The organism is Streptomyces sp. NPDC004539 (genome assembly GCF_040610055.1).
Classification (GTDB): Bacteria; Actinomycetota; Actinomycetes; order Streptomycetales; family Streptomycetaceae; genus Streptomyces.
The window spans coordinates 581,728-686,660 of sequence record NZ_JBEXLS010000002.1; the positions used below are offsets into that span (position 1 = coordinate 581,728).

Genomic DNA, 104,933 nt, shown 5'->3' on the forward strand with positions numbered 1-104,933 from the left:
CGAAGCCCGCCTCCGCCAGCGCCCGCATCTCCGCGTTCTGCTGCTGCGTGACGAGCGTCGCGTTGACCGTGAGGATCTCCGTGAGGGCCTGGCGGAAGCCGTCGACGCGTTCGCTGGTGTGGGTGACGTGGTCGGCGACGTCGCGCAGGTAGCGCTGGAGTTCGTCGTCCGTGCCGTACTTGGAGAAGCCGGCCATCAGGGCGTGCAGCATGCCGACGAGAGGGCGGGTCGCGCGCTGGAACTCGACCATCTCCCGGGAGAGTTCGTAGATCCGGCGGGAGACCTCGGGGTCGCCCCGGAAGACCTCCGTCTCGATCTCGTCGATGTCGTTCTGCACCCCGGAGACGACGGGCGCGTACCCGTCGACGACGGCGTCGAGGATCGCGTACAGGACGGCCTCGGGCCCCAGGCGCAGCAGCTCCGGGCTCTCCTCCAGGCGCCGGCGCACGGCGGTGAGGTCGGGGGCGTCGGAGTGGCGGACCGTCAGGACGAAGCCGGGGCCCAGGAAGACGTGCAGCTCACCGAAGTCGATCTCCTCGGGGGCGTCCAGGTACCGCGCCGCGCGCAGGACGACGAAGAGGGTGTCGCCGTAACGCTCCAGCTTGGGCCGCTGGTGGGCCTCCTTCGCGTCCTCCACGGCGAGCGGGTGCAGGCCGAACTCGGTGGCCAGGGAGTGGAGTTCGGCCTCGGACGGGCGGACGACCCCGATCCACGCCATGCTGGCGGGCCGCTCGCGGAGTTCGCGGTAGGTCTCGGCGAGCGTCGCGGGGGAGGCGATGCGGACGCCGTCGCGGTAGAGGGCGGCCTCGACCACACCGCCGGGAGACCCAGGGGCACGGCGTCGCTCGGGCATCGCGGCTGCCTTCCGCTGCTGTCGGTTCTGTTGCTGTCGTTTCTGTCCGTTTCCTGCTGATCACGGGCAGGATATACGCGGCCAAGAGAACGCGAGACGGCGACAAAGAGGACAGGATCTGTCCTCTTTCGGAGCTACCGTGCACCTCATGACCGTCCTCGACGCCCGCTCCCTCAACCGCGCCACCCTCGACCGCCAGCTCCTCCTGCGCAGGTCGCCCCTGACCGCGCGGGCCGCCGTGGAACACCTCGTCGGCCTCCAGGCGCAGAACGTCAGCCCCCCGTACCTCGCCCTCGCCGCCCGCCTAGACGGCTTCGCCCCGGTCGGCCTCGCCCGGCTCATGACGGACCGGGACGTCGTGCGCATCGTCACCCTGCGCTCCACGATCCACACCCACACCGCCGAGGACTGCCTCGCCCTGAGGCCGTTCGTGCAGCCCGCGCGGGAGCGGGAGCTGAAGCTGTTCCGCAAGGGGCTCGCCGGGGTGGACCTCGACCGGCTCACCGCGCTCGCCCGCGACCTGGTCGAGGAGGAGCCCCGCACGCTCAAGCAGCTCCGCGAGGCCCTGGGCGCCGAGTGGCCGGACGCGGACCCGCAGTCACTGGGCGTCGCGGCCCGGTGCCTGCTGCCGCTGGTGCAGGTCACGCCGCGCGGCGTGTGGGGCGAGAGCGGCCAGGCCGCCCTGACGACATCGGAACACTGGCTGGGCAGACCCGCGGGTCCTGCGTACGACGCCGAGACGCTCGTCCGGCGCTACCTCGCCGCCTTCGGCCCCGCCTCCGTCAAGGACATGCAGACCTGGGCCGGCCTGACCCGCCTGCGCCCGGTGTTCGAACGGCTCCGCCCGGAGCTGCTGACGTTCCACGACGTCCACGGCACCGAGCTCTTCGACCTCCCCGACGCCCCCCGCCCCGACCCCGCCACCCCCGCCCCGCCCCGTCTCCTCCCCGAGTTCGACAACCTCCTCCTCTCCCACGCCGACCGCACCCGGGTCGTCCCGCCCGAGTACTGGGGCCGCACCTGGGTCGGCAACGTCTCCCACCCGGTCTTCCTGGTCGACGGCTTCCTGGCCGGCGTGTGGAAACGCACGGAAACCGCTCTCACCGTCCAGCCCTTCGGCCGGCTCACGAAGGGGGAGCGGGAGGCGGTGACGGCGGAGGCGGTACGGATGCTGGCCGTCACGCACCCGGGGGAGCCGTACGACGTCCGCTTCGGCACGGTGATCCCGGCGTGACGGTGATCCGGCGCGTGGATAGGGGGCGTTGCGGGCCGCTCGTGGAGGCCCGCAACGCCCCCTGGTCGTACTCCCGGGGTACCTCTACGAGTCGACCTCGGAGGTGACGAGGGTGGAGAAGGTGGTCAGCCGGGTGTAGACACCCGGGTAACCGGCCTCCGCGCACCCCTCGCCCCAGGACGTGATCCCTGCCAGGACGCCCCCGATGATCAGGGGACCGCCGCTGTCGCCCTGGCAGGTGTCTGTGCCGCCGGACGTGTATCCGGCGCAAACCATGTCGGACCGGACGAAGTCCGAACCGTAGGAGCTCCCGCAGCTGGAGTCGGACACGATCGGGACGGTCGCGGTCCGCAGCTGGTTGGAGGAGCTGCCGCTCTCTGACGTAGTGCCCCAGCCGAGGATGCGCGCGGTGGTGCCGGCCGCGTACACGTTCGTCTGGGTGGCGGAGACGTACGACACCGGGGTGTACGGCATCGCGGTCGCCAGGGTCAGGACGGCGACGTCGTCGCCGCCCGTGACACTCGTGAAGTCGGGGTGGACCCAGATGTCCGTGACCCGGCTCACGGTGCCGTTCGTGCCGTTCAGGTACGTCCGGCCGCCGACCACCCGCACACTGCTCGTGGTCTCGCCGGCCATGCAGTGCGCCGCGGTCACGACCTTCGTCGCGGAGACGAGGGTCCCGCCGCAGAACTGGTTCTGCGAGGCGTCCGTGATCTGCATCATGAACGGATACGACGAGGTGGTGGTCGTCGTACCGCCGACGATCGGCTGGGGTGCTGCCGAGGCCGACGGGGTGCCGAGCAGCAGACCTGCTGCCGCTGCGGCGGTCGCCGCCAGGACGGCGGCTGCCTTTCTCGCACGGTGGAGCGCGGACAAAGTGTCTCCTCGTGGGGGAGGGGGCCTGAGGTGTCGCGCGGGTGCTGTGGGGGAGTGGTCGTGCACGGGGGTCGCGGGACCGACCCCCGTGTGCCCGGGCGAGCGGCACGTCCCAAAACCTACGGCCCGTCACACCCTCACCCCAATGAGGGAACCCCCTAGGGGACCCGGACAGGGAAAACCCTCGGTGTCCCGGAGGCGAACCCCTGACGGCGGGTCACCGACGGCGAATCCCCTACGGCGCACCCCTGACGACGCCCCTGACGGCAACGTGGACAGGAACCCGCAGTAAACCCGCCGCCCCGTCAGGTCGCCCGGCGCCCCGCCGCGAGCCGCACGATGTCCACCCGAGAGCGGATGCCCAGCTTGCGGTAGACCCGCGTCAGCGTCGCCTCCACGGTCTTGACGCTGATGAACAGCCGGGCGGCGATCTCCCGGTTGGTGGCGCCCTCCATGACCAGCGCGGCCACCTGACGCTCCATCGAGGCGAGCCCCTCCAGCGCGTCGGCGGCGGGCTGACGCTCCGCCACGGCCGGGCTCCCGGCCGCGACCGGCGCCGCGACCGCCGCCTCGACCTGCCGCAGCCACGGCACGGCCCGGCACCGCCGGAACAGCCGCGCGGCCTCGTCGTACGACGTCGCGTTCTCCCACACGGACTCCGAACCACCGAGCCCACCGGGACCGCCGAGCCCGCCAGAACCACCGGGGCCGCCGTGCCCGCCAGGGCCAGGGTTGCCGAAGACGCCAGATCCTCCGGGGCCGCCCGGACCGCCGGAGCTGCCGGGGCCGCCAGGACCGCCGAGGCCGGCAGATCCGCCGGACCCGGGCCCCCGACCGTGCTCCGCCCGCCGGAGGTCCCCGCCCCCGGCCTCCCGCCACTGCGCCACGCCCGCCACCGGCCCCCGCCCGGTCCGCAGCCGGGCCAGCGCGAACGCCGCGCGGGCCTCCTCCAGCCCGTACCCGAGCTTGGCCAGCCTGTCCTGGACGGACGTCAGTTGGGTGAGGGCCGCGTCCAGGTCGCCACGAGCGGCCCGGACGAGCGCCTCGGCGCGGTCGACGACGGCGAGGATGCTCTCCCGGCCCAGCCTGAGCGCGTGCGCGCGGGTGACGTCGATGACGTCCTGCGCCTCGGCGGGCTCCCCGATCCGCACCAGCGCCTCGGCGAGGTCGCCCTGCCAGCGCCCGCGCGCCGGGTCGGTGATCCCGAGCCCCTGCTCCAGCTCCCGGACGCGGCGCAGCGAGTGCACGGCACCCGCCGGGTCGTCGGCGACGAGCTGCGCGTACCCCAGGGAGGCGAGCGCCTTGGAGAGGTACATCTGGTCGCCGTCCCCCTCGGCCCGCCCGGCCGCCTCCTGGGCCAGCTCCAGGGCCCGGTCGACGTCACCGCCGGACGCCTCGGCCATGGACGTCAGCATCGCGGAGGCGCCCAGCCCGATCCCGGAGTCGCGGGCCAGCCGCAGGGACTCGCGGGCCAGGTCGAGGGCGCGACCGCAGTGCCCGGAGCGCAGCTCGGTCTCGGCCAGGAAGCGCTGGAAGTGCACCTCGCTCTCGACGACGCCCCGCCGCTGCACCTCGCGCAGCAGCGCGGTGATCGTCGTGCGCGCCTCGGGCAGCTGATCGCTCATCAGGAGCCAGCGGAAGCGGGCCATCGCGGGCCCGTTGTGGTGGCAGGCGACGTCCGCGAACTGGGGTTCGCGCAGCGCCTTCTTGATGGTCACGGGCGAGTCGGGGTGGCCCATCAGGGTCTCGGTGGACGCCTGGAGGGACAGCGCCATCAGCTCGGTGCGCCGGTCCCCGCCGCGTTCGGCGAGCTCGGCGGCGTGCGCGGCCTGCCGGCGGGCCTCCGCGAAGTCGCCGTCCACGACCAGGCCCCGCCAGGAGAGCTGGTAGTGGACGAGCGCGAGGAGCCGGGGGTCGTCGCCCGCGTCCGCGAGGACCTTCGGGAAGACCGCGTCGACCTCGCCGAGGGCCTGCCCCGCCGACTCGATGACGACCATCCAGGCGCGCACCCGGTCGGCGGGCGCGGTGGCCCGGGTCAGCACGTCGTGCGCGATGTCCCGGGCGAAGTCGGCCTCGCCTGCGGTGATCGCGTCCTCGCCGGCCTCCAGCCGCCGTTCGTCCGGGGAGGGCGAGGCGTCCGGCGGGGTGTGCCGGGCGGCCAGCAGCCCGAGGGAGGCGGCGACCGAGGGGGCGCCCCGGTCGCGGGCGAGCGCGGCGGCCTCGGAGAGCCGGTCGGCGACCTCCGGGTCGGTGCCGGTGGTGGCCAGCGCCAGATGCCGGGCGCGCTCGATCGGGTCGGACGCGGCCGTCGACAGCGCGGCGTGCGCGGCGCGCCGGTCCTGGGCGGGGGCCTCCGCGTAGAGGGCGGCGGAGATCAGGGGGTGCGCGAAGCGGACGGCGGGGCCCTCGGGTTCGGTCGCGAGCAGGCCGAGCGCCGCCGCCTGCGCGGTCTCCGCCTCGGCGTTCTCCCGGCCGGCCGCGTGCAGCAGGGCGAGCGTCGGGCGGGCGCCCGCGCTGGCGACGAGCAGGGTGCGGCGGGCCTCGGCGGAGAGCATGTCGAGGCGGGAGAGGACGAGGGCGCGCAGCGAGGTCGGCACCGGCAGCGGTTCGCCGGGGCGCGGCGGGGTCGGCATCTCGCTCAGGGCGCGGCCCAGCTCCAGCGCGTACAGCGGGTTCCCGCCGCTGGTGCGGTGGATGTCGCGGACCGTGGAGCGGGGCAGCTCGGTGTAGCCGCGGTGGTCGAGGAGCGCCGAGACGTGCGCGCGGGAGAGCGCGTTCAGCCGGATCGCCAGGGTGTCCGGCGGGGAGGAGCGCAACTGGCGGTCGTACTCCTGGCCCTCCGTGCGGACCGCGCACAGGAGCTGGACCGGGGTGTCGCCGAGGCGGCGGGCGGCGAAGCCGAGGAGTTCGGCGCTGGCCGGGTCCAGCCACTGCATGTCGTCGGCGACGACCAGGACCGGGCCGCGCGTGGCCAGCGAGCGCAGGGCCGACAGGACGGCCAGGCGCAGGGCGAGGCCGTCGCGCTGGAGGGTCGACTCGCCGCGGCCGGTGAGCGCCGATTCGAGCGCGGTGCGCTGTGCGGCGGGCAGGGTACCGGCCACGTCGTCGAGGACCAGCCCGAAGAGGTCGGCGAGTGCCAGGAACGGGAGGTGGGATTCGGACTCGGTCGCCGAGCAGCGCAGGACGGTGCGCGCGCTCTCGCCGTAATCCGTCGCCAAAGCGCGCAGGACCGTCGACTTTCCAATTCCGGCCGGTCCGTGGAGCAGCACGCTGCCGCCCCGCGCGAGCTGGTCGCGGGCCGACGTCCACAGCTCGTCCCTGCCGATGACCAGGTCGGGGCGGCATCGGGCAGACTCCTTGAAGTCCCGTCGCACGGTCACCGCTCCCCTCCGAGTGTCGTGTGCGGGGCAAATTCTAGGCAACGTCGCTTTGAAATTCGAAAGAGTGGCGTGGTGAGGGAGATAACAACCGGAAGCATGGAGAAATTCAGTAACCGGCGATCTGAATGGTTCTCGGCCACGCCAAGCCCTGGGAGCGGTCCTGACCAGCGCGAACCCTCCCGTCCACCATGGTTCACACCGGCCACCCCTTCCTGTCCGGAAACCGACTTCCCCACTCAGGGCAACAAGCCCGCCCGTCTGGCCGCCACGACCGCCTCGCCGCGGGTCCTGGCCGCCAGTTTGCGCATCGCCGAGCGGAGATAGCCCTTGACCGTCTCGGGCATCAGCCCGAGCCGCTCGGCGGTCAGCGCGTTGGTCGCGCCGGCCGCCACGCAGGCGAGGACGTCCAGCTCGCGCGGGGCGAGTGCGGTACCGCTTTCTACGGTTTCCGCCTGCTCCGTACTCAACGTCAACAGACCGCAGGCGGCAAGAAGTTCGGCCCGTAGTTGTGGGTCCGTGATCCGGGGGGCCAGCGCGCGCAGCGCGGCGTGCGCCTCACGGACCTGCTCCCAGCCCGCGGTCTCCGCCTCCCGGCCGGGCTCCTGCCGGGGCCGCGCCGCCTCCAGCAGGGCCCGCGCCTCGTCCTGCACGACCAGCGCCTGTTCGACGTCCCGCGCCACGTCCACCGCCGCGACCAGCGTCCGGTCGCCCAGCGGCATCGCGGTGCGCAGCGCCCCGTACAGCACGCCCCGCACCCGGCGGCGCACCACGATCGGGACCGCCACCACCGAGCGCAGCCCCTCCTCGGCGACCGCGATGTCGTACTCGTGGCTGATCTGCCGCGAGACCGAGTAGTCGCTCACCGCGATGGGCCGGGCCAGGGCCAGGGTCTTGCCGCCGAGGCCGTACCCGGCCGTCACCGCGAGGCCGCGCAGAGAGGCGGTCGCCGCGCCGCTCATCTCCGTGATCCGCATCCGCCGTCCGCCCTGCTCGACCGGGCCGCCGAACGCCACCGGCAAGCCGGTGGTCCGCCGCAGCCGGGCGAGCGCGCCATGAATCTCCATCGTTCCCGACGCGTCCGCTGCCACCCTGCACCCGCCTCTTTCTACGGCTCCGCCGCCGCGCACACCCCCGTTCGGGGGTAGTGAGACCTGCATCACGGATTACACGATGGCAGAGTGCCGCCGGGCAATGGACCGGTACGGAGGGGGAGTGGACCGGAGGGGCACTCTCCGTCGACAAGAGGAGTACAGATGGTGACGAAGGATTCGTATTCCGTGCGGGTTTCCGCCACTTCCAACCCCTCTGATACTTCTGCCGGTTCCGTCACGGATTCGTTCCGCAGAGCGCGGGACTTCCTGCTCGCCCGCCGCGAGGACTACGCCGCCGCGTACGCCGGGTTCGAGTGGCCGCGCCCCGAACGCTTCAACTGGGCGCTCGACTGGTTCGACGTGATCGCCGACGGCAACGACCGCACCGCGCTGCACATCGTCGAGGAGGACGGCTCCGAACGGAAGCTGTCCTTCGCGGAGTTGTCCGCGCGCTCCGACCAGGTCGCCAACTGGCTCGCCGCGCGCGGGGTGCGCGCCGAGGACCGGGTGCTCGTGATGCTGGGCAACCAGGCCGAGTTGTGGGAGATCGCGCTCGCCGCGATGAAGCTGCGCGCGGTCGTCATCCCGGCGACCCCCCTGCTGGGCCCCGCCGATCTCCGCGACCGCGTCGAGCGGGGCCGCGTCCGGCACGTCCTCGTCCGCTCCGCCGACACCCCCAAGTTCGCGGAGGTGCCCGGCCGTTACACCAGGATCGCGGTCGGCGCCCGGGTCGATGGCTGGCACGCGTACGACGACGTCCACTCCGCGTCCGCCGAGTTCACCCCCGACGGTGAGACCCTCGCCGACGACCCGCTGATGCTCTACTTCACCTCCGGGACGACCGCCCGCCCCAAACTGGTCGAGCACACCCATGCGTCGTACCCCATCGGGCACTTGTCGACGATGTACTGGATCGGCCTCAGGCCCGGCGACGTCCACCTGAACATCTCCTCGCCCGGCTGGGCCAAGCACGCCTGGTCCAACCTGTTCGCGCCGTGGAACGCGGAGGCGACCGTCTTCATCTTCAACTACGCCCGGTTCGACGCGAGTCGGCTGATGGCGGAGATGGACCGGGCCGGGGTGACGACGTTCTGCGCGCCGCCGACCGTGTGGCGCATGCTGATCCAGGCCGACCTGAGCGGACTCGCGACCCCGCCGCGGGAGGCCGTCGCAGCCGGTGAACCCCTCAACCCCGAAGTGATAGAGCGGGTACGGCACGCCTGGGGTCTCACCATCCGGGACGGGTTCGGACAGACGGAGACGGCCGTCCAGGTCGCCAACTCCCCCGGCCAGCCGCTCAAGACGGGCTCCATGGGCCGCCCCAGCCCCGGCTACCGGGTCGAACTCCTCGACCCCGTCTCCGGCGCGCCCGGCGTGGACGAGGGGGAGATCGCGCTCGACCTCTCCAGCCGTCCCGTCGGCCTCATGACCGGCTACCACGGCGACGCCGACCGGACGGCCGAGGCGATGGCGGGCGGCTACTACCGCACCGGCGACGTCGCCTCCCGCGACGCGGACGGCTACCTCACGTACATCGGGCGCAGCGACGACGTCTTCAAGGCCAGCGACTACAAGATCTCCCCGTTCGAGCTGGAGAGCGCGCTGCTGGAGCACGAGGCGGTGGCGGAGGCGGCGGTCGTCCCGGCACCCGACGAGGTCCGCCTCGCCGTCCCCAAGGCGTACGTCGTCCTCGCGGCGGGCTGGGAGCCGGGCCCGGAGACCGCCGAGGCCCTCTTCGCCCACTCCCGCAAGGTCCTCGCCCCCTACAAGCGCGTCAAGCGGCTGGAGTTCGCGCCGCTGCCGAAGACCGTGTCCGGGAAGATCCGGCGGATAGAGCTTCGCGAGGCGACGGCGGAGGGGTCGGAGAACGAGTACCGCGAGGAGGACTTCCGGTGAGGGCGGGGGCCTTCGGCGGGGGAGGCGTCTCCGGGGCCGGGGGTGTTTCCGAGACGGAGGCCGTCGCGCCGAGTCCCGTGAGTGCGGAGGCCGTTGCCTCGCACCCCCACTCCTCCCCGCCCCCCGTCTCCTACACCCACGGCACCGGCTCCACCCCCCTCCTCGGTCACACCGTCGGTGCCGACCTCGGCCGGGCCGTGGCCCGTTGGGGTGAGCGGGAGGCGCTGGTGGACGTGGAGTCGGGGCGGCGCTGGACGTACGCCGAATTCGCGGCGGACGTCGAGCAGTTGGCGTGCGCGCTGCTCGCGAGCGGGGTCGCCGCGGGGGACCGGGTCGGGATCTGGGCGGTCAACACCCCGGAGTGGGTCCTCGTCCAGTACGCCACCGCGCGGATCGGCGCGATCATGGTGAACATCAACCCCGCGTACCGCACGCACGAGGTCGCCTACGTCCTCGAACAGGCGGGCGTCTCCCTGCTGTTCGCCTCGGTGAGCCACAAGAGCAGCGACTACCGCGCGATGGTCGGCGAGGTGAGCCCCCGCTGCCCCGGCCTGCGTGAGACCGTCTTCTTCGGTGACCCCGGCTGGGACGGCTTCACCGCCCGGGGCGGCGCCGTACCGCGTGGCGAACTCCTCGCCCGCGAGGCCGAGTTGTCCTGCGACGACCCGATCAACATCCAGTACACGTCCGGCACGACGGGCTTCCCCAAGGGCGCCACCCTCTCGCACCACAACATCCTCAACAACGGTTACTTCGTGGGCGAGTTGCTCGGGTACGACGAACAGGACCGGGTCTGCGTACCGGTGCCCTTCTACCACTGCTTCGGCATGGTCATGGGCAACCTCGCCGCCACCTCCCACGGCGCCTGCGTCGTCATCCCCGCCCGCTCCTTCGACCCCGCCGCCACCCTCCGCGCGGTCCAGGACGAACGCTGCACCTCCCTCTACGGCGTACCGACCATGTTCATCGCGGAGTTGAACCTCCCCGACTTCGCCGCGTACGACCTCACGAGCCTGCGCACCGGCATCATGGCGGGCTCCCCCTGCCCCGTCGAGGTGATGCGCCGCGTCGTCACCGAGATGCACATGGCCGAGGTCTCCATCTGCTACGGCATGACCGAGACGTCCCCGGTCTCCCTCCAGACCCGCCGCGACGACGACCTCGAACACCGCACCGCGACCGTCGGCCGGGTCCTGCCGCACATCGAGGTGAAGATCGTCGACCCCGTCTCGGGAGTCACCCAACCCCGGGGCCGCGCGGGCGAGTTGTGCACCCGGGGCTACAGCGTGATGCTCGGCTACTGGAACGAGCCCGAGAAGACCGGCGATGCCGTCGACGCCGGCCGCTGGATGCACACCGGGGACCTCGCGGTCATGCGGGAGGACGGGTACGTCGAGATCGTCGGCCGCATCAAGGACATGATCATCCGGGGCGGCGAGAACATCTACCCCCGCGAGATCGAGGAGTTCCTCTACGGCCACCCCGCGATCCAGGACGTCCAGGTGGTCGGCGTACCGCACGAGAAGTACGGCGAGGAGGTTCTCGCCTGCGTCATCCCCAAAGACCCCGCCGCCCCGCCGACTCTGGACGACATCCGCGGCTACTGCGCCGGCCGCCTCGCCCACTACAAGATCCCGAGCCGCGTCCAGATCCTGGAGTCGTTCCCGATGACGGTCTCGGGGAAGGTCCGGAAGATCGAACTGCGGGAGACGTACGGGGGATAGCGGCGCTCGGGAGCCGGCGTCGGGGGGGGGGCTCCGGAGTACGGCGCTCGCGGCCGGTTTCCCCCGTGTGCCCCGGCCGCGGAGCCGTCCCCCGAACGGGGCCCGCCGCCCCCGTTCCGGCAGGCCCCGCATGCACTCAATGTGCCCTGCCTCACCCCGACTTGAAGCACTCCGACGGGTCTTCAGAGCAACATTTGAGGTTGCCGTACCCCTGCTACGACCGGTGCGGTAACGCATTTATGCGCTGGTATCAGGCTCCTGATGTGCTCGCAGATCCAGACTGCTTGGCAGCTGGAGCGGTTGTCAGTGGGCACGTGCACTATGCGTGTATGGCTACGCGAAGCGACATGACGTTGGAATGGCAGTTGAAGAAGGTCCTCGGAGAGACAGCTGAGGATGAGGTGAGGAAAGCCCTGAAATCGGTCTTTACGTACATGCGCAGTGGGAGCGGCCGCAGACGCAGGCAGAGCAAGGAACTTGTGAGGCTACTGGAGACGGCCCGAGGTGTCGCGGCCCAGGTGGAGGAATGGCAGGTCGTTCGATTGCTGCAGGACTCGCTGGACTACGCGGAGGGGAGGATTCTCCAGGCGGACTTCGCGGAGCGCTACCGCCTCTTTCAGGACGGGGTGCGCAGCGAGCGGTCCCGTGATTTTACGGCCAGTTCGCTGCGAGCGATGCACGGATGGCTCGTCGAGCATGGCATCGCCTATGCGAGAGAACATCCGGAAGCAAGCGTCGAGGAAGTGCTTGAGAACTTCCGCGCTCAGGGTGAGGATGCTGCCTTTCTCCAAGCGCCTGAGGACCAGCCCGGCCGGTATGTGATCCCCAGAGGGAGGGCCGAGATCGCGTTGTGGATGGAACGGTTGCTGAGGAGTGACCGCATCGAGATCGAACATCCTGAGGAGGCGGCTCGCCGGATCGCTGTCTCTCCGGAGGCGCTTGCTGTGCTAGCTGCTGACAAGGAAGGACGGCTGGTGCTTCAAGCAGCCGAGTTGCAGCGCCGCACCGCTAGTCTCCGTACTCTCCGTCTTGTCATCGAGGACCGTACGGCCAAGGAAGCCGATCTTCAGCGAGCTCTCGGAGGCAATCATTGGATCTTTGGCGGCAGATATGTAGGGGAGGCCGCCCATCGGCGGCTTGTGCCAGGTGACGAGATGGACATTCCTCTCATCCGTGCGGATGGAGCCCTGCACGTTGTGGAGTTGAAGCGTTCCATGAGTCTTAAAGAACCCCTAGTCAAACGTCATCGCAGCGCGTGGGTCCCGGCGGCGCCTGTGCACGACGCTGTGGGGCAGGCGATCAACTACCTCGTCGGACTGGACGAGCATCGACAGCGTATTCACGAGGAATTCGGCATCGAGACCCGACGTGCCAGTGCCATGGTGCTCGTCGGTCATCCCGGGCTTCATCCCGATGTGCCCGAGGAAGAGATCAATGAGGCACTTCGGACGTTCAATACACATCTCGCGCGTGTAGAAGTGCTCACCTATAAAGACTTGTTGGACAGTGCCGAACGCTCTCTGAAGTGGGTGTGAGTCACGATCAGCGTGCCAACCATCCGAACTCCCCTGCCTCTTTCCCGCGCTTGTACTCCAGCCCCACCAGCCCCTCGTACCCCGCCCCCGCGAGCCGATCCAGCCAAGCCCCCAGCGGCAGCGTCCCCGTTCCCGGAGCGCCCCGCCCCGGCGCGTCCGCGATCTGGACGTGGCCGGTGACGCCGGCGTACCGGTCGATGACGGCCGGCACGTCCGCCCCGTTGACGCCGAGGTGGTAGAGGTCCATCAGGAACCGCGCGTTCCCCAGCCCGGTGAGGGAGTTGACCCGGTCGACGACCGCCACCGCGGCCTCCGCGCTCAGCAGCGGGTATCTCGGCGACTCGACCCGGTTGAGCGCCTCGACGAGCAGCACCGCCCCCACCCGGTCGGCGGCCCGCGCCGCGTACGCGAGGTTCTCCAGCGCCAGCGCGTCCTGCGCGCCGGGCTCCACCCCCTCGACCCGGTTGCCGTACACCGCGTTGAGCGCCCCGCACCCCAGCGACCCCGCGAACCCGGCGGCGACCTCCACGTTCGCCCGGAACCGCTCCGACTCGGCGCCGGGGACCGACAGCGCGCCCCGGTCGGGCCCGGGGAGCCGTCCGGCGTAGAAGTTCAGCCCGGTCAACTGGACGCCCGCGTCCTCGATCGCCCCGCGCAGGGCGTCCAGTTCGGAGCGCGCCGGGGTCGGTTCGTCGGGCCACGGCCACCACATCTCGATGTTGCTGAAACCGTTTGCGGCAACGGCCGCCGGACGGTCGAGGAGGGGGCGGTCGGTGTGGAGGATCGACACGTTGACGGTGTACCGCCGGTCCGCGAAGCCCATCGCCGCTCCCAGATGTGTGTTCCGTATGCCGGAAGAGCAATTCTGGCATGGCCGACGGGGAGGGCACGCGGAGCGAGGGAGATGCCGAGGGCGCGGGGGACACGGCGGCGGCGAGCATGCGGAGCCCCTGTTTCCGGACGGCTTCCGCAACCCCCTGCGCGCCCCCGCCCCCGTCCGGAACAGTGGACGCATGAGCCTGACGACCGACGGCAGAGCCCCCGGCCCCGTCCGCTTCCACCTCCGCTGCGACCGAGGAGGCTGCGCCGCCCGCGCCGTCTTCGACCTGGTCATCACGGAGCCCCGCCCGGACATCGACAAGGACTTCACGGGCCACCTCCTGCACGAGTCGACGACGGCGTTCCCGCACATCACCGAACTCGGCTGGATCTTCATCCAGGGCGGCGAGGGCTACTGGTGCCCCCGCTGCTCCGGCCGCCGCACCGGCCCGTCCCCCGTCATCGTCGTCCGGGACGCGAAGGCCCCGAAACAGCGCGCCCGGCGCCGACGGCCGAGGTGAGGGCTGCCGCGCGGACGGCGCGGCGCGTTAGGTTGTGCGCGTGCGATTGAGAGTGGAGTTCACGACCGAGCCCTTCGACCTCGACGAGGTGCCCGGACACGCGCTCGCGGCCCGCCGGGCGCTGGACGCGGCGGAGCTGGACGCCGTCGACGTCGGACCGTTCGGCAACACCGCCGAGGGGGACGCGTCCGCCGTGCTCGGCGCCGTGGACGCCGTACTGCGCCAGGCGCTGGAGGCCGGTGCCACCCGTGTCTCGCTCCAGGTCAACGTCCTCGGCGAGATCGCCGGGGAGGGGGCGTGAGCGACCCCGACTCCACCATCGGTGACTTCATCACGGCGGTGAAACCCCTGGTCGACGCGATCGGCGGGGAGCTGGTCCCGGCCGACGAGGCCGGTCCCGACGACGTCGTCCTCGCCTGGGCGGGCGCCGACGCCGTCGCCGTACGCCTTCCGCAGCTCGCCGACTCCCTCGATCACATCCTCGCCGCGATGGAGAGAAAACTCGGGAAACCGCTTGCAGACCTCGATCGCAAGGCCAAGCAGGAGGTCGTGCGGACCCTGGAGGCGCGGGGGGCGTTCGCCGTGCGGCACGGGGTGGAGACGGTCGCGAGCGCGCTCGGTGTGAGCCGGTTCACGGTCTACAACTATCTGAACCGGGAGAAGGGCGCCTGAGCCGAAGGGGCCGGGGTGGCGCGCCGGGCCCGGCGCGCCGACGGCCCGCGTGCCGGGGGCGCGCGTAACCCAGAATTTTCAACAAACTGTTGACGAACGTTCGTGCGACGGGGTTGGCTGACGCCGTGACGCCCCCACCCCCGGGCCTGGCCCGCTTCAACGCCCTCCCCGAACCGGCCGCCCACGCCGCCCTCCGGGAGATCTGCGCCGCCCCGGCCTGGGCGGACCGGGTACTGGCGGCCCGCCCCTACATGACCCCCGAGGAGCTGTACGACGCCGGCGAGGCCGCCGTACTCGCCCTGGACGACGGCGGGTTGGACGCGGCGTTCGCGGGGCACCCCCCGATCGGCCGCCCCCGCCCCGGCGACCCGGCGTCCGCGCGCGAGCAGCGCGGGATGGCCGACGCGGACCCGGCGCTGAAGGCCGAGATGCTCGAACTGAACCTCGCCTACCAGGAACGTTTCGGCCATGTCTTCCTGATCTGCGCGACCGGCCTCACCGCCGCCCGGATGCGCGACGCCGCCCGGGAGCGGATCGGGAACACGCCGGAGCGCGAACGCGAGATCGCGCGCGGGGAACTCGGCAGGATCAACCGCATCAGACTCGCCCGACTCGTCGAAGGTGACCCCGCATGACCAGCACCGTGTCCACGCACATCCTGGACACCTCCGCCGGCCGCCCGGCCCCCGGCGTCCCCGTCCGCCTCGCCGCCCGCACGGCCGACGACGCCGACTGGCGGGAGACGGGCACCTCGGTCACCGATGCCGACGGGCGCTGCAAGGATCTCCCGCCGCTCCCGCCCGGCACCACGCACGCCCGCCTCGTCTTCGAGACCGACACCGTCTTCGAGACCGGCACCGCGTTCTTCCCCGAGGTGGCCGTCGCGTTCGCCGTCGCGCCGGACGAGCACTACCACGTACCGCTGCTGCTGAATCCGTTCGGCTACTCCGTCTACCGAGGGAGCTAGGACCATGACCCGCGCACTGCTGGGCCAGAACCAGTACGGCAAGGCCGAGACCCGCGTCGTGCGGATAGTCCGTGACGGCGCCACGCACCACATCAGGGACCTCAACGTCTCCGTCTCCCTCAGCGGCGACATGACCGAGGTCCACTACTCCGGCTCCAACGCCAGCGTCCTGCCGACCGACACCACCAAGAACACGGTGTACGCGTTCGCCAAGGAGCACGGCATCGACTCCGCCGAGCAGTTCGGCATCGACCTCGCCCGGCACTTCGTCGCCTCGCAGGAGACGATCCACCAAGCCCGGGTCCGGATCGAGGAGTTCGCCTGGGAGCGGATCGCGAACGCGGGGGAGGGGGAGCACTCCTTCGTCCGCAAGGGACAGGAGACCCGCCTGACCCAGGTCACTTTCGACGGCTCGTCATGGGAAGTGGTCTCCGGGCTGACGGACCTCACCGTCCTCAACTCGACCAACTCCGAGTTCTGGGGCTACGTCAAGGACCAGTACACGACCCTCCCCGAGGCGTACGACCGCATCCTCGCGACCGACGTCACCGCCCGCTGGCGCGTCGACTGGTCCGGCGGGGAAGGGGAGATGCCCGACTGGGAGGAGTCGTACGCGCAGACGCGGCGGCACATCCTCGAAGCGTTCGCCGAGACGTACTCGCTCTCCCTCCAGCAGACCCTGTACGCGATGGGCGCCCGCGTCGTCGAACACCGGCCGGAGATAGCCGAGATCCGCTTCTCCCTCCCCAACAAGCACCATTTCCTCGTGGACTTGAAGCCGTTCGGCCTGAAGAACGACAACGAGGTGTACTTCGCCGCCGACCGCCCCTACGGCCTGATAGAGGCGACGATCCTGCGGGACGGCGCCGAGGCGCGCATCCCGGTCGACCTCACCAACCTCTGATTTTTAGGGCGCAACCTTTTACGAGAGGACTTTGCGATGTCCCAGCGCATCGTCATCGAGAACGCGGCGATCGCGACCGTGGACGCCGACGACACCGAGTACGCGAGCGGCCACGTCGTCCTGCACGGCAACCGCATCGAGTCGCTCGGCGCGGGCCGGGCCCCCGACGGCCTCGCGGACGTCGTCCGCCGCATCGACGCGACCGGCCATCTGGTCACCCCCGGCCTGGTCAACACCCACCACCACTTCTACCAGTGGATCACCCGGGGCCTGGCCACCGACCACAACCTCTTCGACTGGCTCGTCGCCCTCTACCCGACCTGGGCGCGCATCGACGAGCCGATGGTCCGCGCCGCCGCCGAGGGGTCCCTCGCGATGATGGCGCGCGGCGGTGTCACCACCGCCATGGACCACCACTACGTCTTCCCGCGCGGCACCGGCGACCTCTCCGCCGCGATCATCGGCGCCGCCCGCGACATGGGCGTCCGCTTCACCCTCGCGCGCGGCTCCATGGACCGCGGCGAGTCCGCCGGCGGCCTCCCCCCGGACTTCGCGGTCGAGACCCTCGACGGCGCTCTCGCGGCCACCGAGGAGACGGTACGCCGCCACCACGACCCGTCCTTCGACGCGATGACCCAGGTCGCCGTCGCGCCCTGCTCCCCCTTCTCGGTCTCCACCGAACTCATGCGCCAGGGCGCCGAGTTGGCCCGCCGCCTCGGCGTGCGCCTGCACACGCACGGCTCGGAGACGGTCGAGGAGGAGAAGTTCTGCCACGAGCTGTTCGGCATGGGCCCCACCGACTACTTCGAGTCCACGGGCTGGCTGGGGCCGGACGTCTGGATGGCCCACTGCGTCCACATGAACGACTCCGACATCGCGGCGTTCGCCCGCACCGGGACGGGCGTCGCCCACTGCCCCTCCTCCAACGCGAGGTTGGCGGCAGGCATCGCCCGAGTCCCCGACATGCTCGCCGCCGGCGTCCCCGTCGGCCTCGGCGTCGACGGCACCGCCTCCAACGAATCCGGCGAACTCCACACGGAGTTGCGCAACGCGCTGCTCATCAACCGCCTCGGCGCCCACCGCGAAGCCGCCCTCAACGCCCGCCAAGCGCTCCGCCTCGGCACCCACGGCGGCGCCCAAGTCCTCGGCCGCGCCCGGGAGATCGGCTCCCTGGAGCCCGGCAAGCTGGCCGACCTCGTCCTGTGGCGCATGGACACCCTGGCCCACGCCTCGATCCCCGATCCGGTGACCGCGCTGGTCTTCGGAGCGGCGGCTCCGGTGACGGCCTCCTTCGTGAATGGCCGTCAGATCGTGGAGGAGGGGCGGCTGTCGACGGTGGACGAGGAGGCGATCGCGCGGGCGACTCGGGAGGAGGCGCGGAGGCTGGCGGGGATCGTGGCGGGGTGAGGGGGCTCGCCTGCGGGGGGGCCTCGGTGTGGTGCGCGGGCGGCTTGAGGGCCCCCGGCCTCGGCGAACTTCGGCCCCTCAGCCTCGCGGTGCCGCCCGGCAGAGCGTCCCCTCCGGCAGCCGTCCCATGACGAACCTCCCGGGCGGGACGCCCATCACCGCGCGGAAGTCGGCCGTCATGTGCCACTGGTCGTAGTAGCCGCCGGCGACGGCGAGTTCGGCCCAGGGAGCGGTCTCGGCGCGGGCCAGGACCCGGCGCCGTACTGCTCGGGGGAGGGGTCGACGCCCTCGGCGAAGAGGTTGCGCAGGTGGCGTTCGCTGACGGCCAGACGGGCGGCGACCTCGTGGACGGTGCCTGCGGAGGAGAGCGCGTGGACCGCCGCGCGCGGGGGTCCGCCGGGGGCGGTGGCAGGAGTTCCGCGAGACGGGCCGGGGCGTCCTGCGGCTCGGCGGCGGCGAGTTCGCGGGATAGGTGCCGGGCGAGCCGGGTCGGGAGGGCCCGCGCCGGGACGGTCCGGCCCACCAACTCGGCGGCGGGCAGGCCGAACAGGGGCCGGGCGGCCGTCCCCGGCGCGAGCCTCAGACGCAGACAGGACACCGGGCGGTCGTACGGGTCGGTGTGGTACGTCGCGTGGGTGCGTGGGCCGACGACGAGCACGTCACCCCGGCCGCTCTCCTCGGTCCGCACCAGGATCGTTGTCGCCGGGTCGGGCACCTCCGCGAAGACGTCCCTCGGGGGACGGCGGGCGACCCCGTCCTGAACCTGACGGGCGACGGCCGCCGGGGCGTCGTCGCCCCCGAGGACGTGGCGGAGGCGGCCGTCTTCCTCCTGGCGGACCACCTGACGAACCACACCTACACGCTCACCGGCCCGCAGGCCCTGAGCATCCCCGACCAGGCCGCCGTCCTCGCCACCCTCCTGGACCACCCCGTCCCCACCCGCGACCTCACCCCCGCCGAGTCCCGCACCCACCTCCTGTCCCGAGGCTGGGACCCTCCGTGGTGCAAGGCGTCCTCGAAGGCTCCGCCTACGTCCGCCACGGCCGCAACGCCGTCGTCACCGGCGACATCCCCCGCCTGCTGGGCCGCCCGGCGAGGTCGTACCGGGAGTGGGCGCGGGATCATCTGGGGGCGTTCAGGAGGGCCCGAGTAGGGCGTTGACCGAGGGGCTGTGGCTGGAGCCGGGTGTGGGCTGTTGCGCGGGCCCGGTGTGGGCGTCGCGCGGGAGCCTGGTGAGGGGCGTCGCATGGTGCGTGGCGCTGGGCCTCGTGTGCGGAGGGTCTCACCTCCTCCTCGGCGATGCCAGCAGACACCGCTCCCGGGACCGTGCCTCGGTGTGCTCGCCCACCTGCCACCCGGCCGCCTCCAACACCCGCGCACAGGACGCGAGTTCCGCCCCGTACACGGCGACCGCCTCCGGCTGAGGCGTCGCGCGGACCCGATACCCGGTGTCGCCCCGATCCACCCCCGCGGGCCGCTGCCCCGCCGCCTCCAGCGCCAGCGCGGCGGCCCGCACCAGATGCGTACGCTCCCACCCGCACGGCCGCCCGATGTCACCGTCCGGATTCGTCATCCGCCGCAGCTCCAGCAGCCCCTGCCACGCACTGTGCACCTCCCGCGTCCGCGACGGCCCGCCGGCCTCCTCCTCACCCCCGATCCGCGCGACGAAGACACCGTCGGCGGCCTGCGGCGCAGGAGCCGGGGCCGGTGCCGCCGCCTCCGGCGTCTCCTCCCGCAGCCGATGCCCCGCCGGAGTCAGAAAACAGTCGTGCGGCGCCCGAGGATGCCGAAACGCCAGCCCCCGCTTCACCAACGCGTCCAACTGCGCGGCCGTCCCCTTCAGCCGCCCGGTGACCGGCTCGGCCCCCTCGATCACCCGCCGCTGCGCGGCCGTCGGCGGTCGTCTCACATCGCACCTCCTCTCCTGCTCAGAAGGCTACGACGCGAGTCTGACAACCGCCCTCCAGGCGTACGCCGCTACTGCCGGTACCCGCTGAGGAACCTCCCGATCCTCCCGATCGCCGCCTCCAGATCGTCCGCGTGCGGGAGGGTGAGGATGCGGAAGTGGTCGGGGGTGGGCCAGTTGAAGCCGGTGCCCTGGACCACCTGGATCTTCTCGCGGAGCAGGAGGTCGAGGACGAACTTCTCGTCGTCGTGGATGGGGTAGACCTTGGGGTCGAGGCGGGGGAAGGCGTAGAGGGAGCCCTTGGGACGGACGCAGGAGACGCCGGGGATCTCGTTCAACTTGCGCCAGGCGACGTCGCGTTGCTCGTAGAGGCGGCCACCGGGGGCGGTGAGGTCGTTGATGGACTGGCGTCCGCCGAGGGCGGCCTGGATGGCGTACTGCGCGGGCGCGTTGGCGCACAGGCGCATGGACGCCAGCATCGTCAGGCCCTCCAGGTAGTTCTTGGCGTGCTGGGTGGGGCCCGTCACCACCAGCCAGCCGGAGCGGAAGCCCGCGACGCGGTAGGTCTTCGAGAGGCCGCAGAAGGTGAGGACGACGAGGTCGGGGGCGAGGGCGGCGGCGGAGTGGTGGACGGCGTCGTCGTAGAGGATCTGGTCGTAGATCTCGTCGGCGAAGACCATCAGGCCGTGGCGGCGGGCGAGATCGAGGATGCCCTCGATGACTTCCTTCGGATACACCGCGCCCGTCGGGTTGTTGGGGTTGATGATCACGACGGCCTTGGTGCGGTCGGTGATCTTCGACGCCATGTCCGCGAGGTCGGGGTTCCAGTCGGACTCCTCGTCGCAGACGTAGTGCACGGCCTTGCCGCCGGCGAGGGTCGTGACGGCCGTCCAGAGGGGGAAGTCCGGGGCGGGGATGAGGATTTCGTCGCCGTCCTCGATCAGCGCCTGGACGGCCATCGAGATCAGCTCGGAGATGCCGTTGCCCAAGTAGACGCGGTCCACGTCGACTTCGAGGCCGAGGTTCTGGTAGCGCTGGGCCACCGCGCGCCGCGCGGAGAGGATGCCCCGCGAGTCGGTGTAGCCGTGCGCCTGGGGGAGCATCCGGATCATGTCCTGGACGATCTCCTCGGGCGCCTCGAACCCGAAGAGCGCGGGGTTGCCGGTGTTGAGGCGCAGCACGCTGTGCCCCGCCTCCTCCAGCGCGTTGGCGTGCTCGATCACCGGCCCGCGGATCTCGTAGCAGACCTCGCTGAGCTTGTTCGACTGCCGGAACTCCATGCGTCCCTCCGGGAACTCGTGTTGCTTGGTTTTACCAAGTGTGAGCTTGGAAAGTCCAACAACATGTCTAGACTGCGTCGCATGTCACCTCGCCGAAGCTACGACCAGTACTGTTCCGCCGCCCGCGCCCTCGACGTCGTCGGCGACCGCTGGACCCTGCTGATCGTCCGGGAGCTGCTCGCCGGCCCGCGCCGGTACACCGACCTGCACGCCGACCTCCCCGGCGTCAGCACGGACGTACTCGCCTCCCGGCTGAAGGACATGGAACGCGACGGCCTCGCGGCCCGCCGCAGGCTCCCCCCGCCCGGCGCGGCGTACGTCTACGAACTCACCCCGCGCGGCCGGGAGTTGCTGCCCGTCCTCCAGGCGCTCGGCGAGTGGGGCGAGCGTGAACTGGGCGAGCGCCGCCCCACGGACGCGGTCCGCGCCCACTGGTTCGCCCTCCCGCTTGCCCGCACCCTGGAGGGCGAGGGCATCGTCCAAGTCCGCCTGGACGAAGGCGAGTTCCACCTGTACGTCGGCGATCCTGAGGGCCCGGTGTACGGCGACGGCGTCGCCCCCGTCGAGGCCGACGCCGGTCTCGTCCTCGACACGGAGACGTGCACGGCCATAGCGCAAGGGGAGTTGAGCCTCCGCGGCGCCGTCCGCGCCGGCCGTGTCGAGGTGAGCGGCGAGGGCGCCCTCGCGAAGGCGCTGCGGGAGGCGTGACACGGGAAGGGGCCCACCGGGTCGTACCGGTGAGCCCCTTCGGAGAGTTGACGATCCGTCAGGCGCCCGGCGGCACCCGCGTGGGCCGTCCCGACCCCCGCGTCAGCGTGTACCCCCAGATCCCCGCGAGCGCGGCCAGCATCGCCCCGATCCCGGTCCACACCCAGCGGCTCGACCACCAGCCGGACGCCCACCCGTCCTCGGGCTCCAGGCTGAACAGGGACGCCTTGGAGTCGTCCTCGGCCTTGGTCACCGAGATCCCCGGCACCAGCGGCTCGGAGAGCGACCCGTCGACCGCCGCCGCGCCGCCGATCTCCTTGGAGTCCACGCGGAGTTCGGCCGAGACCGGCAGACCGAGGTCGGCGGTCTTCACCCCGACGGTCGTCAGCCGCACGTAGTACGTGCCGGGCAGCGGGTCGTTGGCCCACGGCTCCGACCAGGACCGCACCGTCCGCAGCACGCAGGCGAGTTCGAGGGAACCGGTGCCGGGAGCGGCGGTGCGCGTCTGGGCGCCGTACTGGCACGCCTGGCGACGGCGCAGGCCGTCGTACACGTCGAGCTGCCAGGTCTGGCCGGTGTGGGCCTGCGGGAGCTTCAACGTGGTCTTGACGGTGGGGCGTTGGCCCGCGTCGGCGGGGAACGACCAGTACATGTAGTCACCGGTCGAACCGCTCGCCGTGGCCGTCCGCCCCTGCTCGATCTCCGCCGCCGTACGGAACGACGTGCCCGCCGAGACCGGCACCTTCACGTCGCCGGAGGCGCTCGGGGAGGGGGTGGAGTCGGCGACCGCCGGGGCGGCGGCCAGGCCCAGCGCCAGCAGGGCCGCGCTCAACACTCGTGTGACACGCATCAGTTGGTCCTCCACACAGCGAAGCGCCAGCGCGACAGCCAGCCCCAGAGCAGACCCGCCAGGAAACCGACGAGCACCAGCACGCCGAGCAGCCACCAGCCCCGGCCCAGACCGAACGACGCGACGTCGCTCGCCTGCGACGGCGCGTCCACCACGTCGACGGTCAGTTCGAGCGGCAGACCGGGCGTCGTCTTCACCCCGGCCGCCGGGGAGAAGGAGTTGGTGATCTGGATGCACACGGTCTCGGCCGGCGCGTCGTCCTCGTCACTGTCGGCCTTCGGATAGCGAAGTCCCGTCGACAGCACGTCCGTTCGCCCCGTGCCGGACGCCTCGCCGCGCACGATCTCCCGGCCGCTCTTCGTCACCGCCCGCACCAGCAGACCGTAGTTGGGGTTCACGGCCCGGTCCGCCGAGACGCTCACCGAACTCCGCAGCTCCTGGCCCGGCTTGACCTCGACCTTGTACCAGCGCTGCTGCGCGAACTCCGTACGGTCCGTGTACAGACCGGACTTCAGCGCCGGCGCGCTCGCACAGGACGCGGCACCCTCGGTGGCGACCGGCGTCACCACGGGCGTCGCCGCCCGGTCCACCAACTGGTTGACCTTGTCGGTGAGTTCGTCGGTCCGCTCCACCGACGTGTACGTCCCGCCGGTCGCCTCCGCGATACAGCTGAGCTGCTGGCGCATCTTCGTGTTGGGCACCAGGCCCAGCGTGTCGATGGTCAGCCCGATGCCCTTGGCCGCGATCTCCCGGGCCACCTCGCAGGGGTCGAGCGGCGCGCAGGTGTCCTCGCCGTCGCTGATCAGCACGATCCGCTTCGAACCGGTGCCGCCCTCCAGGTCGTCGGCCGCCGCGAGCAGCGCGGGGCCGATCGGCGTCCAGCCGGTCGGGGAGAGCGTCGCCACCGCCGCCTTCGCCTCGGTGCGGTCCAGCGGACCGACCTTGTACAGCTGCGAGGTGTCCTTGCAGCCCGTCTTCTGGTCGTCGCCGGGGTAGTTGGCACCGAGGGTCCGGATGCCGAGCAGGACGGTCTCCGGGGTCGCGTCGAGCACCTCGTTGAACGCCTGCTTGGCCGCGGCCATCCGCGTCCCGCCGTCCATGTCCTTCGTCCGCATGGAGCCGCTGACGTCGAGCACCAGGTCGACCTTGGGCGAGAGAGCGGTGGTTTCGTCGGCCGCCGCCGCGGTCGGGAACGCCAACCCGGCCGCGAGCGAGGCGAGCAGAGCGCAGACTCCTGCCGCCAGCCGTTGTGTTCTGATCATCGACGGATCTTATTGAGGGGGAGCGCTCCGCTTCAAAACGGGGCACCCGGTGAGCGTGGTCAGTCCGCCAACGGGTTGGGCAGCAGGGCCCATTGGTCGCCGCTCACGCCGGGCGACAGCCGCATCAGCGTCAACGCCTTCGTGGGCAGCGGCTGTTCACACAGCGCCACCAGGTCGGGGGTGGGCGGCAGACCGGTCACGGCGGATGCCAGCGCCTCACCAAGTGCCGTACGGCTGCCCGCCGTCGACCCCAGCGCGCCCGCCACCAGCGAGCCGAACAGCTTGCTGCGCAGGGCCGTCACGTCGTCCGTGAGGATGCGCTCGGGCAGTTCGGGGAGCGCGATCCCGTGCCGGGCCAGGCGGGCCGGGCTCACCCGGATGTCCGCGAGGTCCCGGTACACCAGCCGCAGCGGGGCGCCCTGCGCGGACAGGACGACCAGGAGGTTCTGGCCGTGCGCCTCCAACGCCACGCCCAGATCGAGGAGTCGCAGGCCCACGGTGAGGCAGAGGCGGGCGAACTCCGCCGACCAGTCCGGCCGCGAGGGGAGTTCGGTGGTGGCCAGCGCCGCGATCGGGACGATGTGCTCGCCCGGGGCCGCGTACCGCTGCGGCGACTCACGCCAGACGGCCGCGAGATCGGGGGAGTTGGCGGTCGCCGCGCTCGGGGTGCGGGTGATGTGGAGCAGGCCGTCCGTGCGGGCGGCGACCGTCTCCGCGAACGCCGAGAGGGTCGCCGAGGCGAGGACCGAACCGATCGAGATGTCCCGCACGGAGGAGGTCAGCCGGGCGCTGAGCGCCGTCTTCACGTGCGGGCCGCCGCCCGGGAGGGCCAGGGTGCGCAGGGACATCAACGGGTGCGCGGTCAGGCCCGCGTCGGTGGTGCGCTTCAGGACGTGCCGGGCCTGCCAGGGGTGCGCCGGGATCAACAGCCGTGCGCCGTCCCGCATTTCCGCCGGCCATTCTCCCGATACGAGGCACTCCTCGGCCGGTACGGGGACGAGGCTCAGCCGCACGGACGGGCGGTGCTCCGGGCCGTACGCGAGCTGCTCGGCGACCGAGAAGCCGGGGCGGGAACGGCAGTTGGGGTGGTAGGGGTGACCGTCGACCACCCGCTGCTCCCACTCCCAGTCGGTGACGGGCCAGTTCACGCAGGAGGGCTCCGACGCCGGACTCCCGTTCAGGAGCGGCGAGTTGCCGGGCGCGGTGGCCGAATCGCGGGGGAGCGTGGGCGCCGAACCCCCGTCCGCTTCCGCCTGGTTCGCCCGAGACAGCGCCAACGACGCCGTGCTGTGCGCGAGTTCGCCCGCGAAACCGGCCGAGTGCGGCACCCCGAGGTCCGCCATCAGCCGTGCGGGATCGTCGTACGCGACCCCCGCCAGGTCGACGACGGTGACGTACCCGTCCGTCGCGAACGGGTCGGGGCGCGGGCCGTGCAGGCGGCGGCCGTCGGACAGGCGCAGGGTGAGACCGTCGGCGGACGGCTCGTGGGCGGTGATCCAGGGGAGCGGCTCGTGGGTGAGCGCGCGCCACAGCCGGGTCAGGACGGCGGCACGCACGCCGGGCAGCCCGGCCGTGTACCGGGGGCCGAGATCCGGCCGGTGGACGGCCAGTTCGGCCGCGATCTCGGCCTCGGCGGCGGGGGGACGGTGCACGGACGGGCTCCTTGGGGCGAGCCGACGAGTCGGCGGGACGACGGGGCGGGCGATACGGACGGAAGCGTACGGAGGGTGTCATGGCAGGCTGGGGCGACGGCGATACTGATCGTCCCTGCCCGAACGGACCGTAGAGAACGAGTGGAACGCGTGCCTTACGACCCCCCGTCCGCCGACGCGTACGCCGCCGCGCCGCTGCTCAACTGCCTCCTGCGGGAGATCGCGCAGCCGACGGCCGAACCCGGCGTCCACCGCCTGCCCGGCGGACGGCTGCTGAGAGTGCACGGCACCCGCAGACCCACGCGCCCCGAGCTGTACGACGACCTCGGGCCCGGTCGGGACGACGTGGGCCGCCTCGACCCCGCCGCCCCCGATCCGCACGGCACCCCCCACCCCCTCGACCACCCCGCCCTGGTGAAACTCGTCGCCGAGGAACTCCGCCTCCACACCGGCCTCGACAACCCCGGACTCCCCGCCGAGATGCTGGACAGCCGCGAGGCCGTCGCCGCGATCCTCGCCGCCCGCGCGCACACACCCCCGCCGGACGACCCGTACCGCCGCTCCGAGCAGTCCCTCGTCACCGGCCACCCCTTCCACCCCGCCCCCAAGGCGCGCGGCGGCGGCCCGGCGGCGGCCTGGCTGCCGTACGCCCCCGAGGCGTACGCCGCGTTCCCGCTCACCCTCCTCGGTGTCCGCGAGGACCTCGTCGTCGAGGAGGGCGACGTCTCGGCCCTCGACGCCCTCGGCGAGGCCCCGCCCGGCTACCGCCTGCTCCCCGCGCACCCCTGGCAGCTCGAACTCCTCGGCGGGGCGTTGCAGCAAGCGTTCTCAGAGAAGCATCTCGTCCACCTCGGCACCACCGCTCCCGACGCCTGGCCGACCGCCGCGATCCGCACGGTCTACGACCCGGCCCGCGACCTCTTCCTCAAGTTCAGCCTGGACGTCCGCATCACCAACGACATCCGCCGTCTCTGGGCCCACGACCTGCGCAGACTCCGCCGCACCGACGAGGCCGCCGCCCGCGCCCTGCCCGGCGCCTGGCTCAGCGACCGCGGCTACCGCACCGCCTCCTTCGCCTTCGAGGAGCTCGCCGTCCTGGTCCGCGACGGCTTCGGCGACCTCGGTGACTCCGGCGCGCCCCCGCTCCTCGCGGCGGGCCTCACGGAGGGGTTCGACGGCAGCCCCCTCGCCGCCACGACCGACCCCGAGGGCTGGTGGGAGGCGTACCTCAGGGCCGTCGTACAACCCGCAGTAACGGCTTTCGCAACAGGCGTCGTCCTCGAAGCGCACGCGCAGAACACGCTGGTCGCCGTGGACGCCGCCGGAACGCCCGTGAAGGCGCTGTACCGGGACGCGGAGGGCGTCAAACTGCTGACGGACGTCGACCGCGAGGCGGGCGTGGACCGGGCGGCGGGCTGGGAGCGGCTCGTGTACACGCTCGTCGTCAACCACCTCACCGAGACGGCCGGCGCCCTCACCGAGCACCACCCCGGCTTCGACCCCTGGCCCGCCGTACGCCGGGAGTTCGCGCGCCACGACCTCCCCGAGGCGACCGCGCTCCTGACGGCACCGACACTCCCCGGCAAGACGAACCTCCTCCTGCGCTGGACGGGCGCGGACGGCGCGGACGCCCGCTACCTCCCCCTCCCCAACCCGCTCGCGACCCCCTGACCTGCCCAGGGCCTGCCGTAGGCTGGCCGGTGTGCTGCGCGAAGTGACTGCCGTCCGATACGTGACCCCCCTCAGGTCGGGCGGTTCCGTGCCCGGGGTGGTCGAGGCCGACGACCTCGGTACGTACGTCGTGAAGTTCACCGGCTCCGCGCAGGGCCGCAAGGCGCTGGTCGCCGAGGTGATCGTCGGCGAGCTGGCGCGGGCACTGGGACTGCGGTTCCCGGAACTGGTACTGGCCCACTTCGATCCCCTGATCGCGGACGACGAACCGCACCAGGAGGTCCGCGACCTGCACGCGGCCAGCGCCGGACTGAACCTCGGCATGGACTATCTGCCGGGCGCCCGGGACCTCACACCGGACGTCGCACAAGCGTTTACCGTCGATTCTCTGGAGGCCGGCCGGATCGTCTGGCTCGACGCCCTCACCGTCAACGTCGACCGCACGGTCCACAGCTCCAACCTGATGGTCTGGCCCACCCTCGGCATCGCCCCGCCCCGCCTCTGGCTCATCGACCACGGCGCCGCCCTCGTCTTCCACCACCGCTGGGACGCCTCCGAACCGGAGAAGGCGTACGACTTCCGCCACCACGCCCTCGGCACGTACGCCCCCGACGTCCGCGCCGCCGACGCCGAACTCGCCCCGAAAGTCACGGAAGAACTGCTCCGCGCGATCGTCGCGGAGGTCCCCGACGCCTGGCTCACCGAGGACTTCGCCACCCCCGCCGAGGCCCGCGAGGCGTACGTCGCCTATCTGCACGCCCGTGTACGGGCCTCCGCGCGGTGGCTCCCCACCGACTTCCCCACCCGGGAGGAACTCGCCGCCGAGAACGCCCGGCGGACGGCGCGCAGTCGGCAAGGACGCCCCGCGTGGCTCAAGCAGGTCCCCGACCTGCACGGCAAGCCCGCGGCCGAACAGGATTGGTCGGTGCACCTCGGATGAGCGGCGATGAGATGAGCGGTGATGACACGAGCGGCGACGGCATGCGTGGCCGTGTCGAGATCGAGTACTGCACCCAGTGCCGCTGGCTGCCGCGCGCGGCCTGGCTCGCGCAGGAGCTTCTCACCACGTTCGAGGGCGAGTTGACGGAACTCGCGCTGAAGCCGGGCACGGGCGGGGTGTTCGTCGTCCGGGCGAACGACGAGGTCGTGTGGGACCGGCGCGAGAACGGCTTCCCCGAGCCGACGGCCGTGAAGAAGGCCGTACGCGACCGAGTGGCCCCGGGGAAGACCCTGGGCCACTCGGAACGCTCGAAACCCTTGTGAGGATCAGCCCTTGAGCTGCTCGTACGCGGGCAGCGTCAGGAAGTCCGCGTAGTCGTCGTCCAGGGCGACCTGGAGCAGCAGGTCGTGCGCCTGCTGCCAGTGACCGGAGTTGAAAGTCTCCTCGCCCAACTCGGCCTTGAGGGCGGCGAGTTCGTCGGCGGCGATCTTCCGGACCAGGTCCGCGGTCGCCTTCTCGCCGTTCTCGAACTCCACGCCCGCGTCGATCCACTGCCAGATCTGGGAGCGGGAGATCTCGGCGGTCGCCGCGTCCTCCATGAGGTTGAAGATGGCGACCGCGCCGAGCCCGCGCAGCCACGCCTCGATGTAACGCACGCCCACCTGAACGGCGTTGACGAGTCCGTCGTACGTCGGCTTCGCGTCGAGGGAGTCGATCGCGATCAGGTCGGCGGCCTCGACGCGGACGTCCTCGCGGAGGCGTTCCTTCTGGTTCGGCTTCTCGCCGAGGACCTTGTCGAAGGACTCCAGGGCGATCGGGACCAGGTCGGGGTGGGCGACCCAGGAGCCGTCGAAACCGTCGTTCGCCTCACGGTCCTTGTCGGCGCGGACCTTCTCGAACGCGACCTTGTTGACCTCCGCGTCCCGCCGGGACGGGATGAACGCGGCCATGCCGCCGATCGCGTGCGCGCCGCGCTTGTGGCAGGTGCGGACGAGGAGTTCGGTGTACGCGCGCATGAACGGGGCCGTCATCGTGACCAGGTTGCGGTCCGGGAGGATGAACTTGGCGCCGCCGTCACGGAAGTTCTTCACGATGGAGAACAGGTAGTCCCAGCGGCCCGCGTTCAACCCCGAGGCGTGGTCGCGGAGTTCGTAGAGGATCTCCTCCATCTCGTAGGCCGCGGTGATGGTCTCGATCAGGACGGTCGCGCGGATCGTGCCCTGCGGGATACCGAGGTGGTCCTGGGCGAAGACGAACACCTCGTTCCACAGGCGGGCTTCGAGGTGCGACTCGGTCTTCGGGAGGTAGAAGTACGGGCCCTTGCCGAGGTCCAGGAGGCGCTGGGCGTTGTGGAAGAAGTACAGGCCGAAGTCGACGAAGGCGCCCGGGACCTGCTCGCCGTTCTCGTCCACGAGGTGGCGTTCGTTCAGGTGCCAGCCGCGCGGGCGCATGACGACCGTCGCGAGTTCGGCGTCCGGGCGCAGGGCGTACGACTTGCCGGTGCGCTCGTCCGTGAAGTCGATGTTCCGCGTGTACGCGTCGGCCAGGTTCAGCTGGCCGAGGACCACGTTCTCCCAGGTCGGCGCGGAGGCGTCCTCGAAGTCCGCGAGCCAGATCCGCGCGCCCGAGTTGAGGGCGTTGATCGTCATCTTGCGGTCGGTGGGGCCGGTGATCTCGACCCGGCGGTCGTCCAGGGCGGCCGGGGAGGGGGCGACGCGCCAGGAGTCGTCGGCGCGGATCGCGGCGGTCTCCGGGAGGAAGTCGAGCGTGGAGGTGCGGGCGATCTCGGCGCGGCGCTCCGCGCGGCGGGCCAGGAGTTCGGCGCGGCGCGGGGTGAAACGCTTGTGCAACTCCGCCACGAACGCGAGTGCCTCAGCCGTCAGGACCTCCTCCTGCCGGGGCAGCGGCTCGGCGTCGACGAGGGTCAGTGCGGACATGAGCGGTCACTTCCTTCGCGGAGGGCGGCTCTCCGGTGGCGGAGGGCGCATCGTAAAAATGGATACTAGTTTCCTCATCGTGGAACTTCAATGGTTTGTTGAGGCGCGGCCCGAGCCGCTCGTGGCTTCCGGCTCACTCCAGCCGCCCCAGATCCGCCGCCACGTCGATGTCGTACGCCTCGGCCACGTCCCCGCACTCCACGAACCGCACCTCGTGCGCCTTGAGGTACGTCCGCGCGCCCTGGTCCCCCGTCGCCGACTCCGCGATCCCGGCCCAGTGCGCCGCGCCGAACAGCACGGGATGGCCGCGTACCCCGTCGTACGCGGCCGACGCCAGGGTGTCCACCCCCTCGTACGCCCCCAGCACCCGCCGTACCGCCTCCGGGCCGATCCCCGGCTGGTCCACCAGCGAGACCAGGACCGCGCGCGCGTCCGTCCCGGCGGCGGACTCCAGACCGGCCCGCAGCGACGACCCCATGCCCTCCGCCCACCCGGCGTTCTCCACGAGCACGCAGCCGTCCAGCCGGGCGGCCTCCCGGACGGCGTCGGCGGCGGCGCCCAGGACGACGTGCACGCGCGCGACGCCGGCCGCCCGGAGTGTCGTCACGGCGTGTTCGACGAGCGGGCGGCCCCGGTGGACGAGCAGGGCCTTGGGGCGTCCGCCGAGCCGCCGCCCGGCGCCGGCGGCGAGCACCAGACCGGCTACCTGGGCTTCGTTGTGCGTCATACGTCCTGCATACCTGGACCGGCGCACGCGCGCGTGATCGGACGGGGCTGATTTTCCGTCCTTTGTGTGGCGCCACGCCGCGTGGGTGGCGTTTACTGGCCCGCGTCCCGAGGTGGTCCGAACCACTGCCGGGGGACGCGCGCGTGCGCGAGGGGGGAGAAGCGGTGCTGCGGAGCGTGGGGCAGGGGTCAGTGACGGGCAGCGGCGAAGATCCGAGAGACGGCGGAGATCCCAGAGTCGCGGAGTTACGCGCCGCGGTGTCCCGGCTGCGCCGCGAACTCGCCGCCCACCCGGTGGAGTTCCCCGACCGGGCGATCGCCGAGGACGAACTCGCCGCGCTGGCCGCCATGGCGACCCACGGCACTCCGGAGATCCCCCGGCTGCGCAACTCCCTGCTCGTCGTCGCGGCGGCGATCGGCTCGGTGAGCGCGCTGTCCCGGGGGCTGTCGGAGGTGCGGGCGGCGGTGGAGCTGTTCGGAGGGCCGCCCCGGGGCTGAGGGGCTTCCGCGCTCACCGGGGGTACGGAAACGCCCCCCGGTACCCCGGGTTCCCCACCCGCTCCTCGAACTCCCCGCACACCCACGTCTCCTGCACGAACTCCGTCAGCCGGTCCCAGACCGCGAAGATCCCGTCCGGCCCGTGCTTCCCGCGCACCCTCCGGTACGCGTCCTTCGCGTCCCGGAAGCACGCCAGGCCGCCCATCAGGCCGCTCCCGGCGGGGCTGTAGTCGGACCACGCGCACGCGACGCACGCCCTGACGCGCGTCCCGGGCGGCAGCCGCCGCTGTATCTCGTGGAGGGCGCTCTCGATGTCGTGGAGGCCCTCGGGGGCGGGGTGGTCGTGTCCGTCCAGCCGCAGGAAGACGCTCAGCGTCTGGAACTCGATCGCGCCCCTCGACCCGGGGGCGGCCAAGTCCCCCATCCGCAACGTGCAGTGCAGCGCGCCCGCGCGCGTGCCGTCGCCGTCGACCGTGACGGGCAGCGGTTCCTGCCACTCCAGTACGCAGGCGCAGAGCGCTCCGTCCTCCATGAACGTGAACGGCAGCTCCGGTGGCTCGCCGGAGACCGCGCCCAGATCGTCCATGGAGTCGCCCTCGAAGACGACACCCCTGATCGTCGTCCGGATGCTCGCGCGCCCGTCCGAGACGAACACGACCGGCTCGCGGCCGTGCCGGTCCGTGTAGTGGCCCGGCCAGTACCGCACGTCAGCCGAGGTTCTGGCTGGCCAGCGCCTCCGACAGCTCCCGGGCGACCTGCTGGAGCACCGGGACGATGCGCTCGGTCGCCTCCTCCGTGACACGCCCGGCGGGCCCGGAGATGGAGATCGCGGCGGCGGTGGGGGAGTCCGGCACGGAGACGGCGAGACAGCGCACGCCGATCTCCTGCTCGTTGTCGTCGACCGCGTAGCCGAGGCCGCGTACGGCCTCCAGAGCGGCCAGGAAGGCGTCGGGGGTGGTGATGGTCTTCTCGGTGGCCGCGGGCATCCCTGTGCGGCCCAGGAGGGCGCGTACGTCCCCGTCGGGGAAGCCGGCGAGGAGCGCCTTGCCGACGCCGGTGGAGTGCGGCAGGACGCGCCGGCCGACCTCGGTGAACATCCGCATCGAGTGCTTGGACGGCACCTGCGCGACGTACACGATCTCGTCGCCGTCCAGGAGCGCCATGTTCGCGGTCTCCCCGGTCTCCTCGACGAGCCGCGCGAGATGGGGCCGCGCCCAGGTGCCCAGCAGGCGCGACGCCGACTCGCCGAGCCGGATCAGCCGGGGGCCCAGCGCGTAGCGCCGGTTCGGCTGCTGGCGGACGTACCCGCAGGCCACCAGCGTGCGCATCAGGCGGTGGATCGTCGGCAGCGGCAGCCCGCTGCTCGCCGACAGCTCGCTCAGCCCGACCTCGCCGCCCGCGTCCGCCATCCGCTCCAGGAGGTCGAAGGCGCGCTCTAGGGACTGGACGCCTCCGCCTGCGGACTTGGCGGACTCGGAGGTACTGGCGCTGGACGGCGGCACGGCGCGTTCCTTTCGGCGGTCAGGAGGCATCGGCAGTGCGGGAGGCATCGGTGGTGCAAGAGGCAGCAGCCTACCCGCCGGTGTGTTGACTCCACGGTGGCGCGTCGTTACGTTCTGGCAGGTGAAAGAGTAATTCCGTGATCCGGAAACAGTCGGGTCGAGGAGTGGGCTGAGGGTGGGCTCTTGACGCTCCGGAGGGGCTGAGTGAAGACTCCTTCAACAGAAAGTTGAATTTCGTTACGGGGATGTAAACCCAGGTCAGAGAGGGGTCCCGCGTGTCCGAGGCCGAACTGGTCCTGCGCTCCACGCGCGTGGTCGCACCCGACGGCGAGCGAGCCGCCACGATCGCGGTCTCCGGCGGCACGATCACCGCCGTCCTGCCGTACGACGCACCCGTGCCGTCCGGCGCGCGCGTGGTGGACGTCGGGGACGACGTCGTCCTGCCCGGCCTCGTCGACACCCACGTGCACGTGAACGACCCGGGCCGCACCCACTGGGAGGGCTTCTGGACCGCCACGCGCGCGGCGGCGGCCGGCGGCATCACGACCCTGATCGACATGCCCCTCAACTCCCTCCCGCCGACCACGACCGTCGCCCACCTCGACGTGAAGCGCGAGGTCGCCGCCGACAAGGCGCACATCGACGTCGGCTTCTGGGGCGGCGCCCTCCCCGACAACACCGCCGACCTGCGCCCCCTGCACGACGCCGGGGTCTTCGGCTTCAAGGCGTTCCTGTCGCCCTCCGGGGTGGACGAGTTCCCGCACCTCGACCAGGAGCGACTGGGCCGCTCCCTCGCGGAGATCGCCTCCTTCGACGGCCTCCTCATCGTCCACGCCGAGGACCCGCACCACCTGGAGACGGCCCCCCAGCAGGGCGGCCCGAAGTACGCCGACTTCCTCGCCTCCCGCCCGCGCCACGCCGAGGACACGGCGATCGCGCACCTCCTGGAGCAGGCGGCCCGCCTCCACGCGCGCGTGCACGTCCTGCACCTGTCCTCCGGCGACGCCCTCCCGCTGATCGCGAAGGCCAGGGCGGACGGCGTCCGCGTCACCGTCGAGACGTGCCCGCACTACCTGACGCTCACCGCGGAGGAGGTCCCCGACGGGGCCAGCGAGTTCAAGTGCTGCCCGCCCATCCGGGAGGCCGCCAACCAGGACCTCCTGTGGCAGGCCCTCGCCGACGGGACGATCGACTGCGTCGTCACCGACCACTCGCCCTCCACGGCCGACCTGAAGACCCCCGACTTCGCCACCGCGTGGGGCGGCATCTCCGGACTCCAGCTGAGCCTCCCGGCGGTCTGGACGGCCGCACGCGCGCGTGGCCACTCCCTGGAGGACGTCGTGCGCTGGATGTCCGCCCGGACGGCCGCCCTGGCCGGCCTCGACGGCCGCAAGGGCGCGATCGCCCCCGGCCACGACGCGGACTTCGCCGTCCTCGCCCCCGACGAGACGTTCACCGTCGACCCGGCGGCACTCCAGCACCGCAACCGCGTCACCGCGTACGCGGGACACACCCTGTACGGCGTCGTGAAGTCCACCTGGCTGCGCGGCACGCGCGTGTACGCGCGCGGGGAGTTCACCGAGCCGAAGGGCGAACTGCTGACCCGCACCCGCTGAACCGTTTCCCCCACCTCCTCACGGACGCAGAACCGATTCCCCGCACCCGCACCGGCCGACTCCGAAAGGCACCCCCTGTGACGGCGATCCCCCGTTTCACCGGCGACGCGCAGCCCTACCAGGGCGGCGATCCGTACGCGGACCACCGCAGCGCCGACCTCCCCTTCACGCACCTCGCCGACCTCGCGGACCGGCAGCTCGGCGCCGGGGTGATCGCCGCCAACGACGAGTTCTTCGCCCACCGGGAGAACCTCCTGCTGCCCGGCCGCGCGGTCTTCGACCCCGAGCACTTCGGGCACAAGGGCAAGGTCATGGACGGCTGGGAGACCCGCCGCAGGCGCGGCGCCTCGGCCGAGCACCCCTGGCCGACCGCCGAGGACCACGACTGGGCGCTGATCCGCCTCGGCGCCCCCGGCGTCGTCCGCGGCGTCGTCGTCGACACCGCGCACTTCCGCGGCAACTACCCGAAGGCCGTCTCCGTGGAGGCCACCTCGGTGCCGGGCTCGCCCTCCCCGGAGGAGCTCCTCGGGGACGACGTCAAGTGGACGACCCTCGTGCCGCGCACCGAGGTCGGCGGCCACGCGGCGAACGGTTTCGCCGTCGACATTGAACAGCGCTTCACCCACCTGCGCCTCAACCAGCACCCCGACGGCGGCATCGCGCGCCTGCGCGTGTACGGCGAGGTCGTGCCCGACCCGGCCTGGCTGGCCGTCCTCGGCGCCTACGACGTCGTCGCCCTGGAGAACGGCGGGCAGGCCGAGGACGCCTCCAACCTGTTCTACTCCCCGGCGTCCAACACCATCCGCCCCGGCCGCTCCCGGCAGATGGACGACGGCTGGGAGACCCGGCGCCGCCGGGACCGGGGCAACGACTGGATTCGCTACCGGCTCGCCGCGCAGGCCGAGATCCGCGCGGTCGAGATCGACACCGCCTACCTGAAGGGCAACAGCGCCGGCTGGGCGTCCGTCGCCGTGCGCGACGGCGAGGACGGCGACTGGCGCGAGATCCTCCCGCGCACCCGCCTCCAGCCCGACACGAACCACCGCTTCGTCCTGCCGGAGCCGGCCGTCGGCACGCACGCGCGCGTGGACATCTATCCGGACGGCGGCATCTCCCGCCTGCGCCTGCACGGCGCGCTCACCGGACAGGGCGCCGCCGACCTCGCCGCCCGCCACCGGGAACTGGGCGGCTGAGGGGACACCTGCCGTACGGACCGATGAGTTGCGCGCGCGGGAGGGGTCTGAGCTGATGACCACGGACCCCGCCCGCCGCGCAGGAGGGCGGGGAACATCGGATCTCTCCGGAAAGAGGCCCCGCCATGGGCAAGCTCACCTCCACCGTGTTCGTCTCGCTCGACGGCGTCCACCAGGCCCCCGGGGGCCCCTCGGAGGACCCGGCCGACGGCTTCACCCAGGGCGGCTGGAGCGTCCCCTACGACGATGACGACTTCGGCCGGTTCGTGCTGGACAGCTTCGGCCGCGTCGGCGCGTTCCTCCTCGGCCGCCGCACCTACGACATCTTCGCGGGCTACTGGCCGAAGGTGACCGACCCCGACAACCTGGTCGCGGTCAAGCTGAACGCCCTCCCGAAGTACGTCCCCTCGACGACCCTCACCGACCCCTCCTGGGCCGGTACGACGGTCCTCACGGGCGATCTGGCCGAGGAGGTCTCCGCCCTCAAGGAGCGCACCGAGGGCGAGCTCCAGGTCCACGGCAGCGGCGCGCTCGTCCGCTCCCTCGTCGACCTCGGCCTCCTCGACACCCTTCACCTCATGACGTTCCCGGTGGTCCTCGGCGCAGGCCGCAGGCTCTTCCCCGAAGGCACCGCCCCGACCGCGTTCCAGCACGTCGGAGGCAGCGTCACGAGCACCGGAGTGGTCATCTCCACCTACGAGTTGACGGGCCGTCCGACGTACGGCTCGTTCGAACTCCCGGCCGACGCCTAGCCGCAGGTTAACTTCCTGAAAACTCATCGCACTCGACGGGAAAATCTTCGAAGTTGTCGTTGACATGCCAGCATCTACGCGCGTCATCATGGACGCATGAGATTCCCCCCACGCATCACCCGGGTCGCCGCCGCAGGCGCCGTCCTGTCAGCGCTCCTCGTCGGCGGAGCCGTCACCGCGACCCCCGCCGCGGCGGCGGTCGGCAGCATCTGCTACAGCGATCTGCCGTCGCAGGCGTACACCACCCTGAACCTGATCGACCAGGGAGGTCCGTTCCCGTACTCGCAGGACGGGGTCGTCTTCCAGAACCGCGAAGGCGTCCTGCCCAGCCGCTCCAGCGGCTACTACCACGAGTACACGGTCAAGACGCCGGGCTCCTCCACGCGCGGCGCGCGTCGCATCGTCACCGGTCAGCAGTACCAGGAGGACTACTACACCTCCGACCACTACGCGACGTTCGACCTGATCGACTTCGACTGCTGAGCCACCCCCACGCTCAGCCCTGAGGACAGGTGCGACGCCGGCGGCCCGGCCCGGGATCAGTCGGGCCTCCGGCGCTCCGCGACGGCGAACAGGGCGCACGCGAGCACGACGAGTGCGATGCTCGCGTACACCTCCACCCCGTCGAGGAAACCGATCTGCCGCACGAACCCGATGTCCCAGCCGGCGAACTCGTGCAGCAGCCCCATCCCGCCCTGGACCAGGGCGAGGAGACCGAGAACCTCCAGCAACGCCTTCATGCAGGCGACTCTCGCCCCGCGGACCCCCCTCGCACACCGGCCGCGGGGCGACGTCGTCCCTACGGAAGATCGGTTCTCCCGCGCGTGGGAGGGCCGAAAGTCGACGCCTGCGCGACTTAGGTAGTCGAACGCCCTGACGGAGCGGCGGGCGGGCGTCCCGGACGCATAGATTTGTCGACCGTGAAGACCGTGAAGCAGGACCGGGGGACACGGGCGTTCGCGGGGCCGAGATGGCTGCTGCCGTCCGCCGTCGTCGCCGAACTCGACCAGGACGGCGACCCCGCGCGGGCGGGCCGGCGGCCCCGGCGCACCGCGCGCGACTGGCTCGTCGACTTCACCGCGTTCTTCCTGGCCGTCCTGGTGGGCCTGCTGGCCGCCGACAGCCTCCCCAAGGAGCAGCTGCCGCACTCCCTCGCCGTCCTCGACCAGGTCGTGGGCGCCCTGTCCTGCGCCGCCGTGTGGCTGCGCCGCCGCTGGCCGCTGGCGATCGCCGTCGCGATGGTCCCGGTCGGCCTGGTCTCCGCGAGTGCGGGCGGCGCCGGGATGATCATCCTGTTCACCCTGATCGTCCACCGGCCCCTCAAGCAGGCCGCCTGGGTGTGGGCCTCCTCCCTCGCGCTGATGCCGGTGTTCTACTGGCTGCGCCCCGACCCGGACCTGCCCTATCTGGGCGTCCTGCTGCTCGTCCTCGTGTTCAGCGCCTGCGTCATCGGCTGGGGTCTGTTCGTCCGCTCCAAGCGGCAGCTCATGCTCAGCCTGCACGACCGCGCCCGCCGCGCGGAGACCGAGGCGCGCCTGCGCGCGGAACAGGCGCAGCGCCTCGCGCGCGAGGCCATCGCCCGGGAGATGCACGACGTCCTCGCCCACCGGCTGACCCTCCTGAGCGTCCACGCGGGCGCCCTGGAGTTCCGCCCGGACGCGCCCCGGGAGGAGATCGCCCGCGCGGCCGGGGTGATCCGGGAGAGCGCCCACGAGGCCCTCCAGGACCTGCGCGAGATCATCGGCGTCCTGCGCGCGGGGGAGGCCGACGACAAGGGCCGCCCGCAGCCCACCCTCGGCGGCCTCGACGCGCTCGCCGCCGAGTCCCGGGAGGCCGGCATGAAGGTCACCCTCGGGCAGCGCGTCACCGACCCCGCGTCCGTCCCCGCCTCCGTCGGCCGCACCGCCTACCGCATCGCCCAGGAGGCCCTCACCAACGCCCGCAAGCACGCCCCCGGCACCGAGGTGTCCGTGACGGTCGCCGGCGCCCCCGGGGACGGCCTCACCGTCACCGTCGCCAACCCCGCCCCCGAGGGCGACGTCCCGCACGTCCCCGGCTCCGGCCAGGGCCTCATCGGGCTCACCGAACGCGCCGCCCTCGCCGGCGGCACCCTCACCCACGGGCCCCTGGACGACGGCGGGTTCGAGGTCCGCGCCTGGCTGCCGTGGCGCACGGAGAGCGCGCGGTGAGACGTACCGGAAGGGCACCGGGACATGATTTCGTGAGCCCATGACTACGACGATCAGACTGCTCCTCGTCGACGACGACCCGTTGGTGCGGGCCGGGCTGTCCCTGATGCTGGGCGGCGCCGACGACGTCCGGATCGTCGGCGAGGCGGCCGACGGCGCCGAGGTCGAGGAACTCGTCGACCGGACACGGCCCGACGTCGTCCTGATGGACATCCGGATGCCCGCCGTGGACGGCCTCACCGCCACCGAACGCCTGCGCGCCCGCGCGGACGCGCCCCAGGTCGTCGTCCTCACCACCTTCCACGCCGACGAACAGGTCCTGCGCGCCCTGCGCGCGGGCGCCGCCGGATTCGTCCTCAAGGACACCCCGCCCGCCGAGATCCTCGACGCCGTCCGCAAGGTCGCGGCCGGCGACCCCGTCCTGTCGCCCGTCGTCACCCGCCAGCTGATGGCCCACGCCGCCGGCAGCGCCGCCGACACCCGCCACGCACGCGCGCGTACCCGCCTCGCCGCACTCGGCGACCGCGAACGGGACGTCGTCGTCCGCCTCGGCCGGGGCATGAGCAACGCCGAGATCGCCGGCGAGCTGTTCATGAGCGTCGCCACCGTCAAGTCCCACGTCTCCCGGATTCTCGCCAGACTCGGCCTCAACAACCGGGTCCAGATCGCCCTGCTCGCCTACGACGCCGGGCTGCTCGACGAAGAGGCGTAGCCCGGCGGGCACTTCGCGGCGCCGCCGTCCGTTGGAGGGGTGACGGGGTGACGGGAGGGGAATCGCATGGGTGACGTGGTCGATCTGTGGGGGTCGGGCGAGCGGGGTGTCGTCGACCTGACGCACCTCGGCGAGGAGTTCCGGCGCGACCCGCACCCGGTGTACGCGCGCCTGCGCGAGCGGGGTCCGGTGCACCGGGTACGGCTCGGCGGGGCGGACGGCGCCTGGGAGACCTGGCTGGTCGTCGGGTACGACGAGGCGCGCGCGGCGCTCGCCGACGGCAGGCTGGCCAAGGACCAGCGCGGCCTCGACGGCGACCGGGACGAGGCGGTGATCGGCCGTCATCTCCTCGGCACCGACCCGCCGGAGCACACCCGCCTGCGCTCCCTCGTCACCCGCGCGTTCACCGCGCGCCGCGTGCAGGCCCTCGCCCCGAGGGTCCAGGAGATCACCGACGGCCTCCTCGACGCGATGATCCCGCGCGGGCGCGCCGACCTCGTCGACGCGTTCTCCTTCCCGCTGCCCATCACCGTCATCTGCGAACTCCTCGGTGTCCCCGAGCTGGACCGCGCGGCGTTCCGCGAGATGTCCACCGAGGTCGTCGCGCCCAGCGCGCCCGGCGCGGGCCCGCAGGCGATCGTCCGCCTCGGCGGGTACCTGACCGAGCTGATCGAGGACAAGCGGTGCAGCCGCCCCACCGACGACCTGCTGAGCGACCTGATCCGCACCACCGCCGAGGACGGCGACCGGCTCTCCCCGGCCGAACTGCGCGGTATGGCCTTCCTGCTGCTCATCGCGGGCCACGAGACGACCGTCAACCTGATCACCAACGCGGTCCACACCCTCCTCACCCGCCCCGAGCACCTCGCCGCCCTGCGCGCCGACCCCGGCCTGCTGGACGGCGTGATCGAGGAGACGCTGCGCTGGGAGGGCCCGGTGGAGAACGCGACGTTCCGGTACGCCGCGCGCCCCCTGGAGATCGGCGGCGTCCCGATCGAACCGGGCGCCTCGGTGGTGATCGGCCTCGCCGCGCCCGACCGCGACCCCGCGCGCTTCCCCGACCCCGACCGCTTCGACCCCCGCCGCGACACCCGGGGTCACCTCGCCTTCGGCCACGGCATCCACTACTGCCTCGGCGCCCCGCTGGCCCGTCTGGAGGCCCGTACGGCGATCGCGTCCCTCCTGGACAGAGCCCCCGGCCTCACCCTCGACGGCCCGCCGGGGGAGTGGCTGCCCGGGATGCTGATCCGGGGGGTGCGGAGCCTGCCGGTGCGGTGGTGAGGGGTGCGCGGGGCCGGGAGGACCGGACGGGAAACCGGTCGGACGGTCTTCAAAGCTGACGCCTGCTCGCATTTATGCGCGCGCTTCGGACGGTCTCCTTCACGCGCGCGTCCCGGATGGTCCCCTTCACGCGCGCGTCCCCGGCGATCCCTCTCAGACGTGCGCCCCCGCGATCTCCGCCAGATGCACCGGTCTGCGCTCGCGCAGCGACAGATCGCACGCCTCCGCGACCCGCAGCGCCTGAAGCGCCTCACGGCCGTCACAGGGGTTCGCGCGCTCGCCCCGGACCACCTCGACGAACGCGATCAGTTCGGCCTCGTAGGAGGGCGCGAAACGCTCCAGGAAGCCGCTCCACGGCTTGTCCGCGGCGGGCGGCCCGGTCGGCTCGGTGGACGCGATCGGCGTACGGTCGTCCAGCCCGACGACGATCTGGTCCAGCTCGCCCGCCAGCTCCATCCGGACGTCGTACCCGGCGCCGTTCATCCGCGTCGCCGTGGCCGTCGCCAGCGTGCCGCCCTCCAGGGTCAGCACCGCCGCCGCGGTGTCGACGTCACCGGCCGCGCGGAACATCGGCGGCCCGGCGTCCGAGCCCGTGGCGTACACCTGCGTCACCTCCCGCCCGGTGACCCAGCGCAGCGCGTCGTAGTCGTGCATCAGGTCGTCCCGGAAGATCCCGCCGGACACCGGCAGCCAGTCGGCGGGCGGCGGGGTCTGGTCGGACGTCACCGTCCGCACCGTGTGCAGCCGCCCCAGACGGCCCGCGTGGACGGCCTCGCGGGCGCCCAGGTAGCCGGTGTCGAAGCGGCGCTGGAATCCCATCTGGAGGACCGTCCCGGCCGCCTCCACCTCGGCGAGCGCGTGCAGCGTGCCCGGCAGGTCGAGCGCGATCGGCTTCTCGCAGAAGACCGGCAGCCCGGCCCGCGCCGCCCGGCCGATCAGCTCGGCGTGCGCCGCCGTGGACGCGGTGATCACGACCGCGTCCACGCCCCAGCGGAAGATCTCGTCGACCCCGGGCGCCGCCGTCTCCCCGAGGCGCAGCGCCAGCTCCTGCGCCCGCGCGGGGTTCGCGTCCGTCAGGATCAAGGAGCCGACCTCGCGGTGCCGCCTCAGTGTGTTCGCATGAATCGTGCCGATGCGGCCCGTCCCGATGACGCCGATACGCATGAGGACAAAGTGCGGTGACGGGAGGTTCCCTGTCAATCCGCATGTCCGGACAATCTGACTGCGCACCTTTCCGTCCACGGACCCCGGGGCTACGCTCGGGCCGTGCCGAAACCAGAAGTGGACCCGACCGTGCAGCTCGAACTCCGCGTGGACAGAAGCTCCCCGGTGCCGTTGTACTTCCAGCTCTCCCAGCAGCTGGAGGCGGCCATCGAGCACGGCTCGCTCACCCCCGGCAGCCTCCTCGGCAACGAGATCGAACTCGCCGGGCGCCTCGGCCTGTCCCGCCCGACCGTCCGCCAGGCCATCCAGTCCCTCGTCGACAAGGGGCTCCTCGTACGCCGCCGGGGCGTCGGCACCCAGGTCGTGCACAGCCAGGTCAAGCGGCCCCTCGAACTGAGCAGCCTCTACGACGACCTGGAGTCGGCCGGCCAGCGCCCCGCGACGACCGTCCTGGTCAACACGGCCGTCCCGGCCACCGCCGAGATCGCCGCCGCGCTCGCCGTCGCCGAGGGCAGCGAGGTCCAGCGCGTCGAACGGCTGCGCCTCGCGCACGGCGAGCCGATGGCCTACCTCTGCAACCACCTGCCCGCAGGGCTCCTCGACCTCGACACCGGCCAGCTGGAGGCCACCGGCCTCTACCGGCTGATGCGCGCCGCCGGGATCACCCTGCACAGCGCCCGCCAGTCCATCGGCGCCCGCGCGGCGACCGCCCCCGAGGCCGAGCGCCTCGCCGAACCCGAGGGCGCCCCCCTGCTCACCATGCAGCGCACCACCTTCGACGACACCGGCCGCGCGGTCGAGTTCGGCGACCACATCTACCGCCCGACCCGCTACTCCTTCGAGTTCCAGCTCCTCGTACGCCCCTGAGGGGGCCGTGATCCGGGAGGCCCGCGCGGGACGGTCCGCGCGGGCCTTTTCGCGTCGCCCCGCGCGCGTGTCGGAGAGTCGAAAAGTCCCAATGTCCGGACAATGCGACCGAGTCGCGGTCCCCGGTCGCGCCCCGCGTGTGCCATGTGTTCGATACTGGGGCGTTTGCGTCCGGTGAGCGGTCACCCGGCGCGGACGTACGACAACGCACGGCAGGACAGCAAGAAGGGCACGGCCTCGTGGCACGGTTTCGGACCTGGGCAGGGATCGCGATGGCGGGGGCGCTCTGCGTGTCCCTCGCGGGATGCAGCAGCACCGGGGGCAAGCGCGCCGAGGACGCCCGCAAAGCCGCGTCCGCCCAGGGCAGGGCGGCGGTGGACACACCCCGCTGGACGTTCGCGATGATCACCCACTCCGGTGATGGGGACACCTTCTGGGACATCGTCCAGAACGGCGCGAAGCAGGCGGCCGTCAAGGACAACATCAACTTCCTGTACTCCCACGACGACGAGGCCCAGCAGCAGGCCCAGCTCGTCGACGCGGCCGTCGACAAGCGGGTCGACGGCATCATCGTCACCCTCGCCAAACCGGACGCCATGAAGGCCGCCGTCGCGCGCGCGGTGAAGGCCGGCATCCCCGTCGTCACCGTCAACTCCGGCTCCGCCGAGTCCGAGGCGTTCGGGGCGCTCACGCACATCGGGCAGGACGAGACCGTCGCCGGCGAGGCCGTCGGCGAGGAGCTGAACAAGCGCGGGAGGAAGAAGGCCGTCTGCGTCCTGCACGAACAGGGCAACGTCGGCCACGAACAGCGCTGCGCGGGCGTCGCCAAGACGTTCGCCGGGAGCATCCAGAACCTGTACGTCACCGGTACCAACATGCCCGACGTGCAGTCCTCCATCGAGGCCAAGCTCCAGGCCGACCCCTCGATCGACGCCGTCGTCACCCTCGGCGCGCCGTACGCCGACACCGCCGTCAAGGCGAAGCAGGGCGCCGGCAGCAAGGCCGAGATCGACACCTTCGACCTCAACGCCAAGGTCGCCGCGGGCCTCACGGACGGCTCCCTGGGCTTCGCCGTCGACCAGCAGCCCTACCTCCAGGGCTACGAGGCCGTCGACCTGCTGTGGCTCTACCGGTACAACGACGACGTCCTCGGCGGTGGCAAGCCCGTCCTGACCGGCCCCCAGATCGTCACCAAGGACCAGGCGGCCCGGCTCGCCCAGTACACCGAGCGGGGCACCCGATGACCGGCACGACCGACGAACGCCTGCTGGAGACCTCTCCGCTGCGCCGGCTCCTCGGCCGCCCCGAACTGGGCTCCGTGGTCGGCGCGGTCGCCGTGTTCCTGTTCTTCGCGGTGACCGCCGACAGCTTCCTGCGCGCCGCGAGCCTGTCGACCGTCCTGTACGCGTCCTCGACGATCGGCATCATGGCCGTCCCCGTCGCCCTGCTGATGATCGGCGGCGAGTTCGACCTGTCGGCGGGCGTCATGGTGACGTCGTCGGCATTGATCTCGTCCATGTTCAGCTACCAGATGACGGCCAACGTCTGGGTCGGCGTCGGGGTGTCCCTGCTGACGACGCTGGCGATCGGCGCCTTCAACGGGTACGTCCTCACCCGCACCGGCCTGCCGAGCTTCATCGTCACGCTCGGCACGTTCCTCATGTTGACCGGGTTGAATCTCGGCTTGACCAAGTTGATCGACGACACGGTGTCCACCAAGAGCATCGCGGACATGGAGGGGTTCCCCTCCGCCCACGACCTCTTCGCCTCCACCTTCACCATCGGCGGCGTCGACTTCAAGGTCACCATCCTGTGGTGGCTCGCCCTGGTCGCCCTCGCCTCCTGGATTCTGCTGCGCACCCGCGCGGGCAACTGGATCTTCGCCGTCGGCGGCAACCAGGACGCGGCCCGCGCGGTGGGCGTCCCGGTCGTCCGCACGAAGATCGGCCTCTACATGGGCGTCGCCCTCGGAGCGTGGATCTCCGGTCAGCACCTGCTGTTCAGCTACGACGTCGTCCAGTCCGGCGAGGGCGTCGGCAACGAGCTGATCTACATCATCGCGGCCGTCATCGGCGGCTGCCTCATCACCGGCGGCTACGGCAGCGCCGTCGGCTCGGCGGTCGGCGCGCTCATCTTCGGCATGACCAGCAAGGGCATCGTCTTCGCCGAGTGGAACCCCGACTGGTTCAAGTTCTTCCTCGGAGCGATGCTGCTCCTCGCGACCCTCCTCAACACGTGGGTCCGCAAGCGCGCGGAGGCGACCAAGTGACCCTCGTCGAACTGACCGACGTCAGCAAGCACTACGGCAACATCCGCGCCCTGGAGGGCGTCTCCCTCGCCGTCAACGCCGGCGAGATCACCTGCGTCCTCGGCGACAACGGCGCCGGCAAGTCAACATTGATCAAGATCATCGCGGGGTTGCATCAACATGACGGCGGCACGCTCGACATTGACGGCGAATCAACCCGCCTGACCTCCCCCCGCGACGCCCTCGACCGCGGCATCGCCACCGTCTACCAGGACCTCGCCGTCGTCGGCCTCATGCCGGTCTGGCGCAACTTCTTCCTCGGCTCCGAGCCCCGCGTCGGCAGGGGCCCCTTCAAACGCCTCGACGTCGACCTGATGCGCCGCACGACCCACGCGGAACTCCTCCGCATGGGCATCGACCTCCGCGACGTCGATCAACCCATCGGCACGTTGTCGGGCGGCGAACGTCAGTGTGTGGCCATCGCGAGGGCGGTCCACTTCGGCGCGAAGGTCCTGGTCCTGGACGAGCCCACAGCGGCGCTGGGCGTGAAGCAGTCGGGCGTGGTGTTGAAGTACGTGGCGGCGGCGCGGGACGAGGGCCTGGGCGTGGTCTTCATCACCCACAACCCGCATCACGCGTACATGGTGGGCGACAGATTCGTATTGCTGAAGCGCGGAACAATGGTCGGAAACCATGCTCGCGACGACATCAGCCTGGACGAACTGACCAGGCAAATGGCGGGCGGAACGGAGCTGGACGCTCTACGCCACGAGCTGCGACGGACCCAGGGGCGCGGGGAACTGCGCGAGTAACCACGAAGCACCCGCAGACGGCGATGCACGGAACCTCCCACCCCCTGCCCCGCTCGGCGTCACCACGCACCGTGCGGCAGAATCAAGCCCGATGAGCACCTACGGCACCTTCACCGCCCCCATCGGCTCCCGCCGAGCCCCGGTCCTGCGCACCGTCGGCACCCGTGAGCGCCGCTCCCACCTGACGGCCCCGCGCGTGCCGACGGTCGGCATCGACATCGGCGGCACCAAGGTCATGGCGGGCGTGGTCGACGCCGACGGCAACATCCTGGAGAAGCTCCGCACGGAGACCCCGGACAAGTCGAAGAGCCCGAAGGTCGTCGAGGACACGATCGTCGAACTCGTCCTCGACCTCTCCGACCGCCACGACGTCCACGCCGTCGGTATCGGCGCGGCCGGCTGGGTCGACGCGGACCGCAACCGCGTCCTGTTCGCCCCCCACCTGTCCTGGCGCAACGAACCCCTGCGCGACCGCCTCTCGGGCCGCCTCTCGGTCCCGGTCCTGGTCGACAACGACGCCAACACGGCCGCCTGGGCGGAGTGGCGGTTCGGCGCGGGCCGCGGCGAGGACCACCTCGTGATGATCACGCTGGGCACCGGCATCGGCGGCGCGATCCTGGAGGACGGCCAGGTCAAGCGCGGTAAGTACGGCGTGGCCGGCGAGTTCGGGCACATGCAGGTCGTCCCCGGCGGACACCGCTGCCCGTGCGGCAACCGCGGCTGCTGGGAGCAGTACAGCTCCGGCAACGCGCTCGTCCGGGAGGCCAAGGAACTCGCGGCGGCCGACTCGCCGGTCGCGTACGGGATCATCGAGCACGTCAAGGGCCAGATCGACGACATCACCGGTCCGATGATCACGGAGCTGGCCCGCGACGGCGACGCGATGTGCGTCGAACTGCTCCAGGACATCGGCCAGTGGCTCGGCGTCGGCATCGCCAACCTCGCCGCCGCCCTCGACCCGTCCTGCTTCGTCATCGGCGGCGGCGTGTCGGCCGCCGACGACCTTCTCATCGCCCCCGCGCGGGACGCGTTCAAACGCCAGCTCACCGGCCGCGGCTACCGCCCCGAGGCACGGATCGTGCGCGCCCAGCTCGGCCCCGAAGCCGGCATGGTGGGCGCCGCCGACCTGGCCCGGCTGGTGGCCCGCCGGTTCCGGCGCGCCAAGCGGCGCCGGGTCGAGCGGTACGAGCGCTACGAACGGTTCGCCGAGACCCGCCGTACGCAGGACACCGCGTGACCGCGGCGCTGCCCCGGCAGGCGGCGCCCCCGGACGAGCCGTCGCGGCCCCCGGAGGACCGGGGGCACGTCATCCGGCGCAGGGCGCTCACCCTGCTGATCATCGTGCTCCTGATCGGCGTGCCCGCCGGCTACCTGGTGATCTCCGCCGCGCAGAGCCGGGACAGCGGCAAGGACAAGGAGGCGAAGTACTCGGCGACCGGCCTCACCAAGGGCTGGCCGTCGAAGGTGCAGCGCCGCCTCTACCAGGTGCCCGTCCCGCACCCCTCGGTCAACGTCGCCTACTACGAGACCAACAACTGGCGCACCAGCCGCCTGTACGTGCAGTTCCAGACGACGAACGCCGGCCTGGACGAGTTCCTCGCCGACCTCGGGCTCACCCGCACCGACCTCGTCAAGGGCAGGATCGCCGTCAACGCGCGCGACCAGGGCATCACCGGCTGGACCTTCACCGGCCCCGGCGCCCGGCCCGGCGACACCTTCGGTCTGGTGAAGGAGCAGAAGAACCCCAAGCCGACCCTGGACGTCGTCGTGAACACCTGGAACACGGACAACCCGATCGTGTACGTCGTCTCGCGCACCAGCCCCTGAGGCCCGCGGGAAGCCGCCCCGGCCGGTCTCCGGGGCCGATTGTCAGACCCCGCCCGTAGAGTCGGAGACGAGCTGATCCGAGACACGGGCGGAGGTGGACGAAGCGCATGGACGAGCAGGCGGTGGAGGTGCCCTCCCGGCTGGCGGCCGTCTTCCTGCCCGCGCCCCTGCCCCGCGCGGGCCGCGTCGCCTTCTGGGACCCGCAGGACGCCCCCCTGCCCCCCGGCGCCGCGGCGGAACTGACGGTCGTCCGGCCGCACGGCGCGAGCGCCGCCCGCCGCCGGCAGGCCCCGGCGCTGTCGCTGCCCCTGGAGCGCGCCCTGCCGGTCCTCGTGCGCGCCCGCCGAGACCCCGCCGCCCACCCCGCCACGGCCTGCTGGGGCGCCGCCGCGCTCCACGCCCTGCGCCTCGTCGCACGCGGGCGCCTGCTGCCCGGCCTCACCCCCGCCGGGGACGACGCCTGGCGCGCGGGCCCGCTCGACCCCGACGACCTCGCCCACCTCCGCGCGATCGCGGCGGCGATGCCGTACGAGGCCCACGCGGTCCCGCTGCCCGGCCCCGGCCCGCTGCGCCTCCCCGACCCCGAACCCCTCGTCCGGGCCTTCCTGGACGCCGTAGCGGACACCCTCCCGCGCACCCCGGCCGCCCCGCACACCGTGGGCCGCCCCTTCGCCGACCACCGCCCCCAGCGCCTCCCCGGCGCCCGCGACTGGGCCGCGGAGGTCGCCGCCGGGCGGGACGCGGGCGTACGCATCTCCCTGCGCCTCGACCTTTCCGCGTCCGACGTCTTCGACGACAGCGAGGACGCCTCCCGCGCGGGAGCCGCGATCGTCCAGGTCCACAGCCTCGCCGACCCCACGCTCCTCACCGACGCCGCCGCCCTGTGGTCGGGCGCCGCCGAGGACGCGTTCGGCCCCCGCGCACGCGTGGACGCCGCCCTCGCCGTACGCCGCGCCGCGCGCGTCTGGCCCCCGCTGGCCCGCCTCACCGAACGGGACGCGCCGGACGCGCTGGCCCTCTCCGAGGAGGAGCTGACCGACCTGCTGGGCCGCGCGGGCGCCCGGCTCGCGCAGGCCGGGGTCGCCGTCCACTGGCCCCGCGACCTCGCCCAGGACCTCACCGCCACCGCCGTCGTCCGCTCCGCCCCCGGCTCCGCGACGGACGGCACGGGCTTCTTCGAGGGCGAGGAACTCCTCAAGTTCCACTGGCAGCTGGCGCTGGCCGGCGATCCGCTGACCGAGGCCGAGATGGACGCCCTGGCCGAGGCCCACCGCCCCGTCGTCCGGCTGCGCGACCGGTGGGTCGTCGTCGACCCGGAGCTGGTCCGCAAGGCCCGCAAGCGCGAACTCGGCCTCCTCGACCCGGTCGACGCCCTGTCCGTCGCCCTCACCGGCAGCGCCGAGATCGACGGCGAGCGCGTCGAGGCCGTCCCCGTGGGCGCGCTGGCCACCCTCCGCGACCGCCTCACGGCAGGCGTACGGCCCGCCGAACCGCCGTCCGGCCTCAAGGCCACCCTGCGCGACTACCAGCTCAAGGGCCTCGCCTGGCTCGACCTCATGACCTCCCTCGGCCTCGGCGGCTGCCTCGCGGACGACATGGGCCTCGGCAAGACCGTCACCCTCATCGCCCTGCACCTCAAGCGCGCCCGCCCCGAACCCACCCTCGTCGTCTGCCCCGCCTCCCTCCTCGGCAACTGGCAGCGCGAGATCGGCAAGTTCGCCCCCGGCACCCCCGTCCGCCGCTTCCACGGCCCGGAACGCACGCTGGACGGCCTCACCGGCGGATTCGTCCTCACCACCTACGGCACCCTGCGCTCCGCCGCCACCGCCCTCGCCGCACAGCCCTGGGGCATGGTCGTCGCCGACGAGGCACAGCACGTGAAGAACCCCCACTCCGCGACCGCCAAAGCCCTCAGGACGATCCCCGCGCCCGCGCGCGTGGCGCTCACCGGCACCCCCGTCGAGAACAACCTCTCCGAACTGTGGGCCCTCCTCGACTGGACCACCCCCGGACTCCTCGGCCCCCTCAAGGCGTTCCGCTCCCGGCACGCGCGCGCGGTGGAGAACGGCGAGGACGCCGAGGCCGTCGAACGCCTCGCCCGCCTGGTGCGGCCCTTCCTGCTGCGCCGCCGCAAGTCCGACCCCGGGATCGTCCCCGAACTCCCGCCCAAGACCGAGACCGACCACCCGGTGCCGCTCACCCGCGAACAGGCCGCGCTGTACGAGGCGGTCGTCCGGGAGTCGATGCTCGCCATCGAGACGTCGGACGGCATGGCCCGCCGGGGCCTCGTCCTCAAGCTCCTCGGCGCGCTCAAGCAGATCTGCGACCACCCCGCGCTGTACCTCAAGGGCGACGCCGGCGCCCCCGGCCGCTCCGGCAAGCTCGCCCTTCTCGACGAACTGCTCGACACCGTCCTCTCCGAGGACGGCTCCGCCCTCGTCTTCACCCAGTACGTCGGCATGGCCCGCCTCGTCACCGAGCATCTCGCCGCCCGCGCGGTCCCCGTCGAACTCCTCCACGGCGGGACACCCGTCCCCGAGCGCGAGCGCATGGTCGACCGGTTCCAGGACGGCGCCACGCCCGTGCTCGTGCTGTCGTTGAAGGCCGCCGGCACCGGTCTCAACCTCACGCGCGCGGGGCACGTGATCCACGTCGACCGGTGGTGGAACCCGGCGGTCGAGGAACAGGCCACCGACCGCGCGTACCGCATCGGCCAGACCCAGCCCGTCCAGGTCCACCGGCTCATCACCGAAGGCACCGTCGAGGACCGCATCGCCGAGATGCTGGAGAGCAAGCGGGCCCTCGCGGACTCGATCCTCGGCACCGGCGAGGCGGCCCTCACGGAACTCACCGACCGCGAGCTGTCCGACCTCGTGTCGCTGCGGAGGGAGGGGTGATGAGCGAGCCGGTGAACCTCGCGGAGGCCGTCCGGCGGGCGTTGCGGGAGGCCCGGGGCGTGCGGGAGGGCGAGGGTGTGGACGAGGGGGAGCAGGTGACGGGGAAGCGTCCGGCGCGGGCGGCTGCGGAGGGCGGCGCGGACCTGGATGCCGCGTCGGCCTCGGCGACGGCGGCCGGTGCGGGGTCTCCCGGCCGGGAGACCGAGGCCACCGACCCGCCCCCGCGCCCGGCCCGCCCCGGCGACGCCGCCCGAGCGGCCCTGCGCGAGGCACTGGCGGCGCGACGGGGGGCTCCGGGGCACGCCCCGGACACGGACGACTCCGGCCCCGCCGAGCGGACACCGGGACACGCCTCCACTCCTCACCGGAGCAACCCCGGACACGGGGCCGACTCCGACAGCACCACGCGCCTCGCCGGGGGAAACGGTTTCGGCGACGGGGCTGGTGCGGGCGGCGAGCTTGGCTTGAGGGGCGGGGTCGGCTCGGGGGGTGGGGTCGGCTCCCGTCGTGGGGTTGACTCGGCCGGTGCGGCCGGTGCGGGCGGTGCCATTCGTCTCGGCGGTGGAGTTGGCTCCGGTGGCGAGGTCCGCTCGGGTGACGGAGTCCGCGCCGGTGGTGCGGATGGTCCGGGTCGTGGGGCTGCTGCGGGTGGCGGGGCTGGCGCGGACGGCTTGGGGGGAGGGGCTGGCACGGGCAGTGCGGACGGCTTGGGCGGAAGGGGTGGCCCCGGTGGTGCGGACGGCCTGCCTGGTGGGGCCGGCCCCAGCGCTGGGGGACATGCCGCCGCCGTGCGGAGTGCTGCGGCGGGGGCGGCTTCCGCGAGCGCGGGCCGTGCTGTCGGTGCGGGTAGCTCGTGGGCGGGGGAGTCCTCCGGGACGCGCGAGGGTTCGGCCAACCCTGACGCGGGCCCCACCGTCGATGTCGGCCCCTCCACAGGGCCTGACGCGGGCTCCCCAGGAGAGCCCGGCCCCTCCGCGAAGCCCGCCGTCTCCGCCCCTAGGCCCGCCGACGGTGCCCGGGAGGCGTTGCGGGCGGCGCGGGCCAGGATGCGGGAGGAGAGCGAGGCGGCGGCTCAGAGTGGGCGCAAGCCGGGGCGGGTCGGGCCGGTACCGGGGAACCCGGTCACGGGCGAGCGGGTACGCGACCTGAAGACGTGGCTCGCGGGCGCGTTCCGGATGCCGCCGGAGGACGAGGACGAGGAGGGCCCGGAGACCGGTCGGGCGCCGGGAACGTCGTACGAGGTACCCGACGTGGACGACGTCGGCGAGCCCGAGGGCGACGGCCGTGCCGTGCCTGCGGTGGACGACTTCCTGGCCGAGGCGACCGGCGTGACCGACCCGCCCGCCGACTCCGTGCGGAGCGCGCCGGGCCCGGACCCGACCCCGCTCTCGGACCTGCTCGCGAACTGGGCCCAGCCCTCGGCAGCGCGCCGACCCCTGACCAGCCCCCGTACCCCTGAAGTACCCGATACCTCTGAAGCACCCCACACCCCGGAGGCGTCCCCTACCTCTCAAGTACCCCCTACCTCTGAAATGCCCCCGCCCCTCGAAGTACCCCACCCCTCACCCCCGGCCCACCCACCCCGACACACCCCCCTCACCGACCCCCCACCCCCCTCCGACCCCCACACCCCCCAGACCCCGTACATCCCCAGAACCATGGCCTCCCCCTCCCGGGACGGCGATCTCCGGCGTACCTTCCCCGCGCTCCCCTCCCAGGACGCCCCCTTCGCGCGGACGTGGTGGGGTGAGGCGTGGGTCTCGGCGCTGGAGGGCGGGGCGCTGGACGCGGGGCGGCTGCTGCGAGGGAAGGGGTACGCGGAGGGCGGCCGGGTCGACGCGATCACGGTGACCCCGGGTTCGGTGCTGGCGTACGTGCAGGGGAGCCGCCCGCGCCCGTACCGCGTGCAGGTGCGGCTGCGGACGTGGGAGGCGGCGGACTGGGAGAGCTTCCTCGACGCGGCGGTGGAACGTCCGGGACAGCTCGCCGCGCTGCTGGACAAGGAGGTCCCCCCGGCGCTGGCGGCGGACTGCGGGGTGCCCCTGCTGCCGATGGCGGGCGAACTGGAGCCGCAGTGCAGCTGCCCCGACCGAGGGCACCCCTGCAAGCACGCGGCAGCCCTCTGCTACCAGACCGCGCGCCTGCTGGACGCCGACCCGTTCGTCCTGCTCCTGCTGCGCGGCCGGGGCGAACGCGACCTGCTGGACACCCTGGCCCGCCGCAGCGCCGCGCACGCGGCCCGCACCGCGCAGGACCGGGAGACGGACGGCCTCCCGGGCGTCCGCGCCACCGAGGCCATCGCGCGCCGCGGCGGGCTCCCGCCCCTGCCCGCCCCGTCACCGCCGCCCCGGCATCCGGAGCAGCCCCCGGCGTACCCGTCCGTCCCCGACGGCCCGGACGCCTTCGCGCTGGACCAGCTGGCCACCGACGCCGCCGCCCGCGCGCACGCCCTGCTCACGACCGGCGAGGACACGATCGGCGGGCTGACGCTCTGGCAGGACGCCGTCCGGCTGGCCGCCGCCCGCCCCGGCTCCGGCCTCACCGCCACGACCCGCGCCCTGTACTCCTCCCTCGCCGCCGCCACCGGCCGCACCTCGGGCGACCTGGCCCGCGCGGTCGCCGCCTGGCGCCAGGGCGGTATCGACGGGCTCGCCGTCCTGGAGGACCCCTGGGACCCGCCCGCCGGCCGCTTCGACCGGGCCCGCCCCCTCCTCCTGTCGACCGGCCACCCCGCCTTCCGCCCCTGGCGCAACCACCTCACCCACCCCGCCGGCCACCTCCAACTCCGGTACGGCCAGGACGGCCTGTGGTACGCGTACGAGTCCGAACCGGGCGACGAGAACTGGTGGCCCCGGGGCGAGCCCGCCTACGACCCGATCGACGCCCTCATGACGGCGAACCCACCGGAAGACCTGTGACCGGAGGCCGACTCCGTCTCCCCCACCAGTACCTCCGGCGTACTACGGGTACTACGCGTATTACGGGACGTACCCCACCCCCCTGCCCCGCCGATCCCCGTGAAGACCCTGTGCCGGTTCGGTCCGTGTCGTGCGGTGATCCGGCGAGGGAGCGGGCGGAGTTGGAGGGGGTCGTGGGCCGGACGGTGCGCGGGGCGGTTAGCGTGGAGCGGTGAGTGAGACGAAGACCCCCACCCCCGCGACCGCGCTCCCGGGTCTGGCGGCGGCCGTGCTGCCCGGCGTCGCGGTCAACGCGCTGCCCGTCGCCGCGCCCGCGCCCCCGCCGGCGGCCGGACAGGTGACGCCCACCCTCCAGTACCGCTTCGACGGGCCGGACGACGCCCCGGTGCTCATCCTGGGGCCCTCGCTCGGCACCACATGGCACATGTGGGACCGGCAGATTCCCGAACTCACCAAGCAGTGGCGGGTGTTCAGGTTCGACCTGCCCGGCCACGGCGGCGCCCCCGCCTACCCGGCCGGTTCGGTCGCCGATCTGACCGCCCGTCTGCTGGCCACCCTGGACGCGCTCGGCGTGCAGCGCTTCGGCTTCGCGGGCTGCGCGCTCGCCGGGGCCGTCGGCGTCGAACTCGCCCTGCGCCACCCCGAGCGGCTCGCGTCGCTCGCGCTGATCGCCTCCTCGCCCCGGTTCGGCACGGCCGACGAGTTCCGCCAGCGCGGGGTCATCGTCCGCACCAACGGCCTCGACCCGATCGCCCGCACCTCCCCGGACCGCTGGTTCACGGCCGGGTTCGCCGCCGCGCAGCCCGCGATCACCGACTGGGCCGTCCAGATGGTCCGCACCACCGACCCCGGCTGCTACATCGCCTCCTGCGAGGCGCTCGCCTCCTTCGACGTCCGGCACGAACTCGGCATGGTCGGCGTCCCGACGCTCGTCCTCGTCGGCTCCGACGACCAGGTCACCGGCCCCGCCGAGGCGCGCACGCTGGTCGCCGGGATACCGGACGCGCGCCTCGCCGTCGTACCCGGCGCCTCGCATCTCGTGCCGGTCGAGCAGCCGGCCGCCGTCACCGATCTGCTGGTGCGGCACTTCTCGACGGCCTGGCAGCCCGGCTACGAGACCGGGCAGACGGCCGTCCCGGGGATACCCGTAGTACTTCCGCCGCAGCCCGCCCCGATCGCGGAGATCGCCCCGGCGCCGCCCGTGGCGACCGACCAGGTGATGGGCCGCCCGGACCCGTACGACTCAGGTCTGAAGGTCCGCCGCGAGGTGCTCGGCGACGCGCATGTCGACCGCGCGCTCTCCCAGGCCGACGACTTCTCCGGGGACTTCCAGGAGTTCATCACCCGGTACGCGTGGGGCGAGGTCTGGGACCGTCCCGGCCTCGACCGGCGCGCCCGCAGCTGCGTCACCCTGACCGCCCTCGTCGCGGGCGGCCACCTCGACGAACTCGCCTTCCACACGCGCGCGGCCCTGCGCAACGGGCTCACTCCGGACGAGATCAAGGAGGTCCTCCTGCACGCCGCCGTCTACTGCGGGGTGCCGGCGGCCAACAGCGCGTTCCGGGTGGCCCAGCAGATCATCCGGGAGGAGACGACGCCGCAGGAGTGAGCGATGCAGGATGGACCCATGACGAAGTCCATCCAGCTCACCAAGAAGTCGCACGCCTGTGTCCGTCTGGAGAAGGACGGCCGCACCCTCGTCCTGGACCCGGGCGTGTTCAGCGAGGCGGACGCGGCCGTCGGCGCGGACGCGGTCCTGATCACGCACGAGCACCCGGACCACTTCAGCGAGGAACGTCTGAGGGCCGCCCTGGAGGCGAACCCGGAGACGGAGATCTGGACCCTGCGCGCGGTCGCCGAGCAGCTCACGGCGGCCTTCCCGGGACGCGTGCACACCGTCGGCCACGGCGACACGTTCACCGCGGCCGGTTTCGACGTCCAGGTCCACGGCGAGCTGCACGCCGTCATCCACCCCGACCTCCCGCGCATCACGAACGTCGGCTACCTCATCGACGACGGCCGCGTCTTCCACCCCGGCGACGCCCTCACCGTCCCCGACCACGCAGTGGAGACGCTGATGCTCCCGGTGATGGCGCCCTGGAGCAAGATCTCCGAGGTGATCGACTACGTCCGCGAGGTGAAGCCCACGCGCGCGTACGACATCCACGACGCCCTCCTGACCGACCTCGCCCGCCCGATCTACGACAACCAGATCGGCGCGCTGGGCGGCGCGGAGCACGGCAGGCTGGCGCCCGGGGAGAGCACCTCGCTGTGAGTGTCAGTGGCGGCCGGTAGGTTGTGAGGCATGCGCATCGCTACCTGGAACGTCAACTCGATCACCGCCCGCCTGCCGAGGCTCCTGGCCTGGCTGGAGTCCAGCGGCACGGACGTGCTGTGCCTCCAGGAGGCCAAGCTCGCCGAGGAGCAGTTCCCGTTCGAGGCGCTGCGCGAGGCCGGGTACGAGGCCGCGGTGAACGCGACGGGCCGGTGGAACGGCGTGGCGGTGCTCTCCCGGGTCGGCCTGGAGGACGTCGTCAAGGGCCTGCCCGGCGGCCCGGAGTACGACGGCGCCGAGGAGCCCCGCGCGCTGTCGGCGACCTGCGGGCCGGTGCGCGTCTGGTCGGTGTACGTGCCCAACGGGCGCGAGGTCGACCACGCGCACTACGCGTACAAGCTCCAGTGGTTCGAGGCGCTGAAGGCGGCCGTCACGGGCGACGCGGCGGGCGGGCGTCCCTTCGCCGTCCTGGGCGACTACAACGTGGCTCCGACGGACGACGACGTCTACGACCCGGCGGTCTTCGAGGGCCTCACCCACGTCACCCCCGCTGAGCGCGCCGCCCTCGCGGCCCTGCGCGGGACGGGCCTCACGGACGTCGTCCCCCGACCCCTCAAGTACGACCACCCGTACACCTACTGGGACTACCGCCAGCTCGCCTTCCCCAAGAACCGCGGCATGCGCATCGACCTGGTCTACGGCAACGAACCCTTCGCGAAGGCCGTCAAGGACGCGTACGTGGACCGCGACGAGCGCAAGGGCAAGGGCGCCTCGGACCACGCGCCGGTGGTCGTCGACCTGGAGGTGTAGCGGGGTAGGCCCTGGGAGGGACGTACGCGGCCGGGCTGTATCCGGCGGCCGTGTCCGGCCGGGACGCGCCTCGGGAGGGACGTACGCCGACGCCCTCCCGGCCCTCACCTCCGCGTCACCCTCCCGCCGCCCCGCGCAGCTTTGTCACGTCCACCGCCGCCGCCAGCGCCGCGTACCCCGCGTCCGACGGATGCAGCCGGTCCCCGCTGTCGTACGCGGGGAGCAGCCGGGACGGGTCGGCGGGGTCGCGCAGGGCCGCGTCGAAGTCGAGGACGGCGTCGAAGGTGTCGCCGTCCCGGAGCCATTCGTTGACCTCCTCCCGGGCCTCCCGTACCTCCGGGGTACATCTCCGGTCCCCCGCGCACGGCAGCAGCGTCGCGCCCAGGACCCGTATCCCACGCTCCCGGGCCCGCTCGGCGATCTCCCGCAGCCCGTCGGTCACGTCGTCGGCCGAGCCGCCCCGGAGCAGGTCGTTGATCCCCTCGAAGACGACCAGCGTCCGCACCGACGGCCGCGAGAACACGTCCCGTTCCAGCCGCGCGAGCGCCGACACCCCCGACGCGACGGGCGAGACCCCGTTCCCGGAGTAGCCGTCGGCGGCCACCCGGTTCCCCGCGATCCCGGCGTTCAGCACGCCGTACACCGGTACCGCCCGCTGCCGCCGCAGCCGCGCCGCGAGGGCGTCCGGCCATCTCCGGTTGGCGTCCGTCGTCGACAGGTACCCGTCGGTGATCGAGTCCCCCAGCAGGACCACGCTCCCGGGCCCGCCCGCCACGTCCACCCCGGCCAGCAGCGGCCACCCGGTGATCTCCGAGGCGTACGACGCCCCCGCGCGGTCCGCCGTGTGATCGCCCGGCGCGCTGACGTACGACCGCTGCGAGGCGAACCGGTGCGTGGGCAGCGCGGTCACCGTGTCCGGCAGATGGAAGCTCACGGCCAGGTCGGCCCCCGCCGGTACGTCGAGGTCCAGCGGAGCGCTGACGGCCTGCGCCCCGGCGGGGATCTCGACCCCGGCCGACCCCCCGAAGACCACCGGCACGGGCACACCCGCCACGGCCGCCCCCGATCCCGCACCCGCCCCCGATCCCGCTCCCGCGACCGCTCCCGCGACCGCCCTCGCCCGCAGCGCCACCGTCGCCGCCCCGATGCGCACCGGCGTCCCCGCGAACGTGTTGTCGAACCGCAGCCGCAGCCGGGAGCCGCCGACGGAGGTGTGGACGATCAGCCGCAGGGTGCGGTCGGTCCAGGGGCCCTGGGCGGGGAGCCCGGAGTGCGCGGTGGCCCAAGTGCCGGTCCACACCTGGGGGTTCGTGCGGACGCCGAGGGCGAAGACATGGAGCCCGGAGGCGACCGGGAGGCGTACGGAGGTGACGGTGCGGGCCGGGGAGAGGGGGACCGTCACGGCGTACACGCGCGCGCGTGCGGTGCGGCGTCCGGCGGGGGTGTTGACGTGCGGGAGGGCGAGCGCCTTCGTCGCGAGGGAGCCCCGGCGCCAGTCGGGGGCCGAGAGGCTGTAGGGGGCACGGGTGCCGTCCCCGTAGGTGATCTCCCCCTTGCCCCGCACGGTGCGTCCGGCCGTGCCCGTGACGAGGAAGGTGAGGGCGTCGCCCCGGCCGGACAGGAGGACCCGCTGGCCGTCGGCGACGACGTTGTCCGGGTGGCCGGGGGCGGTCGCGGGCCAGGTCAGACGGGTGCCGTGGACCGTGAGGGCGCGGCCGGGGGTCCAGCCCGCCGCGGCCAGCGCCGAGGCCGGCAGGGAGGCGCCCCGGCCGTCGAGGTCCGCGCCGGACGGACGGTCGTCGGCGCTGATGCCCCGGTTGTCGAAGTGGCTCTCCAGGGGTACGGGAGGGGCGCTCGGGGCGCGTGCACCGGCGCGTGCCGCCGACTGGGACGCCAGCAGCAGGATCGCGATCAGCGGGAAAGCCCAGGCCCCTCGGCGCACGTATCTCCTTCTCGCACGGTCCGATGATCGTACCGGGGCGGCGGGCGAGGGTGTCCGCGCGCCTGTGGTGCGTACGCCGGTGCGAATGCCACGCTGGGCGTATGAACATCCCTTTTCTGGGCAACAGGCACAAGAGGGCGGCGGGTGCGCTGCTCGACGCCGACCCCGAGGGCGTGGCCGAGCTGCTGTCCGAGTGTGAACTCCTGCGCTCCCAGGCGGGGGAGGCGGGCGTCCGGCTCGACGACACGGCCGACTCCCTGGCGGCGCTGGACCAGTTGCTGCCGCGCTGGCGCGACGACGAGGAGACGCTGCCCTGGCTCGGCAACGACGCGGGGCTCTACCTCGGCACGGTGATCGTGCGGACCGTCGAGGGCGCCGGGTGGGCGTTCTGGCCGGGCGGTGAACCCGTCGTACGGCTGGGCTCCGGGCGGGAGTTCGACGTCGTGACGGCCGGCCGGGAGTGGGCGGTCAGCGGGGTGCCGGAGCTGTCGCAGTGGTACGCGGAGGTCGCCGAGGTCTGACGGGGTGTCCGGGGTGACGCCGCCCCGGAGAGAGAGGTTAAATACGGCTTATGCCCGAAAAGTGCGTGTCGCGTGTCAAGTCCCGTCCGCTCTCGATAGTTTGCGGCAACCACGACACACGGCTGAGAGCGAGTAGGGCTGAGCATGGCCGTCGATCCGTTGATCGGACTGCGTGACGTCGACAAGCGCAAGGAGGAGCCCGACCGGTACCCGCGCGTCCCGCGCGGCCGGGCCGCCTGCGCCGGGTGCTAGTGGGGGGCGTCCACACCGTGACCGGGCTCGACTACGATGGATCGTTCATCCCCGGAGCGACGGTGACCGGGCCGGGGACTCCGCCGCAGGGCGGACCGTAGGGGGCAGAAGTTCACCAGAGCCATACCCGGCCGGACGCGCGGCCGGAGATCACTGCTCGCACAGTGCAGGCGGTCCGGACGACGGGTCGGACGCTGTGCGGGGAGAAGGTCAGCCGCGCGCCGGACGGGTTGTGCTCGATGCGGAGCGGGTCGGGTAGGTGTGCGGCGCATCGCCGGACCGGCTTGCCGAGACCGAGCGGTCCCCCGCCGTGGAGGCGCGGCGGGGGACCGCTCGTCTTGGTTCCGGAGCATTACGGGTACTACGGGTACTACGCGTACTACGCGTGCGACAGGTACCCCGGCCGGTGCTCAGCTCGCCCGGTGCGATGTCGACGTCGAGGGCGCCGGGTCCACCAGGGGCGTACGCGCCGGGCGGGTCACGTCCGCCACCAGCTCCACCACATCCGGGCCGTACGCCTGGGAGTTGACGACCTTCAGGAGCAGGGCGAACGAGTCGGCGCCGTACTTGCGGTGGAGGCGTTCGTGATGGCGGGCCAGATAGCGCGTCGCCGCCTGGTTGTTGATCGCGCGCTGGCCGCAGAAGAGGAACACCGGCCGGGTGCCGTGCCGGTCACCGGTGGTGAGCCGCGCCAGCAGGACGAACTCGGTGATCCCGGGGTCCATGCGGTAGCGCTCGGTGCCGATCTGGAACGCCCCCCGGTCCGGGCCGGGTTCGGGGTCGATGTTCACCCGGAACCCCGGCAGCATCGCCGACATGTGCGCCAGCATCCGCCGGTTGGAGCTCGGCCCGCCCACGCAGAACTCCGTACGCTCCCCGAACCCCTGCTGCACCCCGTCCTGCGTCACCATCTGGACGTTCGCCCCGCAGTCCTTGACGAGCGCGGCCAGTTCGAGGAGCGCGAACACGTCGAAGCGGTGCACGGCGGGTTCGGAGGTCGCCGGGTCGCGGTTCACGACGAGCAGTGACTCGGAGTTCTCCGGCAGCCCGAAGAACGCCTGTTTACGGCGGAGCCGGCGCCTCCACAGGTACGTCCGCGCCAGCCAGCCGAGGGCCGCGCTGACACCGGCTGCCACCACGCCGAGGACGATGTTGCGCACGTCGTCGTTCATGGGCGCGCATGCTAGCGGTCCCACATGTCCCGGGCGTACCCGTGTTCGAGGTGTGGCGGTCGTATGACAGTGCCCTGAATGCGGCTGTCGAGGACGGGGCAGGGTGGCTACAGTGCGCGGACGGTCCTTGACTGGAGGTACATGCGGATGGCCCTGCGTCGCCCTGTGGTACGGAAACTGACGGTCCTGGCGGTCTCGGCCGCCGTGGTCTCGGTGGGGGCCGCCGCGCCGCCGACCGCCTCGTCAACGGCCGTGCAGAAGAAGGAAGTCGGGAAGGTCCCGGTCGCCGTCGGGTACGGCGGCGCGGTCTCCAGCGTCGACGCGGACGCCTCCGCCGCCGGCATCGAGGTGCTGCGCAAGGGCGGCAACGCGGTCGACGCGGCCGTCGCGACCGCCGCCGCGCTCGGCGTCACCGAGCCCTACTCGGCGGGCGTCGGAGGGGGCGGCTACTTCGTCTACTACGACGCCAAGTCCCGTACGGTGCACACCATCGACGGCCGCGAGACCGCCCCGCTGACCGCCGACGCGAACCTGTTCGTCGAGAACGGGCAGCCCCTCGCCTTCGCCGACGCCGTCAGCAGCGGCCTCGGCGTCGGCACCCCCGGCACCCCGGCCACCTGGGCGGGCGCGCTCGCCAAGTGGGGGAGCAAGAGCCTGAGTTCGGTCCTGAAGCCCGCCGAGCGGCTCGCCCGCGACGGCTTCACCGTCGACGACACGTTCCGCTCGCAGACCGCCGCCAACGAGACCCGGTTCCGCTACTTCCCCGCCACGGCCGGGCTGTTCCTGCCGGGCGGGCAGCTCCCGGTCGTCGGCTCGACCTTCAAGAACCCCGATCTCGCCCGCACCTACGCCGAGTTGGGCAAGAAGGGCGTCTCCGCGATCTACCGGGGCGACATCGGCAAGGACATCGTCGCCACGGTCAACAAGCCGCCGGTGGACCCGGGTTCGGGGTGGAACGCCCGCCCCGGCAAGCTCTCCGCCGCCGACCTCGCCGCCTACCGCGCCCACTTCCAGGCGCCCACGAAGACGTCGTACCGAGGACTCGGCGTCTACTCGATCGCCCCCTCCTCCTCGGGCGGCACGACCGTCGGCGAGGCGCTCAACATCCTGGAGAAGACGGACCTCTCGAAGGCGAGCGAGGTCCAGTACCTGCACCGGTACATCGAGGCCAGCCGGATCGCGTTCGCCGACCGGGGCCGCTGGGTCGGCGACCCGGCCTTCGAGAACGTCCCCACGAAGGAACTCCTCTCGCAGCGGTACGCCGACTCGCGGGCCTGCCTCATCAAGGACGACGCCGTCCTCACCAGCCCCGTCGCCCCCGGCGACCCGCGCAACCCGGCCGCCTGCGACACGAGCGGGACGGCGGCGCCGACGACGTACGAGGGCGACAGCACCACGCATCTCACCGTCGCCGACAAGTGGGGCAACGTCGTCGCCTACACGCTCACCATCGAGCAGACCGGCGGCAGCGCGATCACCGTCCCCGGGCGGGGGTTCATCCTCAACAACGAGCTGACGGACTTCTCGTTCACCCCCGCGAGCCCCGCGGTGCACGACCCGAACCTGCCCGGCCCCGGCAAGCGGCCCCGGTCGTCGATCTCGCCGACCATCGTGCTCGACCGGCACAACACGCCCGTGGTGGCGCTCGGTTCGCCCGGCGGGGCGACCATCATCACCACCGTGCTCCAGGTGCTGACCGAATTCGTGGACCGCAAGCTGCCGTTGGTCGACGCGATCGCCGCCCCTCGGGCGAGCCAGCGCAACCAGACGACCACCGAACTCGAACCGGCCCTCTACAACGGTGAGTTGCGGACGAAGCTGGAGGCCATCGGGCACGGGTTCCGGCTGAACCCCGAGATCGGCGCGGCGACCGCCGTGCAGCGGCTGCCCGGTGGGAAGTGGCTGGCCGCCGCCGAGACCGTGCGGCGCGGGGGCGGGTCGGCGCAGGTGGTGCGTCCGGCGCGCTAGACACCGGAGTCGGGCGGTTCACCCGTCTCCGGGTGGGCCGCTCTTCGGGCCGCCGCTCGAAGACGCGGCTGCTCTAACGCTCCCGTGCCGTCAGGACCCTCGGGCCCTCGTCCGTGATCGCGACCGTGTGTTCGGCGTGCGCGGCGCGGGAGTTGTCGTTCGTGCGCAGCGTCCAGCCGTCCGGGGCCTCGTGGTAGTCGTCACGGCCGCTCGCGATGAGCATCGGCTCGATCGCCAGGGCCATGCCGCGCCGCAGGAGCATGCCGCGGTGCGGGCGGCCCTCGTTGGGGACCGGCGGGTCCTCGTGCATCCGGCGGCCGATGCCGTGCCCGCCGAAGCCCTGCGGGATGCCGTAGCCCGCGTCCCGGCAGACCACGCCGATCGCGTGCGCGATGTCTCCGACGCGGTTGCCGACGGTCGCGGCGGCGATCCCGGCGGCCAGGGCGCGTTCGGCCGTCTCGATCAGCCGGACGTCCTCCGGACGCGGGGTGCCGACGGTGAAGCTGATCGCCGAGTCGCCCGCCCAGCCGTCGAGTTGGGCGCCGCAGTCGATGGAGACGAGGTCGCCGTCGCGCAGCTTCTGCCGGGTCGGGATGCCGTGCACGATCGCGTCGTTCACCGAGGCGCAGATGACGGCCGGGAACGGGGTCGGCGCGAAGGACGGGCGGTACCCCAGGAAGGGCGAGTCCGCGCCCGCGCCCCGCAGCACCCCACGCGCCACCTCGTCCAGTTCCAGTAGGGAAACGCCCACGTCAGCGGCGTCCCGCACGGCCGTCAGGGCATGGGCGACCACTTGGCCGGCCCGGTACATCTCGTCGATCGACGTGTCTGTCTTCAGCTCCACCATGCCAATTACTATACCGGTATTAGAATGGGGTCATGGTGCGCACCCCCTTGACCCAAGAAGAGCGTGAACGCGGCGAGCGGCTCGGCCGGCTGCTCCGTGAGGCCCGCGGCGGACGGAGCATGACCGAGGTCGCGGCGCGGGCCGGGATCTCGGCGGAGACGCTGCGCAAGATCGAGACCGGCCGGGCGCCGACCCCGGCGTTCTTCACGGTCGCCGCGCTGGCCGGCGTACTCGGGCTGTCCATGGACGAGCTGGCCGCGCACTGCGTCCTCGCGGGGGTGGTGTGAACGTCCTCCGGCGGACCGGTCAAGATCTCGCCATGTCGTCTTCGCGGCCCCTTCGCAAACTCCTCGTAGCCGTGCTGTAACACGGCTGGTGTTTTCTGGCCAGTCCGAGTGTGGCGGTCTGGCGGGAGTCTGGGGATGAATGTGGATCAGCTCCCGGGGCAGGTGCGGGAGTTCGTGAGCTGCCTGGAGGGCCTGCTGGGGCGCCTCGATCAGGGCGGCGGCTGGTGCGCCGTGTTCTGGCAGCGCGACCCAGACGGCATGCGGGCCTGCCTGGACGGCAGCGAGATGCCGCCCTGGGACCTCCTGGAGGCGCTCCTCCAGGACCTGGCGTCCGCATACGGCGCCGCCGTCGCGGAGAAGGAGGCGCGGCGCGTCCGCGCCCTGCACACCGCCGCCCTGCGCGCCCACGACTCCCGGCCCGGCGCCCGTGACGCCCTCGGCGACCGGCTCGACGTGATGCTCCGCGAGCAGCGGTACGCCGTCGAACGGCAGGCCGCGGCCGGACGGCAGCTCGCCTCGGCGGTCACCCGTGAGCAGGCGGAGGCGGTCCGGCTCGACCTGGCGTGGGCCCACGACGACCACGAGCGGGCGACCGCGCGCTGTGCCGAACTCCGGTCCCGGATAGCTGAGTTGGACCGGCTGGAGCGGGATGCGAGGGACGCGGGGGACGGGCGGGGCGGCTCGGCGGGCGGGGGCGTCGGCGAAAAGGGCGCGTTCGGACGGGACTTGAGCGGTCGGCTGCGGGGATTCCGGGGGAGCGAAGGGGAGTTCGGCGGGGGCGAGGGGGCTGCGACGGGGGCCGGGTGGGGTGCGGCGGGTGGCGCCGAGGGGCGTGCGGCGGGAGCCGGGTGGGGGTCGGACGCCGTCGAGGGCGGTGCGGCCGGGGCGGCGCGGGGCGCGGACGGCTTCGGTGGGGGTGCGGTGCCGGACGGCCGGGGTGCGGGGGGCGGCGCCGGGCGTTCCGGTGCCGGGGAGGAGGTCGGCCGGTCCGGCGGTGACGAGCCGGCCGTCGTGCCCAAGCAGCGCAAGCGGCGGCGGGGGAGTGCGCGGTTCGCCGGGGCCGTGGAGGAGGAGGGGGCCGCCGTCGTCGTACCGGAGGAGGCGGTGGCGGCGGTGCCGGAGGCCGACAGCGGGCGGGGGCCGCGCGGGGCGCGGTTCGCGGGGGCCGGGCGGCGCGGGGCCGAGGTGAAGGCGGAGGCGGAGCCCGTCGTGTCGCCGGACGCGCAGGCGCGGCGGGAGACCGTCGAGGTGGTGCGGCGGCTGGTCGCGCTGCGGGGCGAGGGGCGCAGTGGGGAGGCGCACGCGCTCCTCGTCGAGCTGGCGTACTGGCCCGCCGCGCGGATTCCGCTGGTCGCCGGGGAGCTCCAGCGGGCCGGGCTCGGGGCCGACTGGACGACGCTGCTGTGGGAGGCGGCCTCGCTGCCCGCCGAGCGGCTCGTCGAGGCGGCGGACGCGCTGGCCGGGGCCGGGCGGGCGGGCGACGGGGAGCAGATCCTGCGGCAGGGGGTCGCGCGGCCCGCCGAGGAGATCGGCGAGGCCGTCCTCGGGCTGGTCGGGGAGGGCCGCAAACGGGAGGCCGGGGCGCTGCTCGACGCGTACGTACGGGTACGGGCCCCCGAGGAGGCCGCCCGCAGCGTCGCGCCGGACCCCCGGACCCTCGTACCCCTGCTGGTCCGGGCCGCGCGGGGGGTGTCGGACGAGCGGTACTGGGATCTGGTGCACGCGCTGAGGGTGGCGGGGTTCTCGGCCTGAGGGAGTACGGGTACGGCCCTGTCGTACCCGTAGTACTTCCGGCACAGCCTGTTGCTCCGAACGGCCCCGCCCCACCCCCCACCGGAGTGTGAAACGCGATCGACTCCCCGGGTTAACGGCGGTGGTCTTGGCAAGGGCGTCCCGGAGGCTTACGTTCGTGCCTCTATGGCCCGCTTTCTACGGGCGTAGAGGCTCTGACGTCCCGTCGAAGGAGCAGCTCATGGCCAATGTCGTACGTGCCGCACTGGTCCAGGCCACCTGGACCGGCGACACCGAGTCCATGGTGGCGAAACACGAGGAGCACGCCCGGGAGGCGGCCCGGCAGGGCGCCCGGGTGATCGGCTTCCAGGAGGTGTTCAACGCGCCGTACTTCTGCCAGGTGCAGGAGCCGGAGCACTACCGCTGGGCGGAGCCGGTGCCGGACGGGCCGACGGTGAGCCGGATGCGGGAGCTGGCGCGCGAGACGGGCATGGTGATCGTCGTACCCGTGTTCGAGATCGAGGGAAGCGGTTTCTACTACAACACCGCCGCCGTGATCGACGCGGACGGCACCTACCTCGGGAAGTACCGCAAGCACCACATCCCGCAGGTGAGGGGCTTCTGGGAGAAGTACTACTTCCGGCCGGGCAACGCGGGCTGGCCCGTCTTCGACACGGCCGTCGGAAAGGTCGGCGTATACATCTGCTACGACCGCCACTTCCCGGAGGGCTGGCGGCAGCTCGGTCTCAACGGAGCCCAGCTGGTCTACAACCCGTCGGCCACCTCGCGCGGACTCTCCGCGCACCTCTGGCAGCTGGAGCAGCCCGCGGCGGCCGTCGCCAACGAGTACTTCGTCGCCGCCATCAACCGGGTCGGCCGCGAGGAGTACGGCGACAACGACTTCTACGGGACGTCCTACTTCGTCGACCCGCGCGGACAGTTCGTCGGCGAGCGGGCGAGCGACAAGGACGAGGAACTCGTCGTCCGCGACCTCGACTTCGACCTGATCGACGAGGTCCGGCAGCAGTGGGCCTTCTACCGAGACCGCCGCCCCGACGCCTACGAGGGACTGGTGAAGCCGTGAGCGACCTCTACGCCCGCCACCGCAACGTCCTGCCCGACTGGCTCGCGCTGTACTACGAGGAGCCGCTGGAGATCACGCACGGCGAGGGCCGGTACGTGTGGGGCGCCGACGGCACCCGGTACCTGGACTTCTTCGGCGGCATCCTCACCACGATGACCGCCCACGCCCTCCCCGAGGTCACCAAGGCGGTGAGCGAACAGGCCGCGCGGATCATCCACTCCTCCACCCTGTACCTGAACCGCCCGATGGTCGAACTCGCCGAGCGCGTCGCCCAGTTGTCCGGCATCCCGGACGCCCGCGTCTTCTTCACGACCTCCGGCACCGAGGCCAACGACACCGCCCTGCTGCTCGCCACGGCCTACCGGCGCACCAACACCGTGCTGGCGATGCGCAACAGCTACCACGGCCGCTCCTTCTCCACGGTCGGCATCACCGGCAACAAGGGCTGGTCCCCGACCTCCCTCTCCCCGCTCCAGACCCTCTACGTCCACGGCGGCGTCCGCACCCGGGGCCCCTACGCGCACCTCGACGACGACGCGTTCACCGCGGCCTGCGTCGACGACCTCAAGGACCTCCTCGGCCACACCCGCCCGCCCGCCGCGCTGATCGCCGAACCGGTCCAGGGCGTCGGCGGCTTCACCTCCCCGCCGGACGGCCTGTACGCGGCGTTCCGCGAAGTCCTGCGCGAGCGCGGCATCCTGTGGATCGCCGACGAGGTGCAGACCGGCTGGGGCCGCACCGGCGACCACTTCTGGGGCTGGCAGGCGCACGCCCGCAGCGGCCCGCCGGACATCGTCACCTTCGCCAAGGGTATCGGCAACGGCATGTCCGTCGGCGGGGTCATCGCCCGCGCCGAGATCATGAACTGCCTCGACTCCAACAGCATCTCGACGTTCGGCGGCACCCAGATCACCATGGCCGCCGCCCTCGCCAACCTCACCTACCTCCTGGAGCACGACCTCCAGGGCAACGCCCGCCGCGTCGGCGGCCTCCTCATCGAACGGCTCAGGTCCGCCGCCGCACAGGACCCCGGCGTCCGCGAGGTGCGCGGACGCGGACTGATGATCGGCGTCGAACTGGTCAGGCCCGGCACCGACGAGGCCGACCCCGACCGGGCCGCCGCCGTCCTGGAGGCGGCCCGCGAGGGCGGCCTGCTCATCGGCAAGGGCGGCGGACACGCCACCAGCGCGCTGCGCGTCGCCCCGCCGCTCACCCTGACCGTCGCGGAGGCCGAAGAAGGCGCCGCGATCCTCGAAAGCGCTCTCAGGAGTACGCGGTAACAAAGGAACGACACCATGACCACCACCTTCGAACCAGCTCTGTCGGTCCGTCAGGTCCTCTCCCTGGAACGGGTGCTGGCCGGGGAGCCCGAGGTGGTGGCCGGCTCCGGCCAGCTCGACCGGCCGGTGCGCTGGGTGCACGTCGCCGAGGCGCCCGACGTCGGCGTCATGCTCAGCGGCGGCGAAATGGTCCTCACCACAGGGGTGTTGCTCGCCGGCGACGACGGCGCCCAGGCCGAGTACATCCACTCCCTGTACCGCGCGGAGGCCGCGGCCGTCGTCCTCGGGCTCGGCCGCGCCTTCCCCACCCCGCCCGACGCGATGCGCAGGGCCGCCGAACGCTGCGGACTGCCCCTCGTCGTCCTCCACCGGCCCTTCCCCTTCGCCGAGTTGACGGAGGAGGTGCAGTCCCGGCTGGTCCGCCGGAAGTTCGCCGCCGTCAGCCTCTCCGAGGCGGTGCGCACCGCCCTCACCGGGCTCATCACCGCCGGAGCTCCGCTGCAACGCCTCCTCGACGAGGTCGCCCAGCACAGCGGCTGTCCCGTCGTCGTCACCAACCTCGCCCACCGCGTTCTCGCCACCGCCGGGGAACGCCCCGCCGTCGACGACGTGCTGCGCGACTGGGAGCGCATCGCCCGGCAGGCCGGCGGCCGGGAGGGGGACGGCTGGGTCCGCGCCGAACTCGGCGGCCGGGGCGAACGCTGGGGACAGATCGTGCTGTGCGGCTACCGGGGTGACACCGCGGGCGGCCGGCTCCTCGCCGACCGGGCCGCCGAGGCGCTCGTCCTGCACCGCATGCTGGGCGCCGCCCCCACCTGGGAGGAGCAGTCCGCGCAGAGCCTGCTGACCGACCTCGTCTCCGGCGTCGTACCGGCCCGCCGGCTCCTGCCCAGGGCGCGGGCCGCCGGGCTGCCGGTCAACCGCAGGACGTTCGTGCCGCTCGTCGTGCGCGACCGGGACCCCGGCGAACTGGAGCGCACGCTGCGGCTGTTGGGGCTGCCCGGACTCGTCGCCGAACTCGCCGACGGGATCACCGCCGTCCTGCTCAGCCTCCCCCGCGACCAGGACGCCGACGCGCTCGCCGCGCACTTCGCGGCCCGCCTCGGACCGGCCGTCGTCGCCTCCGCCGGGCCACGCGCCGACTGGGAGGACGTCCCGGCGGGGCTGCGCGAGGCACGGCACGTCGCCGACGCCGTCGACGGCGCGGGCGACGCCCTCGACCTCCCCGGCGTCGTACGCCTCAGGGACGTCCATCTGCGGGGGCTGGTGCGGCTGCTCAGGGACGATCCGCACGTCCAGGCGTTCGCGGAGCGGGAGTTGGACGGGCTGCTGTGCGCGGCCGACGAGGATCTGCTCGCCGTGCTGCGCACCTACCTCGCGACCGGCCGCAACAAGTCGCGCACCGCCCAGCTCCACCACGTCTCCCGGCCCGCCCTGTACCGCCGGCTGGAGGCGATACAGACCCGCCTCGGCGTCGACCTGGACGACTTCGAACAGGCCGCGTCCGTCCACATCGCACTCCTCGCGCACGACGCGCAACAGCGCTGAAACACAGATCCACCTGCGAAAACGGCGGTGAAACATGGGCCGAAGAGAGCGTGACACCGTGACACGCCGCACACCCGCAGACGTGACACGCTGCAACTCAAACCGGGCTCCAGGGCTTCCTAGGCTCCTCGCACACCGAGTGACCGGAGGTCCCGATGAGCAGAGTGATCCGTGCCGCGATCTTCCAGACCGCCTGGACGGGCGACAAGGAGTCGATGATCCAGGTGCACGAGCAGGCGGTGCGCGACGCCGCCGCCCAGGGGGCCCAAGTCCTGTGCTTCCAGGAGCTGTTCTACGGGCCGTACTTCTGCCAGGTCCAGGACCCGGCGTTCTACGAGTACGCCGAGCAGATCCCCGACGGGCCGATCGTCAAGCGGTTCCAGGCGCTCGCCAAGGAACACGGCATCGTCCTCGTGCTGCCGATGTACGAGGAGGAACAGCCCGGCGTCCTCTACAACACCGCCGCCGTCATCGACGCGGACGGCTCGTACCTCGGCAAGTACCGCAAGCACCACATCCCCCAAGTCCAAGGTTTCTGGGAGAAGTTCTACTTCCGCCCCGGCAACGTGGGCTGGCCGATCTTCGACACCAAGGTCGGGAAGATCGGCGTCTACATCTGCTACGACCGCCACTTCCCGGAAGGCTGGCGGGCGCTCGGGCTCGCGGGCGCCGAGATCGTCTTCAACCCGTCGGCGACCTCGCGCGGACTCTCCGCCTACCTCTGGCAGTTGGAGCAGCCGGCGGCGGCCGTCGCCAACGAGTACTTCGTCGGCGCGATCAACCGCGTCGGCGTGGAGGAGCTCGGCGACAACGACTTCTACGGGACCTCGTACTTCGTGGACCCGGAGGCCCAGTTCGTCGGCGAGGTGGCGAGCGACAAGGAGACCGAACTCGTCGTCCGCGACCTGGACCTGGCCAAGCTGCGCGAGGTCCGCGACCGCTGGCAGTTCTACCGCGACCGCCGCACCGACGCGTACGGCCCGCTGACCGCTCCCTGACCGGCGCCGCGCGGGCCCGGTACCACGGGGGCCGGGCCCGCGCGAGCGGCGGCGCACCAACCGTTCTTGAGAACAGGAGCAGGGAGCAATGAGCAGTCGTACCGTCATCCGCGGCGGTCTCGTCGTCACCGCGTCCGACGAGATCCACGCCGACGTCCTGATCGAGGACGGCCGGATCGCCGCCCTCGCCGCCACCGGCACCCCCGCGGCCGAGGCGTGGACGGCCGAGCGGGTCATCGACGCGACCGGAAAGTACGTCATCCCGGGCGGAGTCGACGCCCACACCCACATGGAGCTGCCGTTCGGCGGCACCTTCGCCTCCGACACCTTCGAGACCGGCACCCGCGCCGCCGCCTGGGGCGGCACGACGACGATCGTCGACTTCGCGGTGCAGAGCGTCGGCCACACCCTGCGCGAGGGCCTCGACGCCTGGCACGCCAAGGCCGAGGGTAACTGCGCGGTCGACTACGCCTTCCACATGATCGTCTCCGACGTCCACGACGAGACGCTCAAGGAGATGGACCTCCTCGTCGAGGAAGGCGTCACCTCCTTCAAGCAGTTCATGGCCTACCCCGGCGTCTTCTACAGCGACGACGGCCAGATCCTGCGCGCCATGCAGCGCTCCGCCGACAACGGCGGACTGATCATGATGCACGCCGAGAACGGCATCGCCATCGACGTCCTCGTCCAACAGGCCCTGGAACGCGGCGAGACGGACCCCCGCTACCACGGCGAGGTCCGCAAGGCGCTCCTCGAAGCAGAGGCCACTCACCGCGCGATCAAGCTTGCGCAGGTCGCCGGAGCCCCCCTGTACGTCGTGCACGTCTCGGCCATGGAGGCAGTGGCCGAGCTGGCGCGGGCGCGCGACGAGGGGCTCAACGTCTTCGGCGAGACCTGCCCGCAGTACCTGTTCCTGTCGACGGACAACCTCGCCGAACCCGACTTCGAGGGCGCGAAGTACGTGTGCAGCACGCCGCTTCGGCCCCGCGAGCACCAGGCGAAGCTGTGGCAGGGGCTGCGCACCAACGACCTCCAGGTCGTCTCCACCGACCACTGCCCCTTCTGCTTCACCGGCCAAAAAGAGCTGGGGCGCGGCGACTTCTCGAAGATCCCCAACGGTCTGCCCGGCGTCGAGAACCGAATGGACCTGCTCCACCAGGCGGTTGTGGACGGCCACATCTCGCGCCGCCGCTGGATCGAGATCGCCTGCGCCACCCCGGCCCGGATGTTCGGCCTCTACCCGAAGAAGGGCACCATCGCCCCCGGCGCCGACGCCGACGTCGTCATCTACGACCCGCACGCCGAGCAGATCGTCTCCGCCGAGACCCACCACATGAACGTCGACTACTCGGCGTACGAGGGCAAGCGGCTCACCGGCCGGGTCGAGACGGTGCTCTCGCGCGGCGAACTCGTCATCACCGAGCGGGAGTTCACCGGACGCGCCGGACACGGCGCCTACACCCCGCGCTCCACCTGTCAGTACCTCATCTAGGGAATGGCGCCCATGGACTTCGGACTTGTCCTCCAGACCGACCCGCCCGCCTCGCGCGTCATCGAGCTGATGAAACGCGCCGAGGACAACGGCTTCACGTACGGCTGGACCTTCGACTCCGCCGTGCTGTGGCAGGAGCCGTTCGTGATCTACAGTCAGATCCTGTCCCAGACCTCGAAGTTGACGGTCGGACCGATGGTCACCAACCCCGGCACCCGCACCTGGGAGGTCACCGCCTCCACCTTCGCCACCCTCAACGACATGTTCGGCAACCGCACGGTCTGCGGCATCGGACGCGGCGACTCCGCGATGCGCGTCGCGGGCCGCACGCCCAACACCCTCGCGCGGATCAGCGACGCCATGAAGGTCATCCGCGCCCTCGGCTCCGGCCAGGAGGCCGACCTCGGCGGCGGCAACGTCGTCAAGTTCCCCTGGATCAAGGACGACGCCCAACTCCCCGTCTGGATGGCCGCGTACGGGCCCAAGGCGCTCAAGATGACCGGCGAGGAGGCCGACGGGTTCATCCTCCAGCTCGCCGACCTCTACCTCACCGAGTTCATGGTGAAGGCCGTCAAGGAGGCCGCCGCAGCCGCCGGACGCGACCCCGACGCCGTGAAGATCTGCGTCGCCGCGCCCGCCTACGTCACCGCCGACGACTCGCCCGAGGCCCTCGCCCACGCCCGCGACCAGTGCCGCTGGTTCGGCGGGATGGTCGGCAACCACGTCGCCGACCTCGTCTCCAAGTACGGCGAGCACTCCTCCCAAGTCCCGGAAGAACTCACCGAGTACATCAAGGCCCGCCAGGGTTACGACTACTCCCACCACGGACGCAGCGGCAACCCCGACACCCAGTTCGTCCCGGACGAGATCGTCGACCGCTTCTGCGTCATCGGCACCCCTGAGCAGCACATCGAGAAGCTCGAAGCTCTCCGGGCCCTCGGCGTCGACCAGTTCGCGGTCTACGACATGCACGACGCGCAGGAAGCCGTCATCGACGCGTACGGCACGAAGGTGATCCCGGCCGTCAACGGCTGAGCGACACCAGGTCAGTTGGTCTTCCCTCCTCCGGCCTCACACCGGGGGAGGGGCAGGGCGCACCCCCACGCGCACCCCGCGTCCCCACGCGCACCCCGAGGATTCGCCCGCACGGCCTCTCTCCCCTCCCCTCTCCCCGATTGGCCAAGCCCATGACCGACACCGCGTCCACCGCGCCGCCCCCGTCCTCCCAAGTCACCCTCGCCGACGGCCGGGTGGAGATCGCCCCCGGCTCTCCGCAGCCCACCGGCCCCTACGCCAACGAGGACCTCCTCCCGGTCCCGGTCGAGAAGCGCACCTGGACGACGTACAACTTCTCCGCGCTGTGGGTCGGCATGGCCCACAACACCGCCTCCTGGACGCTCGCCTCGGGTCTCATCGCCGTCGGCATGGACTGGAAGCAGGCGGTGTTCACCATCGCGCTGGCCAACGTCATCGTGCTGGTGCCGATGCTGCTGACCGGGCACGCCGGGCCCAAGTACGGCATCCCGTTCCCCGTGTTCGCGCGTGCCTCGTTCGGGGTGCGCGGCGCCAACCTCCCCGCCGTCGTACGGGCGTTGGTGGCGTGCGGCTGGTTCGGCATCCAGACCTGGATCGGCGGTGAGGCGATCTACTTCCTCGCCGGGAAGCTGATCGGCTCCGGGTGGAGCGACGCCGGGCAGATCGGCGGGTACGCGTGGACGATGTGGCTGTCGTTCGCGATCTTCTGGGCGATCCAGGTGGCCATCATCTACCGGGGGATGGAGACGATCCGCCGGTTCGAGAACTGGGCGGCGCCGTTCGTCCTCGTCGGCGCGGTCGTCATGCTGATCTGGATGAGCAACAAGGCGGGCGGCTTCGGCCCGCTGCTCGACCAGCCGTCCAAGCTCGGCTGGGGCGGCGACTTCTGGAAGCTGTTCTGGCCGTCCCTGATGGGCATGATCGGCTTCTGGTCGACGCTGTCGCTGAACATCCCCGACTTCACCCGCTACGGCAAGTCGCAGAAGGCGCAGACCTGGGGGCAGGCGCTCGGTCTGCCGACCACGATGACGCTGTTCGCGCTGCTGTCCGTGATGGTCACCTCCGGCTCGCAGGCCGTCTACGGCGAGACGATCTGGGACCCGGTACAGCTCGCCGCGAAGACCGACAACGTCTTCGGGCTGCTGTTCGCGCTGGTGACGGTTCTTGTGGCAACGCTTTCCGTCAACATCGCCGCCAACCTGGTCTCCCCGGCGTTCGACTTCTCCAACATCGCGCCCCGGAAGATCAGTTTCCGCACCGGCGCCCTCGCGACCTGCGTCCTCGGGGTGCTGATCTTCCCCTGGAAGCTGTACTCCGACCCGCAGGGCTACATCTTCACCTGGCTCGGCCTGGTCGGCGGGCTCCTCGGCACCGTCGCCGGCATCCTCATCGCCGACTACTGGGTTCTGCGCCGCGGCAAGCTCGACCTCGTCGACCTGTACCGCGTGGGCGGCCGTTACTGGTACGAGAACGGCTGGAACTGGCGGGCCGTCGTCGCCTTTCTCGTCGGCGGTGTCCTCGCGGTGGGCGGCGCGAGCTTCAAGCCGATCATCGACGGCCGGCCGATCCCGGCGCTCAGATCCCTCGCGGACTACGGCTGGGCGGTGGGCCTGGGGACGTCGATGGTGCTGTACCTGGGGTTGATGGCGCTACGAGGGAAGGACAAGACGGAGGTCTGAGGTCACGGGCGGGGTGGGACCACTCACCCCGCCGTACCACTCCGCAACGCCGCCATCGCCTCCTTCGCCGCCTTGATCGCCCCCGTGTTGATCGTGCTCGTGTCCGGCGCCTTCTTCGTCTCGAAGTCGCTGCCGTTGTACGTGACGACGACGAGCGCGTTGGCCACCCGGGCGAACACCACGCCCTCCCGGGTCTGCTGCTTGTCCTCGGTCGTGAGGTTCACCACCGAGTACGCCTCGTCCCCGAGCCCGGGCACCGCCCCGCCGCCGCTCTTCTCACCGGTGCGCGCCTTGTACGACTTCACCGCGGCGTCCTGGGTGTCCATGATCTCGAAGGACACGTCCAGCCAGCGGTAGTCGAACCCCTTGAGCGCGTTCCAGGAGCAGGTCCGGCGGATCTTCGTGTCCGTGGACGGGATCTCCTTGCCGGCCGTCTTCGCGCCCGGCACCAGCGAGGTGACCGTCTTCGCGGAGACGCTGCCGCAGGGCGCGGGCGCGGCGGCGTACGTCTTCGCCGCGGTCGGGGAGGCGGAGGAGTCCCCGTTCTCCGACTGCGTCTGCCGCGGGGTGCCGTCCTGGGCCGTCCCCGCGTCCTCGGGGGCGGCGGGGGACGACGACATGGCCCAGCCCGCGCAGGCGAGGACGACCACCGGGGACAGCCGGGCCGCGAGGGCGAGCGGCAGAGGAAGAGAACGCACAGGCGCACTTCTTTTGTGGGGGAGGGCACGGAGACCAGTCCGCACCGCGGACGACGGGACGCCAGTGTCACACGACTGCCTGTGGTGCGGAAGCGTGAACTCGCTGTGTGCCTGAGTGGTGACAGCGGCTCCGCGTTGACGAGGCGAACGTCCCTAAATGTGCCGCGCGGCCGGGGGTGAGGGATGCAGCGCGGACGCGATCCGCTCCACCACGAGGAACGCGCCGTACGCCACGAGACGCACCAGCGAGCGGTCCGTGCGGCCGTCCGCCCGCCAGACCTCGACGTCCTCCTCGGTGATCCGGTGCGGCGCGAGCGCCGCCAGCAGGGCCAGCCGGGCGCCGGGCAGCTCCCGGCGGTGCGGATAGCCCCGCAGGATGACCGGCGGACGCGCCCCGTCCCAGGCCGCGACCCGGTCCCGTACGAGGCACCGCTCGCCCTCGTCGAGCAGCGCGCCGCCCTCCAGCGCCGCTGTGCGCAGCGCGTCGTACGCGGGGCCCACCGGGGTGCCCGCGGCCCACGCGGGGCCCTCACCGGGGTGCTGGAGCAGCGGCAGGGAGGCGCCCGGGACGGCGGCGCCCCGGAGGACCGCGCGGGACAGCGTGCGGCCCGTCAGGGAGCGCACCGGGCGCAGCCGCTGGGCGCCGGCCGGGAGGAGGTGCTCGGTGAGGAGCGCCGACACCACGCGGTCGGCGAAGTGGGAGGCGAGGACGGTGCCGAGATAGCCCGGGAGCGCGTCGTCCGGGAACGGGAGGGGGCCGAGGGCCGCTCCGGGGACGCGGGTACGGCCCGCCCAGTCGAGCACGCGCGCGTGGAGCTCGTTCTCCGGGTGCTCGCCCCGGGCGAGGCGTTCCGCCAGGGCGTGGTCGCCCGTCGCGTGCAGGAGGACGGCGTGCGCGTCCGCGGTGAACCGGCACTCGTCGGCGAGCGCCACCCCGTACGCGGCGACCTCCTTGCCGGTGCGGTCGCCCGGTCCCGCGATCAGCGACTCCCGCAGCAGCGCCCACGCCGGGAGCATCACCTCGGGCGCGGACGACAGGACCACGAAGGCCGCCGGGGCGGCCGTCCCGAGGTCGCGGGCGATCTGCGCGTACGCCTCGGCGACGCGGCCCTCGGCGGCCCTGGGCGACGGCGGGACGGTGTGACGGAAGGGAGTCGGCATGCACAGCAGCCTGGCGCCGGGAGCGCGCGAAAGCGTCGTCCCGGTGTAGCGGATCGACCGCACGCCCCTGGGAGGTGAGAAAGGGCCGCCGTACTGCGGCGGGAGTAGTACCGGTGCCGTCCACAGGTCTGACGCCGTTGTCGGTGCCGGGGTCTAGGGTGCGGGACATGGACGGGGGACCGCCGGTGCGCACCCGGCTCGTGGACACGGCAGTGGCGGCGGCGATCGGCGCCGTCGTCCTGACGGCCGCCGCCCTCGACCCCGGCACCCGGGCCGTCGACCCGCCCCTGCTCGCCGCCGGATCGTTCGCCCTCGCCGTCCACCGCGGCGCCCCGCGCGCGGTCCTCGCCGTCACCACCGCGACCATGACCGTGTACGTCCTGCGCGCCGCCCCCGGCGCCTGGGCGGCCCTCCCGGTGGTGGGCGCGGTCCACGCCGCCGCCCGCGCGGGGTACCGCGCCCTCGCGGCCGGCGCGGGCGCGGTGTTCCTCGGCGCGTACGCCCTCCAGCGCCCGCAGGAAGCCCTCCTGCTCACCGGCTGGGTGCTGTGCGCGGCCCTCACCGGCCTCGCCGACCGCAGCCGGCGGGCCTACCTGCGCCAGACCGAACAGCGCGCGCTCGACGCGGAACGCACCCGCGACGAGGCCGCGCTGCGCCGGGCCGCCGAGGACCGGCTGCGCGTCGCCCGCGAGCTGCACGAGTCGCTGACCCACAGCGTCTCCGTCGTCAGGCTCCAGGCGGGCGTCGCCGCCCACCTCGCCCGCAAGCGCGGCGAGGAGGTGCCGCCCGCCCTCCTCGCCATCCAGGAGGCCGGCGGGCAGGCCCTGCGCGATCTGCGCGCCACCCTGGGCGTCCTGCGCACCGACGAGCCCACCGGCACCCCGGCGCTCCTCGTCGAGCGCGCCCGCGCGGCCGGTCTCGCGACGTGCCTGACGGTCACCGGTGAGGAACGCGCCCTCGCCGCGCCCGTGGAGCGCGTGGCGTACCGCGTCGTCCAGGAGGCCCTCACCAACGCCGCCCGGCACGCGGGCGAGGCCACCGTCCAGGTCCGGCTCGACTACGGGGAACGGGCCCTGGTGATACGTGTCGACGACGACGGCCTCGCCGACCCCTCCCGCCCGCCCCGGCCCGGTACCGGCCTCACCGGCATGCGGGAACGGGTCGCGGCCCTGTGCGGCACCCTGCACGCGGCCCCGCGCGCGGAGGGCGGCTTCTCGGTCCGGGCCGAGCTGCCGCTGGGGGAGGAGAGCCTGGAGGATCTGGGGCGCGCTGGGTAGCCGCGCACGCCGGTCTGAGTATCCGTACTCAGGTCCCGGCGCGGCGGGTCCGGGAGGCTTGGGGCAGGCGGCGGGACGGTCGCGCGAACCCCTTGGAGGCTCCTGATGAACAGCTCGCAGCTCACCGCCCGGCTCCGCTCGAACCTGGTGAACCCGGCCGCGCTGGGCTATCTCGCCCTGGTGCTCGCCGTCCTCGGCTGGGTCGCGGTGGACACCCTGTTCGTCGAGCACCAGGACGCGAGCTTCGCCGGGGTGTGGGCGTTCGTGGTCACCGCGCCGGTGTCGTGGATCTTCCTGCTGCTGCCGCAGCCGCTGCCGGCCGTGGGGATAGCGGTGGGCGCCGTGGTGCAGGCCGCGGTGATCGGGGCGGTGTACCGGGCGGCGACCCGGGGGCGGGGGGCCGGGGCGGCTGTCACGGGGCGGTAGGAGTGCGGGTGCCCGCAGGGCGGTGGAGCGTGCGGTGGGTGTCAGCGGGTGGTGGGGGGCGTGCGCCTGTGGTGCGAGGGGCAGTCTGATGGTCGTACCGACGATCCGGAACGGCCGCCCGGGGAGCACCCCGCGGCGCGCGTGACACAGCGAGGTGCCCGATGCAGTTCACCACCCGGCCGACCCTCCAGGGCACCTTCGGCATGGTGTCGTCGACGCACTGGCTCGCCTCGCAGTCGGCGATGGCCGTCCTGGAGAACGGCGGCAACGCCTACGACGCGGCGGTGGCCGGGGCGTTCGTCCTGCACGTCGTCGAACCGCACCTGAACGGCCCCGCCGGTGAGGTACCGATCCTCCTCGCCCCCGCCGGCGGCGAGGTGAGCGTCCTGTGCGGACAGGGCGTCGCCCCCGCCGGAGCGACGATCCCGCACTACCGGGCGCTCGGCCTCGACCTCGTCCCCGGCACCGGCCCGCTCGCCGCGGCCGTCCCCGGCGCGTTCGACGCCTGGCTGCTCCTCCTGCGCGACCACGGCACCAAGACCCTCGCCGACGTCCTGCGGTACGCCGTCGGATACGCCGAACACGGACACGCGCCCGTGGAGAACGTCGGGACGACCGTCGCCTCCGTCCAGCGCCTCTTCGAGACCGAGTGGACGTCCTCCGCGGCGGTCTACCTCCCGGACGGCCGTCCGCCCCGCCCCGGCGTCCTCCTGCGCAACCCCGCCCTCGCCGCCACCTGGCGCCGCCTCCTGGACGAGGTCTCCGGGACGGCCGGCAGGGAGGCGCAGATCGACGCCGCCCGGGACGTGTGGCGCACCGGATTCATCGCCGAGGCCCTCCTGCGGCAGTCCGCGCGCCCCACCCTCGACAGCAGCGGCGCCCACCACACCGGCACCCTCACCGCCGCCGACCTCGCCGCCTGGTCCGCGTCCTACGAGACGCCCGCGACGTACGACTGGAACGGCTGGACCGTCTGCAAGGCGGGCCCCTGGAGCCAGGGCCCCGCCTTTCTCCAGCAGCTCGCCCTGCTCCCGCCCGACCTGCCGCCCCACGGGAGCGCCGACTACGTCCACCTGCTGATCGAGGGCTGCAAGCTCGCCATGGCCGACCGGGAGGCGTGGTACGGCGACGCCGGTGAGGTACCCCTCGCCGAGCTGCTGTCGCCCGCCTACAACGCCGGGCGGCGGGCACTGATCGGCGACAAGGCGTCGTACGAGCTGCGTCCCGGTGCCCCGGGCGGGCGGGAGGCGCGGATCGCCGCGCACGCGCGCGTGGACGTCGGTCCCGGCGCCGCGGGCGTCGGGGAGCCGACCGTCGCCACCGACGGGACCACCCGGGGCGACACCTGCCACCTGGACGTCGTCGACCGCTGGGGCAACATGGTCGCGGCCACGCCCAGCGGCGGCTGGCTCCAGTCGAACCCGGTCGTTCCGGAACTCGGCTTCCCGCTCGGCACCCGGCTCCAGATGACGCGCCTGGAGGAGGGGCTGACCGACTCCCTGACGCCCGGACGGCGCCCCCGGACGACCCTCTCGCCGTCGATCGCGCTGCGCGACGGCGAACCGGTTCTCGCGTTCGGCACCCCCGGGGGCGACCAGCAGGACCAGTGGCAGGTGCACTTCTTCCTCGCCGTCGTCCTGCGCGCGCACGCGCGTGGCGGACTCGACCTCCAGGGGGCGATCGACGAGCCGAACTGGCACAACGACTCCTTCCCCAGCTCGTTCTACCCGCGCGGGACCCGGCCGGGCAGCGTCACCGTGGAGGCCCGGATGCCGGCCGGGGTCGTCGAGGAGCTGCGGCGGCGCGGGCACGACGTGACCGTCGGCGGGCCCTGGTCGGAGGGGCGGTTGTGCGCCGTCGCGCGCGACCCCGGGACCGGGGTGCTGTCGGCCGCCGCGAACCCGCGCGGGATGCAGGGGTACGCGGTCGGGCGCTGACCTAGGAGAACCGGTTTTTCATCCCGATTCCACCCGCTGTGCAGCGGGCGGGCGGGGATTGTCAGTGGGGCGTGCTCTCATGGAGACATGATCGAAGACATGGAAACCATCGAGGAGTTTCTCGCCCGGCGCGCGGCCGACGTGGAGGAGGCGGTCCGGACGGCCGCCGCGACCGAGATCATGCCCCGGTTCCGGCAGCTCGGGGCTGACGAGGTCGACCAGAAGGCGGGACCGCACGACCTGGTGACCGACGCCGACCGGCTCGCCGAGAAATACCTCACCGAAACCCTCGGCAAGCTCCTGCCGGGCTCGCTTGTGGTCGGCGAGGAGGCGGTCCACGCGGACCCCGCGGTGTACGACGCGATACGCGGCGACGCCCCGGTGTGGATCGTCGACCCGGTCGACGGCACGCGCCAGTTCGTGCGCGGCGAGGACGGCTTCTGCACGCTGGTCGCGCTCGCCCGGCACGGCGTCCTCCTCGCGTCCTGGACGTACGCCCCCGCGCGGGACCAGCTCGCCACGGCCGTACGCGGCGGCGGTGCCTATCTGGACGGCGAGCGCCTGCACGCGGGCAGCCCGGCCGCCGGGGCGGATCTGCGTGTCGCCTGCTCGCACCCCGACTACACGGACGACGGCCAGAAGACCGTCCTGCGCCGCCTGTGGACGGACGGCGTCGCCCCCCGGCCGTGCGGCGCCGCCGGCCTGGAGTACCTCGCCGTCGCCCGGGGCGAGTCCGACGCCACCGCCTTCTCCTGGGAGGCCGCCTGGGACCACGCGGCGGGCCTCCTCCTGGTCCAGGAGGCGGGCGGCGCGCATCTCACGGTCACCGGGGAGCCGTTCCGTATCACCGGGGGCAACGCACTGCCGTTCACGACCGCGCGGGACGCGGAGACGGCGCGGAGGGTGTCGGGGTTGTTGGCGGGTGGGGGAGGGGTGGCGTAGGGCGGTTGGGGGGGGCGGGGCAGCGGAGGGGCGGTGCAGGGCTAGAGGGGCGGGGGCGCCGGAGGGGCCGCGGTCTCTGCCGGGCTGGGGTCGGCCCGGCTGAGGAGCGGTGCGCCGAGGCTTGTGGCGACCGGTTCCGGGCGTGGGGCGTGGTGACGTCGAGTCGTACGCGTCCGGCTCCGGTACGGGGCGGCGGGTGCCCCCGTGAGTGCCGTCGCCTTGCGCGTGCGCTCCCTCGGCCCTCGGTGCCCGCTCCCGCGCGGTGGCTCCACAAGTCCCCTCGGTCACTCCCGGTACCCCGCCCCCGACCCGTTGTCGTACCCCCGGCATATCCTGGCCCCAGGTGGCCGAGCGGCTGACGAAGGGGTCCGAAGTGGCGGCGGTGTTCGATGCGGTGGTGGTGGGGGCGGGGCCCAACGGACTGACCGCCGCCGTGGAGTTGGCGCGCAGAGGGTTCTCGGTCGCGCTGTTCGAGGCGAAGGAGACCGTCGGAGGGGGCGCGCGGACCGAGGAGCTGACGCTGCCGGGCTTCCTGCACGACCCGTGTTCGGCGGCACACCCCCTCGGGATCAACTCACCCGCCTTCCGCGCCCTGCCGCTGGAGCGGTACGGCCTGGAGTGGCTGCACTCCGACCTCCCGATGGCCCACCCCTTCCCGGACGGCTCGGCGGCCGTCCTCGCCCGCTCCGTCGCCGAGACGGCCGCCTCCTTCGGCCCGCGCGACGCGGGCGCGTACCGGCGCCTGGTCGAGCCGTTCCTGCCCCACTGGGACACGCTGGTACGGGACTTCATGTCCCTGCCACTGACCGCCCTGCCCCGCGACCCCGTCACCCTGGCCCGCTTCGGCCTCGCCGGCCTCCCCCCGTCGACATGGCTGACCCGCCGCTTCCGCGACGAACCCGCGAAGACGGTCTTCGCCGGCCTCGTCGCCCACGTCATGGCACCGCTCTCCGGCCTCGCCACCGGCGCCATCGGCCTCGTCTTCGCCCTCGCCGCCCACGCGCGAGGCTGGCCCGTCGCCCGCGGCGGCTCCCAGGCGATCTCCGACGCCCTGGCCGGCTACCTCAAGGACCTCGGCGGCGAGATCCACACGGACTACGAGGTCAAGCGCCTCGATGACCTCCCCCCGGCCCGCGCCTACGTCTTCGACACCTCCCCGACCGCCCTCGCGCGCATCGCCGGCTTCGGCGGCTACTACGACAACTACCGCTACGGCGCGGGCGTGTTCAAGGTCGACTACGCGCTCGACGGCCCGGTCCCGTGGACCGCCGAGGAACCCCGCTCCGCGACGACCGTCCAGATCGGCGCCGACAGCGCGGAGATCGGTGCCGCCCTCAGGGCCGCCTCCCGGGAGAACCGCGCCCCCGACCGCCCGTTCATGATCACCGTCCAGCCGAGCGTCGTCGACCCCACCCGCGCCCCCGAGGGCAAGCAGGTCTTCTGGGCCTACGGCCACGTCCCGAGCGGCTGGACCGGCGACCTCACGGACCCGATCGAACGCCAACTGGAGCGCTTCGCCCCGGGGTTCCGCGACCGCGTCCTCGCCCGCGCCACCTTCGGCCCGCCCCAACTCGCCGTCCGCAACGCCAACTACGTCGGCGGCGACATCGGCACCGGCGCCTTCTCCGGCCTCCAGACCCTGCTGCGCCCCAAGCTGTCCCTGTCGCCGTACACCACCCCGCACCCGGCGATCTTCATCTGCTCCTCGGCCACCCCGCCGGGCCCCGGGGTGCACGGCATGTCGGGGCACAACGCCGCCAAGGCCGTCTGGCGAAAACTGCGTTCCACACGGTGAGTTGACCTGTCCATACCCCCGACGCCCCGGATTCCGCAAAGGAAGCCAGGTGTTGCCTTCACCACTGCTTTGCCTGTGGCGGGACACTTTTGAAAGTGAAAATAGTGTGAGTAAGGTTTGGGGATGGATGATCGGAAACCCGTATTCCGCTCCAACCCACCCACTGACCGGCGCACTTCCGACCTCGTGCGACTCGTCAGGGCGCCCGCTGCGCTGAGCGTCCCGGGCGATGTGCTCGCCGGAGCGGCGGCGGCCCGGACCCCCTGGCACCCGCGCGTCCTCGGCGCCACCGCCTCCTCCGTCTGCATGTACTGGGCGGGCATGGCGCTCAACGACTACGCCGACGCGACGACCGACGCCGTGGAGCGCCCCGACCGGCCGATCCCCTCGGGACGCGTCCCCCGCCGCACCGCCCTGGCCGTCGCGACCGGCCTGACCGCCGCGAGCCTCGGCCTCGCCGCCGCCACCGGAGGCCGCCGGGGGCTGCTGGGAGCGCTTCCCCTCACGGGCCTCGTCTGGGCCTACGACCTCGGCCTCAAGTCCACCCCGGCCGGCCCCGCCGTCATGGCGGGCGCCCGCGCGGCGGACGTCCTCACCGGCGCCCTCGCGGTCGCCCCGCCCGGCGCCGGCGCCACCGCCCTGCGCCGGGGCGCCCTCCCGGCGGCCCTCGTCGGCGCCCACACCTACACCCTCACCGCCCTCAGCCGCCACGAGATCTCCGGCGCCCCGGCCGGCGTCCCGGCCCGGACCCTGGCCGCCTCCACGACCGCCGCACTGTTGACAGCGGCGGGGCCGGTGGCGCGGGGGCTGCGGGAGCGGGGTGGCGGCACGGGGGGCGGTGGTACGGGGGGCCGGGGGCTGTGGGCCGGGATCGGTACGGAGGCCCGGATCGGTACGGTGGCCCGGGAGTCGAGGGCCGGGATCGGTGCGGAGGCCCGGGAACCGAGGGCCGGAGCAGGTACGGCGGCCCGGCTGACCCCCGTGACGTCGACGGCCGTCCACGCGAGCCTCCCGGTCTCCAGCACGCCGGCCGGCGCCCGCGTCGCCGTCCGCGCCGCCGCGCTCCTCGGGAAACGGCCCCAGGGCCGTCGTACCGCCTCCGCCTCCGCTCTTCTCGACGGCCGCCCCCGGGACCGGCGTGCCGCCGCCACCGCGCTCCTCGTCGGCGGTGCCGCGCTCGCCTACCTCGGGTCCTACGGGGCCGCGCAGGTCAAGGCGGTGGCGGCGCCCTCGGGGGAGAACGTGCGGGGAGCCGTCGGCGCCGGGATCACCGCTCTCGTACCGCTCCAGGCGGCGCTGACCGCCCGCGCGGGCTCCCCGGTCGCGGCGGCGCTCCTCGGCGCCGTGCACCCCGTCGCCCGCCGACTGGCCCGGCGCATCTCCCCCACTTGACCCCTGCGTGAGGAACCCCGGTATGGCCTCCCCCCTCAGATTCGGCTACGGCACCAACGGATTCACGCACCACCGCCTGGATCACGTCCTCGGTGTCCTCGCCGACCTCGGCTACGACGGCGTGGCCCTCACCCTCGACCACGTCCACCTCGACCCCTACGCCGACGACCTGCCCCGCAGAGTCGACGGCGTACGGCGGCAGTTGGAGCGGCACGGGCTGACCGTCACCGTCGAGACCGGCGCCCCCTACCTCCTCGACGCGTACGGCAAGCACCAGCCGACGCTGATGGGAGACGGCGTCGACCAACGAGTCGACCTGCTGCGCCGGGCCGTCCGGATCGCCTCCGAACTCGGCTCGCCCACCGTCCAGTTGTGCAGCGGTCCGGCCCCGGACGACATACCCGAGGCCGACGCCTTCAAGCGGCTCGCCGACGGGGTCGGACGGGTGCTGGAGACCGCCGAGTTCTACGGCGTCTCCCTCGCCTTCGAACCCGAGCCGTACATGTTCGTCGACACCGTCGACCGCTGCCTGCGCATCGCCGAACTCACCGGCGGACACGAGCTGTTCGGCATCACCCTGGACATCGGACACGCCCACTGCGTCGAGGACGCCCCGGTCCTCGACTGTCTCCGCCGCGCGGCGCCCCGGCTGCTGAACGTCCAGGTCGAGGACATGCGGCGCGGAGTCCACCAGCATCTCGAACTCGGCACCGGCGAGATCGACTTCCCGCCCGTACTGGCCGCCCTGCGCGACCTCGGACACACTGGACTGGTCTCCGTCGAGATCCAGGGCGGCGCCCTCGACGCCCCCGAACTCGCCCGCCGCTCGCTGGAGTTCCTGCGCGCGGCCGGATAACCGCTCACCCCTGTTCCCCCCGTTCTCCTCACCACCCCTCCAGGAGATCCCGCAGGTATGGCTACCGCCCGACCGATCCCGCAGGCGGCGCCGGACCCCCGGCCCGCCCTCGCCGGCGCACCGCTCCCCGACCGGGCGCGGAGCTGGCTCGACACCGCCACCGCCCGTGTCGCGGCCGATCCCGCCGCGATCCGCGCGCTGTTCCCCGCCGCCCGCCGCCAGTGCGGTCACGCCCGCCTCACCGACCACTGGCACACCGACGACGCGGTCCGCGCGGCCCTCCTCACGGCTCTGCCCCTGCGCGGCGCGGCCCTCGCGGACGCGGTCGCGGAGCTGTACCGGCACGGCGATCCGGCCGAACAGCGGGCTGTGCTGCGGGCGTTGCCGCTGTTGGAGGAGGTCAACGCGGAGGCGGACGGGGAGGTGGACGGGGAGGGCGGCGCGGGTTCGCCCGGTTCGGGCGATGTGGATTCGCCGGGCTCAGGGGGTGCTGGTTCAGGCGGCGCGGGTTCGTCCGGCGCGGACTGGTCCGGCCCGGATTCGTCCGGCGTGGATTCCTCTGGTTCGGATTCGTCTGGTTCGGGCGAAGCCGACCCGCTCGGTTCGGGTGAACCCGACTCGCCTCGCAACCAAGGCAGTTCCGCCGCCCCGGCCACCCCGGCACCCTCTCCCCGCCGCGCCGCCCCCATCGGCGTCCCCGGCGTCCACCGCACCCTCTTCGCCCCCACCCCCGATGACCGCCTCGGCGACCTCGCGCTCGACCTGGTCCGCGAGGCCCTGCGCGGCAACGACAACAGCGTGATCGAGGCGGCACTCGGCGCGTACGCGGCGGCGCGGCTGCCGGACGCGGAGTACCGGCAGGCGGTACTGAAGTGCGTGTTCTCCGACATCCCGCTGGACCGGCTGTACGGCCTGGACGCCCGCGCGGACCGTGAACTCGCCCGGATGCTGGCCGACTTCGCGCACGAACGCATCGCCGCGGGCCGTACCGTCCCGGCCGATGTCTGGCCCCTGGTCCGCGCGCACACCGCCCTCGCCAAGTCCCTCGCCGCCCGCGCCCGCGACCTCGCCGACACCCGCCCGGAGGCGGCGGCCCGTGCGCTGGCCGCCCTGGCGGGCACGGAGGAGGAGGCCGCACCGCCGGCCACGAAGACCGTCGCCACGACACTTTCCGCAGGTGAGCCCTACAGGAGGCCCTGACCATGCGTATCTTCGACCCTCACATTCACATGACTTCGCGGACGACGGACGACTACGAGGCGATGTATGCGGCGGGGGTGCGGGCGTTGGTGGAGCCGGCGTTCTGGCTGGGGCAGCCGCGTACGTCGCCGGAGAGTTTCTACGACTATTTCGACGCTCTGCTGGGGTGGGAGCCGTATCGGGCGGCGCAGTTCGGTATCCAGCATTTCTGCACGATCGCGTTGAACCCGAAGGAGGCGAACGATCCGCGGTGTCTGCCGGTGCTGGACCAGTTGGACCGTTTTCTGGCGAAGGACCGGGTGGTGGCGGTGGGGGAGATTGGGTACGACTCGATGACCGCGGCGGAGGACGAGGTGCTGGCGCGGCAGTTGCAACTGGCGGTGGAGCACGGGCTTCCGGCGCTGGTGCACACGCCGCACCGGGACAAGGCGGCGGGGACGCGGCGGACGCTGGACGTGGTGCGGGAGTCGGGGATCGCGCCGGAGCTGGTCGTCCTGGACCACCTCAACGAGCTGACGGTCGGCATGGTTCTCGACAGTGGCTGCTGGGCCGGGTTCTCGATCTACCCCAAGACGAAGATGAGCGAGGACCGCATGGTCGAGATCCTCAGGCAGCATGGCACGGAGCGGGTGCTGGTCAATTCGGCGGCTGACTGGGGGAGTTCGGACCCGTTGAAGACGCGGAGGACGGCGGACGCGATGCTGGCCGGCGGGTTCGACGAGGACACGGTGGACCGGGTGATGTGGCGTAATCCTGTCGCGTTCTACGGGCAGAGCGGGCGGCTCGAACTGGACGAGATCAAGCCCGACGACACCGCGCTCCATGAGGGCAACTCGATCAAACGCGGCGGAGAGTGAACTCCCGTACGCCTCAAGGACATCGACCCCAGAGGAACGCCCATGAAGAAGCGCCTCGTCGTCCTCGACATCGTCGGCCTCACCCCCAACCTGCTCCGCCACATGCCCTCGGTCACCGCTCTCGGTGAACGTGGCTCCCGGGCCCGCCTCGACACCGTCCTGCCCGCCGTCACCTGCACCGTCCAGTCGACTCTCCTCACCGGTGAACTCCCGTCCGTGCACGGGGCGGTGGCGAACGGCTGGTACTTCCGCGACCTCGGTGAGGTCCTGCTCTGGCGGCAGCACAACGCCCTCGTCGGCGGCGAGAAGATCTGGGAGACGGCCCGCCGGGAGAACCCCGACTACACGGTGGCGAACGTCTGTTGGTGGTACGCGATGGGCGCCGACGTCGACTGGACGGTCACCCCGCGCCCCGTCTACTACTCCGACGGCCGCAAGGAGCCGGACTGTTACACCTGGCCGCCCGCCCTGCACGACGAACTCACCGAACGGCTCGGCCCGTTCCCCCTGTTCACCTACTGGGGCCCGAACGCCGGCCTCCCCTCCACCCAGTGGATCATGGCCGCCGCCCGGCAGATCTTCGACGACAAACAGCCCGACCTCACCCTCGTCTACCTCCCCCACCTCGACTACGAACCCCAGCGCACCGGCCCCGACTCCCCGCAGACGGCCGCAGCCGCCCGCCAACTCGACGACGCCCTGGGCCCGTTGATAGCCCACTTCGAGAAGGAGGGCGCGACGGTCGTCGTCCTCAGCGAGTACGGCATCGCCCCCGCGTCCCGCCCCGTCGACATCAACCGCGCGCTGCGGAGCGCCGGTCTCCTCGAAGTCCACACCCAGGACGGCATGGAGTACCTCGACCCCTGGACCTCCCGCGCCTTCGCGGTCGCCGACCACCAGCTCGCCCACGTCTACGTCCGCGACCCCGCCGACCTCGACCGGGTCGCGGATATCGTCGCCGAACTCGACGGCGTGGACGCGGTGTTGGATGCGGCGGGCAAGAAGGAGCACGGCCTCGACCACGAACGCTCAGGCGAACTCGTAGCCGTCGCCGCGCCGGACGCCTGGTTCACGTACTACTACTGGCTCGACGACGCCCGCGCCCCCGACTTCGCCCGCCAGGTCGAGATCCACCGCAAACCCGGCTACGACCCCGCCGAGTTGCTCTACGACGACACCGTCCCCGCCGTCAAAGCGCGGGCCATCGGCTCGGTGATCCGCAAGAAGCTCGGCTTCCGCTACCGCATCCGCACGGTCCCCCTCGACCCCTCCGGCGTGCGCGGCAGCCACGGCCGCCTCCCCGACGACCCCCAGCACGGGCCCGTACTCCTGTGCTCGGAACCGGTGTTGACCCGCGAGGCGTACGCGGCGACCGAGATCAAGGAGCTGCTGCTGGACCTGGCCCGAAAAGGCGGGTGAACACGGCACCGGAGTTGGTAGAAACTCCCTCATGACCACCCTCACCTTCATCCAGGGCGACATCACCGACGAGTCCGTCGACGCCATCGTCAACGCGGCGAACTCCTCGCTGCTCGGCGGCGGTGGCGTCGACGGCGCCATCCACCGCCGGGGTGGCCCGGCGATCCTGGAGGACTGCCGCAGACTCCGCGCCTCGCACTACGGCAAGGGCCTCCCGACGGGCCAGGCGGTCGCCACAACCGCCGGTGATCTGCACGCCCGTTGGGTGATCCACACCGTCGGCCCCGTCCACAGCACCACCGACGACCGCTCCGCCCTCCTCGCCTCCTGCTACCGCGAATCCCTCAAGGTCGCCGACGAACTCGGCGCCCGCACCGTCGCGTTCCCCGCGATCTCCGCCGGCATCTACGGCTGGCCCATGGCCGACGCCGCCCGGATCGCGATCCGGACCGTACGGGGGACCCCGACCCGGGTCGAGGAGGTGCGGTTCGTGCTGTTCGACGAGGACGCGTACGACACGTTCACGGCGTACGCCGCGGTCTGATCGTCGTATCCGGATCGCCCCGGTTCATCCGGTCGAGTGACTCTGGTCGCCGGAACGTTTCTTCCGGAATGGCAGAAACGTTCTGCTGTTAGCTTCGGCGGCGTTGTCGTCAAGATCGTCCGAGGAAGCGTGCCGGTGCAATCACCAATCTGGACCGAGGAATCGCGCGTCGAGGAGCGGACGGAGGAGCGGGTCGACTTCGTCGCCAGGACCGCCGAGGAGATCGCCGCCCGCGTCGGCCGCTTCACCGACCCCGCCACCCGGCTGCTGCTGAGCGCCGACGGCCTCACGACCACCCTGCTGCGGGCCTGGACCCGCACCGACGTGACCGTCCTGCGAGCCGCGCAGCGCCGGGTCCCGGCCGCCGAAACCCCGTGGGGCGCGGGGGAGTTGCTCGGTGCCGAGGGCGGCGAGACCGTCGTCCGGCACTCCGTGCTCGGCGGGCCGGACGGGAGCGATCTGTCGCGGAACGTCGTGGTGGCCCGGCCGGAGCTGTGCCCGTCGGCGGAGCTGTGCCTCGCCGACACCTCGGCGCCGCTGGGACCGATGCTGCAACGGGCGGGAACCGGTTTCCGGCGTTCTCTGCTGGACGCCGGGCGGCGGCCCTGGGGGCCGTGCGGGGAGCCGGCCGCGTACAAGGCGTACCTCCTGTGGCACGGGGAACGGCCGTTCGCCGCGATCTCCGAGCTGTTCAACCCGGCGATCGTCCCGGCGGCCGTGCGATGAGCGCCGGCCGGGTCGCGGTCGTCGGCGCCGGGCCCGCCGGGCTCGTCCTCGCCGCGCTGCTGCACCGCGCCGGGATCGACGTCGAGGTGTGGGAGCGCGGCAGCCGGGAGTACGTCGAACGGCGGGCCCGCGCGGGCCTGTTGGAGCACCGGGTGGTCGAACTGCTGGCCGCGCACGGCCTCGCCGAGCGGCTGCTCAAGGAGGGGGCGCGGCACGGCTGGTGCGAGTTCCTGTGCCTCGGGGAGCGGACCCGTGTCGACTACGGGGAGCTGTCCGGGGGATACCGGCACTGGGTGTATCCGCAGCAGTTGCTCGTCCGCGACCTCCTGGCCCTGCTGGACCGGGCGGGCTGCCCGGTCCATTTCGACGCCCCGGTAAGGGAGTTGGAAGGGACGGCGCTGCGGTTCGAACGGGGCCTCGTACGCGCCGAGTTCGTCGTCGGCTGCGACGGCGCGCGAGGTGTCGTCGCCGACGGCCTCCCCGACTCCCTCGCCCTGGAACGGCGTTACCCCTACGACTGGCTGACCGTCCTCGCCGACATGACGCACCCCGTCGAGGGCGTCCTCTACGCCGTCCACGAGACCGGGTTCGCGGGGATGATGCCGCGCGCCGGGAACCTCGCCCGGCTCTACCTCCAGGTCCCCGCCGACCACACCCCGGCCGACTGGCCCGAGGACCGCCTCCGGGACCACCTCGCGCTGCGGCTCGGCGCCGGCGAGGACGGTCCGAGGCCCCTGCGGCTGCGGGAGACCGGCATGCTCCGGATGCGCGGCCGGGTCCGGCGCCGGCTCCGCGCCGGCGGTGTGTTCCTCGCGGGCGACGCCGGGCACCTGCTCACCCCGTCCGGCGCGAAGGGCCTCAACCTCGCGGTCGCCGACGCCGTCGATCTCGCGGACGGTCTGATCCGCCGTGTCCGGCACGGCGACGACACCGCGCTCGCCGGGTACGAGGCCCGCCGGCTGGCCGCCGCCTGGTGGGCCCAGGACTTCTCCGACCGCCTCCTCGACCTCCTCCACCTGCCCTCCGGCGACCCCGAGGAGCGCCGGTTCGCCCTGGAACTGCGGCGCGAACGCATCCGGGCACTGGCGAGGCCGGGGCCGTACGCGACGGCGTTCGCACGCGACTACGCGGGGGCGGCGAGCGTCGCTCTGAGCTGAACCCGGGTACGACGGAGCAGCGCGCCTCTGCCCGGCTGCGCGGCGTCCCTCTCAGGTCGTATCCGGCGGCTCCCTCCGGCGTATGCCGTATGTCATACCCGACGGACTCCCTCCATGTGTCCGGAGTCACAATCGCGCCCGGGGGGACCGGCGATACTCGACGGCAGGGCCGTACGTGGCCCGTGCCGTGTCCGTGCGGGGGCTGCCCCGTGATCCGCGCGTTCCCGGCCGCTCACATGCCGTCCACCGGTCCTGTGCGGCGAGGTTAACCCCCGATGACCTGCGAGGGAGACACCGGCGTAATCAGCACTTCGTACCGTCACTGAGGCTCTCACCAGGCCGATCGTCAGACAGAAGGGGGCGCCCGTGGCAGCCGTGCCGGACCCGCGGACCGACAGCGCGACGAAGGTGCGCACGGTCTGCTCGTACTGCGGTGTCGGCTGCGGCATGGTCCTCGACATCGGCAAGGGCCCCGACGGACGGCGTACGGTCCTGAAGGCGTCCGGCGACAAGGAGCACCCCGCGAACCTGGGCCGGCTCTGCACGAAGGGCGCCACCACGGCCGACATGCTCTCCGCGCCCGGCCGCCTCACCACCGCCCTCGTCCGCACGGACCGCGGCGAGGAACCGCACCCCACGGAGGTACGGGAAGCGGTTGCGGAAACAGCGCGCCGACTGCGGGCGATCGTCGACGAGCACGGCCCCGACTCCGTCGCCCTCTACGTCTCCGGGCAGATGAGCCTGGAGGCCCAGTACCTCGCGAACAAGCTGGTCAAGGGCTATCTGCGGTCCAACCAGATCGAGTCGAACTCCCGGCTGTGCATGGCCAGCGCGGGAACCGGTTACAAGCTGTCCCTGGGCGCCGACGGCCCGCCCGGCTCGTACGACGACCTCGACAACGCGGACGTCTTCCTCGTCATCGGCTCCAACATGGCCGACTGCCACCCCATCCTGTTCCTGCGGATGATGGACCGGATCAAGTCGTCCGGCGCGAAACTGATCGTCGTCGACCCGCGCCGCACCGCCACCGCCGAGAAGGCCGACCTGTTCCTCCAGGTCGAGCCCGGTACGGACCTCGCCCTCCTCAACGGCCTCCTGCACCTACTGGTAGAAGGCGGTTACACCGATCCGGACTTCATCGCCGCGAACACCGAGGGCTGGGAGGCGATGCCCGGATTCCTCGCCGACTACCCGCCGCAAACGGTTGCTGAAACGACCGGCATCCCCGAGGCCGACCTCCGTGAGGCCGCCCGGCTGATCGGCGAGGCGGGGGAGTGGACCAGCTGCTGGACGATGGGCCTCAACCAGTCCACGCACGGCACCTGGAACACCAACGCGCTGGTCAACCTCCACCTCGCGACCGGCGCCATCTGCCGCCCCGGCAGCGGCCCGTTCTCCCTCACCGGCCAGCCCAACGCCATGGGCGGACGCGAGATGGGCTACATGGGACCGGGGCTGCCCGGCCAGCGGTCCGTGCTCGTCGACGCCGACCGCGCGTTCACCGAGGAACTCTGGGGACTCGAACCCGGCACGATCCGCGCCGACGGCGTCGGCAAGGGCACCGTCGAGATGTTCCGCAGGATGGCCGACGGCGAGATCAAGGCGTGCTGGATCATCTGCACCAACCCCGTCGCCTCCGTCGGCAACCGCAGGACCGTCATCGAGGGCCTCGAAGCGGCCGAACTCGTCGTCGTCCAGGACGTGTTCGCGGAGACCGAGACCGCCGCCTACGCCGACGTCCTGCTGCCCGGCGCGCTGTGGACGGAGACCGAGGGCGTCCTCATCAACAGCGAGCGCACCCTCACGCTGGCCCGCCCCGCCGCCGACCCGCCCGGCGAGGCCGTCGCCGACTGGCGGCTCATCGCCGACATCGCCTGCGCGATGGGGTACGCGAGCGGGTTCACCTACACGGACGCGGAGGAGATCTTCGAGGAGATCAAGGGCGCGTACAACCCGGCCACCGGCTACGACCTGCGCGGGGTCACCTACGAGCGGCTGCGCCGGACGCCGGTGCAGTGGCCGGCCGCCCCCGACGGGCCCGACCGCAACCCCGTCCGGTACGTCCGCCCCGACGGCTCCCTCCGGTTCGCCACCCCCTCCGGGCGGGCCGTCTTCCACGCCCGGCCGCACCTGCCGCCCGCCGAACTGCCCGACGACGACTACCCGTTCGTCCTCAACACCGGGCGCCTGCAACATCAGTGGCACACGCTGACGAAGACGGGGCGCGTCGCCAAACTCAACAAGCTGAACCCCGGGCCGTTCGTCGAGGTCCACCCCGCCGACGCCGAACGGCTCGGGCTCGCCGACGGGGACTCGGTGGAGGTGGCGTCCCGGCGCGGGCGAGCCGTCCTGCCCGCCGTCGTCACCGACCGTGTGCAGCAAGGGAATTGCTTCGCGCCCTTCCACTGGAACGACCTCTTCGGGGAGTACCTCAGCGTCAACGCGGTCAGCAGCGACGCCGTCGACCCGCTGTCGTTCCAGCCCGAACTCAAGGTGTGCGCCGTGTCGTTGACGAAGACGGCGACCGCGGTGAGCGTCCGGATGCCGGGCGGGGCGGAGCAAGGCACGAAGGCGCGGGCGGCGAACACACCGGCACCGGGCGGGACTTCGGGTACCCCGGCGCTCGTGCCGTCCGCCGTCCTCACCTCGCCCACCGCTCAACCCGCCGTCCCCGCGGCCCTCTTCGGCCTCGAACCCACCCCGCCGCCCGTCCTCGGCGAACGCGAACGGCTCTACCTGCTCGGGTTCCTCGCCGCGATCCCGGCGGGCGGCCCCGGCGTCCCCGTGCTGCCGCCGGACGCGCCGTTCACCCCCGAGCACGCCCTGTGGGTCAACGGCACGCTCGCGGGCCTGTATTCGAGGACAGCCGCCCCGGCGCCCGCCCCGACTCCCGCCGCGCTGCGGCAGGTCGTCATCCTGTGGGCCTCCCAGACGGGCAACGCCGAGGAGTTCGCCACCGCGACCGCCGCGCGCCTCACCGACGGCGGACACGCCGCGTCCCTCGTCGAGATGGACCAGGCCGACCCGGCCGCCCTCCCCACCGACGCCGACCTCCTCCTCATCACCAGCACGTTCGGCGACGGCGACGCCCCCGACAACGGCGCCGGCTTCTGGGCCGGCCTCACCGCTCCCGACGCGGGCCGCCTGGAGGGCCGCCGGTACGCGGTCCTCGCCTTCGGCGACTCGTCGTACGACGACTTCTGCGGGCACGGACGCCGGCTCGACGACCGGCTCGGGGAACTCGGCGCCGTCCGGCTCGCTCCGCGCATCGACTGCGAGCCGGACTACGAGACCCGGGCGGGGGAGTGGCTGGACCAGGTGCTGGGCGCGCTCACCGTCACCGAGACACCCCCGACTCCCGCACCGGCGGGGCCCGTTGCCCCGGCCCGCCCGAGCCGCCCGGCCTCCGCGACGGGCCGTCTCGTCGGCAACGTCCTGCTCAGCGGGGCCGGTTCGGGCAAGGAGGTCCGCCGGTTCACGTTCGACACCCGCGACAGCGAGCTGCCCCTCGTGTACGAGGCCGGCGACGCGCTCGGCGTCCGTCCCCTCAACTCCCCCGAGCTGGTGAAGGAGTGGCTGACCGTCACCGGGGCGGACGCGGACACCCCGGTCGGCGTCGAAGGGGGCCAGGTGCCGTTCGACGAGGCACTCTCCCGGTACCTCGACATCACCCGCGTCAGCTCCTCCCTGCTCCGGTTCGCCGCCGAACGCACCCGTGACCCGCGCGAGTTGCGCAAACTGCTGCGGCCCGACAACAAGGACGAGCTCGCGAAGTGGTCCTGGGGGCGGCAAGCCGTGGACGTGGCCGCCGAGTTCGGGATCGAGGCGGACGCCCAGGACTGGGCCGACGTCCTGGGCCGGCTGCGCCCCCGCCTGTACTCCATATCGTCCAGCCCCCTCACCGACCCCCACCTCGTCTCCCTCACCGTCTCCGTCGTCCGCTACGAGAACCGCGAGGGCCGGTCCCGGCAGGGCGTCTGCTCCCCCTTCCTCGCCGACGCCGAACCCGGCACCGAGGTCCCCCTCCACGTCCAGCGCTCCCCGCACTTCCGCCCGCCCGCCGAACCCGGCGCCCCCGCGATCATGATCGGCCCCGGCACCGGCGTCGCCCCCTTCCTCGGCTTCCTCCACGAACGCCGCGCCCGCGGCCACCACGCCCCCAACTGGCTCTTCTTCGGCGAACAGCGCCGCTCCACCGACTTCTACTACGAGGACGACCTCACCGCCCTCCTCGCCGACGGCACCCTCACCCGCCTCGACACCGCCTTCTCCCGCGACCAGCGCGCCAAGGTCTACGTCCAGGACCGCATGCGCGAACACGGCCCCCAGCTCTGGTCCTGGCTCCGCGACGGCGCCCGCTTCTACGTCTGCGGCGACGCCTCCCGCATGGCCAAGGACGTCGACCGCGCCCTGCGCGACATCGCGATGCTCCACGGCGGCATGACCGAGGCCGAGTCGGCGGCGTACCTGAAGCAACTCGCCGCGGAGAAGCGGTACATGCGGGACGTGTACTGACCGGGCCCGCGTACGGAAACCGCTCACGCGGGATCAAGGACCCGTCAGGACCCCCCGACCCCCGAATTCCCGGACGTAGCGTCGATCTCACCCGGCCCCACCAGGGCCCTTTCGAGAGAGACCCCCCATGACGCTCCCCACGCAGGCCGACGCCCTCCACAAGGACATCATGCGTTTCCGCCTCGCGTCCGGCCCCGACCTCACCACGCGCAACGACCCCTACCTCGCGTGGCAGCGGACCCGTGAACAGGCGGACCTGTGGCCGTACTTCCGGCGCTACGACACCGCGCTCACCCCTCGGGCGACGGCGATCTCGGACGCCGGTGTCACGACGACCGGCCCCAACTTCGGCAGCCAGGACTACCTTTCGCTGAGCGGACACCCGGAGATCCTGGAGGCCGCCCACAAGGCGCTGTACAACTACGGCCCCCTGACGGCGGGTTCACCCGCGCTGGGCGGCGCGAACCCGCTGAGCAAGGCGCTGGAGGCCGGTCTCGCACAGGCGCTGCGGACCGAGCACGTCATGCTCTTCCCCACCGGCTGGGCCTCGGGCTTCGGGACGATCCGCGCGCTGATGCACAAGAACGACCACATCCTGTTGGACAAGCTCTCGCACGACTCGCTGAGGCAGGGCGCGGCGGCCAGCGGCGCGACGGTCGAGTTCTTCCGGCACCTCGACAACACGGCGGTCCGCCGCCATCTCGCGAAGATCCGGGCGACGGACACCGCGAACGCGGTCCTGGTCGTCACCGAGGGCGTCTTCTCGATGGACTCCGACACCCCCGATCTGGCCGAACTCCTCGGCATCTGCCGTGAGTTCGACGCCCAGTTGATGGTGGACGTGGCCCACGACTTCGGCGCGATGGGCGAGACGGGCGGCGGCCAGCCGGAAGTGCACGGCATCCTCGGCGAAGTCGACTTCGTGGTGGGCGCGTTCTCCAAGACGTTCGCGACGACCGGCGGCTTCCTGGCCACCCCGTCTGCCTCCGCCCGCGAGTACGTCCGCATGTTCGGCGGCCCCCAGACCTTCTCCAGCGCCATCACCCCCGTACAGACGGCGGTCGCCCTCGCGGCGCTGGGGGTCGTCACCTCCCCGGACGGCGCCAGGCGCCGAACGGCGGTGCGGGACAACGCCGTTCACCTGCGGGAGGGGCTCACGGGGCGCGGCCTGGAGGTGATGGGAGACGTGGTCTGCCCGGTCGTACCCGTCCTGATCGGGGACACCCCGACGGGCCGTACGGCGTCCGGGCTCATCGCGCGGGCGGGACTGATCGCGCATCTCGTCGAGCAGCCCGCCGTCGCGTCGGACGCGGCGAGGTTCCGGCTCCAGGTGATGGCGGAGCACACGCGGGCGGACCTCGACGCGGCGATCGGCATCCTCGACACGTGCATCGGGGAGGCCCGCGGGCGCGTGGCGGCGCTCCGAGGGTAATCATCCGGTCAATCAGAATTGCACAGAGTCTTACATGGTGATTGCCTCGACTGTACTCGGGACCTAGGGTGTGGCTGGCTCGGAAGTCACCGTTTCACCAGCAGTACTCCCACGTCCGTGCGGTAGAGCGGACGGAGTCGGGATGAGTTGACGGATCGTCAGCGAAACGTGCCGCTGTTCGGTTCGTCAACAGCATCCGACAGGACTGTTCATCCTGAGGAACCGAGGAAGGTCACGGTCAATGCCGCACCCGCACCCGCAACCACCGCTCCCGACGGACTCCCGGCGGCCGGCGGTCAGCCGCCGCCGACTCCTGGAGGGCTCCGCCGCCACCCTGGGCGCGCTCGCCCTGTCCACCTCCTCACAGGCCCGGGCGGTCGGCGGGAAGGCGGGTGAAAACGCGGGGGAAGCGGTTGCACAACCCGAGTGGAACGGTCACATCGACCTCTTCCGCGTCGGCACCGAGCCCCCGCACACCACCCTGATGCCCTACGACGGCCTCGCCCCGGCGCTCACCGCCGACCGCACCCGCTCCCCGTACCGCCTCAGCCTCGACGGCAAGTGGAAGTTCGCCTACGCGGACCGCCCCGAGGACCGCGACGAGGACTTCCACCGCACCGACCTCGACGACCGGGGCTGGGAGACGATCCCGGTCCCCTCGGTCTGGCAGCGGCACGGCCACGACTTCCCCATCTACATCAACATCACCTACCCCTACTGGGGCCCCAACGGCCTCGGCGAGAACCCGCAGCCGCCCGCCGCCCCCACCCGCTACAACCCCGTCGGCCAGTACCGCCGCACCTTCACCGTCCCCCGCGACTGGTCCGGCCGGCGCACCTTCCTGCACTTCGAGGGCGTCAAGTCCGCGCACTACGTGTGGATCAACGGCGAACTCGTCGGCTACAGCGAGGACTCCTACACCCCCGCCGAGTACGACATCACCCCGCACCTCAGACCGGGCACCAACCAGATCGCCGTCGAGGTCTACCGCTACTCCGACGGCGACTGGCTGGAGGACCAGGACATGATCCGGCTGAGCGGCATCTTCCGCTCGGTCTACCTCTACTCCACCCCACCGGTCCACCTGCGCGACTTCAAACTGGACACCCCTCTCGCAAACGGTTACACAACGGCCGACCTCGCCGTCACCGCGAGCGTCCGCGCCTACGACGCCACCAAGGGCGCGTACACCGTCGACACGATGCTGTACGACGACCGGGGGCATCCGGTCTGGCCGCGCCCCCTCAGCCAGCGCGCCGATGTCACGGCCACCGGCACGGACGTCACCGTGACCGCCTCCCGAGCCGTGCCGAAACCGCGCCTGTGGTCCGCCGAGGACCCCTACCTGTACACGGCCGTCCTCCAGCTCCGGAACCCGGCCGGAAAAGTCGTAGAAACCGTCTCCCACCGCGTCGGCCTGCGCGAGTTCGCCCTCAAGGACGGGCTGATGCGCATCAACGGCAAGCCCGTCTCCTTCCGGGGCACCAACCGCCACGAGATGCACCCCGACCGGGGTACCGCCCTCACCCGCGCGGACCTCGTCAAGGACATGAAGCTGATCAAACAGCTCAACATCAACTCCGTCCGCACCTCGCACTACCCGAACAACCCGCAGTGGTACGAACTCGCCGACGAGTACGGCCTCTACCTCGTCGACGAGACCAACCTCGAAACCCACGGCATCCGCGACCAGTACCCCGGCGACCACCCCGACTGGTCCGCCGTCTGCGTCGCCCGCGCCCAGAACATGGTCCACCGCGACAAGAACCACGCCTCCGTCGTCATCTGGTCCCTCGGCAACGAGGCGGGCGGCGGCAGGACGTTCGTGAACATGCACGACTGGATCAAGTCCTACGACACGACGCGCGTCGTCCAGTACGAGGGTGACGACCGCCCCGGCATCAGCGACATCCGCTCCGAGATGTACGACTCGCCCTCCCGCGTCGAGGCCCGCGCCAAGGACACCGCCGACACCCGCCCGTACGTGATGATCGAGTACGCCCACTCCATGGGCAACTCGACCGGGAACTTCACCAAGTACTGGGACCTCGTGCGCCGCCACGACGTCCTCCAGGGCGGCTGGATCTGGGACTTCGTCGACCAGTCCCTCACCGAGCGCACCCCGGTCCGCCAACTCCTCACCGAGACCGGCCCGTTGAAGCTGCGCGCCGAACTCATGTCGTCCGCCGGGACGTTCGACCGGAAGAACGGCGTCTCCGGCGCCACCGTCTTCCCCCGCGACCCCGGCCTCGACCTCACCGGCTCCCTCACCCTCGAAGCCTGGATCACCCCCCGCGTCACCGGCTACCACCAGCCGATCATCGCCAAGGGCGACACCCAGTACGCGCTCAAACAGTCCAACGAATCAGTGGAGTTCTTCATCTACGGCGGCGGCCAGTGGGTCAGCGCGAGCTGGTCCCTCCCCACCGACTGGACCGGCCGCGAGCACCACGTCGCGGGAGTCTTCGACGCCGACGCGGGCACCGTCACCCTCTACGTCGACGGCGTCGCCCGCGCCACGCGGACGACGACCCGCCGCCCCAGCAGCAACACCGCGCCCCTCGCCCTCGCCAACGACACCGACAACCACACCCGCGAGTTCAACGGCACCATCCGCCGCGCCCACGTCTACGCCCGCGCCCTCACCGCCACCGAACTCGCCTCCACCGCACGGCAGTCGGACGACAAGGACGTCCGCCTCTGGTTCGACGCCGACACCGTCGGCCACACCGAGGTCACGCCGAAGGAGAAGACGTACTTCGCGTACGGCGGCGACTGGGGCGACTTCCCCAACGACGGCGCGTTCGTCGCCGACGGCATCGTCATGGCCGACCGGCGCCACACCGGCAAGGCCGCCGAGGTCAAACGCGTCTACCAGGAGATCAACGCCACCGCGGGCACGACCCCCGGCGCGGTCACCCTCGTCAACGAGTTCCTCTTCACCAACCTCCGTGAGTTCGACGGCAGTTGGACGCTCGTCCGGGACGGCGAGACCGTCCGGAAGGGCAAGCTGAGCCGCGCCCAGCTCGACGTGGCGCCCCTCGCCAGCAAGGCGATCACCGTCCCGGTGCAGCTCCCCGCGAAACCGGCCCCCGGCGCCGAGTACTTCCTCCAACTCGCCTTCACCCTCAAGGAGTCCACCCCCTGGGCGAAGTCCGGCCACGAGGTCGCCCGGGTGCAGCTCCCGCTCGACGCGGGCAGCCCGGCGGTGAATCCCGTACCCCTCAAGGGCGTTCCGGCGCTGAGCCACACCGAGGACGCCGCGAGGATCACCGTCACCGGCAAGGACTTCACGGTCGTCGTCGACAAGGCGAGCGGCCTCATCACCTCGTACACCGCGGGCGGTTCGCCCCTCCTCGTCTCCGGCGGCACCCCCAACTTCTGGCGGGCGCCCACCGACAACGACAAGGGCAACGGACAGCACACCCGCAACCAGACCTGGCGGGACGCCGGCGCCCGGCGTGCGGTGACGAGCGTCGCCGTACGCCAACTCGCGGGCAGGGCCGTCGAGATCACCGTCGGCGGCACCCTGCCGACGACCACGCCGTCGTCGTACACCACCGTCTACACCGTCTTCGGCAACGCCGAGATCAAGGTCGACCACACCCTGCACCCGGGCGCGGCGAGCCTGCCGTACATCCCCGAGGTCGGGAACCTGCTGTTCCTGCCGGCGCGGCTGGACCGGCTGCACTGGTACGGGCGCGGCCCCGAGGAGAACCACTGGGACCGCAAGGACGGTACGGACGTGGGGCGTTGGAGCGGGAGCGTCGCCGGGCAGTGGACGCCATACATCCGGCCCCAGGAGAACGGCAACAAGACCGACGTACGGTGGGCCGCGCTCACCGACGCCCGGGGGAGGGGACTGCTGGTCTGCGGTGAACCCCTGTTGGAGATCAACGCCTCGCACTTCACCCCCGAGGACCTCTCGGCCGGCGTGCGCCACGACTACCAGCTCACCCCGCGCCCGGAGGTCGTCCTGCGCGTCAACCACCGGCAGATGGGCATCGGCGGCGACAACAGCTGGGGAGCCCACACCCACGACGAGTTCAAGCTCTTCGCGAACCGCGACCACTCCTACACCTACCGGCTGCGGCCGATCAAGGACGTGACGGAAGCGACAGCCGTGTCCCGCCGCCCCACCTCGACGGAGTAGCAGAATCGACCTCGGAATCGGTCGCCGGAAACCGTGTCGTGAACGGTTTCCGGCGGTCACGGCAGCCGAGGGAAGAGGAAGCCCCCACCATGGTCGAGCTGGACGAGCGATTCGACGTCGTCGTACTCGGAGCGGGCCCCGGCGGTTACGTCGCCGCCGTCCGCGCCGCCCAACTGGGCAGGAGCGTCGCGGTCGTCGAGGAGAAGTACTGGGGCGGCGTCTGTCTCAACGTCGGCTGCATCCCCACCAAGGCCCTCCTGCGCAACGCCGAACTCGCCCACATCTTCACCCGCGAGGCCAAGACCTTCGGCATCAAGGTCGAGGGCCAGGTCACCTTCGACTACACCGAGGCGTACGCCCGCAGCCGTCGCGTCGCCGACGGCCGCGTCAAGGGCGTCCACTACCTGATGAAGAAGAACAAGATCACCGAGTTCGACGGCCGGGGCACCTTCCTCGACGCGAACACGCTCCAGGTGACCGGCCGCGACGGAGCAACGAAAGCAATCGGTTTCAGTGACTGCATCATCGCGACCGGCGCCACGCCCCGCCTGCTGCCCGGCACGCGCAAGAGCGAGCGCGTCGTCACCTACGAGGAGCAGATCCTCGCCGACGGCCTCCCCGGCTCGATCGTCATCGCGGGCGCCGGGGCCATCGGCATCGAGTTCGCGTACGTCCTGCACAACTACGGCGTGAAGGTCACGATCGTCGAGTTCCTCGACCGCGTCGCCCCGCTGGAGGACGCCGAGGTCTCCGCCGAACTCGCCCGCCAGTACCGCAAGCTGGGCATCGACGTGCTCACCTCCACCCGCGTCGAGTCCATCGACGAGTCCGGCGAGCGGGTCCGCGTCACCGTCACCGGCAAGGACGGCGCCCAGCAGGTCATCGAGACCGACAAGGTCCTCCAGGCGATCGGCTTCGCCCCGAACGTCACCGGCTACGGCCTGGAGGCGACCGGCGTACGGCTCACCGAACGCGGCGCGATCGACGTCGACGGCCGCTGCCGCACCTCCGTGCCCCACATCTACGCCATCGGCGACGTCACCGCGAAGCTCATGCTCGCGCACACCGCCGAGGCCATGGGCGTCATCGCCGCCGAGACCCTCGCGGACGCCGAGACCATGGAACTCGACTACGCGATGATCCCCCGCGCCACCTACTGCCAGCCCCAGATCGCCAGCTTCGGCTACACCGAGCAGCAAGCGCGAGAAAAGGGTTACGACGTGAAGGTCGCCAAGTTCCCCTTCACCGCCAACGGCAAGTCCCACGGCCTCGGCGACACCACCGGATTCGTCAAGCTCATCAGCGACGCCACGCACGGCGAGCTGATCGGCGGCCACCTCATCGGACCCGATGTCACCGAACTGCTCCCGGAGCTGACCCTCGCACAGCAGTGGGACCTCACCGTCCACGAGGTCGCCCGCAACGTGCACGCCCACCCGACGCTCGGCGAGGCCGTCAAGGAAGCGGTCCACGGGCTCGCCGGTCACATGATCAACATGTGACGCGCGAGGGGATCGCTACTCGGGCTCGGCAGTGTCGGTGTCGGTGTCGCTGAGCCCCAGCCGCAGATGCTCCACGTGGTACACCGCCTGGTCCAGCAACTCGGCGACATGGTGGTCGTGCAGCGCGTAGACGACGGACCGTCCGCGCCGCTCGCCGACCACCAGGCCGAGGTTGCGCAGGAGCCGCAGCTGGTGCGAGCACGCCGACTGCTCCATGCCGACCTCGGCCGCCAACTCCGTCGCGGGCAGGGGGCCTTCGCGCAGCCTCGCCAGGATCAGCAGCCGGGACGGGGTGGAGAGGGCCTGGAGGGTGGTCGCCACCTTCGCGACGTTGTCCGCGTCGAGACGCACCCGCTCCGCGGTTTCGGTGGTGACGACTCCATGACCCATGGGAGCAGTCTACCCATCACACATGAACGAATGAATGAGTCTTCATGTGTTCCTGTATGGTGGCGCGGGTGTCAGCGACCCTCGCCCCCGCCCCCGTGCGCCCCGCAACCCTCCCGCGCCGCCGCACCCGCCTGCTCGCCCTGCCCGAAGCGCGCTGGGCGCTTGCAGCAACCGTTTTCTTCGCCATTGCTCTGACGGCCGACCTCGGCGGCGGTCCGGCCTGGCTGTACGGCCCCCTCTACGCGCTCTCCTACGCCTGCGGCGGCTGGGAACCCGCCCTGGAAGGGCTGCGCGCGCTGCGGGCGAAGACCCTCGACGTCGACCTCCTGATGATCGTCGCGGCACTCGGCGCCGCCGCAATCGGCCAGGTCCTCGACGGGGCCCTGCTGATCGTCATCTTCGCGACCTCCGGCGCGCTCGAAGCGTTCGCCACCGCCCGGACCGCCGACTCCGTACGCGGCCTGCTCGACCTCGCGCCCGACACGGCGACCAGGGTCACCGACACCGGCGAGGAGACCGTCCCGGCCGCCGAACTCGCCGTCGGCGACACGCTGTTGGTGCGGCCCGGCGAGCGGATCGCCGGGGACGGCCGGGTTCTCGACGGCGTCAGCGAGGCCGACCAGGCGACCGTCACGGGGGAGTCCTTTCCCGTGGTGAAGCGGCCCGGCGACGAGGTCTACGCCGGGACCCTCAACGGCACCGGCGCGCTGCGCGTCCGCGTCGAGCGGGACCCCTCCGACTCGGTGATCGCCCGGATCGCCGGCCTCGTCGAGGAGGCGTCCCGGACCAAGGCGCCGACCCAGGTGCTCATCGAGAAGGTCGAGCAGCGGTACGCCGTGGGGGTCGTCGTCGCGACGCTCGCCGTGTTCGCCGTGCCGCTCGCGTTCGGGGCGGACCTCACGAGCGCGTTGCTGCGGGCGATGACGTTCATGATCGTCGCGTCTCCCTGCGCGGTCGTCCTCGCGACGATGCCGCCGCTCCTGTCGGCCGTCGCCAACGCCGGGCGCCACGGCGTCCTCGTCAAGTCGGCCGTCGCGATGGAGCAGTTGGGGGCGGTGGACGTCGTCGCCCTCGACAAGACGGGGACGCTGACCGAGGGTGCGCCGGAGGTGGGCGCGGTGCGGCCGGCCGCCGGGTCGGGGCTCGACGAGAGGGGGTTGCTGGCGCTGGCCGCCGCCGTGGAGTACGCGAGCGAGCATCCGCTGGCGCGGGCGATCGTGCGGGAGGCCGGGGTGCGGGGTGTGGGGGTGGCGCGGGCTGAGGGGTTCGTGGCGCGGCCCGGGGTGGGGGTCGAGGCTGTGGTGGAGGGGGCTGTGGTGCGGGTGGGGGGCGTTGGTGTGCGGGGTGGGGGTGTCGGCGGGGCGTGGGGTGAGCAGGGGGTCGAGTGGGGTGACGGTGTCGGCGGTGTGCGGGGTGAGGTGCGGGGTGAGTGGGGTGACGGCGTCGGCGGGGCGTGGGGTGAGGGGCCGGCCGGGACTCGTACGGAGGTTCCCGGGCCCGCTCCCGAAGACGGCGAAAGCGGTTGCACAACCGTCCTCGTCACCCGTGACGGGGTCCCCGTCGGGACCCTCACCCTCGTCGACCGCCTCCGTCCCGAGGCGCCGGCCGCCGTCGCCGCGCTGACCGCGCTCACCGGGGCGTCGCCCGTCCTGCTCACCGGGGACCAGGAGGGGGCCGCCGCCCGGGTGGCCGAGGCGACCGGCATCACGGACGTCCGCGCCGGTCTGCTGCCGGAGGAGAAGGTGGACGCGGTCCGCAGCCTCGGCGCGAGGGTCCTCTTCGTCGGCGACGGGGTCAACGACGCTCCTGCCCTCGCCGTCGCCCACGCGGGGGTCGCGATGGGGAAGGCCGGTTCCGATCTCGCCCTGGAGACCGCCGACGCGGTGCTCGTCCGCGACGACCTCAACGCCGTCCCCGCCGCCGTCCACCTCTCCCGCTCCGCCCGCCGCCTCGTCCGGCAGAACCTCGTGATCGCCGGGGTGTTCATCACCGGGCTCGTCCTGTGGGACCTGGTCGGTCATCTGCCGCTGCCGTTGGGGGTGGCGGGGCATGAGGGGTCGACCGTGCTGGTGGGGTTGAACGGGTTGCGGTTGCTGCGGGAGTCGGCTTGGCGGGGGTGAGGGTGGGGTGGGGGTGAGCTGTGGGGGTGCTTGGGGTGCCGGTTGGATGTTGGGGCGACGGGCGGGGGAGTGGTGCGGGGGCGGCGGGTAGAGGTGGCGGTGCGAGATTGGTGCTGAGGCGGGGGCTGGGGAATGCTTGCCGCCGAGCCGCCGAGCCGCCGAGCCGCCGAGCCGCCGAGCCGCCGAGCCGCCGAGCCGCCGCCAGGACGTCCTGAGGCCCGACTTC

At 72.4% G+C, this 104,933-nt stretch carries 85 protein-coding genes and 1 pseudogene (1 of these 86 running past the window's edge); 64 read left to right on the forward strand and 22 right to left on the reverse strand.

Translation table 11 applies throughout. From position 1 onward, the window contains the following. Positions 1–853: the 5' portion of a magnesium and cobalt transport protein CorA gene (locus ABZX85_RS06225; RefSeq protein ID WP_355862920.1), read on the reverse strand. It extends 200 nt beyond the left edge of the window; only the first 853 of its 1,053 coding nucleotides appear in the window; its start codon is at positions 851–853; its stop codon lies beyond the left edge, outside the window. Between the two features lie 148 nt (positions 854–1,001). Between ABZX85_RS06225 and ABZX85_RS06230 the strand changes: the two genes are divergently transcribed. Then, positions 1,002–2,087 (forward strand): winged helix DNA-binding domain-containing protein, encoded by a 1,086-nt coding sequence (locus ABZX85_RS06230; protein ID WP_355862922.1) that lies wholly within the window; start codon positions 1,002–1,004, stop codon positions 2,085–2,087. 84 nt (positions 2,088–2,171) lie between these two features. Here the strand turns inward: ABZX85_RS06230 and ABZX85_RS06235 are convergent, their stop codons facing one another. From ABZX85_RS06235 to ABZX85_RS06245, 3 genes are all read right to left on the reverse strand, one after another. Further along, entirely contained in the window at positions 2,172–2,963 is a 792-nt protein-coding gene (locus ABZX85_RS06235; RefSeq protein WP_355862924.1) for a serine protease, read from the reverse strand. A 305-nt stretch (positions 2,964–3,268) separates the two neighbouring features. Continuing rightward, positions 3,269–6,343: a LuxR family transcriptional regulator gene (locus ABZX85_RS06240; RefSeq protein ID WP_355862926.1), complete on the reverse strand. Its 3,075-nt coding sequence runs from the start codon at positions 6,341–6,343 to the stop codon at positions 3,269–3,271. A gap of 236 nt (positions 6,344–6,579) precedes the next feature. Further along, complete coding sequence (locus ABZX85_RS06245; RefSeq protein ID WP_355862928.1) at positions 6,580–7,407, reverse strand: LuxR C-terminal-related transcriptional regulator; 828 nt, start codon at positions 7,405–7,407, stop codon at positions 6,580–6,582. Between the two features lie 189 nt (positions 7,408–7,596). Between ABZX85_RS06245 and ABZX85_RS06250 the strand changes: the two genes are divergently transcribed. The 3 genes from ABZX85_RS06250 (at position 7,597) to ABZX85_RS06260 (ending at position 12,589) form a co-directional block, all read left to right on the forward strand. After that, positions 7,597–9,330 (forward strand): AMP-binding protein, encoded by a 1,734-nt coding sequence (locus ABZX85_RS06250; protein ID WP_355862930.1) that lies wholly within the window; start codon positions 7,597–7,599, stop codon positions 9,328–9,330. Positions 9,331–9,407: 77 nt separating this feature from the next. Then, positions 9,408–11,054 (forward strand): AMP-binding protein, encoded by a 1,647-nt coding sequence (locus ABZX85_RS06255; protein ID WP_355863102.1) that lies wholly within the window; start codon positions 9,408–9,410, stop codon positions 11,052–11,054. Between the two features lie 347 nt (positions 11,055–11,401). After that, positions 11,402–12,589: a Shedu anti-phage system protein SduA domain-containing protein gene (locus ABZX85_RS06260; RefSeq protein WP_355862932.1), complete on the forward strand. Its 1,188-nt coding sequence runs from the start codon at positions 11,402–11,404 to the stop codon at positions 12,587–12,589. Positions 12,590–12,596: 7 nt separating this feature from the next. On the opposite strand, the gene ABZX85_RS06265 is transcribed toward ABZX85_RS06260, so the two are convergent. Next, the gene (locus tag ABZX85_RS06265) at positions 12,597–13,412 is read right to left on the reverse strand and encodes a TIM barrel protein (RefSeq protein WP_355862934.1); all 816 of its coding nucleotides are present in this window, start codon (positions 13,410–13,412) and stop codon (positions 12,597–12,599) included. 190 nt (positions 13,413–13,602) lie between these two features. Between ABZX85_RS06265 and ABZX85_RS06270 the strand changes: the two genes are divergently transcribed. From ABZX85_RS06270 to ABZX85_RS06305, 8 genes are all read left to right on the forward strand, one after another. Further along, positions 13,603–13,929 carry a hypothetical protein gene (locus ABZX85_RS06270; RefSeq protein WP_355862936.1) on the forward strand — a complete coding sequence of 109 codons (327 nt, stop codon included), beginning with the start codon at positions 13,603–13,605 and terminating at the stop codon, positions 13,927–13,929. Positions 13,930–13,969: 40 nt separating this feature from the next. Beyond that, entirely contained in the window at positions 13,970–14,230 is a 261-nt protein-coding gene (locus ABZX85_RS06275; RefSeq protein WP_355862938.1) for a hypothetical protein, read from the forward strand. Then, a complete protein-coding gene (locus tag ABZX85_RS06280; RefSeq protein WP_355862940.1) occupies positions 14,227–14,601 on the forward strand; it encodes a helix-turn-helix domain-containing protein in 375 nt (124 codons plus the stop codon). Before ABZX85_RS06275 ends, ABZX85_RS06280 begins: the two co-directional genes overlap by 4 nt. Positions 14,602–14,726: 125 nt before the next feature. Beyond that, positions 14,727–15,236: a 2-oxo-4-hydroxy-4-carboxy-5-ureidoimidazoline decarboxylase gene (uraD, locus tag ABZX85_RS06285; RefSeq protein ID WP_355862942.1), complete on the forward strand. Its 510-nt coding sequence runs from the start codon at positions 14,727–14,729 to the stop codon at positions 15,234–15,236. Further along, positions 15,233–15,568, forward strand: coding sequence for a hydroxyisourate hydrolase (gene uraH / locus ABZX85_RS06290; protein ID WP_355862944.1), 336 nt, complete (start codon positions 15,233–15,235; stop codon positions 15,566–15,568). The genes uraD and uraH overlap by 4 nt, the downstream gene beginning before the upstream one ends. 4 nt (positions 15,569–15,572) lie before the next feature. Then, the gene (gene pucL, locus ABZX85_RS06295) at positions 15,573–16,472 is read left to right on the forward strand and encodes a factor-independent urate hydroxylase (protein WP_355862946.1); all 900 of its coding nucleotides are present in this window, start codon (positions 15,573–15,575) and stop codon (positions 16,470–16,472) included. 36 nt (positions 16,473–16,508) lie between these two features. Continuing rightward, entirely contained in the window at positions 16,509–17,879 is a 1,371-nt protein-coding gene (locus tag ABZX85_RS06300; RefSeq protein WP_355862948.1) for an 8-oxoguanine deaminase, read from the forward strand. 631 nt (positions 17,880–18,510) lie between these two features. Next, on the forward strand, positions 18,511–19,032 hold the full coding sequence (locus tag ABZX85_RS06305; protein WP_355862950.1) for a hypothetical protein: 522 nt from the start codon (positions 18,511–18,513) through the stop codon (positions 19,030–19,032). 129 nt (positions 19,033–19,161) lie between these two features. On the opposite strand, the gene ABZX85_RS06310 is transcribed toward ABZX85_RS06305, so the two are convergent. Continuing rightward, the gene (locus ABZX85_RS06310) at positions 19,162–19,788 is read right to left on the reverse strand and encodes a hypothetical protein (RefSeq protein WP_355862952.1); all 627 of its coding nucleotides are present in this window, start codon (positions 19,786–19,788) and stop codon (positions 19,162–19,164) included. Between the two features lie 68 nt (positions 19,789–19,856). After that, positions 19,857–21,065 (reverse strand): pyridoxal phosphate-dependent aminotransferase, encoded by a 1,209-nt coding sequence (locus ABZX85_RS06315; protein WP_355862954.1) that lies wholly within the window; start codon positions 21,063–21,065, stop codon positions 19,857–19,859. Positions 21,066–21,146: 81 nt separating this feature from the next. Here ABZX85_RS06315 and ABZX85_RS06320 point away from each other — a divergent pair, with 81 nt between their 5' ends. Beyond that, positions 21,147–21,773 (forward strand): helix-turn-helix domain-containing protein, encoded by a 627-nt coding sequence (locus ABZX85_RS06320; protein WP_355862956.1) that lies wholly within the window; start codon positions 21,147–21,149, stop codon positions 21,771–21,773. A gap of 58 nt (positions 21,774–21,831) precedes the next feature. Here the strand turns inward: ABZX85_RS06320 and ABZX85_RS06325 are convergent, their stop codons facing one another. From ABZX85_RS06325 to ABZX85_RS06335, 3 genes are read right to left on the reverse strand one after another with little or no spacing between them, the layout of a single operon-like run. Next, positions 21,832–22,623 (reverse strand): hypothetical protein, encoded by a 792-nt coding sequence (locus ABZX85_RS06325; protein WP_355862958.1) that lies wholly within the window; start codon positions 22,621–22,623, stop codon positions 21,832–21,834. Next, the gene (locus ABZX85_RS06330) at positions 22,623–23,885 is read right to left on the reverse strand and encodes a VWA domain-containing protein (protein ID WP_355862960.1); all 1,263 of its coding nucleotides are present in this window, start codon (positions 23,883–23,885) and stop codon (positions 22,623–22,625) included. Before ABZX85_RS06330 ends, ABZX85_RS06325 begins: the two co-directional genes overlap by 1 nt. A gap of 59 nt (positions 23,886–23,944) precedes the next feature. Next, positions 23,945–25,537, reverse strand: a complete 1,593-nt coding sequence (locus ABZX85_RS06335) for an IucA/IucC family siderophore biosynthesis protein (RefSeq protein ID WP_355862962.1) — start codon at positions 25,535–25,537, stop codon at positions 23,945–23,947. Positions 25,538–25,687: 150 nt separating this feature from the next. On the opposite strand from ABZX85_RS06335, the gene ABZX85_RS06340 reads away from it, so the two are divergent. The 3 genes from ABZX85_RS06340 to ABZX85_RS06350 are packed head-to-tail and all read left to right on the forward strand — an operon-like array spanning position 25,688 to position 28,471. Beyond that, positions 25,688–27,208 (forward strand): IucA/IucC family protein, encoded by a 1,521-nt coding sequence (locus ABZX85_RS06340; protein ID WP_355862964.1) that lies wholly within the window; start codon positions 25,688–25,690, stop codon positions 27,206–27,208. Between the two features lie 31 nt (positions 27,209–27,239). After that, complete coding sequence (locus ABZX85_RS06345) at positions 27,240–28,148, forward strand: HipA family kinase (protein WP_355862966.1); 909 nt, start codon at positions 27,240–27,242, stop codon at positions 28,146–28,148. A 41-nt stretch (positions 28,149–28,189) separates the two neighbouring features. Then, entirely contained in the window at positions 28,190–28,471 is a 282-nt protein-coding gene (locus ABZX85_RS06350) for a SelT/SelW/SelH family protein (RefSeq protein ID WP_355863104.1), read from the forward strand. A gap of 3 nt (positions 28,472–28,474) precedes the next feature. Here ABZX85_RS06350 and aceB read toward each other — a convergent pair whose 3' ends face one another. Continuing rightward, on the reverse strand, positions 28,475–30,085 hold the full coding sequence (gene aceB, locus ABZX85_RS06355; RefSeq protein ID WP_355862968.1) for a malate synthase A: 1,611 nt from the start codon (positions 30,083–30,085) through the stop codon (positions 28,475–28,477). Between the two features lie 133 nt (positions 30,086–30,218). Further along, positions 30,219–30,812, reverse strand: a complete 594-nt coding sequence (locus tag ABZX85_RS06360; protein ID WP_355862970.1) for a nucleotidyltransferase family protein — start codon at positions 30,810–30,812, stop codon at positions 30,219–30,221. 164 nt (positions 30,813–30,976) lie between these two features. On the opposite strand from ABZX85_RS06360, the gene ABZX85_RS06365 reads away from it, so the two are divergent. Further along, entirely contained in the window at positions 30,977–31,309 is a 333-nt protein-coding gene (locus tag ABZX85_RS06365; RefSeq protein WP_355863106.1) for a DUF5955 family protein, read from the forward strand. Positions 31,310–31,322: 13 nt separating this feature from the next. Here the strand turns inward: ABZX85_RS06365 and ABZX85_RS06370 are convergent, their stop codons facing one another. Together ABZX85_RS06370 and ABZX85_RS06375 are read right to left on the reverse strand one after the other, a co-directional pair. After that, positions 31,323–32,015 carry a DUF6304 family protein gene (locus ABZX85_RS06370; RefSeq protein WP_355862972.1) on the reverse strand — a complete coding sequence of 231 codons (693 nt, stop codon included), beginning with the start codon at positions 32,013–32,015 and terminating at the stop codon, positions 31,323–31,325. Between the two features lies 1 nt (position 32,016). Next, on the reverse strand, positions 32,017–32,811 hold the full coding sequence (locus tag ABZX85_RS06375; RefSeq protein ID WP_355862974.1) for an IclR family transcriptional regulator: 795 nt from the start codon (positions 32,809–32,811) through the stop codon (positions 32,017–32,019). Positions 32,812–33,086: 275 nt separating this feature from the next. Here ABZX85_RS06375 and allB point away from each other — a divergent pair, with 275 nt between their 5' ends. The 4 genes from allB (at position 33,087) to ABZX85_RS06395 (ending at position 36,855) form a co-directional block, all read left to right on the forward strand. Beyond that, on the forward strand, positions 33,087–34,427 hold the full coding sequence (allB, locus tag ABZX85_RS06380; RefSeq protein WP_355862976.1) for an allantoinase AllB: 1,341 nt from the start codon (positions 33,087–33,089) through the stop codon (positions 34,425–34,427). 77 nt (positions 34,428–34,504) lie between these two features. Then, positions 34,505–35,620 carry an allantoicase gene (gene alc, locus ABZX85_RS06385; RefSeq protein WP_355862978.1) on the forward strand — a complete coding sequence of 372 codons (1,116 nt, stop codon included), beginning with the start codon at positions 34,505–34,507 and terminating at the stop codon, positions 35,618–35,620. A gap of 125 nt (positions 35,621–35,745) precedes the next feature. Next, on the forward strand, positions 35,746–36,372 hold the full coding sequence (locus tag ABZX85_RS06390; RefSeq protein WP_355862980.1) for a dihydrofolate reductase family protein: 627 nt from the start codon (positions 35,746–35,748) through the stop codon (positions 36,370–36,372). A gap of 96 nt (positions 36,373–36,468) precedes the next feature. Continuing rightward, positions 36,469–36,855 carry a ribonuclease gene (locus tag ABZX85_RS06395; RefSeq protein ID WP_355862982.1) on the forward strand — a complete coding sequence of 129 codons (387 nt, stop codon included), beginning with the start codon at positions 36,469–36,471 and terminating at the stop codon, positions 36,853–36,855. A gap of 56 nt (positions 36,856–36,911) precedes the next feature. Here the strand turns inward: ABZX85_RS06395 and ABZX85_RS06400 are convergent, their stop codons facing one another. After that, a complete protein-coding gene (locus ABZX85_RS06400) occupies positions 36,912–37,112 on the reverse strand; it encodes a hypothetical protein (protein WP_355862984.1) in 201 nt (66 codons plus the stop codon). A 180-nt stretch (positions 37,113–37,292) separates the two neighbouring features. On the opposite strand from ABZX85_RS06400, the gene ABZX85_RS06405 reads away from it, so the two are divergent. From ABZX85_RS06405 to ABZX85_RS06415, 3 genes are all read left to right on the forward strand, one after another. Beyond that, on the forward strand, positions 37,293–38,561 hold the full coding sequence (locus ABZX85_RS06405; RefSeq protein WP_355862986.1) for a histidine kinase: 1,269 nt from the start codon (positions 37,293–37,295) through the stop codon (positions 38,559–38,561). A 40-nt stretch (positions 38,562–38,601) separates the two neighbouring features. Next, the gene (locus ABZX85_RS06410; protein WP_355862988.1) at positions 38,602–39,273 is read left to right on the forward strand and encodes a response regulator transcription factor; all 672 of its coding nucleotides are present in this window, start codon (positions 38,602–38,604) and stop codon (positions 39,271–39,273) included. A gap of 66 nt (positions 39,274–39,339) precedes the next feature. After that, complete coding sequence (locus ABZX85_RS06415) at positions 39,340–40,554, forward strand: cytochrome P450 (protein WP_355862990.1); 1,215 nt, start codon at positions 39,340–39,342, stop codon at positions 40,552–40,554. 153 nt (positions 40,555–40,707) lie between these two features. Here the strand turns inward: ABZX85_RS06415 and ABZX85_RS06420 are convergent, their stop codons facing one another. Then, entirely contained in the window at positions 40,708–41,718 is a 1,011-nt protein-coding gene (locus ABZX85_RS06420; RefSeq protein ID WP_355862992.1) for a Gfo/Idh/MocA family oxidoreductase, read from the reverse strand. A gap of 129 nt (positions 41,719–41,847) precedes the next feature. Between ABZX85_RS06420 and ABZX85_RS06425 the strand changes: the two genes are divergently transcribed. The 11 genes from ABZX85_RS06425 to ABZX85_RS06475 all read left to right on the forward strand — a co-directional run bounded on the left by ABZX85_RS06425 (position 41,848) and on the right by ABZX85_RS06475 (position 56,372). Then, positions 41,848–42,585, forward strand: a complete 738-nt coding sequence (locus ABZX85_RS06425) for a GntR family transcriptional regulator (protein WP_355863108.1) — start codon at positions 41,848–41,850, stop codon at positions 42,583–42,585. Between the two features lie 239 nt (positions 42,586–42,824). Further along, positions 42,825–43,829, forward strand: coding sequence for a sugar ABC transporter substrate-binding protein (locus tag ABZX85_RS06430; RefSeq protein ID WP_355862994.1), 1,005 nt, complete (start codon positions 42,825–42,827; stop codon positions 43,827–43,829). Beyond that, positions 43,826–44,854 (forward strand): ABC transporter permease, encoded by a 1,029-nt coding sequence (locus tag ABZX85_RS06435; RefSeq protein ID WP_355862996.1) that lies wholly within the window; start codon positions 43,826–43,828, stop codon positions 44,852–44,854. Before ABZX85_RS06430 ends, ABZX85_RS06435 begins: the two co-directional genes overlap by 4 nt. Then, on the forward strand, positions 44,851–45,645 hold the full coding sequence (locus tag ABZX85_RS06440; RefSeq protein WP_355862998.1) for an ATP-binding cassette domain-containing protein: 795 nt from the start codon (positions 44,851–44,853) through the stop codon (positions 45,643–45,645). Before ABZX85_RS06435 ends, ABZX85_RS06440 begins: the two co-directional genes overlap by 4 nt. A 91-nt stretch (positions 45,646–45,736) precedes the next feature. Then, a complete protein-coding gene (locus ABZX85_RS06445; RefSeq protein ID WP_355863000.1) occupies positions 45,737–46,882 on the forward strand; it encodes an ROK family glucokinase in 1,146 nt (381 codons plus the stop codon). Beyond that, the gene (locus ABZX85_RS06450) at positions 46,879–47,472 is read left to right on the forward strand and encodes a sugar kinase (RefSeq protein WP_355863002.1); all 594 of its coding nucleotides are present in this window, start codon (positions 46,879–46,881) and stop codon (positions 47,470–47,472) included. Before ABZX85_RS06445 ends, ABZX85_RS06450 begins: the two co-directional genes overlap by 4 nt. Positions 47,473–47,579: 107 nt before the next feature. Further along, a complete protein-coding gene (locus tag ABZX85_RS06455) occupies positions 47,580–50,369 on the forward strand; it encodes an SNF2-related protein (protein ID WP_355863004.1) in 2,790 nt (929 codons plus the stop codon). 788 nt (positions 50,370–51,157) lie between these two features. Further along, positions 51,158–53,287: an SWIM zinc finger family protein gene (locus ABZX85_RS06460; RefSeq protein WP_355863006.1), complete on the forward strand. Its 2,130-nt coding sequence runs from the start codon at positions 51,158–51,160 to the stop codon at positions 53,285–53,287. A gap of 337 nt (positions 53,288–53,624) precedes the next feature. After that, on the forward strand, positions 53,625–54,896 hold the full coding sequence (gene pcaC, locus ABZX85_RS06465) for a 4-carboxymuconolactone decarboxylase (protein ID WP_355863110.1): 1,272 nt from the start codon (positions 53,625–53,627) through the stop codon (positions 54,894–54,896). Positions 54,897–54,926: 30 nt separating this feature from the next. After that, positions 54,927–55,562, forward strand: a complete 636-nt coding sequence (locus ABZX85_RS06470) for an MBL fold metallo-hydrolase (RefSeq protein WP_355863112.1) — start codon at positions 54,927–54,929, stop codon at positions 55,560–55,562. A 30-nt stretch (positions 55,563–55,592) separates the two neighbouring features. Beyond that, complete coding sequence (locus tag ABZX85_RS06475; RefSeq protein WP_355863008.1) at positions 55,593–56,372, forward strand: exodeoxyribonuclease III; 780 nt, start codon at positions 55,593–55,595, stop codon at positions 56,370–56,372. 115 nt (positions 56,373–56,487) lie between these two features. Here ABZX85_RS06475 and ABZX85_RS06480 read toward each other — a convergent pair whose 3' ends face one another. Continuing rightward, a complete protein-coding gene (locus ABZX85_RS06480) occupies positions 56,488–58,314 on the reverse strand; it encodes an SGNH/GDSL hydrolase family protein (protein WP_355863010.1) in 1,827 nt (608 codons plus the stop codon). Between the two features lie 101 nt (positions 58,315–58,415). Between ABZX85_RS06480 and ABZX85_RS06485 the strand changes: the two genes are divergently transcribed. Next, the gene (locus tag ABZX85_RS06485; RefSeq protein WP_355863012.1) at positions 58,416–58,835 is read left to right on the forward strand and encodes a DUF6278 family protein; all 420 of its coding nucleotides are present in this window, start codon (positions 58,416–58,418) and stop codon (positions 58,833–58,835) included. A 662-nt stretch (positions 58,836–59,497) separates the two neighbouring features. Here the strand turns inward: ABZX85_RS06485 and ABZX85_RS06490 are convergent. After that, on the reverse strand, positions 59,498–60,259 hold the full coding sequence (locus ABZX85_RS06490; protein ID WP_355863014.1) for a hypothetical protein: 762 nt from the start codon (positions 60,257–60,259) through the stop codon (positions 59,498–59,500). Between the two features lie 147 nt (positions 60,260–60,406). Between ABZX85_RS06490 and ggt the strand changes: the two genes are divergently transcribed. Next, positions 60,407–62,227 carry a gamma-glutamyltransferase gene (gene ggt / locus ABZX85_RS06495; protein ID WP_355863016.1) on the forward strand — a complete coding sequence of 607 codons (1,821 nt, stop codon included), beginning with the start codon at positions 60,407–60,409 and terminating at the stop codon, positions 62,225–62,227. Positions 62,228–62,300: 73 nt separating this feature from the next. On the opposite strand, the gene map is transcribed toward ggt, so the two are convergent. Then, positions 62,301–63,074, reverse strand: coding sequence for a type I methionyl aminopeptidase (map, locus tag ABZX85_RS06500; RefSeq protein WP_355863018.1), 774 nt, complete (start codon positions 63,072–63,074; stop codon positions 62,301–62,303). 32 nt (positions 63,075–63,106) lie between these two features. Between map and ABZX85_RS06505 the strand changes: the two genes are divergently transcribed. From ABZX85_RS06505 to ABZX85_RS06545, 9 genes are all read left to right on the forward strand, one after another. Beyond that, positions 63,107–63,361: a helix-turn-helix transcriptional regulator gene (locus ABZX85_RS06505; RefSeq protein ID WP_355863020.1), complete on the forward strand. Its 255-nt coding sequence runs from the start codon at positions 63,107–63,109 to the stop codon at positions 63,359–63,361. A gap of 135 nt (positions 63,362–63,496) precedes the next feature. Next, on the forward strand, positions 63,497–65,113 hold the full coding sequence (locus ABZX85_RS06510; protein ID WP_355863022.1) for a hypothetical protein: 1,617 nt from the start codon (positions 63,497–63,499) through the stop codon (positions 65,111–65,113). Positions 65,114–65,333: 220 nt separating this feature from the next. Then, positions 65,334–66,176: a nitrilase-related carbon-nitrogen hydrolase gene (locus ABZX85_RS06515; RefSeq protein WP_355863024.1), complete on the forward strand. Its 843-nt coding sequence runs from the start codon at positions 65,334–65,336 to the stop codon at positions 66,174–66,176. Then, the gene (locus ABZX85_RS06520) at positions 66,173–67,456 is read left to right on the forward strand and encodes an aspartate aminotransferase family protein (protein WP_355863026.1); all 1,284 of its coding nucleotides are present in this window, start codon (positions 66,173–66,175) and stop codon (positions 67,454–67,456) included. Before ABZX85_RS06515 ends, ABZX85_RS06520 begins: the two co-directional genes overlap by 4 nt. Positions 67,457–67,471: 15 nt before the next feature. Then, a complete protein-coding gene (locus tag ABZX85_RS06525; RefSeq protein WP_355863028.1) occupies positions 67,472–69,004 on the forward strand; it encodes a PucR family transcriptional regulator in 1,533 nt (510 codons plus the stop codon). 155 nt (positions 69,005–69,159) lie between these two features. Beyond that, complete coding sequence (locus ABZX85_RS06530; protein ID WP_355863030.1) at positions 69,160–70,002, forward strand: nitrilase-related carbon-nitrogen hydrolase; 843 nt, start codon at positions 69,160–69,162, stop codon at positions 70,000–70,002. Between the two features lie 88 nt (positions 70,003–70,090). Further along, the gene (gene hydA, locus ABZX85_RS06535; RefSeq protein WP_355863032.1) at positions 70,091–71,494 is read left to right on the forward strand and encodes a dihydropyrimidinase; all 1,404 of its coding nucleotides are present in this window, start codon (positions 70,091–70,093) and stop codon (positions 71,492–71,494) included. 12 nt (positions 71,495–71,506) lie between these two features. Further along, a complete protein-coding gene (locus ABZX85_RS06540; protein WP_355863034.1) occupies positions 71,507–72,529 on the forward strand; it encodes a TIGR03842 family LLM class F420-dependent oxidoreductase in 1,023 nt (340 codons plus the stop codon). Between the two features lie 152 nt (positions 72,530–72,681). Continuing rightward, entirely contained in the window at positions 72,682–74,208 is a 1,527-nt protein-coding gene (locus tag ABZX85_RS06545) for an NCS1 family nucleobase:cation symporter-1 (RefSeq protein ID WP_355863036.1), read from the forward strand. 23 nt (positions 74,209–74,231) lie between these two features. Here ABZX85_RS06545 and ABZX85_RS06550 read toward each other — a convergent pair whose 3' ends face one another. After that, the gene (locus tag ABZX85_RS06550) at positions 74,232–74,906 is read right to left on the reverse strand and encodes a hypothetical protein (protein WP_355863038.1); all 675 of its coding nucleotides are present in this window, start codon (positions 74,904–74,906) and stop codon (positions 74,232–74,234) included. Between the two features lie 153 nt (positions 74,907–75,059). Then, entirely contained in the window at positions 75,060–76,067 is a 1,008-nt protein-coding gene (locus ABZX85_RS06555; protein WP_355863040.1) for a DNA-binding protein, read from the reverse strand. Between the two features lie 167 nt (positions 76,068–76,234). Here ABZX85_RS06555 and ABZX85_RS06560 point away from each other — a divergent pair, with 167 nt between their 5' ends. The 17 genes and pseudogenes from ABZX85_RS06560 to lpdA all read left to right on the forward strand — a co-directional run bounded on the left by ABZX85_RS06560 (position 76,235) and on the right by lpdA (position 102,197). Beyond that, the gene (locus ABZX85_RS06560; protein ID WP_355863042.1) at positions 76,235–77,344 is read left to right on the forward strand and encodes a histidine kinase; all 1,110 of its coding nucleotides are present in this window, start codon (positions 76,235–76,237) and stop codon (positions 77,342–77,344) included. A 105-nt stretch (positions 77,345–77,449) separates the two neighbouring features. Further along, positions 77,450–77,770 carry a hypothetical protein gene (locus tag ABZX85_RS06565; protein ID WP_355863044.1) on the forward strand — a complete coding sequence of 107 codons (321 nt, stop codon included), beginning with the start codon at positions 77,450–77,452 and terminating at the stop codon, positions 77,768–77,770. A 161-nt stretch (positions 77,771–77,931) separates the two neighbouring features. Further along, complete coding sequence (locus tag ABZX85_RS06570; RefSeq protein WP_355863046.1) at positions 77,932–79,707, forward strand: gamma-glutamyltransferase; 1,776 nt, start codon at positions 77,932–77,934, stop codon at positions 79,705–79,707. A gap of 87 nt (positions 79,708–79,794) precedes the next feature. After that, entirely contained in the window at positions 79,795–80,649 is an 855-nt protein-coding gene (locus ABZX85_RS06575) for an inositol monophosphatase family protein (protein ID WP_355863048.1), read from the forward strand. A 382-nt stretch (positions 80,650–81,031) separates the two neighbouring features. Beyond that, the gene (locus ABZX85_RS06580; RefSeq protein WP_355863114.1) at positions 81,032–82,444 is read left to right on the forward strand and encodes an NAD(P)/FAD-dependent oxidoreductase; all 1,413 of its coding nucleotides are present in this window, start codon (positions 81,032–81,034) and stop codon (positions 82,442–82,444) included. Positions 82,445–82,630: 186 nt separating this feature from the next. Next, positions 82,631–83,836 carry a UbiA family prenyltransferase gene (locus ABZX85_RS06585; RefSeq protein ID WP_355863050.1) on the forward strand — a complete coding sequence of 402 codons (1,206 nt, stop codon included), beginning with the start codon at positions 82,631–82,633 and terminating at the stop codon, positions 83,834–83,836. A 22-nt stretch (positions 83,837–83,858) separates the two neighbouring features. Next, entirely contained in the window at positions 83,859–84,692 is an 834-nt protein-coding gene (locus ABZX85_RS06590) for a sugar phosphate isomerase/epimerase family protein (RefSeq protein WP_355863052.1), read from the forward strand. A gap of 741 nt (positions 84,693–85,433) precedes the next feature. Further along, positions 85,434–85,892 (forward strand): annotated as a pseudogene (locus ABZX85_RS06595) (EboA domain-containing protein); the annotation flags it as partial. A 2-nt stretch (positions 85,893–85,894) separates the two neighbouring features. Next, on the forward strand, positions 85,895–86,749 hold the full coding sequence (locus tag ABZX85_RS06600; RefSeq protein WP_355863054.1) for a TatD family hydrolase: 855 nt from the start codon (positions 85,895–85,897) through the stop codon (positions 86,747–86,749). A 42-nt stretch (positions 86,750–86,791) separates the two neighbouring features. Beyond that, positions 86,792–88,168 carry a nucleotide pyrophosphatase/phosphodiesterase family protein gene (locus ABZX85_RS06605; protein ID WP_355863056.1) on the forward strand — a complete coding sequence of 459 codons (1,377 nt, stop codon included), beginning with the start codon at positions 86,792–86,794 and terminating at the stop codon, positions 88,166–88,168. A 31-nt stretch (positions 88,169–88,199) separates the two neighbouring features. Beyond that, positions 88,200–88,712 (forward strand): O-acetyl-ADP-ribose deacetylase, encoded by a 513-nt coding sequence (locus tag ABZX85_RS06610; RefSeq protein WP_355863058.1) that lies wholly within the window; start codon positions 88,200–88,202, stop codon positions 88,710–88,712. Positions 88,713–88,847: 135 nt separating this feature from the next. Next, complete coding sequence (locus ABZX85_RS06615; RefSeq protein ID WP_355863060.1) at positions 88,848–89,438, forward strand: hypothetical protein; 591 nt, start codon at positions 88,848–88,850, stop codon at positions 89,436–89,438. Next, complete coding sequence (locus tag ABZX85_RS06620; protein WP_355863062.1) at positions 89,435–90,595, forward strand: FAD-dependent monooxygenase; 1,161 nt, start codon at positions 89,435–89,437, stop codon at positions 90,593–90,595. Before ABZX85_RS06615 ends, ABZX85_RS06620 begins: the two co-directional genes overlap by 4 nt. Positions 90,596–90,961: 366 nt before the next feature. Further along, positions 90,962–95,110, forward strand: coding sequence for a bifunctional nitrate reductase/sulfite reductase flavoprotein subunit alpha (locus tag ABZX85_RS06625; RefSeq protein WP_355863064.1), 4,149 nt, complete (start codon positions 90,962–90,964; stop codon positions 95,108–95,110). A 127-nt stretch (positions 95,111–95,237) separates the two neighbouring features. After that, positions 95,238–96,542 carry an aminotransferase class I/II-fold pyridoxal phosphate-dependent enzyme gene (locus tag ABZX85_RS06630; protein WP_355863066.1) on the forward strand — a complete coding sequence of 435 codons (1,305 nt, stop codon included), beginning with the start codon at positions 95,238–95,240 and terminating at the stop codon, positions 96,540–96,542. A gap of 241 nt (positions 96,543–96,783) precedes the next feature. After that, positions 96,784–100,695 carry a glycoside hydrolase family 2 TIM barrel-domain containing protein gene (locus ABZX85_RS06635; protein ID WP_355863068.1) on the forward strand — a complete coding sequence of 1,304 codons (3,912 nt, stop codon included), beginning with the start codon at positions 96,784–96,786 and terminating at the stop codon, positions 100,693–100,695. 89 nt (positions 100,696–100,784) lie between these two features. Next, the gene (lpdA, locus tag ABZX85_RS06640; RefSeq protein ID WP_355863070.1) at positions 100,785–102,197 is read left to right on the forward strand and encodes a dihydrolipoyl dehydrogenase; all 1,413 of its coding nucleotides are present in this window, start codon (positions 100,785–100,787) and stop codon (positions 102,195–102,197) included. A 15-nt stretch (positions 102,198–102,212) separates the two neighbouring features. Here the strand turns inward: lpdA and ABZX85_RS06645 are convergent, their stop codons facing one another. After that, positions 102,213–102,587, reverse strand: coding sequence for a metalloregulator ArsR/SmtB family transcription factor (locus tag ABZX85_RS06645; protein ID WP_355863072.1), 375 nt, complete (start codon positions 102,585–102,587; stop codon positions 102,213–102,215). 56 nt (positions 102,588–102,643) lie between these two features. On the opposite strand from ABZX85_RS06645, the gene ABZX85_RS06650 reads away from it, so the two are divergent. After that, a complete protein-coding gene (locus ABZX85_RS06650; protein WP_355863115.1) occupies positions 102,644–104,707 on the forward strand; it encodes an HAD-IC family P-type ATPase in 2,064 nt (687 codons plus the stop codon). The last annotated feature ends 226 nt before the right edge of the window (positions 104,708–104,933 follow it).

Coding starts and splice junctions, on each gene's coding strand:
- ABZX85_RS06230 (WP_355862922.1), top strand. CDS start 1,002: ATGACCGTCCTCGACGCCCGCTCCCTCAACCGCGCCACCCTCGACCGC.
- ABZX85_RS06245 (WP_355862928.1), bottom strand. CDS start 7,407: ATGGAGATTCATGGCGCGCTCGCCCGGCTGCGGCGGACCACCGGCTTG.
- ABZX85_RS06250 (WP_355862930.1), top strand. CDS start 7,597: ATGGTGACGAAGGATTCGTATTCCGTGCGGGTTTCCGCCACTTCCAAC.
- ABZX85_RS06260 (WP_355862932.1), top strand. CDS start 11,402: ATGACGTTGGAATGGCAGTTGAAGAAGGTCCTCGGAGAGACAGCTGAG.
- ABZX85_RS06265 (WP_355862934.1), bottom strand. CDS start 13,412: ATGGGCTTCGCGGACCGGCGGTACACCGTCAACGTGTCGATCCTCCAC.
- ABZX85_RS06270 (WP_355862936.1), top strand. CDS start 13,603: ATGAGCCTGACGACCGACGGCAGAGCCCCCGGCCCCGTCCGCTTCCAC.
- uraH (WP_355862944.1), top strand. CDS start 15,233: ATGACCAGCACCGTGTCCACGCACATCCTGGACACCTCCGCCGGCCGC.
- pucL (WP_355862946.1), top strand. CDS start 15,573: ATGACCCGCGCACTGCTGGGCCAGAACCAGTACGGCAAGGCCGAGACC.
- ABZX85_RS06300 (WP_355862948.1), top strand. CDS start 16,509: ATGTCCCAGCGCATCGTCATCGAGAACGCGGCGATCGCGACCGTGGAC.
- ABZX85_RS06315 (WP_355862954.1), bottom strand. CDS start 21,065: ATGGAGTTCCGGCAGTCGAACAAGCTCAGCGAGGTCTGCTACGAGATC.
- ABZX85_RS06320 (WP_355862956.1), top strand. CDS start 21,147: ATGTCACCTCGCCGAAGCTACGACCAGTACTGTTCCGCCGCCCGCGCC.
- ABZX85_RS06325 (WP_355862958.1), bottom strand. CDS start 22,623: ATGCGTGTCACACGAGTGTTGAGCGCGGCCCTGCTGGCGCTGGGCCTG.
- ABZX85_RS06330 (WP_355862960.1), bottom strand. CDS start 23,885: ATGATCAGAACACAACGGCTGGCGGCAGGAGTCTGCGCTCTGCTCGCC.
- ABZX85_RS06350 (WP_355863104.1), top strand. CDS start 28,190: ATGCGTGGCCGTGTCGAGATCGAGTACTGCACCCAGTGCCGCTGGCTG.
- aceB (WP_355862968.1), bottom strand. CDS start 30,085: ATGTCCGCACTGACCCTCGTCGACGCCGAGCCGCTGCCCCGGCAGGAG.
- ABZX85_RS06360 (WP_355862970.1), bottom strand. CDS start 30,812: ATGACGCACAACGAAGCCCAGGTAGCCGGTCTGGTGCTCGCCGCCGGC.
- ABZX85_RS06390 (WP_355862980.1), top strand. CDS start 35,746: ATGGGCAAGCTCACCTCCACCGTGTTCGTCTCGCTCGACGGCGTCCAC.
- ABZX85_RS06395 (WP_355862982.1), top strand. CDS start 36,469: ATGAGATTCCCCCCACGCATCACCCGGGTCGCCGCCGCAGGCGCCGTC.
- ABZX85_RS06400 (WP_355862984.1), bottom strand. CDS start 37,112: ATGAAGGCGTTGCTGGAGGTTCTCGGTCTCCTCGCCCTGGTCCAGGGC.
- ABZX85_RS06410 (WP_355862988.1), top strand. CDS start 38,602: ATGACTACGACGATCAGACTGCTCCTCGTCGACGACGACCCGTTGGTG.
- ABZX85_RS06415 (WP_355862990.1), top strand. CDS start 39,340: ATGGGTGACGTGGTCGATCTGTGGGGGTCGGGCGAGCGGGGTGTCGTC.
- ABZX85_RS06420 (WP_355862992.1), bottom strand. CDS start 41,718: ATGCGTATCGGCGTCATCGGGACGGGCCGCATCGGCACGATTCATGCG.
- ABZX85_RS06435 (WP_355862996.1), top strand. CDS start 43,826: ATGACCGGCACGACCGACGAACGCCTGCTGGAGACCTCTCCGCTGCGC.
- ABZX85_RS06445 (WP_355863000.1), top strand. CDS start 45,737: ATGAGCACCTACGGCACCTTCACCGCCCCCATCGGCTCCCGCCGAGCC.
- ABZX85_RS06455 (WP_355863004.1), top strand. CDS start 47,580: ATGGACGAGCAGGCGGTGGAGGTGCCCTCCCGGCTGGCGGCCGTCTTC.
- ABZX85_RS06475 (WP_355863008.1), top strand. CDS start 55,593: ATGCGCATCGCTACCTGGAACGTCAACTCGATCACCGCCCGCCTGCCG.
- ABZX85_RS06485 (WP_355863012.1), top strand. CDS start 58,416: ATGAACATCCCTTTTCTGGGCAACAGGCACAAGAGGGCGGCGGGTGCG.
- ABZX85_RS06490 (WP_355863014.1), bottom strand. CDS start 60,259: ATGAACGACGACGTGCGCAACATCGTCCTCGGCGTGGTGGCAGCCGGT.
- ggt (WP_355863016.1), top strand. CDS start 60,407: ATGGCCCTGCGTCGCCCTGTGGTACGGAAACTGACGGTCCTGGCGGTC.
- map (WP_355863018.1), bottom strand. CDS start 63,074: ATGGTGGAGCTGAAGACAGACACGTCGATCGACGAGATGTACCGGGCC.
- ABZX85_RS06505 (WP_355863020.1), top strand. CDS start 63,107: ATGGTGCGCACCCCCTTGACCCAAGAAGAGCGTGAACGCGGCGAGCGG.
- ABZX85_RS06510 (WP_355863022.1), top strand. CDS start 63,497: ATGAATGTGGATCAGCTCCCGGGGCAGGTGCGGGAGTTCGTGAGCTGC.
- ABZX85_RS06515 (WP_355863024.1), top strand. CDS start 65,334: ATGGCCAATGTCGTACGTGCCGCACTGGTCCAGGCCACCTGGACCGGC.
- ABZX85_RS06525 (WP_355863028.1), top strand. CDS start 67,472: ATGACCACCACCTTCGAACCAGCTCTGTCGGTCCGTCAGGTCCTCTCC.
- ABZX85_RS06530 (WP_355863030.1), top strand. CDS start 69,160: ATGAGCAGAGTGATCCGTGCCGCGATCTTCCAGACCGCCTGGACGGGC.
- hydA (WP_355863032.1), top strand. CDS start 70,091: ATGAGCAGTCGTACCGTCATCCGCGGCGGTCTCGTCGTCACCGCGTCC.
- ABZX85_RS06540 (WP_355863034.1), top strand. CDS start 71,507: ATGGACTTCGGACTTGTCCTCCAGACCGACCCGCCCGCCTCGCGCGTC.
- ABZX85_RS06545 (WP_355863036.1), top strand. CDS start 72,682: ATGACCGACACCGCGTCCACCGCGCCGCCCCCGTCCTCCCAAGTCACC.
- ABZX85_RS06555 (WP_355863040.1), bottom strand. CDS start 76,067: ATGCCGACTCCCTTCCGTCACACCGTCCCGCCGTCGCCCAGGGCCGCC.
- ABZX85_RS06560 (WP_355863042.1), top strand. CDS start 76,235: ATGGACGGGGGACCGCCGGTGCGCACCCGGCTCGTGGACACGGCAGTG.
- ABZX85_RS06565 (WP_355863044.1), top strand. CDS start 77,450: ATGAACAGCTCGCAGCTCACCGCCCGGCTCCGCTCGAACCTGGTGAAC.
- ABZX85_RS06570 (WP_355863046.1), top strand. CDS start 77,932: ATGCAGTTCACCACCCGGCCGACCCTCCAGGGCACCTTCGGCATGGTG.
- ABZX85_RS06575 (WP_355863048.1), top strand. CDS start 79,795: ATGATCGAAGACATGGAAACCATCGAGGAGTTTCTCGCCCGGCGCGCG.
- ABZX85_RS06590 (WP_355863052.1), top strand. CDS start 83,859: ATGGCCTCCCCCCTCAGATTCGGCTACGGCACCAACGGATTCACGCAC.
- ABZX85_RS06600 (WP_355863054.1), top strand. CDS start 85,895: ATGCGTATCTTCGACCCTCACATTCACATGACTTCGCGGACGACGGAC.
- ABZX85_RS06605 (WP_355863056.1), top strand. CDS start 86,792: ATGAAGAAGCGCCTCGTCGTCCTCGACATCGTCGGCCTCACCCCCAAC.
- ABZX85_RS06610 (WP_355863058.1), top strand. CDS start 88,200: ATGACCACCCTCACCTTCATCCAGGGCGACATCACCGACGAGTCCGTC.
- ABZX85_RS06620 (WP_355863062.1), top strand. CDS start 89,435: ATGAGCGCCGGCCGGGTCGCGGTCGTCGGCGCCGGGCCCGCCGGGCTC.
- ABZX85_RS06630 (WP_355863066.1), top strand. CDS start 95,238: ATGACGCTCCCCACGCAGGCCGACGCCCTCCACAAGGACATCATGCGT.
- ABZX85_RS06635 (WP_355863068.1), top strand. CDS start 96,784: ATGCCGCACCCGCACCCGCAACCACCGCTCCCGACGGACTCCCGGCGG.
- lpdA (WP_355863070.1), top strand. CDS start 100,785: ATGGTCGAGCTGGACGAGCGATTCGACGTCGTCGTACTCGGAGCGGGC.
- ABZX85_RS06645 (WP_355863072.1), bottom strand. CDS start 102,587: ATGGGTCATGGAGTCGTCACCACCGAAACCGCGGAGCGGGTGCGTCTC.
- ABZX85_RS06650 (WP_355863115.1), top strand. CDS start 102,644: ATGGTGGCGCGGGTGTCAGCGACCCTCGCCCCCGCCCCCGTGCGCCCC.